Annotated in this window: 113 protein-coding genes, 3 tRNA genes, 1 pseudogene and 1 riboswitch (2 of these 118 only partly in view); of the genes and pseudogenes, 59 read left to right on the plus strand and 58 right to left on the minus strand. The window is 64.1% G+C overall.

Annotated features, from left to right (window positions below):
* The 8 genes from CH291_RS09775 to rpmH form a co-directional block, all read right to left on the minus strand.
* Positions 1–178, minus strand: the 5' portion of a protein-coding gene (locus CH291_RS09775) for a ParB/RepB/Spo0J family partition protein (RefSeq protein ID WP_094638399.1). Its footprint begins 899 nt before the window's first position; the window shows 178 of its 1,077 coding nt (coding positions 1–178); it begins with the start codon at positions 176–178; its stop codon lies off the left edge, out of view.
* A gap of 4 nt (positions 179–182) precedes the next feature.
* Positions 183–1,193 (minus strand): ParA family protein, encoded by a 1,011-nt coding sequence (locus tag CH291_RS09780; protein WP_094669609.1) that lies wholly within the window; start codon positions 1,191–1,193, stop codon positions 183–185.
* Positions 1,194–1,274: 81 nt separating this feature from the next.
* Complete coding sequence (rsmG, locus tag CH291_RS09785; protein ID WP_068047690.1) at positions 1,275–1,952, minus strand: 16S rRNA (guanine(527)-N(7))-methyltransferase RsmG; 678 nt, start codon at positions 1,950–1,952, stop codon at positions 1,275–1,277.
* A 1,729-nt stretch (positions 1,953–3,681) separates the two neighbouring features.
* A complete protein-coding gene (locus CH291_RS09790; RefSeq protein ID WP_094669606.1) occupies positions 3,682–4,356 on the minus strand; it encodes a Jag family protein in 675 nt (224 codons plus the stop codon).
* A 25-nt stretch (positions 4,357–4,381) separates the two neighbouring features.
* Complete coding sequence (gene yidC, locus CH291_RS09795; RefSeq protein WP_094638403.1) at positions 4,382–5,473, minus strand: membrane protein insertase YidC; 1,092 nt, start codon at positions 5,471–5,473, stop codon at positions 4,382–4,384.
* 4 nt (positions 5,474–5,477) lie between these two features.
* Positions 5,478–5,807, minus strand: coding sequence for a membrane protein insertion efficiency factor YidD (gene yidD / locus CH291_RS09800; RefSeq protein WP_068047696.1), 330 nt, complete (start codon positions 5,805–5,807; stop codon positions 5,478–5,480).
* Positions 5,804–6,184 (minus strand): ribonuclease P protein component, encoded by a 381-nt coding sequence (gene rnpA, locus CH291_RS09805; protein WP_068047699.1) that lies wholly within the window; start codon positions 6,182–6,184, stop codon positions 5,804–5,806. The genes yidD and rnpA overlap by 4 nt, the downstream gene beginning before the upstream one ends.
* 30 nt (positions 6,185–6,214) lie before the next feature.
* A complete protein-coding gene (gene rpmH, locus CH291_RS09810; protein ID WP_026347786.1) occupies positions 6,215–6,358 on the minus strand; it encodes a 50S ribosomal protein L34 in 144 nt (47 codons plus the stop codon).
* A 621-nt stretch (positions 6,359–6,979) separates the two neighbouring features.
* Here rpmH and dnaA point away from each other — a divergent pair.
* The 15 genes from dnaA to CH291_RS09890 all read left to right on the plus strand — a co-directional run bounded on the left by dnaA (position 6,980) and on the right by CH291_RS09890 (position 26,364).
* Positions 6,980–8,512, plus strand: a complete 1,533-nt coding sequence (gene dnaA / locus CH291_RS09820) for a chromosomal replication initiator protein DnaA (RefSeq protein ID WP_068047705.1) — start codon at positions 6,980–6,982, stop codon at positions 8,510–8,512.
* A 584-nt stretch (positions 8,513–9,096) separates the two neighbouring features.
* Positions 9,097–10,281: a DNA polymerase III subunit beta gene (dnaN, locus tag CH291_RS09825; protein ID WP_068047709.1), complete on the plus strand. Its 1,185-nt coding sequence runs from the start codon at positions 9,097–9,099 to the stop codon at positions 10,279–10,281.
* 65 nt (positions 10,282–10,346) lie between these two features.
* Positions 10,347–11,273, plus strand: a complete 927-nt coding sequence (gnd, locus tag CH291_RS09830) for a phosphogluconate dehydrogenase (NAD(+)-dependent, decarboxylating) (protein WP_068047712.1) — start codon at positions 10,347–10,349, stop codon at positions 11,271–11,273.
* Positions 11,274–12,524: a DNA replication/repair protein RecF gene (gene recF, locus CH291_RS09835; protein ID WP_094687347.1), complete on the plus strand. Its 1,251-nt coding sequence runs from the start codon at positions 11,274–11,276 to the stop codon at positions 12,522–12,524. It begins immediately after the preceding gene.
* Positions 12,521–13,084, plus strand: coding sequence for a DUF721 family protein (locus CH291_RS09840; RefSeq protein ID WP_094687348.1), 564 nt, complete (start codon positions 12,521–12,523; stop codon positions 13,082–13,084). The genes recF and CH291_RS09840 overlap by 4 nt, the downstream gene beginning before the upstream one ends.
* A gap of 169 nt (positions 13,085–13,253) precedes the next feature.
* The gene (locus CH291_RS09845) at positions 13,254–14,171 is read left to right on the plus strand and encodes a metal-dependent hydrolase (protein ID WP_068047722.1); all 918 of its coding nucleotides are present in this window, start codon (positions 13,254–13,256) and stop codon (positions 14,169–14,171) included.
* A 32-nt stretch (positions 14,172–14,203) separates the two neighbouring features.
* Positions 14,204–15,301 (plus strand): PDR/VanB family oxidoreductase, encoded by a 1,098-nt coding sequence (locus tag CH291_RS09850; RefSeq protein WP_094669209.1) that lies wholly within the window; start codon positions 14,204–14,206, stop codon positions 15,299–15,301.
* 257 nt (positions 15,302–15,558) lie between these two features.
* Entirely contained in the window at positions 15,559–17,601 is a 2,043-nt protein-coding gene (gene gyrB / locus CH291_RS09855; protein WP_094638409.1) for a DNA topoisomerase (ATP-hydrolyzing) subunit B, read from the plus strand.
* A 68-nt stretch (positions 17,602–17,669) separates the two neighbouring features.
* Entirely contained in the window at positions 17,670–20,213 is a 2,544-nt protein-coding gene (gyrA, locus tag CH291_RS09860) for a DNA gyrase subunit A (RefSeq protein WP_068047539.1), read from the plus strand.
* Positions 20,214–21,599: a DUF3566 domain-containing protein gene (locus tag CH291_RS27155; protein WP_256980791.1), complete on the plus strand. Its 1,386-nt coding sequence runs from the start codon at positions 20,214–20,216 to the stop codon at positions 21,597–21,599.
* Between the two features lie 109 nt (positions 21,600–21,708).
* Positions 21,709–21,782: transfer RNA gene (locus tag CH291_RS09870), tRNA-Ile, on the plus strand.
* Positions 21,783–21,972: 190 nt separating this feature from the next.
* Positions 21,973–22,045 (plus strand) — tRNA-Ala (locus CH291_RS09875).
* Positions 22,046–22,458: 413 nt separating this feature from the next.
* Positions 22,459–23,409, plus strand: coding sequence for an acyl-ACP desaturase (locus tag CH291_RS09880; protein ID WP_068047542.1), 951 nt, complete (start codon positions 22,459–22,461; stop codon positions 23,407–23,409).
* Between the two features lie 205 nt (positions 23,410–23,614).
* Positions 23,615–24,613 (plus strand): GGDEF domain-containing protein, encoded by a 999-nt coding sequence (locus CH291_RS09885; protein ID WP_256980792.1) that lies wholly within the window; start codon positions 23,615–23,617, stop codon positions 24,611–24,613.
* Positions 24,614–24,732: 119 nt separating this feature from the next.
* The gene (locus CH291_RS09890; RefSeq protein ID WP_094687349.1) at positions 24,733–26,364 is read left to right on the plus strand and encodes an alpha/beta hydrolase; all 1,632 of its coding nucleotides are present in this window, start codon (positions 24,733–24,735) and stop codon (positions 26,362–26,364) included.
* On the opposite strand, the gene CH291_RS09895 is transcribed toward CH291_RS09890, so the two are convergent.
* Complete coding sequence (locus CH291_RS09895) at positions 26,359–26,739, minus strand: hypothetical protein (RefSeq protein WP_143545908.1); 381 nt, start codon at positions 26,737–26,739, stop codon at positions 26,359–26,361. The genes CH291_RS09890 and CH291_RS09895 overlap by 6 nt on opposite strands.
* Positions 26,740–26,833: 94 nt before the next feature.
* Here CH291_RS09895 and CH291_RS09900 point away from each other — a divergent pair, with 94 nt between their 5' ends.
* Entirely contained in the window at positions 26,834–27,370 is a 537-nt protein-coding gene (locus CH291_RS09900; RefSeq protein WP_094638413.1) for a peptidylprolyl isomerase, read from the plus strand.
* A gap of 24 nt (positions 27,371–27,394) precedes the next feature.
* On the plus strand, positions 27,395–28,324 hold the full coding sequence (locus CH291_RS09905) for a rhomboid family intramembrane serine protease (protein ID WP_094687351.1): 930 nt from the start codon (positions 27,395–27,397) through the stop codon (positions 28,322–28,324).
* A 77-nt stretch (positions 28,325–28,401) separates the two neighbouring features.
* On the opposite strand, the gene CH291_RS09910 is transcribed toward CH291_RS09905, so the two are convergent.
* Both CH291_RS09910 and crgA read right to left on the minus strand, forming a co-directional pair.
* On the minus strand, positions 28,402–28,887 hold the full coding sequence (locus CH291_RS09910; RefSeq protein WP_094687352.1) for a PH domain-containing protein: 486 nt from the start codon (positions 28,885–28,887) through the stop codon (positions 28,402–28,404).
* Between the two features lie 36 nt (positions 28,888–28,923).
* Positions 28,924–29,187, minus strand: coding sequence for a cell division protein CrgA (crgA, locus tag CH291_RS09915; protein WP_032396997.1), 264 nt, complete (start codon positions 29,185–29,187; stop codon positions 28,924–28,926).
* Between the two features lie 203 nt (positions 29,188–29,390).
* Between crgA and CH291_RS09920 the strand changes: the two genes are divergently transcribed.
* Positions 29,391–30,137, plus strand: coding sequence for a DUF881 domain-containing protein (locus CH291_RS09920; protein WP_094687353.1), 747 nt, complete (start codon positions 29,391–29,393; stop codon positions 30,135–30,137).
* A gap of 13 nt (positions 30,138–30,150) precedes the next feature.
* Positions 30,151–30,792: an aminodeoxychorismate/anthranilate synthase component II gene (locus tag CH291_RS09925; protein WP_068045567.1), complete on the plus strand. Its 642-nt coding sequence runs from the start codon at positions 30,151–30,153 to the stop codon at positions 30,790–30,792.
* Positions 30,793–30,808: 16 nt separating this feature from the next.
* Here CH291_RS09925 and pknB read toward each other — a convergent pair whose 3' ends face one another.
* The 7 genes from pknB to CH291_RS09960 all read right to left on the minus strand — a co-directional run bounded on the left by pknB (position 30,809) and on the right by CH291_RS09960 (position 40,552).
* Positions 30,809–32,749 (minus strand): Stk1 family PASTA domain-containing Ser/Thr kinase, encoded by a 1,941-nt coding sequence (pknB, locus tag CH291_RS09930; RefSeq protein ID WP_094687354.1) that lies wholly within the window; start codon positions 32,747–32,749, stop codon positions 30,809–30,811.
* Positions 32,746–34,113 carry a serine/threonine-protein kinase gene (locus tag CH291_RS09935; protein ID WP_094638418.1) on the minus strand — a complete coding sequence of 456 codons (1,368 nt, stop codon included), beginning with the start codon at positions 34,111–34,113 and terminating at the stop codon, positions 32,746–32,748. The genes pknB and CH291_RS09935 overlap by 4 nt, the downstream gene beginning before the upstream one ends.
* Before the next feature lie 6 nt (positions 34,114–34,119).
* A complete protein-coding gene (locus tag CH291_RS09940) occupies positions 34,120–35,604 on the minus strand; it encodes a peptidoglycan D,D-transpeptidase FtsI family protein (RefSeq protein ID WP_068045550.1) in 1,485 nt (494 codons plus the stop codon).
* Entirely contained in the window at positions 35,601–37,058 is a 1,458-nt protein-coding gene (locus CH291_RS09945) for an FtsW/RodA/SpoVE family cell cycle protein (protein WP_094638419.1), read from the minus strand. Before CH291_RS09945 ends, CH291_RS09940 begins: the two co-directional genes overlap by 4 nt.
* Positions 37,055–38,494 (minus strand): PP2C family protein-serine/threonine phosphatase, encoded by a 1,440-nt coding sequence (locus CH291_RS09950; RefSeq protein ID WP_094638420.1) that lies wholly within the window; start codon positions 38,492–38,494, stop codon positions 37,055–37,057. The genes CH291_RS09945 and CH291_RS09950 overlap by 4 nt, the downstream gene beginning before the upstream one ends.
* Entirely contained in the window at positions 38,491–38,955 is a 465-nt protein-coding gene (locus CH291_RS09955) for an FHA domain-containing protein FhaB/FipA (protein ID WP_037195344.1), read from the minus strand. Before CH291_RS09955 ends, CH291_RS09950 begins: the two co-directional genes overlap by 4 nt.
* Positions 38,956–39,124: 169 nt before the next feature.
* Positions 39,125–40,552 (minus strand): DUF3662 and FHA domain-containing protein, encoded by a 1,428-nt coding sequence (locus CH291_RS09960; protein WP_094687355.1) that lies wholly within the window; start codon positions 40,550–40,552, stop codon positions 39,125–39,127.
* A 207-nt stretch (positions 40,553–40,759) separates the two neighbouring features.
* On the opposite strand from CH291_RS09960, the gene CH291_RS09965 reads away from it, so the two are divergent.
* The 4 genes from CH291_RS09965 (at position 40,760) to CH291_RS09980 (ending at position 48,412) form a co-directional block, all read left to right on the plus strand.
* Positions 40,760–40,845 (plus strand) — tRNA-Leu (locus CH291_RS09965).
* A gap of 411 nt (positions 40,846–41,256) precedes the next feature.
* Positions 41,257–45,846, plus strand: a complete 4,590-nt coding sequence (gene gltB, locus CH291_RS09970) for a glutamate synthase large subunit (protein WP_094638422.1) — start codon at positions 41,257–41,259, stop codon at positions 45,844–45,846.
* On the plus strand, positions 45,839–47,290 hold the full coding sequence (locus CH291_RS09975; protein ID WP_094616198.1) for a glutamate synthase subunit beta: 1,452 nt from the start codon (positions 45,839–45,841) through the stop codon (positions 47,288–47,290). Before gltB ends, CH291_RS09975 begins: the two co-directional genes overlap by 8 nt.
* Before the next feature lie 216 nt (positions 47,291–47,506).
* On the plus strand, positions 47,507–48,412 hold the full coding sequence (locus CH291_RS09980; protein WP_094687356.1) for a cutinase family protein: 906 nt from the start codon (positions 47,507–47,509) through the stop codon (positions 48,410–48,412).
* On the opposite strand, the gene CH291_RS09985 is transcribed toward CH291_RS09980, so the two are convergent.
* A complete protein-coding gene (locus CH291_RS09985) occupies positions 48,391–49,917 on the minus strand; it encodes an MFS transporter (protein ID WP_094687357.1) in 1,527 nt (508 codons plus the stop codon). The two genes, CH291_RS09980 and CH291_RS09985, sit on opposite strands and share 22 nt — an antisense overlap.
* A gap of 98 nt (positions 49,918–50,015) precedes the next feature.
* Here CH291_RS09985 and CH291_RS09990 point away from each other — a divergent pair, with 98 nt between their 5' ends.
* Positions 50,016–50,312 (plus strand): putative quinol monooxygenase, encoded by a 297-nt coding sequence (locus CH291_RS09990; protein WP_068045525.1) that lies wholly within the window; start codon positions 50,016–50,018, stop codon positions 50,310–50,312.
* Here CH291_RS09990 and CH291_RS09995 read toward each other — a convergent pair.
* The 3 genes from CH291_RS09995 to CH291_RS10005 form a co-directional block, all read right to left on the minus strand.
* Positions 50,247–51,755, minus strand: a complete 1,509-nt coding sequence (locus CH291_RS09995; RefSeq protein ID WP_094687358.1) for a phage infection protein — start codon at positions 51,753–51,755, stop codon at positions 50,247–50,249. The two genes, CH291_RS09990 and CH291_RS09995, sit on opposite strands and share 66 nt — an antisense overlap.
* Positions 51,756–51,842: 87 nt before the next feature.
* Positions 51,843–52,457, minus strand: coding sequence for a histidine phosphatase family protein (locus CH291_RS10000; RefSeq protein WP_094687359.1), 615 nt, complete (start codon positions 52,455–52,457; stop codon positions 51,843–51,845).
* Between the two features lie 4 nt (positions 52,458–52,461).
* Complete coding sequence (locus tag CH291_RS10005; protein ID WP_256980793.1) at positions 52,462–53,373, minus strand: LysR family transcriptional regulator; 912 nt, start codon at positions 53,371–53,373, stop codon at positions 52,462–52,464.
* Between the two features lie 82 nt (positions 53,374–53,455).
* On the opposite strand from CH291_RS10005, the gene CH291_RS10010 reads away from it, so the two are divergent.
* A complete protein-coding gene (locus CH291_RS10010; RefSeq protein ID WP_094669427.1) occupies positions 53,456–54,682 on the plus strand; it encodes an MFS transporter in 1,227 nt (408 codons plus the stop codon).
* Here the strand turns inward: CH291_RS10010 and CH291_RS26760 are convergent.
* From CH291_RS26760 to lysX, 5 genes are all read right to left on the minus strand, one after another.
* Positions 54,671–54,904 carry a DUF4190 domain-containing protein gene (locus CH291_RS26760; protein WP_179272053.1) on the minus strand — a complete coding sequence of 78 codons (234 nt, stop codon included), beginning with the start codon at positions 54,902–54,904 and terminating at the stop codon, positions 54,671–54,673. The two genes, CH291_RS10010 and CH291_RS26760, sit on opposite strands and share 12 nt — an antisense overlap.
* A 312-nt stretch (positions 54,905–55,216) precedes the next feature.
* A complete protein-coding gene (locus tag CH291_RS10020; RefSeq protein WP_094638429.1) occupies positions 55,217–55,618 on the minus strand; it encodes a PPOX class F420-dependent oxidoreductase in 402 nt (133 codons plus the stop codon).
* A 170-nt stretch (positions 55,619–55,788) separates the two neighbouring features.
* On the minus strand, positions 55,789–56,793 hold the full coding sequence (locus CH291_RS10025) for a beta-ketoacyl-ACP synthase III (RefSeq protein ID WP_068045498.1): 1,005 nt from the start codon (positions 56,791–56,793) through the stop codon (positions 55,789–55,791).
* 100 nt (positions 56,794–56,893) lie between these two features.
* Positions 56,894–57,790 (minus strand): alpha/beta fold hydrolase, encoded by an 897-nt coding sequence (locus CH291_RS10030; protein ID WP_179276499.1) that lies wholly within the window; start codon positions 57,788–57,790, stop codon positions 56,894–56,896.
* Between the two features lie 109 nt (positions 57,791–57,899).
* Positions 57,900–61,172: a bifunctional lysylphosphatidylglycerol synthetase/lysine--tRNA ligase LysX gene (lysX, locus tag CH291_RS10035; RefSeq protein WP_256980804.1), complete on the minus strand. Its 3,273-nt coding sequence runs from the start codon at positions 61,170–61,172 to the stop codon at positions 57,900–57,902.
* A 341-nt stretch (positions 61,173–61,513) separates the two neighbouring features.
* On the opposite strand from lysX, the gene CH291_RS10040 reads away from it, so the two are divergent.
* Entirely contained in the window at positions 61,514–62,497 is a 984-nt protein-coding gene (locus tag CH291_RS10040; RefSeq protein WP_094687451.1) for a hypothetical protein, read from the plus strand.
* Here the strand turns inward: CH291_RS10040 and CH291_RS10045 are convergent.
* The 4 genes from CH291_RS10045 to CH291_RS10060 form a co-directional block, all read right to left on the minus strand.
* On the minus strand, positions 62,479–63,033 hold the full coding sequence (locus CH291_RS10045) for a GNAT family N-acetyltransferase (protein ID WP_094687361.1): 555 nt from the start codon (positions 63,031–63,033) through the stop codon (positions 62,479–62,481). The two genes, CH291_RS10040 and CH291_RS10045, sit on opposite strands and share 19 nt — an antisense overlap.
* A 150-nt stretch (positions 63,034–63,183) precedes the next feature.
* Positions 63,184–63,603 (minus strand): TIGR03668 family PPOX class F420-dependent oxidoreductase, encoded by a 420-nt coding sequence (locus CH291_RS10050; RefSeq protein WP_068045490.1) that lies wholly within the window; start codon positions 63,601–63,603, stop codon positions 63,184–63,186.
* 15 nt (positions 63,604–63,618) lie between these two features.
* Complete coding sequence (locus CH291_RS10055; protein WP_094638431.1) at positions 63,619–64,998, minus strand: putative bifunctional diguanylate cyclase/phosphodiesterase; 1,380 nt, start codon at positions 64,996–64,998, stop codon at positions 63,619–63,621.
* A 93-nt stretch (positions 64,999–65,091) separates the two neighbouring features.
* Positions 65,092–66,156 (minus strand): LacI family DNA-binding transcriptional regulator, encoded by a 1,065-nt coding sequence (locus CH291_RS10060; RefSeq protein WP_256980794.1) that lies wholly within the window; start codon positions 66,154–66,156, stop codon positions 65,092–65,094.
* 47 nt (positions 66,157–66,203) lie between these two features.
* Here CH291_RS10060 and CH291_RS10065 point away from each other — a divergent pair, with 47 nt between their 5' ends.
* From CH291_RS10065 to CH291_RS10080, 4 genes are all read left to right on the plus strand, one after another.
* Positions 66,204–67,403 (plus strand): MFS transporter, encoded by a 1,200-nt coding sequence (locus CH291_RS10065; RefSeq protein WP_094687362.1) that lies wholly within the window; start codon positions 66,204–66,206, stop codon positions 67,401–67,403.
* A gap of 43 nt (positions 67,404–67,446) precedes the next feature.
* Positions 67,447–67,561, plus strand: a riboswitch (cobalamin riboswitch).
* A 19-nt stretch (positions 67,562–67,580) separates the two neighbouring features.
* The gene (locus CH291_RS10070; RefSeq protein ID WP_094687363.1) at positions 67,581–68,609 is read left to right on the plus strand and encodes an ABC transporter substrate-binding protein; all 1,029 of its coding nucleotides are present in this window, start codon (positions 67,581–67,583) and stop codon (positions 68,607–68,609) included.
* The gene (locus CH291_RS10075; RefSeq protein ID WP_094687364.1) at positions 68,606–69,631 is read left to right on the plus strand and encodes a FecCD family ABC transporter permease; all 1,026 of its coding nucleotides are present in this window, start codon (positions 68,606–68,608) and stop codon (positions 69,629–69,631) included. The genes CH291_RS10070 and CH291_RS10075 overlap by 4 nt, the downstream gene beginning before the upstream one ends.
* Entirely contained in the window at positions 69,628–70,416 is a 789-nt protein-coding gene (locus tag CH291_RS10080) for an ABC transporter ATP-binding protein (RefSeq protein ID WP_094687365.1), read from the plus strand. The genes CH291_RS10075 and CH291_RS10080 overlap by 4 nt, the downstream gene beginning before the upstream one ends.
* Positions 70,417–70,495: 79 nt before the next feature.
* Here CH291_RS10080 and CH291_RS10085 read toward each other — a convergent pair whose 3' ends face one another.
* Positions 70,496–70,966: a nuclear transport factor 2 family protein gene (locus CH291_RS10085; protein WP_143536544.1), complete on the minus strand. Its 471-nt coding sequence runs from the start codon at positions 70,964–70,966 to the stop codon at positions 70,496–70,498.
* Positions 70,967–71,026: 60 nt separating this feature from the next.
* Here CH291_RS10085 and CH291_RS10090 point away from each other — a divergent pair, with 60 nt between their 5' ends.
* Positions 71,027–71,395, plus strand: coding sequence for a glyoxalase (locus CH291_RS10090; protein ID WP_094687366.1), 369 nt, complete (start codon positions 71,027–71,029; stop codon positions 71,393–71,395).
* A gap of 1 nt (position 71,396) precedes the next feature.
* On the opposite strand, the pseudogene CH291_RS10095 reads toward CH291_RS10090, so the two are convergent.
* The 4 genes and pseudogenes from CH291_RS10095 to CH291_RS10105 all read right to left on the minus strand — a co-directional run.
* A pseudogene (locus CH291_RS10095) lies at positions 71,397–72,407 on the minus strand (citrate:proton symporter); the annotation flags it as partial.
* Positions 72,408–72,419: 12 nt separating this feature from the next.
* Positions 72,420–72,713 carry an SLC13 family permease gene (locus CH291_RS27395; RefSeq protein WP_218829021.1) on the minus strand — a complete coding sequence of 98 codons (294 nt, stop codon included), beginning with the start codon at positions 72,711–72,713 and terminating at the stop codon, positions 72,420–72,422.
* 3 nt (positions 72,714–72,716) lie between these two features.
* Complete coding sequence (locus CH291_RS10100) at positions 72,717–73,826, minus strand: isocitrate/isopropylmalate dehydrogenase family protein (RefSeq protein WP_068045460.1); 1,110 nt, start codon at positions 73,824–73,826, stop codon at positions 72,717–72,719.
* Between the two features lie 114 nt (positions 73,827–73,940).
* A complete protein-coding gene (locus CH291_RS10105) occupies positions 73,941–74,843 on the minus strand; it encodes a LysR family transcriptional regulator (RefSeq protein WP_094669436.1) in 903 nt (300 codons plus the stop codon).
* Positions 74,844–74,948: 105 nt separating this feature from the next.
* Between CH291_RS10105 and CH291_RS10110 the strand changes: the two genes are divergently transcribed.
* Positions 74,949–75,428 (plus strand): tetratricopeptide repeat protein, encoded by a 480-nt coding sequence (locus tag CH291_RS10110; protein ID WP_218829022.1) that lies wholly within the window; start codon positions 74,949–74,951, stop codon positions 75,426–75,428.
* Entirely contained in the window at positions 75,425–75,856 is a 432-nt protein-coding gene (locus CH291_RS10115; RefSeq protein WP_094687367.1) for a PPOX class F420-dependent oxidoreductase, read from the plus strand. Before CH291_RS10110 ends, CH291_RS10115 begins: the two co-directional genes overlap by 4 nt.
* A gap of 107 nt (positions 75,857–75,963) precedes the next feature.
* Here CH291_RS10115 and CH291_RS10120 read toward each other — a convergent pair whose 3' ends face one another.
* The gene (locus tag CH291_RS10120; RefSeq protein WP_094687368.1) at positions 75,964–76,833 is read right to left on the minus strand and encodes an AraC family transcriptional regulator; all 870 of its coding nucleotides are present in this window, start codon (positions 76,831–76,833) and stop codon (positions 75,964–75,966) included.
* Between the two features lie 109 nt (positions 76,834–76,942).
* Between CH291_RS10120 and CH291_RS10125 the strand changes: the two genes are divergently transcribed.
* Both CH291_RS10125 and CH291_RS10130 read left to right on the plus strand, forming a co-directional pair.
* The gene (locus CH291_RS10125; protein ID WP_179276501.1) at positions 76,943–77,182 is read left to right on the plus strand and encodes a hypothetical protein; all 240 of its coding nucleotides are present in this window, start codon (positions 76,943–76,945) and stop codon (positions 77,180–77,182) included.
* Complete coding sequence (locus tag CH291_RS10130; RefSeq protein ID WP_143545910.1) at positions 77,179–77,505, plus strand: aldo/keto reductase; 327 nt, start codon at positions 77,179–77,181, stop codon at positions 77,503–77,505. The genes CH291_RS10125 and CH291_RS10130 overlap by 4 nt, the downstream gene beginning before the upstream one ends.
* On the opposite strand, the gene CH291_RS27400 is transcribed toward CH291_RS10130, so the two are convergent.
* The gene (locus CH291_RS27400) at positions 77,450–77,857 is read right to left on the minus strand and encodes a GNAT family N-acetyltransferase (protein WP_373455123.1); all 408 of its coding nucleotides are present in this window, start codon (positions 77,855–77,857) and stop codon (positions 77,450–77,452) included. The two genes, CH291_RS10130 and CH291_RS27400, sit on opposite strands and share 56 nt — an antisense overlap.
* A 53-nt stretch (positions 77,858–77,910) precedes the next feature.
* Entirely contained in the window at positions 77,911–78,285 is a 375-nt protein-coding gene (locus tag CH291_RS10140; RefSeq protein ID WP_094669441.1) for a cupin domain-containing protein, read from the minus strand.
* A 253-nt stretch (positions 78,286–78,538) separates the two neighbouring features.
* Here CH291_RS10140 and CH291_RS10145 point away from each other — a divergent pair, with 253 nt between their 5' ends.
* Both CH291_RS10145 and CH291_RS10150 read left to right on the plus strand, forming a co-directional pair.
* Positions 78,539–79,264, plus strand: coding sequence for an HAD-IA family hydrolase (locus CH291_RS10145; protein ID WP_068045431.1), 726 nt, complete (start codon positions 78,539–78,541; stop codon positions 79,262–79,264).
* Positions 79,257–79,499 carry a hypothetical protein gene (locus CH291_RS10150; RefSeq protein WP_068045429.1) on the plus strand — a complete coding sequence of 81 codons (243 nt, stop codon included), beginning with the start codon at positions 79,257–79,259 and terminating at the stop codon, positions 79,497–79,499. Before CH291_RS10145 ends, CH291_RS10150 begins: the two co-directional genes overlap by 8 nt.
* Positions 79,500–79,547: 48 nt before the next feature.
* Here the strand turns inward: CH291_RS10150 and CH291_RS10155 are convergent, their stop codons facing one another.
* Positions 79,548–79,997: a MarR family winged helix-turn-helix transcriptional regulator gene (locus CH291_RS10155; protein ID WP_094669444.1), complete on the minus strand. Its 450-nt coding sequence runs from the start codon at positions 79,995–79,997 to the stop codon at positions 79,548–79,550.
* An 80-nt stretch (positions 79,998–80,077) separates the two neighbouring features.
* Here CH291_RS10155 and CH291_RS10160 point away from each other — a divergent pair, with 80 nt between their 5' ends.
* Positions 80,078–80,722: a hypothetical protein gene (locus CH291_RS10160; protein WP_143545911.1), complete on the plus strand. Its 645-nt coding sequence runs from the start codon at positions 80,078–80,080 to the stop codon at positions 80,720–80,722.
* 6 nt (positions 80,723–80,728) lie between these two features.
* Here CH291_RS10160 and CH291_RS10165 read toward each other — a convergent pair whose 3' ends face one another.
* The 3 genes from CH291_RS10165 to CH291_RS10175 all read right to left on the minus strand — a co-directional run bounded on the left by CH291_RS10165 (position 80,729) and on the right by CH291_RS10175 (position 82,967).
* Positions 80,729–80,941 (minus strand): oxidoreductase, encoded by a 213-nt coding sequence (locus CH291_RS10165; RefSeq protein ID WP_068045421.1) that lies wholly within the window; start codon positions 80,939–80,941, stop codon positions 80,729–80,731.
* Positions 80,942–80,955: 14 nt separating this feature from the next.
* Positions 80,956–82,026 (minus strand): phospho-N-acetylmuramoyl-pentapeptide-transferase, encoded by a 1,071-nt coding sequence (gene mraY, locus CH291_RS10170; protein ID WP_068045417.1) that lies wholly within the window; start codon positions 82,024–82,026, stop codon positions 80,956–80,958.
* A gap of 116 nt (positions 82,027–82,142) precedes the next feature.
* The gene (locus CH291_RS10175; protein WP_256980795.1) at positions 82,143–82,967 is read right to left on the minus strand and encodes a helix-turn-helix transcriptional regulator; all 825 of its coding nucleotides are present in this window, start codon (positions 82,965–82,967) and stop codon (positions 82,143–82,145) included.
* A 46-nt stretch (positions 82,968–83,013) separates the two neighbouring features.
* Between CH291_RS10175 and CH291_RS10180 the strand changes: the two genes are divergently transcribed.
* Complete coding sequence (locus CH291_RS10180) at positions 83,014–83,391, plus strand: VOC family protein (protein ID WP_094687372.1); 378 nt, start codon at positions 83,014–83,016, stop codon at positions 83,389–83,391.
* Between the two features lie 18 nt (positions 83,392–83,409).
* On the plus strand, positions 83,410–83,796 hold the full coding sequence (locus CH291_RS10185) for a VOC family protein (protein ID WP_068045411.1): 387 nt from the start codon (positions 83,410–83,412) through the stop codon (positions 83,794–83,796).
* Between the two features lie 4 nt (positions 83,797–83,800).
* Here CH291_RS10185 and CH291_RS10190 read toward each other — a convergent pair whose 3' ends face one another.
* The 4 genes from CH291_RS10190 to CH291_RS10205 all read right to left on the minus strand — a co-directional run bounded on the left by CH291_RS10190 (position 83,801) and on the right by CH291_RS10205 (position 85,937).
* On the minus strand, positions 83,801–84,193 hold the full coding sequence (locus tag CH291_RS10190) for a VOC family protein (protein ID WP_094638452.1): 393 nt from the start codon (positions 84,191–84,193) through the stop codon (positions 83,801–83,803).
* The gene (locus CH291_RS10195) at positions 84,190–84,711 is read right to left on the minus strand and encodes a mycothiol transferase (protein ID WP_094687373.1); all 522 of its coding nucleotides are present in this window, start codon (positions 84,709–84,711) and stop codon (positions 84,190–84,192) included. The genes CH291_RS10190 and CH291_RS10195 overlap by 4 nt, the downstream gene beginning before the upstream one ends.
* Positions 84,712–84,813: 102 nt before the next feature.
* Positions 84,814–85,167 (minus strand): PLD nuclease N-terminal domain-containing protein, encoded by a 354-nt coding sequence (locus CH291_RS10200; RefSeq protein WP_094687374.1) that lies wholly within the window; start codon positions 85,165–85,167, stop codon positions 84,814–84,816.
* Positions 85,168–85,319: 152 nt separating this feature from the next.
* Positions 85,320–85,937, minus strand: a complete 618-nt coding sequence (locus tag CH291_RS10205; protein WP_094687375.1) for a LysE/ArgO family amino acid transporter — start codon at positions 85,935–85,937, stop codon at positions 85,320–85,322.
* 75 nt (positions 85,938–86,012) lie between these two features.
* Here CH291_RS10205 and CH291_RS10210 point away from each other — a divergent pair, with 75 nt between their 5' ends.
* Complete coding sequence (locus CH291_RS10210; RefSeq protein WP_179276503.1) at positions 86,013–86,867, plus strand: LysR family transcriptional regulator ArgP; 855 nt, start codon at positions 86,013–86,015, stop codon at positions 86,865–86,867.
* 1 nt (position 86,868) lies between these two features.
* Here the strand turns inward: CH291_RS10210 and CH291_RS10215 are convergent, their stop codons facing one another.
* Complete coding sequence (locus CH291_RS10215; protein WP_094687377.1) at positions 86,869–87,273, minus strand: hypothetical protein; 405 nt, start codon at positions 87,271–87,273, stop codon at positions 86,869–86,871.
* Between the two features lie 131 nt (positions 87,274–87,404).
* Between CH291_RS10215 and CH291_RS10220 the strand changes: the two genes are divergently transcribed.
* On the plus strand, positions 87,405–87,731 hold the full coding sequence (locus CH291_RS10220) for a hypothetical protein (RefSeq protein ID WP_094687378.1): 327 nt from the start codon (positions 87,405–87,407) through the stop codon (positions 87,729–87,731).
* On the opposite strand, the gene lat is transcribed toward CH291_RS10220, so the two are convergent.
* Positions 87,728–89,056 carry an L-lysine 6-transaminase gene (lat, locus tag CH291_RS10225; protein ID WP_094687379.1) on the minus strand — a complete coding sequence of 443 codons (1,329 nt, stop codon included), beginning with the start codon at positions 89,054–89,056 and terminating at the stop codon, positions 87,728–87,730. The two genes, CH291_RS10220 and lat, sit on opposite strands and share 4 nt — an antisense overlap.
* A gap of 124 nt (positions 89,057–89,180) precedes the next feature.
* Between lat and amaB the strand changes: the two genes are divergently transcribed.
* The 3 genes from amaB to CH291_RS10240 all read left to right on the plus strand — a co-directional run bounded on the left by amaB (position 89,181) and on the right by CH291_RS10240 (position 92,460).
* Positions 89,181–90,716 (plus strand): L-piperidine-6-carboxylate dehydrogenase, encoded by a 1,536-nt coding sequence (gene amaB / locus CH291_RS10230; protein WP_094687380.1) that lies wholly within the window; start codon positions 89,181–89,183, stop codon positions 90,714–90,716.
* A 16-nt stretch (positions 90,717–90,732) separates the two neighbouring features.
* Positions 90,733–91,947 (plus strand): hypothetical protein, encoded by a 1,215-nt coding sequence (locus tag CH291_RS10235; RefSeq protein ID WP_143545912.1) that lies wholly within the window; start codon positions 90,733–90,735, stop codon positions 91,945–91,947.
* A gap of 81 nt (positions 91,948–92,028) precedes the next feature.
* A complete protein-coding gene (locus CH291_RS10240; RefSeq protein ID WP_094687382.1) occupies positions 92,029–92,460 on the plus strand; it encodes a hypothetical protein in 432 nt (143 codons plus the stop codon).
* Positions 92,461–92,548: 88 nt separating this feature from the next.
* Here CH291_RS10240 and CH291_RS10245 read toward each other — a convergent pair whose 3' ends face one another.
* On the minus strand, positions 92,549–94,261 hold the full coding sequence (locus tag CH291_RS10245) for a cutinase family protein (RefSeq protein WP_179276508.1): 1,713 nt from the start codon (positions 94,259–94,261) through the stop codon (positions 92,549–92,551).
* A 104-nt stretch (positions 94,262–94,365) separates the two neighbouring features.
* Here CH291_RS10245 and CH291_RS10250 point away from each other — a divergent pair, with 104 nt between their 5' ends.
* From CH291_RS10250 to CH291_RS10280, 7 genes are read left to right on the plus strand one after another with little or no spacing between them, the layout of a single operon-like run.
* Entirely contained in the window at positions 94,366–94,878 is a 513-nt protein-coding gene (locus CH291_RS10250; protein ID WP_256980796.1) for a GNAT family N-acetyltransferase, read from the plus strand.
* Positions 94,879–94,904: 26 nt separating this feature from the next.
* Complete coding sequence (locus CH291_RS10255; RefSeq protein WP_094687384.1) at positions 94,905–95,822, plus strand: hypothetical protein; 918 nt, start codon at positions 94,905–94,907, stop codon at positions 95,820–95,822.
* Complete coding sequence (locus CH291_RS10260; RefSeq protein ID WP_094687385.1) at positions 95,819–98,005, plus strand: heavy metal translocating P-type ATPase; 2,187 nt, start codon at positions 95,819–95,821, stop codon at positions 98,003–98,005. Before CH291_RS10255 ends, CH291_RS10260 begins: the two co-directional genes overlap by 4 nt.
* A gap of 43 nt (positions 98,006–98,048) precedes the next feature.
* Entirely contained in the window at positions 98,049–98,282 is a 234-nt protein-coding gene (locus CH291_RS10265; protein WP_094687386.1) for an RNA-binding S4 domain-containing protein, read from the plus strand.
* The gene (locus tag CH291_RS10270; protein WP_094638467.1) at positions 98,279–99,016 is read left to right on the plus strand and encodes a class I SAM-dependent methyltransferase; all 738 of its coding nucleotides are present in this window, start codon (positions 98,279–98,281) and stop codon (positions 99,014–99,016) included. The genes CH291_RS10265 and CH291_RS10270 overlap by 4 nt, the downstream gene beginning before the upstream one ends.
* Positions 99,013–100,530, plus strand: coding sequence for an NAD(P)/FAD-dependent oxidoreductase (locus CH291_RS10275; protein WP_094687387.1), 1,518 nt, complete (start codon positions 99,013–99,015; stop codon positions 100,528–100,530). The genes CH291_RS10270 and CH291_RS10275 overlap by 4 nt, the downstream gene beginning before the upstream one ends.
* 8 nt (positions 100,531–100,538) lie before the next feature.
* Positions 100,539–100,994 (plus strand): GNAT family N-acetyltransferase, encoded by a 456-nt coding sequence (locus CH291_RS10280; protein WP_094687456.1) that lies wholly within the window; start codon positions 100,539–100,541, stop codon positions 100,992–100,994.
* A gap of 293 nt (positions 100,995–101,287) precedes the next feature.
* Here CH291_RS10280 and CH291_RS10285 read toward each other — a convergent pair whose 3' ends face one another.
* Positions 101,288–101,737, minus strand: a complete 450-nt coding sequence (locus tag CH291_RS10285) for an Hsp20/alpha crystallin family protein (RefSeq protein ID WP_094687457.1) — start codon at positions 101,735–101,737, stop codon at positions 101,288–101,290.
* Between the two features lie 229 nt (positions 101,738–101,966).
* On the opposite strand from CH291_RS10285, the gene CH291_RS10290 reads away from it, so the two are divergent.
* Entirely contained in the window at positions 101,967–102,311 is a 345-nt protein-coding gene (locus tag CH291_RS10290) for an ArsR/SmtB family transcription factor (RefSeq protein WP_094687388.1), read from the plus strand.
* Complete coding sequence (locus CH291_RS10295) at positions 102,308–102,802, plus strand: SRPBCC family protein (RefSeq protein ID WP_068045342.1); 495 nt, start codon at positions 102,308–102,310, stop codon at positions 102,800–102,802. Before CH291_RS10290 ends, CH291_RS10295 begins: the two co-directional genes overlap by 4 nt.
* Here CH291_RS10295 and CH291_RS10300 read toward each other — a convergent pair.
* The 3 genes from CH291_RS10300 to CH291_RS10310 all read right to left on the minus strand — a co-directional run bounded on the left by CH291_RS10300 (position 102,772) and on the right by CH291_RS10310 (position 105,433).
* Positions 102,772–103,791 carry a DUF5914 domain-containing protein gene (locus CH291_RS10300; RefSeq protein WP_176460232.1) on the minus strand — a complete coding sequence of 340 codons (1,020 nt, stop codon included), beginning with the start codon at positions 103,789–103,791 and terminating at the stop codon, positions 102,772–102,774. The genes CH291_RS10295 and CH291_RS10300 overlap by 31 nt on opposite strands.
* A gap of 164 nt (positions 103,792–103,955) precedes the next feature.
* Entirely contained in the window at positions 103,956–105,101 is a 1,146-nt protein-coding gene (locus CH291_RS10305) for an NAD(P)/FAD-dependent oxidoreductase (protein WP_179276504.1), read from the minus strand.
* Positions 105,098–105,433 (minus strand): bifunctional 3-phenylpropionate/cinnamic acid dioxygenase ferredoxin subunit, encoded by a 336-nt coding sequence (locus tag CH291_RS10310; protein WP_197477884.1) that lies wholly within the window; start codon positions 105,431–105,433, stop codon positions 105,098–105,100. Before CH291_RS10310 ends, CH291_RS10305 begins: the two co-directional genes overlap by 4 nt.
* 177 nt (positions 105,434–105,610) lie before the next feature.
* On the opposite strand from CH291_RS10310, the gene CH291_RS10315 reads away from it, so the two are divergent.
* The 3 genes from CH291_RS10315 to CH291_RS10325 are packed head-to-tail and all read left to right on the plus strand — an operon-like array spanning position 105,611 to position 110,363.
* A complete protein-coding gene (locus CH291_RS10315) occupies positions 105,611–108,043 on the plus strand; it encodes a GcvT family protein (protein ID WP_094687389.1) in 2,433 nt (810 codons plus the stop codon).
* Between the two features lie 38 nt (positions 108,044–108,081).
* Positions 108,082–109,221, plus strand: coding sequence for an N-methyl-L-tryptophan oxidase (solA, locus tag CH291_RS10320; protein ID WP_094687390.1), 1,140 nt, complete (start codon positions 108,082–108,084; stop codon positions 109,219–109,221).
* Entirely contained in the window at positions 109,218–110,363 is a 1,146-nt protein-coding gene (locus CH291_RS10325; RefSeq protein ID WP_094687459.1) for an aromatic ring-hydroxylating oxygenase subunit alpha, read from the plus strand. The genes solA and CH291_RS10325 overlap by 4 nt, the downstream gene beginning before the upstream one ends.
* Here CH291_RS10325 and CH291_RS10330 read toward each other — a convergent pair.
* Genes CH291_RS10330 through CH291_RS10340 form a run of 3 tightly spaced genes read right to left on the minus strand, consistent with a single transcriptional unit; the run spans position 110,337 to position 112,123 of the window.
* On the minus strand, positions 110,337–111,098 hold the full coding sequence (locus CH291_RS10330) for an IclR family transcriptional regulator (RefSeq protein WP_094687460.1): 762 nt from the start codon (positions 111,096–111,098) through the stop codon (positions 110,337–110,339). The two genes, CH291_RS10325 and CH291_RS10330, sit on opposite strands and share 27 nt — an antisense overlap.
* Positions 111,099–111,116: 18 nt before the next feature.
* Positions 111,117–111,428 (minus strand): AzlD domain-containing protein, encoded by a 312-nt coding sequence (locus tag CH291_RS10335; protein WP_068282078.1) that lies wholly within the window; start codon positions 111,426–111,428, stop codon positions 111,117–111,119.
* Positions 111,425–112,123 (minus strand): AzlC family ABC transporter permease, encoded by a 699-nt coding sequence (locus CH291_RS10340; protein WP_094687391.1) that lies wholly within the window; start codon positions 112,121–112,123, stop codon positions 111,425–111,427. The genes CH291_RS10335 and CH291_RS10340 overlap by 4 nt, the downstream gene beginning before the upstream one ends.
* 66 nt (positions 112,124–112,189) lie before the next feature.
* Here CH291_RS10340 and CH291_RS10345 point away from each other — a divergent pair, with 66 nt between their 5' ends.
* On the plus strand, positions 112,190–112,747 hold the full coding sequence (locus CH291_RS10345) for a helix-turn-helix domain-containing protein (protein ID WP_068045319.1): 558 nt from the start codon (positions 112,190–112,192) through the stop codon (positions 112,745–112,747).
* A gap of 168 nt (positions 112,748–112,915) precedes the next feature.
* On the plus strand, positions 112,916–113,743 hold the full coding sequence (locus CH291_RS10350; protein ID WP_094638475.1) for an SDR family oxidoreductase: 828 nt from the start codon (positions 112,916–112,918) through the stop codon (positions 113,741–113,743).
* 45 nt (positions 113,744–113,788) lie between these two features.
* Here the strand turns inward: CH291_RS10350 and CH291_RS10355 are convergent, their stop codons facing one another.
* Positions 113,789–114,058 carry the 3' portion of a hypothetical protein gene (locus tag CH291_RS10355; protein ID WP_094687461.1) on the minus strand. It continues 117 nt past the right edge of the window, so 270 of the gene's 387 nt are visible here — the last part of the coding sequence; its start codon lies off the right edge, out of view — the gene reads right to left on this strand; it ends in the stop codon at positions 113,789–113,791.

The raw sequence follows: 114,058 nt of genomic DNA on the forward strand, positions 1-114,058 counted from the left end.
CGTCCGCCGGTGCGGAGCGTTTCGGCTTGGTGGACGTATCCGGGCGGTCCTTGGCGTTGCGATCCGCGCCGATGATCACGTCTGCCGCCGCGTTACCGAGACGTGGTCCGGCATCGGGTCCGGTGGGAATGAGTGAGGCCAGGCCGCGGCCCAGACCACCCTTACGTGTGGAACTCATCTGTTCACTTCTTCCGTGCTTCGTCGATGCCGGCCGATCGGGCAGCGAGCTCTCGTCCGGCGTCCAGGTAACTCATTGCTCCGCGTGAACCGGGGTCGTAATCCAGCACCGTCATGCCGTACCCGGGAGCCTCGGACACCTTCACGCTGCGAGGGATCACGGCCCGTAGGACGGCGTCGCCGAAGTGCTTGCGTACCTCTTCCGCGACCTGGTCTGCCAACTTCGTGCGCCCGTCGTACATCGTCAGGATCACGGTGGAGACGTGCAGTTCTGGATTCAGATGCGACTGCACCAGCTCGATATTGCGGAGGAGCTGACCCACACCTTCGAGCGCGTAGTACTCGCACTGAATGGGGATCAGTACCTCGGTCGCTGCGACGAGTGCGTTGACCGTCAACAGACCGAGCGACGGGGGGCAGTCGATGAGGATGAAGTCGGCGTCGATGCCGGAGAGTTCCTCCACCGACAGCGCCGTCTTGAGGCGACCTTCGCGGGCCACCATCGACACCAACTCGATCTCGGCGCCGGCGAGGTCGATGGTCGCCGGAATGCAGAACAACCTGTCGCTGTGCGGACTCTTCTGCACTGCGTCCTTGGCGCTCACTTCACCGATGAGGACCTCGTAGCTCGACGGCACACCCGAGTGATGCTCGACGCCCAACGCCGTGCTGGCGTTGCCCTGAGGGTCCAGATCGACCACCAGAACCGTCAGTCCTTGGAGGGCCAGCGCGGCGGCCAGGTTCACGGCAGTCGTCGTCTTCCCGACGCCACCCTTCTGATTGGCGATCGTCAGCATGCGTCGCTTCGCCGGCTTCGGCAGCGACACCGATCCGGGATGCAGAACCTGGCTGGCTCGATGCGCCGCAGCGCCGATGGGGGTGTCGTTCGGAGAGATCGCGTTGGTGTACTCGAACCCGGAGCTGGCCGCCACCCCCGACTGTTTCCCCGAGTTGCTCGACGCGTTCTTCTTGGACGCTGTTTCACGTGAAACAGCGGGATCGGACCCACCCGACATATGTGCTCCTTAGTGCGGAACTGACTGTGTTCAATACGATCGATCGGGTCGAGCGCGGGACGTGTGAGCCCACGATCGAAATCAGTGACGACTCAGTCTCCGCGGCTCACGCACCGCTCTGACGACGATGGTGGGAGTGGGCAACAGACCCACTCCGCACTCCACTACCTCCAGCTTGCCAGCACCCATCCGGGTGAGGGAAGTCCGGTCGCGTTCGATCTCTTCGCCGGCGCTCGATCCCTTCAGAGCCAGCATCCGCCCGTGCTCGTGGACCAGAGGGAGCGACCACTTTGCGAGTTTCTCCAATGGCGCAACCGCCCTCGACGTGACCACATCGGCACCGCCGGCTTCCTTCTTGACGCCGGGCTGTTCCGCGCGACCGCGCACGACCAAGATGTTCAGATCGTGTTCCTCGATGAACTCTGCGAGATAGACGGTTCGGCGGAGGAGGGGCTCGACGAGGGTCACCCGCAAATCGGGCCGCGCGATTGCCAACGGGATACCGGGCAAGCCAGCACCGCTGCCGATATCGACGACGGTCTCGCCCTCGTCGATGAGCTCACCGATCGCCGCGCAGTTGAGGATGTGCCGCTCCCAGAGCCGTGGAACTTCACGCGGTCCGATGAGTCCTCGTTCGACGCCGGCCGTAGCCAACGAGTCGTGGTACCTCCGTGCCAACTCGAGCCGATCACCGAAGATCTGCTCCGCCACGGCCGTCAACTGATTGCTATCCGAGCCTTCTTGTTCCACGTGAAACATCTTCCCGTGCCCGGGCATGGAACGCCAAACGACATCGCTGTAACTCGATCGAATCGACGTCGAACCGCCGAGATCCGGTACCAACGCGACCGACAGTGGGCGGTGGCGTAGCGATCCACGACGAGTGGAGCCGTCCCTATTCTCGGCGTGGGCGGACCATCCGGATCGATCTCCCGTTTGTTCGGGCCCGAAGATCTCCCGACCCCGCACGGTTCGACAGACCACCACTCCCGCGGCTCCGCCAGTTGGTCCGTTCGCGACTGGGGGTGTCTCATGCCCCGCTGTTTCACGTGAAGCTGCTTTGCCATTGCCTCACTATCTTCAGTGCCGCGTGACGAATCGGTGACGTATTCAGCGTCGACTCTCAGAGATCTCGACATTTGGCATCGGTGTCGGGAGATTGGTTCGTACATGCTCGGACGACAGGTAACCGAACCTCACAAATCAGGTACTCGGTCCAACGCGCGTGGTACCGACCGACCCTGTACCCCAACCGGCTGACGCCATTCGCAATCGAACACAGTCATGCCTCCGTCTGGCTGGCGCGGCACGACTGATCGGCTCGTGGATGTTTCACGTGAAACTAAGTACGTGTAGAAGTCCTACGTTTCTGAAAGGTGTGGATCGACAATCGTCAGCCGGTGGAGATTGAACGAATCTCTAGCAACCACGAGGACAGTTCCGGGCACCTAGATGCCATGACCCACCTAGTCGGGGGAGAGTCCGAGACGCGCCTCCATTCTCGGTCGCGTCCCGATCGAACGGGAAGTCGTTGCGGTGCGCCCGAACTTCATACGCCGCCCGGGTTCACAGGGGTCTCGATTCCCGACAGGGCTCGCCGGCCCCACACATGCGGGCGCTGACAGTGTCGCCTTCCAGACATACATCGTCATGCCGGTCCCAATCTCCGAATCGGGACAAACGAGTTTCTCGATCAGCAACCGTCGTCGGGACGTCAGGTCGCACACCACGGGTGCCAGGACGAGAACGAACACATCCCGCCACGTACACCGACGCGCCCCAAGGCTCGATCACCGCGGATACACCCACCATCGAGATGACACCGATCGGGCGTCGTCGATTCTTCGTAGACCGGTAATACCGACCCACGCAACTTCCATCGATTGTGGGATGAAGAGTCACGGACTCGTCGACTGCGTGAACCGTCGAGCGCCGCTCGGTAGCGTCGCCCAATCCGACAAGACCCACTGGACCCAGATTCGATCCTTCCCTGAAGTCGGATCACGTTCGACTCGATCGCACGTGCTCGTGATGGTTTGAGGCATCCATGATCGCCCGCAATGTTTCACGTGAAACTGCACCGACTCCAGACCGTGTCGATCCGGCACTCAGATCTCGGAACCTAGTGAGGGCTCTGGAGATCGTTCTACCCCGACCCTACGGATAGAACGACAGTCCTCGAATCCAGAACTCGGACGGGCGTATCGGCAACAGTTCGTTCACCTCGCATCCCGCCTGTTTCACGTGAAACAAACGCGACCGACGCGAGCAACAGGCAAGAAAGACACCATCGACTTTGCCGTCACAGTGACGAAAGCGCAGTGCATGACTGATCTCGAGAATCCGGCGAGAAAATCGATCGCAACCCGCGCCGACACCAGTCGTCGTCGAGCAAATTACATCGATGACATTCGACCGATGGATCTACTACGTCCGGATACGACGATGGCCCCCACCGAAGTGAGGGCCATCGACTGGGGACGCTCTGTTACGCCTTGACGACAACTACTCGTCGAGCCGGCTCGACGCCGGTACTTTCGCTCGCGACGCCGTCGATCTTGGCGACCGCGTCGTGCACGATCTTTCGCTCGAACGGAGTCATCGGGGTCAGCTCTTCGCGCTCACCGGATTCGAGTACACGACGCGCAGCTTCGGCACCGAGGTTGCCGAGTTCGGTGCGCCGGTTGGCACGCCAGCCGGCGACGTCGAGCATCAGCTTGCTGCGCTCGCCCGTCGACTGCTGGACCGCGAGCCGAGTCAGCTCCTGCAGTGCATCGAGAACCTCACCCTTGCGCCCGACGAGCTTGGCGAGATCGTCGCCGCCGTCGATGCTGACGATGGCGCGGTCACCCTCCACGTCCAGATCGATGTCGCCGTCGAAGTCCAGGACGTCGAGGAGTTGCTCGAGGTAATCGCCGGCGATCTCGCCTTCCTCGACGAGGTAGTCCTCGTCGTCCTCGTCGTCGTCATCCGACTCGTCGTCGGTCTTGTCCTCGACGACGCCCGAGTCCTCGGACTTCTCGACCACGGGAGTCTCGTCTGCCTCCACGTCGACTGCACTCACCTGATCGGCCTCGACCACCACGTCACTTGCTCCATCCCCGGATACCGCACCGGCTGTCTGCACTTCGTCGTTCTGAGCTTCTTCTACGTCCGCTGCCATGTTCGTCCTTCTCTCGACGCGTCGGTCAGCGCCGCTTGCGCTTGGTCGACTTGTTCCGGTTCGCCTGCGGTCTCGGTTTGGCCGGCGATGCGGCACCGGTCGTCGAACCGGCGATACTCTCACCGGTCTCGGCCGTCGTCGAATCACTCGTCGGCGTCATCTTCGAGAGCTTCGGGCGAGCGCCGGGCTTCGGCTTGGTGGTCGACACAGGCTTCACACCGGGCTTCGGCGCATTCTCGGAACGCTTCTCCACTGCGGCAGCGGCCTTGGCAGCTTCTTCCTTGTCGATCTTTCCGAACACCAGGTGCTGCTGCGCGTAGGTCCAGGTGTTGTTGCTGACCCAGTACAGCAGGATGGCGATGGGAAGCAGGGCACCGAACACCAGCACGCCGAGCGGGAACACGTACAGGGCGAGCTTGTTCATGATGGCGGACTGCGGGTTCGCTGCCGCAGCGGCGCTCTGACGGGCCACGGACGCACGCGAGTTCATGTGCGTCATGATCGCCGCGATGATCATCAGAGGAACGGACACCGCGACAATGACCCATGTGGACGGAATGGTCGCGCCCGGTCCCACGGCGAATGCGTTGAGCTGGTCCTGCGGCATCGTGATCCACGCCGAAATCGGCGCACCGAACAGACGAGCGTCCAAGAAGGACTGCACGTCCGACACATTGAACGCGTAGTTGGACAGCTCGCGGTTCTCCTCGGGAGTCAATCCGAGCTGACCGAAGCCGGTACCGGTGCGGTTGAACGAGCGCAGCACGTGGAACAGGCCGATGAACACCGGTGCCTGCGCCAGCACCGGCAGGCAGCCCATCAGCGGATTGAAGCCGTGCTCCTTCTGGAGCTTCTGCATTTCGACGGCCATCTTCTGCTTGTCTTTGCCGTACTTCTTCTGCAGAGCCTTGATCTGCGGCTGTAGCTCCTGCATCTGTCGAGTGGTGCGGACCTGCTTGACGAAGGGCTTGTACAGAATCAGGCGGAGGGTGAAGACCAGGAAGACGACGGACAGTGCCCAGGCGAACCCATTGCTGGGATCCTGGAACACAAAGCCGAACACCTTGTGCCACACCCAGAGAATCCAGGCAACCGGGTAGTAAATGAAGTCGAGCACGGCTCTATGTACTCCTCTGTTCTTCCACTCGCGCGAGATCGTGGTGTTCTTCGGTTTCGGTCAGCTCGGTGACGGTCGCGCGCCACCTACCGGGTTCGGGCACCGGGTCCCAGCCTCCAGAGTGCCAGGGAGCACATTTGAGGAGGCGGACGACTGCCAACAACGAGCCCTTCGTCATCCCGTGCACCTGGAGCGCCTCGATGGCGTACTCACTACAGGTGGGGGAGAAGCGACAGGTGGGAGGCCTCATCGGGGACACGTACGTCCGGTACAACCCGATGAAGTAGACGAGTGTTCGAGCAGGAATGGAACGAAGGTTGCCCATGAATGTCATGACGGCGGACCCTTCGGAGCTTCGAGAAGACCGAGCTTCTTCAATCCTGAACGCAGTTGAATCAATAGATCTGTCGAGGACGCTCTCGCGGCTCCGGGCAGTGCGCGGATCACCACGTCGGTGGTCTCGGGGAGTTCACCGATGACGTCGGTACAGATATGCCGAAGCCGGCGCGCAACTCGATGACGAGTTACGGCCGGCCCGACTGCCTTGCTGACGATCAATCCGAATCGTGGACCACGAACAGTAGATGCGATGTCCTGTTCGTCACGCACGACGGCGTGAACCACAAGATCCGATCTACCCATTCGGCGTCCTCGACGCACCGCTACGGAGAAATCACGTGCTCGGTGTAGTCGATTCGGCTCAGGAAGCATCCCGAGCTCCAAGCTTCGGACGAACAGATATCAGGCTGTGAGTTCTTTACGGCCCTTGCCGCGACGTGCGGAAACGATTGCACGACCCGCACGGGTACGCATACGAAGACGGAAGCCATGAACGCGCGCGCGGCGGCGATTGTTCGGCTGGAACGTCCGCTTGCCCTTGGCCACGGTCAACACTCCTCGAGATTGAAAAGACGCCGTTCGTCGGCGCCTGCTGGAAAGGTACTCAGCGAGTCCGGATGGACTTGCTTGCCTCCCGAGCGAGAAATCCGAGTGAAGACAGACTGTAAGCAGCCAGCAAGCATCGGCCACCTCGCTATTGGGTGACTGTTCGAGAGTACTGATCGAGTCACCGCCGGTCAAACTCGCTCTCGAGCGAACAGTGCCGTCGTTCATACACAGGCAGCGTCCGTTTCCGGCCGCGGACGGTGTGATGTACGTCGAAATCGCCACCGGACGGCCGCTCGCTCCGACGCACGTCCTCCGATTGCACTACAGACAGTTGGCATCGGTGCAGGTCAGACTGGCGTAATTGCCATAGCACGAGCCGGAACGCGTTCTGGGGTCACATCGGTGTCGTTTATCCACACCTGTGGATAATTGTGTGGAAACACAGTTCAGGTGGCATATTCGTACCTTGCGGGGTCCATCCACGGACCCTGGTCTCGGCCGCAGCGACGCACGAACGACGACGCTATCCGACGACGTTGCCGCGCGGGTACGAAACGGCGCGCGGATTCCTGCGTCGAACACCGCCCGAGACCAATGCTCGACGACGGAGGGCCCAACGTGAACGACGATCCGGATGCGCTCGCGCGCATCTGGCCCGAGGTGGTCGCGGAGCTCACATCCGACCGACACAGTGGGTCTCCGCTGACCAAAGGCCAGAAGGCCTGGCTCGCTCTGGTCAAACCGCTGACCTTGACGCAGGGGTTCGCGCTGCTCGCAGTGCCGTCGACTTTCGCGCAGGAAGCGATCGAACGAGATCTTCGCGAACCCATCCTCGGCGCCCTCGGCCGTCATCTGGGACAGGGTGTCGAGGGACTCGGCGTGCGTATCTCCGCTCCCGAGGACGAGAAGATCGACTCCGAGCGATCGACGTATCCCGATGCCGCCAGCTCTCCGACGTACCGGCGCCGCGTCCTGACCAGCAGAGACGACGAGCCGTCGGATTCCGAGACGGCCGACTACGAAGAGGTCGACGACGAACGCGAGGCTCTCGCCAGCGTCCAGAACTCGTGGCCGACGTACTTCACGAAACCTCCCGACTCGACGCCTCCGTCCTCGGGTGCCAACAGCCTCAACTCGAAGTACACCTTCGACACCTTCGTCATCGGCGCCTCCAATCGGTTCGCCCACGCAGCTGCGGTGGCGATCGCCGAAGCACCTGCTCGCGCGTACAACCCGCTGTTCGTGTGGGGGGCGTCGGGTCTGGGCAAGACTCACCTCCTGCACGCGGCCGGGCACTACGCGCAGCGCCTGTTCCCGGGCATGCGCGTCAAGTACGTCTCCACCGAGGAATTCACCAACGACTTCATCAACAGTCTCCGTGACGACCGCAAAGTGGCGTTCAAGCGCCGCTACCGGGAGACCGACGTGCTGCTGGTCGACGACATCCAGTTCATCGAGGGCAAGGAAGGCATCCAGGAGGAGTTCTTTCACACCTTCAACACCTTGCACAACGCGAACAAACAGATCGTCGTGTCCTCCGACCGCCCACCCAAGCAGTTGGCCACCCTCGAGGAACGGCTTCGTACTCGCTTCGAGTGGGGCCTGATCACCGATGTGCAGCCACCCGAGCTCGAGACGCGGATCGCCATTCTGAGCAAGAAGGCTCGGATGGACCGGCTCGATGTGCCACACGACGTGCTCGAGCTCATCGCCAGCCGAATCGAACGCAACATTCGTGAGCTCGAAGGTGCCCTCATTCGAGTGACGGCGTTCGCATCGCTCAACGGACAAGCACTCGACCTCACTCTCGCCGAGGTGGTTCTCCGCGATCTGATCCCCGACTCGTCGAGTCTCGAGATCAATGCGGCGACGATCATGGCTGTGACAGCCGAGTACTTCAACACCTCCATCGAGGACCTGTGCGGGCCGGGCAAGGCCCGAGCACTGGCCATGGCCAGGCAGATCGCGATGTATCTCTGTCGCGAGCTCACCGATCTGTCGTTGCCCAAGATCGGGCAGACGTTCGGTCGGGATCACACGACGGTGATGTACGCGGACAAGAAGATTCGCAAGGAGATGACCGAGCGTCGCAAGGTGTACGACCAGGTTCAGGAGCTCACTGCGCGGATCAAGCAGCGCTCCAAGCGGTAGCCACCGAAGACGGACGGACTCCGAGAAGACGGCACCGAATCCCATCGAGGGTTCGGTGCCGTTGCTGTTTCCGGTCGTTCGTCGGACCGATTCTCGACGCGTATTCGGTGAGTTTTCGAGCCGTCGACCATTGATTCACACCTGTGGATAACCATGTGGACAACATCGAAGTTCTGGGGATGGAATGTGGGCGCCTGTGCACCGATGTGATTCGTGCACAGGCAGCCGCGCGTCAATCACGTATTGGTCCCGAGTTCATCCCCACGACACCACGCTCGGCCACCAGCGGATCGAACGGTCCGTGCACAGATTCCACAGGACCTATTAATACTTCTGTTTTCTCCTTGAAAGAACTTCTTTGAAAACAGGTGTTGGGGAACGATCCGTTCACAGGCCCTCCGAGAACCCCCGAATCCCACCTTCGACGCGAGCCTCGCGCTTTCGTCTTCGCTTCGGAGGGCATACGGTGTGCTTGCGCTGGATGTGCCACACTCGTCGTTGCAGCGGTTCGAGCCGCAACCTTCGTGGTTGCACCGCTCCGGCCGTAACGCCGAACACCACCGAACGAGAGGAAATGCCGAGCGATGGAGCTTGGAAGTTTGAAGTTTCGCGTTGCTCGTGAAGATTTTTCCGATTCCGTCGCGTGGGTAGCCCGCAGCCTGCCGTCTCGGCCGCCCGTTCCCGTTCTCGGTGGAGTTCTTCTCGCTGCCGACGAGCAGGGTCTGACGGTTTCCGGATTCGACTACGAGGTCTCCGCTCAGGTCAAGGTGTCGGCGGAGGTTGCCACTGCAGGCCGAGTTCTGGTGTCGGGCAAGCTACTTGCCGATATCACGAAGTCGTTGCCGAACAAGCCGGTCGACGTCACGGTCGACGGGACCCGCGTTCTGGTCAACTGCGGAAGTGCCAAGTTCTCGCTGCCCACGATGCCGGTGGAGGACTACCCGCAGCTCCCCGAGTTGCCCAGCAACACCGGCTCGCTGGCCGGTGATGTCTTCTCCGAGGCAATCGCCCAGGTCGCCATCGCTGCGGGCAAGGACGACACGCTTCCGATGCTCACCGGTATCCGCGTGGAGATCGACGGCACCAACGTCGTTCTCGCGGCCACCGACCGTTTCCGGTTGGCGGTTCGTGAGGTGGAGTGGGCTCCCGCCGGTGCCGACACCACCACCGCGGTGCTCATCCCGGCCAAGACTTTGTCCGAATCGGCAAAGACTCTGGGCGGCAACTCCGGCTCACCGGTGGAACTGGCCCTCGGTTCCGGCTCGTCCATCGGTAGCGACGGTTTGCTGGGCATCGTCAGTGACGGGCGCCGCACCACGACCAGGTTGCTCGACGCAGAGTTCCCGAAGTTCCGTCAGTTGCTGCCCGCCGAACACACTGCGGTGGCGACCCTCGACATCGCCTCGCTGGTCGAGGCCATCAAGCGTGTCGCTCTCGTTGCCGAGCGTGGTGCGCAGGTGCGCCTGGAATTCAACTCCGACGGCGTGTTGCTGTCCGCAGGTGGCGACGACGCCGGCCGCGCCGAGGAAGCTCTGCCTGCCGACTTCCAGGGCGAGGCACTGACCATCGCCTTCAATCCGGGATACCTCATCGACGGGTTGTCCTCGCTGCACAGCGAGAAGGTCACCTTCGGATTCACGACGCCGAGCCGGCCTGCAGTGCTGCGGCCGACCTCCGACGAGGAACTCGTGCCCGACGACGCAGGCAAGTTCGCGGCACCGAAGTCCGAATACACGTATCTGCTGATGCCCGTCAGGCTGCCGGGCTGATCCTGCCTGGTTACTGTTGAATCCGCGGGAATCTCCGCACCTGACACAGACAAGGACGCGTCATCATGCAGCTCGGCTTGGTCGGTCTCGGAAAAATGGGTTTCAACATGCGCGAGAGATTGCGCGAGCACGGTCACGAGGTGATCGGCTACGACCCCCGACCCGAGGTGACCGATACCCCGTCACTGGCCGGGCTGGCGCAATCGTTGACGGCGCCCCGGGTGGTGTGGGTGATGGTCCCGTCCGGTCAGATCACCCGCGACACCGTCAACGGCCTTGCGGATGTGCTCGAACCAGGCGATCTGGTGATCGACGGCGGCAATTCACGCTTCACCGATGACAAGCCCAACGCAGAGTTGTTGGACGCCAAGGGAATCGGTTACATCGACGCCGGAGTATCCGGCGGCGTCTGGGGCCTGAAGAACGGCTACGGCTTGATGGTCGGCGGCCAGGACGAGCATGTCGCCAGAGCGATGCCGATCTTCGACGCGTTGCGTCCCGAGGGCGAGCGCGCGGACGGTTTCGTGCATGCCGGCCCGGTCGGTGCCGGTCACTACTCGAAAATGGTGCACAACGGTATCGAATACGGGTTGATGCAGGCCTATGCCGAGGGGTACGAGATCCTCGAAGCCGAAGAGCTCGTGCAGGATGTGCAAGGCGTGCTGCGGGCCTGGAGCAAGGGCACGGTCGTGCGGTCGTGGCTGCTCGACCTGCTGGTCGAAGCTCTCGGTCAGGATCCGGAGTTCAGTGAGATCTCCGGGTACACGGAGGACTCCGGTGAGGGTCGCTGGACCGTCGAGGAAGCCATCCGTCATGCCGTCCCAGCGCCAGTGATCTCCGCGGCATTGTTCGCCAGATTTGCTTCGCGGCAAGAGGATTCGCCCGCCATGAAGGCTGTCTCTGCCTTGCGGAACCAGTTCGGCGGGCATGCGGTCAAGAAGGCCGACGCCGACGAGACCCTGCGCGCCCCGGCGCCGAAGAACACCGAGTAAGTGTTCGTCCGGTCTCTGCAGCTACACGACTTCCGATCCTGGGACGACCTCACCGTCGACCTCGGACCGGGCTCGACCGTGTTCGTGGGGCCCAACGGACACGGCAAAACCAATCTGCTCGAGTCGCTCAACTATCTGTCGACGTTGTCCTCTCATCGTGTGTCCTCGGACGCACCCCTGATCCGGGCAGGCGCCGCCAAAGCGTTCGTGGGCAGCGCTGTGGTCAATCACGGTCGCGAATTGATCATCGACGTCGAGCTGCTCGAAGGCCGGGCCAACAAGGCTCGGATGAACAGGTCGCCGCTGCGTCGCCCACGCGAGATCCTGGGCGTGTTGCAGAGTGTGCTGTTCGCTCCCGAGGATCTCTCGCTCGTCCGCGGTGATCCCGGTGAGCGCCGACGCTATCTCGACGAGCTGCTCACCACTCGAATTCCTCGAATGGCCACTGTCCGTGCCGATTACGACAAGGTACTGCGGCAACGGTCGGCTCTGCTCAAGACCGCGAGTGGATCGTTGCGCCGCGGTTCGTCGTCGGGTGATGGCGCCAGTGCACTTGCCACCCTCGACGTCTGGGACGGGCACCTCGCGGCGCACGGTGCTCGATTGCTCGCTGCCAGAATATCTTTGGTGCACGAGCTGATGCCTTTCGTACAACAGGCCTACAGTTCGATCGCGCCGGAATCGCGGTTGGCCGCAGTCGCCTATCGCTGCAGTCTGGCCGATGCGCTCCCACCGGAATTCTCCGATGCCGATCGTGCACCGGAACCCGATGACATCGAGGTGCTGGAAGCTGCGTTCCTGCATCAGCTTTCGGTGATGAGACAGCGCGAGATCGAACGCGGGGTGTGTCTGGTGGGACCGCACCGCGACGACGTGGAATTGATGCTCGGTGATCAACCGACGAAAGGCTTTGCGAGTCATGGTGAGTCGTGGTCGTACGCACTGTCGTTGCGGCTCGGGTCGTTCGCGTTGCTGCGGGAAGACGGTACCGACCCGGTTCTGATGCTCGACGACGTGTTCGCCGAGCTCGACCGCAAGAGGCGCGCGGCGTTGGCGACCGTGGCCGCCGGCGCAGAGCAGGTGCTCATCACCGCGGCGGTACCGGAGGACGTACCTCCCGAACTCGATGCTCGGCGGTACGGGGTCGAAGCGACGCAGAGTTCGGATTCCGGTGCAGCAGGACGTATCTCGCGCATCTCGGATCTGTCGGCCGATACCGGTACCGCAGTTTCGGAAGGTGAGGTTCGATGACCGACGACGAGGAAACGCCCCCGGGCAACGGTGAGGTACCGGAACTGAAAGGTGTCGATCTGGCGCGTCGAGCACTGGAGGACGCCCGGGCCGCAGCCAAGGCCAGTGGCAAATCGGTGGGGCAGGGACGGTCGTCGCCCACCGGCGGGATCCGAGCGCTGCGGGGGCGTCGTCGACGCGGTTGGTCGGGAGCCGGGCCGGACGACCGTGATCCGCAGGCGTTCGGGGCTTTGGCGAACTCGATCGCGTCCAAGCGTGGGTGGTCGGCCAAGGTGTCCGAGGGTGCTGTGTTGGGCCGGTGGCCCAGCGTGGTCGGCGAGGACATCTCGGCTCATGCGGAGCCCACCGGTCTCAAGGAGGGCGTGTTGAGTATTTCGGCGGAGTCCACGGCGTGGGCGACGCAGTTGAGGCTGATGCAGTCTCAGATTCTGGCCAAGATCGCCGCCGCCGTCGGTCACGGTGTGGTGACGTCTCTGCGCATCACCGGTCCGACGACGCAGAGCTGGAGAAAAGGTGAGCGTCACGTGCGCGGGCGGGGCCCGCGCGACACGTACGGATAGTGAGACGTCCCAACGTATGCTTTTCGAAGTGCCTGGTCCAGGTGATCCTCAACAGATGTTGGGGCCAGTGTTGCTGTGACATGGTCGATGTGCGTAGCGTGATTCGCGACACTCAGCGGTCGGGGGATCGATGAAGATGTTCTACGCGGCCATCGGACGAGGAGAAGTTGTGTCTGCACCAACGAAGAAGGCATCGACAGCGGCCGTCGATGTCGACGGGACCCCCGAAGACCGAGTCGTTCTCCATGCCCGGAATGTCGAGTTCGACTGGAAGTCCCTGCCGTTGCACTACATGGACGGCAATCCGCTCGCGACGCACCTGATCAACGTGATGCACCTGCTCCTGCCCGAGGGCGAGGAATGGTTCGTGCGCACCTTCAAGGAAGCGTTGCCGCTGATCCACGACGATCAGCTGCGCGACGACGTCATCGGGTTCATCGGCCAGGAAGCCATGCACGCCCAGGCACACACCGATGTCCACGATCAGCTTCGGGCACACGGCATCGATGTCGACCCGTACGTCGATCAGATGAAGTTCCTGTTCGGCCGCGCGCTCGGCAACAGGTCCGGTCACGGTCAGAACAGTCTGGTCGAACGTCTCGCCCTCATCGCTGCCGCAGAACACCTGACCGCTTTCCTGGGCGATTGGGTGCTCAATGCCTCGGAGTTGGACGAGGCCGACGTCGACCCGATCATGCTGGATCTGCTGCGGTGGCACGGAGCCGAGGAGGTCGAGCATCGATCGGTGGCCTACGAGGTGATGCGGTACTTCGACGTCCGCCCGGCCCGCCGTATTCGTACCTACGTCGTCATCGCGCCCACGTTGGTGTGGTTCTGGACCCGCGGTGTTCGTTTTCTGATGAGCCAGGATCCGACGCTGGCGCACCTGCCACCCAAGCAGCGCACACCGTCGTTCCGAGAATTTCGTCGAGTTGCCCATGCCGGCCTGTTCCCGACCCCGATGTCGATGGTGAAGGCGTCGTTGCGTTACTTCAAGCGCACCTACCACCCTTCCCAGGAAGGTTCGACGGCGCAGGCAGTGCAGTATCTGGCCACCTCACCGGCAGCCCGGTCCGCCGATCGATGACCAAACGCACGTTGCGGAGCAAGCTCGGCGCAATGGCACAGATGGTGGACTCGTTCCGGGCGGGACGCACCATTCCGAAGAATCTGTACGGCCGCGACGAGCCCGATCAGACCGTGTCACTGGTGACCGATGCGCTCGACAAATGGTTCGCTCTGCTCGACGGTGACGACTACGACGCGTCGTTCGCTGCGCCGCCCGTGGCTCGCACCCGGTTGCTGACGTTGGTCGCGCGCGAGGTGCTGTGCGTCGACGAGCAAGTGGTCCAACTGACCTTCTCGGCCGCCGACGGTGAGGTGCTGCCCGCGTGGGCACCGGGAATGCATCTGGACTTCTATCTCCCGTCCGGACGCCGTCGGCAGTACTCGTTGTGTGGGCAGCCGAATGCCGACTCGTACTCCATCGCGGTGCGCTTGGTTCCCGACGGCGGGGGTGGGTCGCGTGAGATGCACGATCTGCAGGTCGGTACCGAGGTCGCAATTCGCGGGCCGCGCAACGGTTTTCCTTTCGTGCAGTCCGAGCACGCCGTGTTCGTGGCCGGCGGAATCGGTATCACAGCCATCATCTCGATGGTGCGTCGTGCTCGTGAGACGGGGATGGATTGGCATCTCGTCTACTGCGGCCGCTCACGTGAATCGATGCCGTTCCTCGACGAGATCGCCGGCTGGGACGCCGACCGCGTGACGGTGCGGACCGACGATGTGGACGGCATGCCGTCGAGCATGGATCTGCTCGGTGCCGCGGCGCCCGGGGGTTCGGTCTACGTGTGCGGACCTCCGCCGATGATCGATCTGGTTCGGGCGTCGTTCGACTCGTTGCCGGCAACGCATCTGCACTTCGAGCGTTTCTCACCGCCGCCGGTGAAGAACGGTGCGGAGTTCGAGGTGCAGCTCGTCGATTCCGGACAGATCATCGCAGTGGCTCCGGACGAGACTGCGTTGCATGCCATTCGGCGTCTGAGGCCCGATGTGGCGTACTCCTGCCAGCAGGGGTTCTGCGGGACGTGTCGCGTTCGAGTACTCAGCGGAACACCGCAGCATCGGGAGAACCGGCTCACCGCCGAGGAGCAGGAACACGAGATGTTGATCTGCGTGTCCCGTTCCGAGGGCGAACGGATCGTGCTCGATCTCTAGCCGAGCCGCCGCATTTACCCTTCATCTTTGTCGCCCGGCACCCTGAAAATGCGCCTGTGGAGCAATCAGAGGCCTTTTAGGGGTGTCATCGTGCCCATGCTGTCGCAGGCAACCAGTACTATGGACCGGTACGACATCAAGCCCGGAACAACGCATGGACCCGGGCGCGGCCGGAATCGACTGCGCTCGCCCCTGCGGTAGCACCCTGTCGGGGTGTGAGCGGGGTAGTGGACGCGTAGAAGGAGAACCAGCTAACCGTGGCTGCCCAGAAGTCAGGTAACAACGAGAACAGCAAGGATTACGGCGCTTCGTCCATCACGGTCCTCGAGGGCCTGGAGGCGGTTCGTAAAAGGCCCGGTATGTACATCGGTTCCACCGGTGAACGAGGCCTGCATCACCTGATCTGGGAGGTCGTCGACAACTCCGTCGACGAGGCCATGGCCGGCTACGCCTCCACCGTCGGCGTCACCATTCACGTGGACGGCAGTGTCGAGGTCACCGACGACGGTCGAGGAATTCCCGTCGCCATGCACTCGTCCGGCGTCCCCACCGTCGAGGTCGTCATGACCCAGCTGCATGCCGGCGGCAAGTTCGACTCCGATTCGTACGCGGTGTCCGGCGGACTGCACGGTGTCGGTATCTCGGTGGTCAATGCCCTCTCGACCAAGGTCGAACTGCAGATCGCGCGCGACGGTCACCGCTACACCCAGACCTACGACTACGCCAAGCCCGGACCGCTCGAAACCGTCGGGAACACCGACGAGACCGGCACCACCGTCCGCTTCTGGGCCGACGGCAAGATCTTCGAGACTCTCGACTACAGCTTCGAGACCGTGCACCGCCGCCTGCAGGAGATGGCGTTCCTGAACAAGGGGCTGACCATCAACTTCACCGACGAGCGAGTGGCCGCGACCGACGCCACCGAGGAGGAATTGGGCGAGACCGCCGAGGCTCCCAAGACCGCCGAGGAAGAGCAGGCCGATGCGGCCAACGCGAAGCCGGCCAAGGTCCGCAAGCGGACGTACCACTACCCCGACGGCTTGGTCGACTTCGTCAAGCACATCAACCGCACCAAGACCGCGATCCACAACTCGGTCGTGGGCTTCACCGGCAAGGGTGAAGGCCACGAGGTCGAGATCGCGATGCAGTGGAACGCCGGTTACTCCGAGTCGGTGCACACCTTCGCCAACACCATCAACACGCACGAGGGCGGTACCCACGAAGAGGGCTTCCGCACCGCGTTGACCTCGACGGTGAACAAGTACGCCCTCGAGAAGAAGCTGGTCAAGGAAAAAGACATCAAGCTGACCGGCGACGACATTCGTGAGGGCCTCGCCGCGGTCATTTCGGTCCGAGTCGGTGAGCCGCAGTTCGAGGGTCAGACCAAGACCAAGCTCGGCAACACCGAGATCCGATCGTTCGTCCTCAAGGCCTGCAACGAGCACCTCTCGCACTGGTTCGAGTCGAACCCGGCCGACGCCAAGACGATCATCAACAAGGCAGTCTCCTCCGCGCAGGCCCGCATGGCTGCGCGTAAGGCGCGAGAGATGGTGCGCCGCAAGAGCGCAACCGATATCGGTGGTCTCCCCGGCAAGCTCGCCGACTGCCGATCCAACGACCCGAGCAAGTCCGAGATCTACATCGTGGAGGGCGACTCCGCAGGCGGCTCGGCCAAATCCGGACGCGACTCGATGTTCCAGGCGATCCTGCCGCTGCGCGGAAAGATCATCAACGTCGAGAAGGCACGCATCGACCGCGTCCTCAAGAACAACGAGGTTCAGGCGATCATCACCGCCTTCGGAACCGGCATCCACGACGAATTCGACATCACCAAGCTGCGTTATCACAAGATCGTGCTGATGGCCGACGCCGACGTCGACGGTCAGCACATCTCGACGCTTCTGATGACTCTGCTGTTCCGGTTCATGCGTCCCTTGATCGAGAACGGTCACGTCTACCTCGCCATGCCGCCGCTGTACAAGCTCAAGTGGAGCCGCGGTGAACCGGACTTCGCCTACTCCGATCGTGAACGCGACGGACTGCTCGAGGCCGGCATCGCCAACAAGCGCAAGATCAACGTCGAGGACGGTGTCCAGCGCTACAAGGGCCTCGGCGAGATGAACGCCAAGGAGCTGTGGGAAACCACGATGGACCCGGCTGTGCGAGTGCTGCGCCTGGTCACCCTCGACGACGCGGCCGCGGCCGACGAACTGTTCAGCGTCCTGATGGGCGAGGACGTCTCCGCACGCCGAAGCTTCATTGCCCGCAACGCGAAAGATGTTCGCTTTCTTGACGTTTAGTCACTTCCCTTCACGCACCGATGAGGTTTCTCGGTGCGTGGAGGTGACCGTTTCTCGAGGAGATTTGCATGTCTGACATCACCGAACCGCCGGTAGGACCCCCGCCGGGTTCGACCACCAACGCCGAGGGTGGAGACCGGATCGATCCGGTCGACATCCAGCAGGAAATGCAGCGTAGTTACATCGATTACGCCATGAGCGTCATCGTCGGTCGTGCCCTGCCCGAGGTGCGTGACGGACTCAAGCCGGTGCACCGTCGCGTCCTGTACGCGATGTACGACTCGGGCTTCCGCCCCGACCGCAGCTACGTCAAATCCGCACGCCCCGTTGCCGAAACGATGGGTAACTACCATCCCCACGGCGACACCTCGATCTACGACGCACTGGTGCGTCTGGCTCAGCCGTGGTCGATGCGGTACCCACTCGTCGACGGCCAGGGCAACTTCGGTTCGCGTGGCAACGACGGTGCCGCAGCCATGCGATACACCGAAGCCCGGTTGACCCCGCTGGCGATGGAGATGCTGCGCGACATCGACGAGGAAACCGTCGACTTCATCCCCAACTACGACGGCAAAACCCAAGAGCCGACGGTACTTCCGTCGCGCGTGCCGAACCTGTTGATGAACGGCTCCAACGGCATTGCCGTCGGTATGGCCACCAACATCCCGCCGCACAATCTTCGCGAACTGGGCGATGCGGTGTTCTGGGCCCTGGACAACTTCGAGGCCGACGAGGAAGCAACCCTCGCCGCGTGCATGGAACGCGTCAAGGGCCCAGACTTCCCCACCCACGGACTCATCGTCGGCGGCCAGGGTATCCAGGACGCGTACTCGACCGGTCGCGGCTCCATCCGGATGCGCGGCGTCGTCGAGATCGAAGAGGACTCCAACGGTCGCACCACGATCGTCATCACCGAGCTGCCGTACCAGGTCAACCCGGACAACCTGATCACCTCGATCGCCGAGCAGGTACGCGACGGCAAGATGTCCGGTATCTCCAAGATCGACGACGAGTCGTCCGACCGAGTCGGTATGCGCATCGTCGTCACGATCAAGCGCGACGCGGTCGCGAAGGTCGTGCTCAACAACCTCTACAAGCACTCGCAGCTGCAGACGAGCTTCGGCGCGAACATGCTCTCCATCGTCGACGGCGTACCGCGCACCCTTCGCCTCGATCAGATGATTCGCTTCTACGTCACCCACCAACTCGACGTGATCGTTCGGCGTACTCGGTACCGGCTGCGCAGAGCGGAGGAGCGGGCTCACATTCTGCGTGGCCTGGTCAAGGCTCTCGACGCACTCGACGAGGTCATCGCGCTCATCCGTGCGTCGCAGACGGTGGATCTCGCCAAGCAGGGCTTGATCGACCTGCTCGACATCGACGAGATTCAGGCCCAGGCGATCCTCGACATGCAGCTGCGGCGCCTCGCAGCTCTCGAGCGTCAGAAGATCATCGACGAGTTGGCAGAACTCGAACGCACCATCGCAGACCTGCAGGACATTCTGGCCAAGCCGGAGCGACAGCGACAGATCGTGCGGGACGAGCTCGCCGAGATCGTCGAGAAGTTCGGCGATGACCGTCGCACGCGCATCATCGCCGCCGACGGGGACGTCAACGACGAGGATCTGATCGCGCGGGAGAACGTGGTCGTCACGATCACCGAGACCGGATACGCCAAGCGCACCAGAACCGACCTCTACCGCTCGCAGAAGCGCGGCGGCAAGGGAGTGATGGGAGCGGGCCTCAAGCAGGACGACATCGTCAGCAAGTTCTTCGTCTGCTCGACGCACGACTGGATCCTGTTCTTCACCACCAAAGGTCGCGTCTACCGGGCCAAGGCCTACGAGCTGCCCGAGGCGAACCGAACCGCTCGCGGTCAGCACGTTGCGAACTTGCTCGCCTTCCAGCCGGACGAACGCATCGCCCAGGTCATCCAGATCAAGACCTACGAGGATGCCCCCTATCTGGTGCTCGCCACCAAGGGTGGTCTCGTCAAGAAGTCGCGTCTGACGGATTTCGATTCCAACCGCAGCGGCGGCATCGTCGCGGTCAACCTGCGCGGCGACGACGAGTTGGTCGGCGCGGTTCTCGCATCCTCGGACGACGATCTGCTGCTGGTCTCGGCGCAGGGTCAGTCCATCCGGTTCTCGGCCACCGACGAGGTACTGCGCCCGATGGGTCGCGCCACCTCGGGTGTGCAGGGCATGAGATTCAACGGCGAGGACGCGTTGCTCTCGCTCAACGTAGTCAGCGAGAACAAGTTCTTGCTGGTCGCAACGTCGGGTGGCTATTCCAAGCGCACCGCGATGGAGGATTACCCGCAGCAGGGCCGCGGCGGAAAGGGAGTGCTGACAATCCAGTACGACCCGAAGCGTGGCACGCTGGTGGGAGCTCTCATCGTCGACGACGAGGACGAGCTGTACGCCATCACCTCCAGTGGTGGTGTGATCCGGACCGCTGCCAAGCAGGTTCGAAAGGCCGGCCGACAGACCAAGGGCGTGCGGTTGATGAATCTCGGTGAAGGCGACACCCTGCTCGCGATCGCGCGCAACGCCGACGAGATCGAACCGGATTCTCTGGGCACCGAAGACGATGCAGCGAAGGAGTCGTAAGTGAGCACTCCCAACCGGCCTGGTAGCAGGCCCGGCCCCAGCGGTGGACCGGACAGCCGGGAAGCCGAGCAGCCCGCGCGTCCCGCGCCGCCCGAGGGAGCTCGTCCGGGCAGCCGCCCGCAGCCGGCCAATCGTCCCGCGCCCGCCGCGGGCCGTGGCCCGGCACCGCAAGGTGGTGCTCGCCCTCCGATCCGACCGGCACCGGGAAATCCGAACGGTCCGGCACGCCCGGCTCAGGGACCCCCGCCCCCGCAGCGACCGCCTGCACCTCAGGGACCGCCGGGGGCTTCCCCGCAGCGTCCGCCTGCACCCCAGCAGGGACAGGCTCCTGCCGGTCAGTCCCAGCCGCCGCAGGCTCCCGGCCGTCAGCCAGGTCCGGGTCAGCAGGCTCCCGGACGGACCGTCGGTCCGCCGCCGAACGGCCAACCGCCGCAGCGGCAGGCACCGGCCGGTCAAGCTCCTCGGCAGGCAGCCCCGCAGCCCTCGGGACAGCAGCCCTCGCCCAACGAGACCGTCCGCACACCGCAGGTATCCGCCGACTCGGCTGCCACCGGTGACGGATCTCGTGCATCCGAGCCCGCTCGGGGTCAGGATCAGGCAGGTCCCGCAGCAACTCAGGCGATGCCGGCTCAACAGAACGACGATCCGCAGGCCGGCGCCGGAACGCCGCCCTGGCAGCGCGGAGCCGCCCAGCGGCCCGCATCGCAGGGGACGGACCGGCAGCAGCCGCAGAATCAGCCGCAGACCAACCTGTCCGGACGCGGAGCGGCACTGCCACCGAACGGTGAGTTCGATCGGACCGCTCGTACGGCCGCCGAGCCCACTCAGCGTGAGTCGACGGAGGACAAGACCGAACGGCGAGAAGCTGCCCGGTCGAAGGCTGCGGTCATCGACGGACCGACACGGCACATCGAACGCAAGGATCTGGCGAAGGACATGCCGGACCTGTCTGCCGTCCGGCACCCGGAGCCGTCCCAGTCCGAGCGCGCAGCACCGGCAGCCATCACGGCCGTGGCCAGTGCGGACGGCGACCCCCTGCGGGCGACCATTCAGATCCGCAAGATCGATCCCTGGTCGACGCTCAAGATCGCCCTCGTGATCGCTGTGTCACTGTTCTTCGTATGGATGGTGTCCGTCGGTTTGCTGTACGCCGTGCTCGACGGCATGGGCGTCTGGGAACGTCTCAACAGTGCGTTCACCGAGATCGTCAACGAATCCGGCGGCGGAGGACTCGTCAGCGCCGGGCAGGTGTTCGGCTACGCAGCGGTGATCGGTGTGATCAATGTCGTACTCTTCACCGCTCTCACCACCATCGGCGCCTTCATCTACAACCTGTCGTCGGACCTGGTCGGTGGCGTCGAAGTGACACTGGCAGACCGCGACTGACCTGCACCATCGAGAGCCGTATCGGGCCGTTTTGGAAGACAGCGGCCCGATACGGTAATCTCATCCCTCGGTTCGAGGAGAGCTTTTCTTCGGCCCGAAGTAGTGATGAGGGCCTATAGCTCAGGCGGTTAGAGCGCTTCCCTGATAAGGAAGAGGTCGGAGGTTCAAGTCCTCCTAGGCCCACACCGAACGAACGAAAAGAGGCAGGACATGAAAATCCTTCTTCTTGTCGCATCGGCGGTGATCGCAGTGCTGACAGTATCGAAGGTGCGCTCGCAGCGCAGCTCGGACGGCGTCTGGCACAGCATCCCCACCGCGTGACAATCGCTCGGAGTGGACGTGTAGAGTTCGTCCACGATTACCGGTAACACCCGGGGCCTTAGCTCAGTTGGTAGAGCGCTGCCTTTGCAAGGCAGATGTCAGGAGTTCGAATCTCCTAGGCTCCACAAAGAAAAGGACGTCCACTTCGGTGGGCGTCCTTTTTCGTCTCTCCAGCCGACCCCCCATGTCCACTCGATGTGACATTGACCCCCGAAAAGGCCACTGAATGTGACATTGAGTGCCATCGGATGCGCCGCGAGATCCCCCGGCCACTCAGCTTGACCGGTTGTGATTGGACCCAAGGCGATCTGTGTTTCGGCGCCCACATGTCCAGACAGTCGTCGGTTCGGTGTCGTATCGATGGTTCGGTCCTTAGCGTGGTCGCTGTGCAAGGACGTCGGTTCTCGGATCGACGTGAATGGTCGCGACGGCGCACCGCAGGGGGGTGTGCCGTCGTTCGATCTCGGCGGGCGGTGTTCGCCACTGTCTCGAATCGATCGGCGATTCGGGCATCTCGAATCTCGAAGGAGTCCCGCAGATGACGCGCGTTCTCGATCATGAAGAGCTGTTGAGGGAACTCGACGGCACGTTGGAAGCCAATTTGAATCGTCATCTGTCGATGGCGAAGGAATGGCATCCGCATGATTACGTTCCGTGGGATCTGGGTCGCAATTTCGCGGCGATGGGTGGGCAGGACTGGTCCCTCGAGCAGTCGTCGTTGTCGGAACTGGCGCGCACGGCGATGATCACCAATTTGCTCACCGAGGACAATCTGCCGTCGTATCACCGGGGGCTGGCAGACAATTTTTCGTTGGACGGTGCCTGGGGGACATGGGTGGGGCGCTGGACTGCGGAGGAGAACCGTCACGGCATCGTCATGCGCGATTATCTGGTGGTGACGCGTGCGGTGGATCCCGTCGAGTTGGAGCGCGCTCGAATGCACCACATGACGGTTGGTGTCGATGCGCCGATGGACGGTGCCAATTTCCTGCATTCGGTGGCGTATGTGACGTTCCAGGAGTTGGCGACACGGGTGTCGCATCGAAACACGGGACTGGCGTGCGGGGATCCGGTGGCGGATCGAATGTTGGCTCGTGTCGCTGCCGACGAGAACCTGCACATGATCTTCTATCGGAACCTCGGTGAGGCGTCGCTGGATCTGGTGCCCGATCAGATGGTTCGCGCCATCACCGATGTCGCGACCGACTTTCAGATGCCCGGCCTGAACATGCCCAATTTCCGCAAGAACGCGATGACCTTGGCCAAGCACGGGATCTACGATCTACGGCAGCATCTGGACGAGGTGTTGATGCCGGTCCTGCGCAAGTGGAAGATATTCGAGCGCAACGATTTCACGGGTGAGGGCGAGCGGGATCGCGATCGACTGGCAGCGTTCGTCGAGGACTTGGCCGAGAAGGCAACCAAGTTCGAGGAGTCCCGTGATCGACTACTTGCCAGGGAGGCAGCGCGCGCCGAGAAGGCGTCCTGACCTGCTGCGCTTTCGCTGGCCAGAGTCGTGATCGGGTCTCGGAGGTGTTAGAGTCCGGGCATCGTTGGGTCATGTGAGGCGATGGCCGTAGTGCGTGGGGAGGGCCGATGATGCCTGGGGGGTATCGGGTGAGTGGTGGTGTTCTCTTCGGTGAACGCTGCCTCCGATCGGCCGAATCATGGTCCTGCACGGTGGGAATCGACCGGTGAGCAGGCCTAGGTTCGACGAGTCCGGCCGCATGCTTGCCGTATTCGCTGCGGTTACGACGGTTCTCTACGCTGCCAGCGCGATTGCGTCGTGGTCGAATCTGACCGGTGCCCAGCAGGTTCTGGCCGCGTTGGCTCTGTTGCTGGGCCCGACGGCGATCGTGGTGTTGGCAAGGGCGGGTGTGCCGAGCCCCAAACAGGCGGTGGGGTTCGCGACCGCGTTGTCGGTGATGGCACTCGCCTGTGCGTTGGGCAGCAGCGACACCATGCCCGCGTTCTTGATCTGTGTCCAGGCGGCCATGTTCCTCGGTATGCACATAGGCGCGTTCTGGTCCGAACGCAGCGCAGGCATTTGGGTTGCCGTGCTTGCTGTTTCGGCGGTCATCGGAGCGGCGATCGCGCCGTACGGAACTCCGTTCATCAGTTACATCCTGGTGGCCCTCGGCATCGTCGGTGCGACGGAGGTCTTCGGTGTCTTCGCGCGTCGGATGCGCTATTCCGCGACGCACGATGCTTTGACCGGTCTGCTCAACAGGTTCGGGTTCGAATCCAAGATCGAGAAGATGTTGCCGGCGTGCGCGACTCGCGGATTGTCGGTCAGCCTCGCAGTGCTCGATCTCGACAATTTCAAGGAGATCAACGACGAGTACGGCCATATTGCCGGTGACGTCCTGCTCACTCGCGTCTCGAAGGCCTGGAAGGGGCAGCTGACCAAACGGGATGTTCTGGGTCGGCTCGGTGGAGACGAGTTCGTGTTGTTCATGCCGGGGGTTCTCGAGAAGGAGGCCTGGCAGATCATCGAGCGTCTGCGTCGGGCTCACCGCGCGGAGTGGAGCGTCGGATTGGCCTGCATGCCCGCGGGTCGCCGCTGGGGTGAGATCTATCGGGCAGCCGACGCCGATCTGTACCGGGCAAAGCGAAGCAGGCCGCCGAGGACCAGTCGGCCGTCCGATCCCGACGCCGGTTACAGCGGCCCCATTCGCAGAATTGCGCAGTGATCGTCACTCGACGCATCGTTGATCCCCAGATTTGATCCACAGGCTGGGGATAGATTTCCCGACGCGGTGCTTTTCTCGCGTTGACTCGTCGGAAACGACGACGCTGCGGGGGATACGCGATGGTCACTCTGAACGAATTCAGATCCTGGGACAGCCGCGTGCTGGTAGCGGCGTCCGACAGCCTGATGCACCGGTGGCGGGAGGTGGCCACCGTGCACGACTCGGTCACCGACGACATCGTGGGAGACGGGTGGGCCGGTCCCGCGGCCGAGGCTGCGCGGGAGGCGATGAGACGTATCCGGTCGGATCTGGCAGACGCCGCAGCCGAGTTGCTTCGGATCGCGACATGCACCGCGGATGCCTCGATCGACATGGCCGGCTTGGTCGCTGCGCTTCGCTCGGTGGAGCGGACGGCGGCGGAGGAGCGATTCGCGGTCGCATCCGACGGCTCGGTGTTCGACCTTGCAGCGTCGTATTCGGTTGCGCTGGTGGACTTGTGGTCGACGATGCGCGAGCGACGGCGGTGCCGTGAGGAGCTCGCCGAACGAATCGCACAGCTGATTCGTACGGCCACGGATTTCGACGACATCCTTGCCCGACGCCTCGTCGGGGGAACCTCCGCAGCCTCCGTTGCGACGGCAGTTGCGGCTTGGGTGCCGCGCGACGGCACACCGGCGGCCAACGCTGCTTTCTGGAGCGCACTCTCGACTGCAGCCCGTACCAGGTTGCTGGTCGAACAGCCGGCGCTGATCGGCAATCTCGACGGCCTGCCGGGTCGGGTGCGTGACAGCGCCAACCGCCGGGTGTTGGCCGCAGAGCGTGTCCGCCTTCGCGCCGTCGAAGTCGAACTACAGAAAGAGTTGTCCGACAACGTGTTCGGCGGAATTTTCAGCGACGCCGACGCCGGGCTCGAACAAACGCGCACTCGGTTGACAGCACTCGATGCGATCGACGCGACGCTGGCGCTGGGGGCTCGGCAGCTCCTGGTCCTCGACAATTCCTCGTACGAGGAGACGATGGCGGCCGTCGCGGTGGGAGATGTCGACACGGCGACCCATGTCGCCGTGTTCGTGCCCGGTCTCGGCTCGACCGTGCACGGAAACCTTCCCCGCTACGACGGCGAGATGGAGAACATCAAAAACACTGTGCAGCAGCTTGTTTCGAGAGATCCGGCGCAGTCTGCGGCTGCGGTGACATGGCTGGACTACCAGGCACCTCAGCTCGGTTGGAGCTTGCTCGATCCGGACCGGACCGTGGCCTCGGGTGCGGCTGCGCAGGCAGGAGCGGATCGGTTGATCCCGTTCCTGAACGGTCTCGACGCTGCACGGGCGAGCGATCCGCATCTGTCGGTGTTGGCCCACTCGTACGGATCGCTCACCGCGGCAACTGCTCTTCGAGACGACACCGGGGTCGACGATTTCGTGGCTCTCGGTTCACCGGGACTCGGCACACACAGCCTCGCAGATCTCCAGATTCCCGTCGGACACGTCTTCGCGGCGGAGGCCACGGGCGACATCGTCGCCGACCTGGGTGCATTCGGCCGCGATCCAGGGGCGCTGGACGGAATCACTCTGCTGTCCACGGAGCAATCCGACAGTGCCGGCCGCTCGATCGGGCACAGCGACTATCTCACCGAGGGCTCCGCCAGCGGCGACAACACGGCACTGGTCGTCGCCGACCGCAGCGCGGAGGCCGTGATCAGAACCAGGCCGGGTCTGTTCGACCTACTGCAGAAGGTGCTGTACCTATGACGACGTGTCGTCGTAGTCGGTCAGGCTCGGCGGGACATCGGCGGGCGGCGGCACCTCGTTGCGACGACGGCCGAGGAAGAACACGACACCTCCCACAACGGCAGCAACGGCACCGAACACCAGAACTCGCCGGGCCCGACGTGATCCCGAGTCGACCGTGACGAGTTCTCGGGTGCGATTCGCTTCGGCGATACGCTCCGCGGTCACTGCCCGCCGCTGCGCAGCCTGCTTTCGGGCCAGTCCGTAACCCTGTTTGGCCAGCAGCAGGCCGACTCCGGCCGGGCCCTTGCTCGCGGCGGATGCGGCACCGAGCAGGGCGGACGCTGCGGTACCTGTGGTCGACCGACCCTGGTCGGGCTTCGTTGTGCTCGTCATACCCTCACTGTTCCACAACACGGCCCCGCTGAACCCTCCCGATACACCCGACTCGACGCCCGTTGTGAACTGCCCGATCACCCGAGATGGCACGATGGAGGGCGTGACTTCACCAAACAAGACCCAAACGGCCACGCTGCACACCAACCGCGGCGATATCGTCATCGAACTGTTCGGCAATCACGCCCCCAAGACCGTCGCGAACTTCGTCGGTCTCGCGGACGGATCCAAGGAGTACACGACTCAGAACGCGTCGGGTGCCAAGACCGGACCGTTCTACGACGGCGCAGTCTTCCACCGCGTCATCGACGGCTTCATGATCCAGGGCGGCGACCCCACCGGCACCGGTGCAGGCGGACCGGGCTACAAGTTCGAGGACGAGTTCCACCCGGAGCTCTCCTTCGATCGCCCGTACCTGCTGGCCATGGCAAATGCCGGCCCCGGCACCAACGGCTCGCAGTTCTTCATCACCACCGGCAAGACCCCGCACCTCAACCGCAAGCACTCCATCTTCGGTGAGGTCACCGACGAGGCGTCGAAGAAGGTCGTCGACGCGATCTCGAGCACGCCGGTCGGCCGCGGAGATCGTCCGGTGGACGAGGTCGTCATCAACAACGTCACCATCGCTTGATCTGACCGAAGGACTTTCGACAAGATGACGAACCCCGGCTGGGGTGGCGCGTACGGCGACCAGCCCAACCCACCCCAGTCGGTGTGCGTCCGACATCCCGATCGCCCCACCGGCCTGGCCTGCTCGCGCTGCGGCAGGCCCGCGTGCCCGCAATGTCTGCAGGCCGCCGCGGTCGGACAGCACTGTGTCGACTGCGTGCGAGAAGGCAACAAGAACGTCCGCACTGCGCAGACCGTCGCCGGTGCGCCGATGGCACGATCCGCCAAGACTCCGCTGACCTACGCCCTGATCGCCGTCAACGTGATCGTCTATGCCATCACGGTGGCGCAGTCCGGCGATCCGATGAACAACACTTCCGGATCCGAGCTCGCCCGCGGTTGGGCTCTCAACAGCCTGCTCGTCGCCGACGGCGACGTGTTCCGGCTGATCGGCAGCGGCTTCGTCCACTACGGGCCGATCCACCTGCTCGTGAACATGTTCGCGCTGTACATCATCGGCCGTGACGTCGAACTCGTGCTCGGTCGAACCCGCTACCTGGTCGTCTACTTCCTCTCCTTGCTCGGAGGAAGCGCGTCGGTGATGCTGCTGGAGAACCCACTGACGCTCACCGTCGGCGCGTCCGGTGCAGTCTTCGGTCTACTGGGCGCACAGGCCGTGATCCTGCTGCGGCTCAAGCGAAGCCCGGCACCCATCCTCATCATCATCGCGGTGAACATCTTCATCAGCATCTCGATCCCCAGCATCTCGCTGTGGGGACATATGGGCGGACTCGTCGCCGGAGCCGCCGCCACCGCCGGTCTGGTGTTCTTGTCCAACCGAACCCGAGACACGGGACTACAACGAACCAGGGCCGGCCTGTCCATGGCATGGCTCTCGGTCACCGCCGTTGCTCTGGTGTCCCTGGGCATCATCGCCATCCGTGTACTCGACCTGCGCGCCCAGATGGGCCTCTAGCTAGTCCACTCGATGTGACATTGACCCCCGAAAAGTCCACTGAATGTCACATTGAGTGACCACGGGGGGCCGCACGGTCAGGTGTTTCGAGGCACCAAGCCGTGGGTTTCGAGTGCGTCGTATACGTCGCGGGGATCGGTTCCGAGGTCCCATCTGCCGAAGATGATCAGTCGATCGTCGTCTTCGCCGGGTGGGTGGATGTCGAGTTCGAGCATCGGTACGCGTCGGCCGAGGCGTGGGTATTTCACGATTTTGACGCGCACGATGTCGTTGCGGGTGTATGTGCGTAGGCCGCCGAGGCGTTTCATCACCAGAGTTCCGTTGTGGGTGATGGCCAGTCGTGGGCGTTGTGCGGCGGCGAGTGCGGCGATGATCCACATTCCGACGGCCGCGAGTCCGACGAGGAATGTTCCGGCTGCGTCGGTGGAGGAGAGTGCGGCACCGATTCCGAGGGTGATTCCGCCTGCGACCAGGGCTGCGACGGCGATGAGGGGCGTCGCCCATCGCTGTTCGTATACACCCTGTGGATCGTTTTCAGAGTTATCCACAGGGTTTATCCACATTGGGGATGAATGACATCGATGTAACTCGGCAGGTTCTCAGCGCCACCGCATGGTCATGACGAGTCCGACGACCATGAAGCCGAAGCCGATCAGGAAGTTGTAGGCGCCGAGATTTCCGATGAAGGCGATGTCCTCGGAAGCGAGGTAGTAGACGATCAGCCACAGCAGCCCGACCAGCATGAATCCCAGCATCAGCACCACGTACCAGACCGGTGACGGTCCGGCGTTGACCTTGACCGGCGTACGGTTCGCCGGGTTGATCGTGTAGTCGTTCTTCTTCCGTACCTTCGACTTCGGCATTGCTTCCTCTTCGCGTTCGTGACGGCCCGCGGCACTGCGGCCGTACCTGTGGACAACTGACGATCGGAACCTGTGGATCGACGGGTGCCGCGCGTCCCCAGGCTATTGTCGCCTGAAGGACCGTGACGGTCACCGACCCGGTTGCTGTACACGCTAACGCAGGTGAGCCCAGCACCGACCCACCGGACAAATTGCGAGCACCCGTGACACGACGATCGACTGCCCCCGCCGACACTCGTTGGTGGGTGCTCGCCGTCGCGGTGTGCGCTGTCGTCGGTCTGCTGCTCGGTACCACCAGACACGTGTCCGACGGTGCCGAACTCCGTGGAGGGGACACCACCAGACTGGCCGACCTCGTCGATGCAGCTCAGAGCAGCAGTGTGGAGGCCGAGCGCAGCAGGGACACGCTCGAGCAGCAAGTGGACACCATTCAGCAGCGAACCGCGTCCGTCGACACCGACGTCGCCGACGCACTGGCCCGGACCGATTCCCTGGCCGACGCGGCGGGCCGCGAGGCCGCGTCCGGCGGGGGTGTGACCGTCACGATGGCGGACGCTCCCCGTGGACCGGACGGCTCGTACGCGTCCGATGCATCCGTCGACGATCTGGTGGTTCATCAGGTCGATGTTCAGAGCGTGCTCAACGCGTTGTGGGCCGGTGGAGCGTCGGCGATCGCGATGCAAGATCAACGGTTGGTGGCCTCGTCGGCTCCGCGCTGCATCGGGAACACCCTTCTGCTCGGCGGGCGTACGTACAGTCCGCCGTACGTGATGACGGCGATCGGGGATTCGGATCGGCTGCGCGCGGCGTTGAAGAACGAGCCGGGTGTGCGGTTGTACGAGCAGTACGCGCTGAGATACGGCCTCCGCTACGACGTCGCGGTGTCCGAGGACCTCTCGGTGCCCGCGTACTCCGAATCGGTGCGCATGCGGTATGCACAGCCTCGCTGAGTACGCTGTCCACATGCGTATTCTCGTCGTCGACAACTACGACAGCTTCGTCTTCAACCTCGTCCAGTACCTGGGTCAGTTGAATGCCGATGTCGAGGTCTGGCGCAACGACGACGAGCGCCTCACCGATCGCGATGCCGTCGCGGCCCGGTTCGACGGCATTCTGCTCAGTCCGGGACCGGGCACGCCGCAGCGCGCAGGTGCCACGATGGATCTGGTCTCGGCCAGCGCCCGCACGAAGACGCCCCTGCTCGGGGTCTGTCTGGGCCATCAGGCGATCGGCGCAGCCTTCGGTGCCACCGTCGAGAAGGCCCCGGAACTGCTGCACGGCAAGACGAGTCTGGTGCACCATTCGGGCGTCGGAGTTCTCGAGGGCATGAACGAGCCCTTCACCGCCACTCGCTACCACTCGCTGACCGTCCGGGAGGACACCATCCCGGCCGAACTCGAGATCATCGGGCGTACCGAATCCGGTCTGGTCATGGCGATGAGGCACACCGAGCTACCGATTCACGGCGTCCAGTTCCACCCGGAGTCCATCCTCACCGAGGGCGGACACCGCATGCTGGCGAACTGGCTGACCGTCTGCGGAATGCCCACCGACCCCGGTCTCGTCGCCAAGCTCGAAGCTCAGGTCGCCGAGGCGTTCGCCTGAGCTCGACCCGAGGTGTCTAGCCGGTCGGAATACCCAGCGCCCCGATGCTCACGGTGATGGTGTCGGACTTGCTGATCTCCGAGCCTGCCGGCTGAGTCTGGTTCACGATGCGGCCGACCATCAGTGGGTCGAGCGTCGATTGCCTCGACGTCGACAGGTCCGACGCGGTTCCGGTCCATCCTGCCGATTCCAGTGCTGTCAGAGCCTGAGCTTCGGTGAGTCCGGCCAGGTCCGGCATCGGGATCTTGTCCCCGTTCGACACGCGCAACGTCACGACCGTGTTCTCGGCGACGTTGGCACCACCGGCGGGGTCCGTCGAGACGACCTGTCCCACCGGCTGACTGGAGTCGATGTTCTCTATCTGGACGCGGAGACCGGCACCCGCCACGTTCGGCTGCGCAACGTCGACGAGCTGGCCGACGACGTTGGGCATCCGTACCTGCGCCGGGCCGGAACCGAGCGTGATGCGAACCTGCGAGTCGGCGTTCATGCTCACGCCCGAGGACGGGTTCTGTTCGACGACCCTGTCGAGGTTCTCCGGCGTGGACGGTGCCCGGGCGACGGTGGGATCGAGTTGAAGGCCCACCTCGTTCAAGGCGTCCGACGCCTCCTGCTGCGTTCGTCCGGTCAGTCGCGGCACCTGCACCTGCTGGGGGCCCGAGGAGACGTCGAGCTGGATGTCCCCGGGTGATTCGGTCTGCGACCCCGCGGCGGGGTTGGTGCCGATCGCGGAACCCTCGGGAACCGACGCATCCGGCCTCTCCTGCACGGTGACGCGCAGGCCGACATTCTCGAGTTCCCGCTGGGCCTCGTCAGCGACGAGGCCTGCGACGGACGGCACGGTGACGGACGTGGGCTCCGCTCCGGGACCGAGGGACCACAGGAATGCTCCGACGATCGCGACGACGATGATCGACGCCGCGGAGATCAGCGCGATCTTCAGGCCCCGACGGCTCCTGGGTTCGTTGTCGGGTTCGGTGTGCCTCGACGGGCGGGGAGCGCCGGCGGCTGCTGCGGCCGGCTTGTCCGCGCCGGAGAAGTCCGCCTGCCGTGAATCGACCGATCCGAGAATCGTGGTGCGGTCCTCGTCGTTCATGACCATCGGGGCGCTCGGACGTTGACCGCCGAGCACCCGGACCAGGTCGGTGCGCATCTCGGCGGCACTCTGGTAGCGGTTGGCGGGATTCTTGGCCATCGCCTTGAGGATGATCGAGTCGAGTTCACGCGGCACCGTGTCGTTGACCAGCGACGGCAGCTGAGGATCCTCGCGCACGTGCTGATAGGCGACCGCGACCGGGGAATCACCCTTGAACGGGGGCTCACCGGTGAGGATCTCGAACAGCACACAGCCGAGCGAGTAGACGTCCGATCGAGCGTCGACCTGCTCGCCGCGAGCCTGCTCGGGCGAGAGGTACTGCGCGGTTCCGATGACGGCGGCCGTCTGAGTCATCGGCGACGAGGAATCGGCGATGGCGCGCGCGATGCCGAAGTCCATCACCTTCACTGCGCCCGCGTTGTTGATCATGATGTTCGCGGGTTTGACGTCGCGGTGCACGATGCCGTTGCGGTGGCTGAAATCGAGTGCAGCACAGACGTCGGCGATGACCTCCATGGCTCGACGCGGTGCCATGGGCCCTTCGGCGCGCACGATGTCGCGGAGGGTGTCGCCGTCGACGTACTCCATGACGATGAACGGGAGCGGACCGGCTTCGGTCTCGGCTTCACCGGTGTCGTACACGGCGACGATGGCCGGGTGGTTCAGTGCGGCCGCGTTCTGGGCTTCGCGGCGGAACCGCAGGTAGAACGTGGGGTCGCGAGCAAGATCGGCGCGCAGAACCTTGATGGCGACGTCGCGGTCCAGCCGAGTGTCACGTGCCAGATGAACCTCGGACATGCCGCCGAATCCGAGTATCTCGCCCAGCTCGTAGCGAGAGGAGAGCGTACGGGGAGTCGTCATCGTTGTCCTTGTGGATCTTGCTGGAATGGAATCTCGATCAGCGGACGTCTGGTCGTCGTCTCGGTGGGCTCCGCCGAGGTGGTCGTGGTTTCCTCGGTGGTCGTCGGCTCCTCCGTGGTGGTCGTCGTCGTGGTCGTCGTGGGTTCTTCGGTGGTGGTGGTTTCTTCGGTGGTCGTCGTGGGTTCGGTCGTCGTGGTCGTGGTGGTGGTCGGCTGCGTGGTGGTCGTGGTCGGCGGCACGAACGGCGTCGGCGTGTCGTCCCTGCCCCCGGTCAACAGCACATAACCGCCGATGAGGATGGCCAGCAGCAGCAGTCCGGCGCCGCCCCAGGCGAGGGCCTTCTGCGCCGACGACATTCCGGTGGTCTCGGGTACGGCGGCCGCAGCCGTTCCGGTGGCCGGTCCGCGGTACTCGCGCTGCGACGTCGGCATCATCTGGGTGCTCGACGGCGGCTGCGGGCTGGGCACGACGCCCGGCATCATGACCCTGCCGGTGCCCGAACCGCGGGAGTTTCCGGGCGCAGGCGGGCGACGGCCGGCTCGGACCGCGGCGACGGCGTCGGCGAATTCGCCACCGTTGGCGTAGCGCGCGGCCGGGTCCTTCACCATCGTGATCTCGATGAGTTCGCGTACGGCGGGAGGCAGGTCGAGTGGCATGGGGGCCGGCGTTTCGCGAACGTGCTTCATGGCCACGGTCAGCGCACCGTCGCCCACGAAGGGCCGCGTGCCCGCGAGTACTTCGTATCCGACGACTCCGAGCGAGTAAACGTCGGAAGCCGAGGTCGCCTCCTCGCCGAGCGCCTGCTCGGGGGCGATGTACTGCGCTGTGCCCATGACCATTCCGGTCTTGGTCACCGGGGACGCGTCGACGGCTTTGGCGATGCCGAAGTCGGTGATCTTGACCTGGCCGGTGGGGGTGATCAGGATGTTGCCCGGCTTGACGTCGCGGTGGACGACGCCTGCGGTGTGCGCGATCTGCAGCGAACGGCCGGTCTGCTCGAGCATGTCGAGGGCATGGCCGAGCGGCAAGCGGGACATGCGACCCAGCACGGCGTTGAGCGGCTCACCGTTGACCAGTTCCATCACCAGGTAGGCCAGTGATTCGCCCGCGCCGTCGCGGGTCTCGCCGTAGTCGTAGACGCCCGCGATTCCTGGATAGTTCAGCTGCGCGGTGGTGCGTGCCTCGAACCTGAAGCGCTGCAGGAATTCCGGGTCCTCGGAGAACTCGGCCTTGAGTACCTTGACCGCGACACGGCGATCGAGGCGGTTGTCCATTGCTTCCCACACCTGGCCCATGCCGCCGGTGGCGATGAGACGCAGAAGTCGATAGCGCTGCGCGATGACAGCTCCGTTGCTCAGTGGCACTTCACGTCACCTCCCCTGCAATGCGGCTGCGATGACGGCGCGCCCGATGGGTGCGGCCACGGATCCACCGGTCGCGGCGAGGGCTCGATCGCCACCGTCCTCGACGATGACGGCAATGGCGACCTTGGGATCCTCGGCGGGTGCGAATCCGATGTACCAGGCATGCGGCGGGGTGTTGCGCGGGTCGGAACCATGTTCTGCGGTACCGGTTTTCGATGCGATCTGGACCCCGGGGATCTTGCCCTCGCCGCTGGTGTTGTTCTCGGAGCCGATCATCAGGTCGGTCAGTGTCGCCGCGGTGGCCGAGCTGATCGCCTCGCCCATGGCCTTCGGCTGGTAGCTCGACAGGTCGGACAGGTCGGGAGATTGCAGCTGCTGCACCAGGTTCGGGGCCATCCGCACGCCGCCGTTGGCGACGGTGGCGGCGATGACGGCGTCCTGCAGCGGGGTCAACGCCACGTCGCGCTGGCCGATGCTGGACTGGCCGAGGGCGGCGTCGTCGTCGATGGGTCCGATGGTGCTGTCGGCGACGGTGAGCGGAATGGTCGTGTCCTCACCGATGCCGAAGGCCGCGGAGGTCTCGCGCATCCTGTCCACCCCGGTGTCGACGCCGAGCTCGACGAAGGCGGTGTTGCACGAGCGTGCGAACGCTTCACGCAGCGTCGCCGTCTGGCCACCGCCGCACGTCGAACCGTTGTAGTTCTCCAGCGTCGTCGAGGTTCCCGGCAACGTGATGTTCGACGCGGCCGTGAGTTGATCGTCCGGTGTGGCGCCCGCTTCGAGTGCGGCTGCGGTGGTGATCACCTTGAACGTCGATCCGGGTGGGTAGGTCTGCGAGATCGCCCGGTTGACCATCGGCTTCTCGGGATCGTTGCTCAGGTTCTCCCATGCCGCGGTGGTGGTGCTGCCGTCGTGGCTGGCCAGCAGGTTCGGGTCGTAGCTGGGGGTGCTGGCCATGGCGAGGATGTTGCCGGTGGCCGGGTCGAGGGCCACTACCGAGCCGGTGTATCCCTTGGCGGTCAGCTGGTCGTACGCGACCTGCTGAACGACGGGGTCGATGGTGGTGACGACGTTGCCGCCGCGGGGGTCTCGGCCGGAGATGAGGTCGAACAGTCGTCCACCGAAGAGCCGGTCGTCGGATCCGTTGAGTACGGGGTCCTCGGCGCGTTCGAGGCCGCTGCTCGAGTACAGCATCGAGTAGTAGCCGGTGATCGGCGCGTTGGCCTGCGGGCTGGCCGGGGAGATCGAATTCTGGGGGTAGGTGCGCAGGTACTTGTAGCGGTCGTCGGTGGGGACCGAGGATGCGAGCACCTGGCCGCCTGCCGAGATCTGACCGCGCTGGCGGGAGTACTCGTCGAGCAGTACCCGTGAGTTCCTCGGGTCGGTGCGCAGATCGTCGGCCTTGATGACCTGGAGGTAAGTGGCATTGGCGAGCAGTGCCACGACCATGACCATCACGGCGATGGACACGCGGCGCAGGGGAGTGTTCATGCGCGCTTCACCATCTCGGTGGGTGCCTCCGCGATGGGCGCTGCGGGGGCGGGCTTCTTCTTGGGCTTTGCCGGCTCACGGGCTGCGTCGGAGATCTTGATCAGCAGCGCGAGGAGCAGGTAGTTGGCGAGAAGCGACGATCCTCCGTAGGACAGATAGGGCGTGGTGAGGCCGGTGAGTGGGATGAGTTTGGTGACGCCGCCGACGACGACGAACAGCTGGATGGCAATGGTGAACGACAATCCCGCAGCGAGCAGTTTGCCGAAGCTGTCGCGAACGGCCAGCGCGGTACGCATACCGCGAATGATGAACAGCAAGTACAGGATCAGGACCGCGGTCAGGCCGATGAGGCCGAGCTCTTCGCCGACCGTCGCAATGATGAAGTCCGTCTTGGCGAAGGGCACCTGGGACGGTCGACCACTGCCGAGCCCGGTGCCCGCCAACCCGCCCGTGGCGAAGCTGAACATCGACTGGACGATCTGGTAGCCGGTGTCGTTGTAGTCGTCGAACGGTCGCAGCCAGGTGTCGGTGCGGATCTTGACGTGGCCGAACACCTGATATGCGAAGAGGAATCCGACGAGCAGCAGTCCGAAACCGATGATCAACCAGCCGACGCGTTCGGTGGCGATGTAGATCATCACCAGGACGGTTCCGAAGATCAGCAGCGACGTACCGAGGTCCTTCTCGAACACCAGCACGCCGACGGAGACGATCCACACCACCAGGATCGGCCCCAGATCGCGTGCCCGCGGAAAGTCCATTCCGAGGAAGTGCTTGCCGGCGACGGTGAACAGTTCCCGCTTGGCGACCAGCAACGATGCGAAGAAGATGAGCAGCAGAATCTTCGCGAACTCCCCGGGCTGAATACTGAAGCCGGGCAGCCGAATCCAGATCTTCGATCCGTTGACCTCGGAGAAGGCCGACGGCAGCATCGCCGGGATGGCCAGGAGCACCAGTCCGGCGAGACCGACGGTGTAGCCGTAGCGAGCCAGGGTGCGGTAATCACGCAGCAGCACGAGCAGAGCGACGAAACCGGCGATGGCCAGCGTCGTCCAGAGCACCTGCTGGTTGGCGTCGGGCGACGGAATGGGGTTTCCGAGATACTGAGCCTGCTGCTCGTCGGCCAGGTCGAGACGGTGAATGAGCACCAGACCGAGCCCGTTGAGCAGCGCCACGATCGGCAGCAGCAGCGGATCCGCGTAGGGCGCAAAGCGTCGCACGGCCAGGTGCGCCACCGTCATCAACGCGAGATAGGCCACCGCGTACTTCGCCAGATCCCAGGTGATGGTCTGTTCCTGACTGGCTTCGACCAGTACCAACGAGATCGTGGTGATCAGGACCGCGGCACCGAGAAGAAGCAGCTCGACGCCGCGCCGGTTCGATTGAATCGGTGCAGGCGCGAATCCTTCGGGTGGACTCGGAAAGGACCCTCCGGCGGACGGATTCGAACTCATCGAGTACCGGTCCTGCAGTTCTGACCGGGAATCTGCGGGACCGTCGGTGTCGGTACCGCAGTGGTGGTCGGTGCCGCCTCGGGAACGGGCTCCGCAGCCGGGGGCAACGGAACTCCGGGCGGCGGGATGATCGTCGTCGGAGTCGGTTCGACAGTCGTGGTGACGACCGGCTCGGTCTCGCACACCTGGAGCAGGTCACCGGAGGCCAACCGCTCGACCTGACCGCGCGCGTCGTCGAGAGATCCGGACGGCAAGCCGGCCGTGACCTGCTCGCGCGCGGCAGGCAGAAGGTCGTCGATCTCGAACGGAACGCAATCGGCCGGAGCGGCATCCGGAGCGGTCAGCGTGACGGCTCCGTCGTCGTCGAGGCAGCCGATCAGTTCCACGCTCTGCAGCGAGTAGCCCAGTACCGAGCCGGGAAGGCCCCTCAGCACGGTCACCTTGCTGTTGTCGGCACCGACGTAGTAGTTGCCTCTGATGATCGAATTGGCAACGAGCGCACCGATTGCCGCGAGTACCACCAGGGTCAGGGCGATCAACGTCCAGCGCAGTTTGTGCGACTTCTTCTCGGGCGTGACGACCGGGCTGGTGACGCGCTTGGGCGTCGTACGCGGTGGCCGCATCGCGGCGGCGCGTCCGGCTGCAGTGTTGGGCGGAGGGGCGTCTTCCTCGTCCTCGGTGCTGGCGGCACCGCCGAGGATGGGGTGGCTCTGTCCGTAGTCGAGGTCGATCACGTCGGCGACGACGACCGTCACGTTGTCGGGTCCGCCGCTGCGCAGCGCGAGTTCGATCAGGCGATCGGCGCACGGGCCCGTCTCGCCCTCGTTCATGGTGTTCTCGATGGTTTCGTCGCTGACGACGTCCGAGAGGCCGTCGGAGCACAGCAGGTAGCGGTCGCCTGCACGTACTTCCCGAACGGTGAGCGTCGGCTCGATCTCGTTGCCGGTGAGGGCACGCATGATCAAGGAACGTTGCGGGTGCGTGTGCGCCTGTTCGGCGGTGATGCGGCCCTCGTCGACGAGTGACTGAACGAAGGTGTCGTCGCGAGTGATCTGGGTGAGTGAGCCGTCGCGCAGCATGTACGCACGTGAGTCGCCGATGTGTACCAGTCCGATTCGCTTGCCCGCGAACAGGATTGCGGTCAGCGTGGTTCCCATGCCGTCGAGCTCGGGTTCGTCCTCGACCTGATCTGCGATGGACGCGTTGCCTTCGCGGGTTGCTGCCTCCAGCTTGCCCAGCAGATCCTCGCCGGGCTCGTCGTCGTCGAGATGAGCCAATGCGGCGATCATCAACTGCGAGGCCACTTCACCGGCCGCGTGACCGCCCATACCGTCGGCCAGCGCCAGTAGGCGAGCCCCGGCGTACACGGAGTCCTCGTTGTTGGATCGAACCAGACCGCGATCACTGCGGGCGGCGTAGCGAAGGACGAGGGTCACGGGCGCAACTCGATCACGGTCTTGCCGACGCGGACAGGAGTTCCCAGGGGCACGCGAACGGCGGTGGTCACCTTCGCGCGGTCGAGGTAGGTGCCGTTGGTCGAACCGAGGTCCTCGACGTACCAGTCACCGCCGCGGGGCGAGATGCGCGCATGCCGCGTCGACGAGTAGTCGTCTGTCAGAACGAGAGTGGAGTCGTCCGCGCGTCCGATGAGGACGGGCTGCGTTCCGAGCGAGATACGCGTTCCGGCGAGACCGCCCTGGGTCACCACGAGGTACTTGGCCACCTTCTGCTTGTTGAACGACGGAAGAACTTTCGAGCCGCCGGAGTAGCGAGCAGGCACTCGCATGCCTGCGGCCGCGTAGATGTCGCTGCGCAAGGTGCGAAGGACGGCCCAGACGAAGAACCACAACAACAGCAGGAAGCCCGCCCTTGTCAGTTGCAGAATCAATCCCTGCACGACGATTCACCTCCTCCTTCGCAATCGACCTGCATCCCGCCCACGCGAAAAGCCGCGGCGCGGCAGACATGGTTGCCTCGCAGCATCATAGGGTCAAGCAGCTCGTGTGGACGACATACGGGTCGGCGAGAGTGCGAGTCGAACCGCCGCCCGAGCCCACGAAAGATCGTCAGACGATCCGGACCAGAATTTCGGAGTGGCCGGCCCGAATGACGTCGCCGTCGGCCAGTTGCCAGTCCTGCACCGGAGCGCCGTTGACGGTGGTGCCGTTGGTGGAACCCAGATCGGAGAGCATGGCCACGCGGCCGTCCCACCGGATCTCGATGTGTCGACGCGAAACGCCGGTGTCGGGGAGTCGGAACTGTGCGTCCTGACCACGGCCGATGATGTTCTGACCGTCACGAAGCTGGAAGTAGCGGCCGCTGCCGTCTTCGAGCTGCAGCGTCGCGGCCAGCGCCTGACTGCGAGCTGCGTACGAGGCGGGCTGGTCGTAGCCGTACCCGTCACCGCGATCGCCCGCGCCCTGCTGCGGGTAGCCGCGACCGTAGGCGGCCGGGGCAGGCGGGTAGTCGTAGCCGGGCTGCTGGTAGCCGGGCTGCTGATATCCGGCGGCCTGGGGCTCGGCGTAGCGACCGGACGGGTCGTTGTACGCCTGATCCTGATAGGGGGCCTCGGAGTACGCAGCACTGTCGGCACCGCTGTACTGGTAGCCCTGAGCGTCGTAACCCTGCGCGTTGTAGCCGTGGGCGTCGTAACCCTGCGCGTTGTAACCCTGGGCGTCGTACCCCTGATCCTGGCCGCTGGGGTTGCCGTAGGCGTGCGGGTCGTAGCCCTGTTCCTGGCCGGCTGCGCTGTAGGCCTGACCCTGCTCGGGGTACGGCTGCTCGTCGTAGCCCTGGCCGTTGTACGGCTGCTGGTCGTAGCGCGGATCGTGCTCGGCAGGCGCGTAGGCCTGGGCGTCGTAGCCGTTCTGCTCACGTGCTGGGTAGCGCGGATCCTGGCCACCGGCGTAACCGTTGCGCGCGCGCGGATCGGGACGATGACCGTCCGCGGGGTCGCGCTGCGGGTCGTAGCCTGGGTTCTGCGTCATGTGGCCGGCTCCTGGTGTCGACATCGGTGGGGCAGACGGTCGCTGCGTAGCTGAAGGGACGGGACTCGGTGCTGCTTGTGCCGACGCGCCCTGCTGCGGGGACTCGTTCCGTGCAGCAGTCGCCGATCGTCCCACATCGGGATCGACCGAGCCACTGGCACGGAACTGTCCGGTGTGAAGGGTGGGCGACGGCTCGAAGCGAACCACCACGTCGCCGTAGGTCTGCCAGCCTTGATCGCGGATGTAATCGTCGAGGTGACGCGAGAACGCCTTGACCGTCAGTTCGCGGTCACCGGCGAGTTCGGCGTGGTCCGAGCTGTTGATGGTGATCACGTAGCTGTTGGGTGCCAGGAGGTGCCCGCCGTCCAGGGGCCGAACCAGGTCCGACGCTTCCTGCTGGAGCGCTGCCTCCACCTCCGCCGGTACGACGCCTCCGCCGAACACGCGGGCGAAGACGTCGCCGACAGCGCCCTGGAGCTTGCGTTCGAAACGCTGAACGATGCCCATCGTGACCCCTCCTCTCACTGTGTTCTTCCACCGTGTGGTGCCTGCTGGTGTGCAGGTCGCGACAGCCGCGTGTCATCACGAGGTCGCGCTCCAAGCATGATATACGGTGCCGCCGACGGGGACTGCCCGCCGCCGTCGGCTCACGGCACCTCGACGCGGCGATTTTCGAGCGCGGCATGGTGCGTGTTAGTGTTCTCGCCGTCACCCGGGCGGGTGGCGGAATGGCAGACGCGCTGGCTTCAGGTGCCAGTGTCCTTCGGGACGTGGGGGTTCAAGTCCCCCTCCGCCCACCACACTGGCCGCAGCTGATTCGATCGCTGCGGCCAGTAGTTTTCTCGGCCCTTTTTCCTCGAATCGTCTTACAGGCGTGTGATTCTCGGCCGATGTCGGCGCGGGTGTCCGAGACCCGGTCCCGAGGACGTCTCGTATCCGGAAATTCGCAGGTGGAAGCCCGTAATAGGTTTACCTTATTTGCGGTGGCACCCAGGTACTGACTTATCGTTCGTAGTTGGATCGGCCTCACCACGGCCGGATCCGCCACGACCCATTTTCTACCACGCGCCCACCTGCTCGTGCAGAGGAAAGCGTCGACGATCGACAGGTGCAGCTTCAACGGCGAGGACGCACCGCAGGCCGTTCGTGCAGCCGGTTACACCACACCGTCGCCGACGAGTATCAAGGCTGGACTTATCCGAAGGCTAGGTATGAAGCACACTCCGGGCCCGCAAGGCCTCTACGATCCCGCCAACGAACACGACTCCTGTGGTGTCGCGTTCGTGGTGGACATGCACGGTCGACGCAGTCGCGACATCGTCGAGAAGGCGATCACCGCACTGGTCAACCTCGAGCACCGCGGTGCTGCCGGCTCCGAACCGAACACCGGTGACGGTGCAGGCATTCTGATCCAGGTTCCGGACGCGTTCTTCCGCGCCGTCGTAGATTTCGAGCTTCCCGCGCCCGGCGCGTACGCAACCGGTGTCGCATTTCTTCCGCAGGGTCGCAGCGACGCAGCACGCGCCTGCGAGGGTGTCGAGCGCATCGTCGTCAGCGAGGGCCTGACGATTCTCGGTTGGCGTGAGGTTCCCACCGACGATTCCTCTCTCGGCGCTCTGGCGCGCGACGCGATGCCGACCTTCCGGCAGTTGTTCCTCGCGGCTCCGGACGCGTCGATCACCGACCTCGAACTCGAGCGTCGTGCGTTCGTCATCCGCAAGCGGGTCGAGCACGAGCTGGGCGAAGAGGGCGCGGGCAAGGACGGCCCCGGCCGCGAGACCGTGTACTTCCCGTCACTGTCCTCGCAGACCTTCGTCTACAAGGGCATGTTGACCACGCCTCAGCTCAAGGGCTTCTACCTCGACCTGCAGGACGAGCGCGTCGAAAGCGCACTGGGACTTGTGCATTCGCGCTTCTCGACCAACACGTTCCCGTCGTGGCCGCTGGCGCATCCGTTCCGACGCGTCGCCCACAACGGCGAGATCAACACCGCCACCGGCAACGAGAACTGGATGCGTGCTCGCGAGGCGCTCATCACCTCCGACGTGTTCGGCGGTTCCGAGGCGCTCGAGAAGATCTTCCCCGTGGTCACCCACGGAGCAAGTGACACAGCACGTTTCGACGAGGTGCTCGAGCTGCTGCACCTCGGTGGACGCAGCTTGCCGCACGCCGTGCTCATGATGATTCCCGAGGCGTGGGAGCGGCACGAGTCGATGGACCCCGCACGTCGGGCGTTCTACAAGTACCATTCCTCGCTGATGGAGCCCTGGGACGGACCGGCGTCGGTGTGCTTCACCGACGGCACCGTCATCGGCGCGGTCCTGGACCGCAACGGCCTGCGTCCGAGCCGGCTGTGGGTCACCGACGACGGTCTGGTCGTCATGGCCTCCGAGGTCGGCGTTCTCGACATCGATCCGTCGAAGGTCGTCCGCAAGGTTCGCCTGCAGCCCGGCCGCATGTTCCTGGTGGACACCGCGCAGGGCCGCATCGTCTCCGACGACGAGATCAAGGACGAGCTCGCGGCCGAGCATCCGTACCAGCAGTGGCTCGACGAGGGCTTGACCTCGATCGACGATCTGCCCGAGCGTCCGCACGTGCACATGCCGCACGACCGCGTGCTCATCCGTCAGCAGATCTTCGGATACACCACCGAGGAACTGAACGTGCTGGTCTCGCCCATGGCGAAGTCCGGTGCCGAGGCCATCGGTTCCATGGGTACCGATACCCCGATCGCCGTGCTGTCGGCTCGCCCGCGGATGCTGTTCGACTACTTCTCGCAGCTGTTCGCGCAGGTCACCAACCCGCCGCTCGATGCCATCCGCGAGGAGATCGTCACCAGCCTCGGCGGCACCATCGGACCCGAGGGCGATCTGCTCAACCCGGGTGCCGACGGCTGCAAGCAGATCGTGCTTCCGCAGCCGATCCTGCACAACGACGACCTCGCCAAGCTCGTCCACATCAACGACGAAGGCACGCAGGAAGAGCTGCGCTCGGTGGTCGTGCGCGGCCTGTACCCGGTGTCCGAGGGTGGTGAGGGTCTCCGAAAGTCGTTGGAGGCCATTCGCGCTCAGGTGTCCGCTGCCATCTCCGGTGGCGCGCGGATCATCGTGCTCTCGGACCGTGAGTCCAGCGAGAAGCTCGCTCCGATTCCGTCGCTGCTGCTCACCTCCGCGGTGCACCATCACCTCGTCCGGGAGAAGACCCGCACCAAGGTCGGTCTGATCATCGAGGCCGGTGATGCCCGCGAGGTGCACCACATGGCTCTGCTCATCGGTTTCGGTGCGGCAGCGGTCAACCCGTACATGGCGTTCGAGTCGATCGAGGACATGATCGAGCGCGGCTCCCTCACCGACATCTCCTTCGACAAGGCCGTGTCCAACTACATCAAGGCCGCGGGCAAGGGTGTGCTGAAGGTGATGTCCAAGATGGGCATCTCGACCCTCGCGTCGTACACCGGAGCTCAGCTGTTCCAGGTCATCGGCCTCTCGCAGGAACTGGTCGACGAGTATTTCACCGGCCTCAACAGCCACCTGGGCGGAATCGATCTCGACCAGGTCGCCGACGACGTCGCAGCGCGGCACGCGGTCGCGTACCTCGACAACCGTCAGGAGCGCGCGCACCGCGAGCTCGAAACCGGTGGCGAATACCAGTGGCGTCGGGAAGGGGAGTACCACCTCTTCAACCCGGACACGGTGTTCAAGCTGCAGCACTCCACCCGCACCGGTCAGTACGACATCTTCAAGGAATACACGAAGATGGTCGACGACCAGTCCGAGCGCCTCGCGTCGCTGCGCGGTCTGTTCCGCTTCAAGACCGAAGAGCGGCAAGCCATTTCGATCGACGAGGTCGAGCCGGCCAGTGAGATCGTCAAGCGTTTCTCCACCGGTGCGATGAGCTACGGCTCCATCTCGGCCGAGGCGCACGAGACCCTCGCCATCGCCATGAACCGTCTCGGCGGGCGCTCGAACTCCGGTGAGGGCGGCGAGGACGTCTCGCGGTTCGAGCCGGACGAGAACGGCGACTGGCGACGCAGTGCCATCAAGCAGGTCGCGTCGGGACGCTTCGGTGTCACCTCGCACTACCTGACCAACTGCACCGACATCCAGATCAAGATGGCGCAGGGAGCCAAGCCCGGTGAGGGCGGCCAGCTTCCGGCGCACAAGGTGTACCCGTGGGTCGCCGAGGTTCGGCATTCGACGCCCGGCGTCGGTCTGATCTCGCCGCCGCCGCACCACGACATCTACTCGATCGAGGATCTCGCGCAGCTGATCCACGACCTGAAGAACGCCAACCCGCAGGCCCGCATCCACGTGAAGCTGGTCTCCGAGGTCGGCGTCGGAACGGTCGCCGCGGGTGTGTCCAAGGCGCACGCCGACGTGGTGCTCATCTCGGGCCACGACGGCGGCACCGGCGCGACGCCGCTGACGTCGGTCAAGCACGCGGGTGGACCGTGGGAGCTCGGGTTGGCCGAAACGCAGCAGACGTTGCTGCTCAACGGTCTTCGTGATCGCATCGTCGTGCAGGTGGACGGCCAGCTCAAGACCGGACGTGACGTGATGGTCGCGGCTCTGCTCGGCGGCGAGGAGTTCGGTTTCGCCACCGCTCCGCTCGTCGTCTCGGGCTGCATCATGATGCGCGTCTGCCACCTCGACACCTGCCCCGTCGGTGTCGCTACGCAGAACCCGTTGCTGCGCAAGCGTTTCGCGGGCAAGCCGGAGTTCGTCGAGAACTTCTTCATGTTCATCGCCGAAGAGGTTCGCGAGCTCATGGCCGAGCTCGGCTTCCGCACACTGGACGAGGCCGTCGGCCAGGTGGGTCTGCTGGACACCACTGCGGCCAAGGAGCACTGGAAGGCGTCGAAGCTGGATCTGTCGCCGATCCTCGAAGAGGTCGAGTCGGCGTTCATGAACCAGAACCTCTACAACACCGGCGTTCAGGATCACGGTCTCGACAAGGCCCTCGACCAGCAGCTCATCGCGGCCAGCCGCAATGCGTTGGACAAGGGCGAGAAGGTCGCGTTCGAGTCCAAGATCACCAACGTCAACCGCACCGTCGGCACGATGCTCGGGCACGAGGTCACCAAGGCGTACGGCGGCGTCGGACTGCCGGACGACACCATCGAGATCACGTTCACCGGCTCGGCCGGAAACAGTTTCGGTGCGTTCGTGCCTTCCGGCATGACGTTGCGTCTCAACGGAGACGCCAACGACTTCGTCGGCAAGGGCCTGTCCGGTGGACACCTCGTGCTGCGGCCGTCGTTGAACGCGCCGAAGGGATTCGTCGCCGAGGACAACATCATCGGCGGCAACGTGTTCCTGTTCGGCGCCACCAGCGGTGAGGCTCTCATCCGCGGTGTCGTCGGCGAGCGCTTCGCCGTTCGTAACTCCGGTGCCGTTGCCGTCGTCGAAGGCGTCGGCGATCACGGCTGCGAGTACATGACCGGCGGCAAGGTCGTCATTCTGGGCACGACGGGCCGGAACTTCGGTGCCGGTATGTCCGGCGGTGTCGCGTTCGTCTTCGATCCGAACAAGACGTTCGAGGCCAACCTCAACACCGAGCTGGTCGACATCGAGGAGCTCGAGGGTGACGAGTTCACCTGGCTCCGCGACATCGTCACTCGCCATCAGGAGCAGACCGGCTCCGAGGTGGCCGAGCGGATCCTCGCGGATTGGTCACAGCAGGTGAACCATTTCGTGAAGGTCATGCCTCGCGACTACAAGAAGGTACTGCTGGCCATCTCCGAAGCCGAGAAGAACGGCGCGGACGTGGACGAAGCGATCATGGAGGCAGCTCGTGGGTGACCCACAGGGATTTCTGAAGAACACGGTTCGCGAAGTACCGAAGCGGCGGCCCGTCGACCTGCGTCTGATGGACTGGAAAGAGGTCTACGAAGACTTCTCGAAGGACACTCTGCGCACCCAGGCGAGTCGATGCATGGACTGCGGTATTCCGTTCTGCCACAACGGCTGCCCACTGGGGAACCTGATTCCCGAGTGGAACGACCTGGTGTTCAAGGACCGCTGGCGCGACAGCATCGATCGGTTGCACGCCACCAACAACTTCCCGGAATTCACCGGACGGTTGTGCCCCGCCCCGTGCGAAGCGTCGTGCGTGCTGGGTATCAACCAGGATCCGGTCACCATCAAGCAGGTCGAGGTCGAGATCATCGACAAGGCCTTCGAGGAGGGCTGGGTCACGCCGGTCTACCCGACGCATCTGACCGGCAAGACCGTCGCCGTCGTCGGCTCCGGCCCCGCGGGACTCGCTGCAGCGCAGCAGCTCACCCGCGCGGGCCACACCGTCACGGTGTTCGAGCGTGCCGATCGCATCGGCGGACTGCTGCGGTACGGCATCCCCGAGTTCAAGATGGAGAAGCGCCACATCGATCGTCGGCTCGCGCAGATGGAGGCCGAGGGCACCGTCTTCCGCACCGGTGTCGATGTGGGCGTGGACATCTCGGCCGACGAACTGCGCGAGCAGTTCGACGCCGTGGTCCTGTCCGGCGGCGCCACCGCGTGGCGCGACCTGCCCATCGAGGGCCGCGAGCTCGACGGCATCTACCAGGCCATGGAGTTCCTGCCGCACGCCAACCGCGTCCAGCAGGGTGATTTCGCCGCGCCGCCCGTCAGTGCCGAGGGCAAGAAGGTCGTCATCATCGGCGGCGGAGACACCGGTGCCGACTGCCTCGGGACCTCGCACCGTCAGGGTGCCGAGAGCGTGCACCAGTTCGAGATCATGGCCCGGCCGCCCGAGGAGCGTGCGACGTCCACGCCGTGGCCGACGTACCCGCTGATGTACCGGGTTGCCTCGGCACACGAGGAGGGTGGCGAACGCGTCTTTTCCGTCAACACCGAGCGTTTCGTCGGCGAAGACGGCAAGGTCACCGCACTCGAAGCCTGCGAGGTCGAGTTCAAGGCCGGCAAGTTCGAGAAGGTCGAGGGCAGCGAATTCACCCTCGAAGCCGACCTGGTGCTGCTCGCGATGGGATTCGTCGGACCCGACAAGGGCGGTCTACTGACCGACCTGGGCGTCGACTTCAACCAGCGCGGCAACGTCGAGCGCACCAACGAGTGGGTCACCAACGTCCCCGGCGTGTTCGTTGCCGGTGACATGGGCCGCGGCCAGTCGCTCATCGTGTGGGCAATCGCCGAGGGCCGCTCCTGCGCGGCCGCCGTCGACACGTTCCTGCAGGGTGCGACCGCACTGCCGTCGCCGATCGTGCCCACCCAGGCACCGCAGCGGTAGGTCGCGGTAGCTTTCCCGTCGCCCCCCGTCGGGATCAATGTGGCTTTGTTGCAGTCGGACCGACTGAAACTCACATTGATCCCGGGGGGGTGGGCGGCCGAACCGTGTGACGGACGGTTACGTCCGTTAACCATGTAGGCATCTGATGGTCACAGGCCCCTGGCATTGTCGGAATCGAACAACGAAGCGTTCGATGACCAGTGAGGCCCCCTCCCCATGAGTGTCAAGAAGATCTGCGCCGGTATCGGCGTCGCTGCAGCTGTTGCGTCCGGTCTGGTTGTCGGAGCGGCATCGCCTGCCGCCGCTGACCCTGGCGATTGCCCGACGATGTACGTCGTGGCCATTCCGGGCACGTGGGAGACCAGTTCGGGTGCCGCGCCGAAGCCGGGGATACTCACCGACGTCACCGATCGTCTCGGTAGCGGCATCCGTACCGACTACGTCTCGTATCCCGCCACCGCGTTCCCGTGGGAGGGCGAGGTGTACGGGCAGTCCCGTGCCGAGGCCGTCGCCAATGCTGGCGGGATGCTGAAGGCCATGGCCGATCGTTGTGGCGCAACGAAACTCGGCATCATCGGCTACAGCCAGGGAGCCGACGCGGCAGGTGATCTCGCCGCAGCCATCGGCACCGGAGTGGGCGTGGTACCCGCGGACAAGGTGGTGGCGGTGGGCTTGATCTCCGACCCGAAGCGCTCCGACACCGATGCTCTGGTGGGGCCGGCCGTGGTCGGAACCGGTGTCGGCGGACCTCGGGTGGGCGGATTCGGCTACGTCAGCCCCGTGGTGCGCACCTTCTGTGCCGTCGGCGATCTGTACTGCTCGACGCCCAAGGACGACTACGTCGCGCGGTTGGCCGGATTCTTGGCCGTGTCGTCCAACCCTGCGCCGAACGTTGCCGATCAGTACTCGCAGGAAGCACAGTCCCTGATCGCGGACCTCGCAGCGGCCGGTGGTCTGCCGGTGTTGCAGGGCCAGCTCACCGACCAGGCGAACGCTCAGCGTCAGAGGGAGATCGAGGCGTTCTACCGCTCCGGCATCCACCAGGAGTACCAGAGCTACGACGTCGGAAACGGCCAGTCCGCGACGCGGTGGCTGGCACGCTATCTCGCCGACGCGGTCTGACGGCGTAGCAGCACGAAGACGGTGACGGCACTGACGGCCATCAGGGCGGCGCTCGCGCCCGACGCAAGGTTGAAACCGTCGATGAAGGACGAGTTCGCGACAGCAGTCAGTTGCGAGGAGAACGGCTCCGGCAGGTAATCCGCCACGGCGATGGCACCGCCGATGGTTTCCCGTGCGGGATCGGCGATCTCGGCAGGGGTCCCAGCGGGGATGGCGTCGTCCATGCGGTGTCGGTAGACGGTGCTGCCGATCGTGCCGAGGATCGCGATGCCGACGGCGCCGCCCAGTTCGGCTCCGGTTTCGGACAATGCCGATGCGGCACCGGCCTTTTCGGGAGCCGCTGCGGTGAGCACGATGTCGGAGTTGAGCGTCGAGGCCGCGCCGATTCCGAAGGTCAGCACGGCCATGCCGGTGAGCAGTAGCGGCAGTCCTGAGTCGGCGCTGACGAATGCCATTGCCGTGCAACCGATGGCGATGAACAGCAGGCCGCCCGCAATGATGGTGCCGGTCCGGATCACCTTGCTCAGCGTCGGTGCGAGCACGGCACCGGCCGCGGCGGCGACAGCCGGAACGAGGAGCCACAGACCTGCTTCGAGCGGCCCCAGCCCGACGACCAGCTGAAGGTACTGCGAGGCGAAGAGACTGAATCCGGTCATGGCGAAGATGACCAGGAATTGCACCACGACCGCTGCGCTGAAGGCACGTTCGGCGAACAGCGTGACGTCGATCAGTGGATTGGCGGCCTTGCGTTGCCGGATGACGAACATCGCACCGAGCGTGAGTCCGGCGAGGGCTGTGGTGACCGTTGCTACGTCGATCCCTTCCTGCGCGCCGTGCTTGATGGTGAAGACGATCGAGAGCATCGAGGAGATCGCGAGGACCACGCTGATCGGGTCGAATTTGCCGGGGTCGGTGTCCTTGAACTCGGGGACCAGGAGTGGGGCAGCAACGAAGAGCACCACCATGATGGGGATGTTGATCAGGAACACCGAACCCCACCAGAAGTGCTCGAGCAGAACACCCCCGATGACAGGCCCCACCGCGGCACCGCCCGCGAAACCGGCGGTCCACAGTCCGATGGCTTCCTTGCGTTGAGTGGGATCGTGAAACATGTTGCGTATCAACGACAATGTGCTCGGAGCAATGGTGGCACCGCCGATTCCCAGCAGAGCGCGCGCAGCAAGAAGCATTTCGGGGGAGGTGGAGAACGTCGCGGCCAACGAGGCGATGCCGAAGACGACGGCACCGATCATCAACAGGGTGCGTCGGCCGATCCGATCGCCCAGAGAGCCCATGGTGATGAGCAGCCCGGCGAGCAGAAAGCCGTAGATGTCGAGAATCCACAGCGTCTGGTTGCCGGTGGGTTCTAGATCGGCCGTCATGAACGGCAGGGCCAGATACAGCACCGACATGTCCATCGACACGACGAGAATCGGCACCACCAGCACCGCGAGGCCGAGCCACTCCTTACCGGTGGCGCGCTGGTCGGTTGCCGTCTGGCTCACTGTGACTTCCCTTCCCGAATGGACACCTCAGCTTAGGTGGGTCGGGAGTACGTTCGGTGACGAAGAGCTCTCTCGCCGAACGAAGGAAACATCACCTCATGACCAACGATCTGAAGGTCGTCGCCACGATCATCGCCAAGCCGGATGCCATCGACGCCGTGCGCGACGGCCTCGCGGCCCTCGTCGCCGAATCACGGAAGGAAGACGGGAACGTCTCCTACGAACTGTTCGAGTCGGCGATCGAGCCGGGTACGTTCATCACCATCGAGGTGTGGAAGTCGCAGGAGGACCTCGACGGTCACATGCAGACCCCGCATCTGCAGCAGGCGTTAAGCGAGTTCGGTGCCCATCTCGCGGCTCCGCCCGCCATCCATCCGCTCCGACCCGTCGGCTGAGTCTCCCCGCGCGCTCGCGTACACCAGCGCCGAGACGGCCAGCAAGGCCGCCGTGGCACCGATCGCGAGCCAGCCGGTCCCGCTCATCTCGCCCGACGCGATGATGCGGGCACCGGCCGCGGTGTAACTCATCGGCATGAACACCGCCAGATCGCCCCAGATGGGCGCAGTCGATGCGTATGCGAAGCCGCAGACGACGACCTGCACCACGAGGGCGACGACGTTGACGATCTGGCCGACCACGGCACCGAGCAACAGTTGAATAGATCCCGCTGCGGCGAGGTAAGCCGCGGCCGAGACGATCAGGAACGCGCCTGCACCCAGCACCGGTCCGAGGGCTGCATCGGTGGCGAAAGCGAAGGCGACGGCTGCGCTGATGCCGACGGCAGCGACGGCCGCGACCACCGAGAGCAATCGTGGGTTGCTGTTCCTGCCGAGTACTCGAACGAGACTGACGCATCCCAGTGCTCCGAGAGCCACCAGCGCGGCGATCAGATACGGGGTGGCACCGGCACCGCCGGACGTTGTCGTGGCCACGAGATTTTGCTCCGCGGCCCCGTCGTCGGTGGTGGCAGCGGTTCCCTGCGGAAGTGCCGCGGAGGCGTCGCGCACGTTGGTGGCAATGCCGTTGACGATGCCCTCGACCGGCTCGACCGACGTCACGAGCTGATCGGTACCTGCCTTGAGCTGCTGGCCACCGTCGTCGAGCTGGCCGAGTCCGTCCCGCAACTGCACCGTGGCGTCGCCGAGCTGAGCGGTGGCCCCGAGGAACTGACTGTTCGGGTCGTTGAGCTCGGAGGACAGCTGCTGAGCACCACCTTTGAGGGTCTGCAGCTGGGCGAGAGTGTCGGGGCCGAAGGCCTGCGTGTTCAGGGTGTCGATGACGCCCCGGATCTCGCCGGAGATGGCGTCGGATCCCGGGTGCGGGAAGCGATCGACCTGGTCCGCGGTGGCGGCGAGTTTGGCGGTGAAATCGGCCTGCAGCGCCCCGAATCCGGCGAGTTGGTCGACGACCTGGTCGACGCCACCGCTGATCTGAGACGCGCCGTCACCGAGCTGACCGATGCCGTCGCGATACTGCCCGAACCCGTCGGCGAGCTGAATCGTTCCGTCGTGAGCCTGGGTGATGCCGTCGGCGAGCTGCCCGACGCCGTCGTTGAGCTGCGTTCCGCCCTCGGTCAGCTGACCGATACCGCTGGAGAGAAAAGTGATGGGCAGAGATGCGCTGTTGAGGCTGGTCCGGGCCGCGGCCAGAGGATCCGCCGTCTGCTGGTCCGGTGCCGGTGCCTGCTCCGTGTCGGCGACGGCGGTGGTGGTGGTCGCCGTGGATTCGCCACCGAGGTCGTAGCCGGTGCCGAGTGCAAAAGCACCTACCGCCACCAGAGGAAACGCCAGCGCAGTGAGAGCAACGGCAGGACGTCGGAAGATACGCAATTCACCCATGATGAGTTCGAGGCTAACTGCCAGGTTCGGCCTCGCCGACCACTCGATGGCCGTCGACGCTGCGTTTCATGCCCTCTACCTGCGAGTTTAAGAGCTCTCTGTGGATTGTCGGTTCCGGGGCAACAGGTCCCACACATGCTCGGTCTCGTTCACCGAGGAGACCGACCTGGAGCCACTGCGGGAGAACAGCACACGTGTCACCGAGCAGTAGTCGATCGGGAAGCCGAGCACCTTCGGGGTCTGCAGAATGTCCTGCAGCAGGATGTTGATCACGCCGCCGTGGGCGAAGAGCGCGACAGTGTCGGTGTGTGCGCTGGCCGAGACGATGTCGGCGACGCCGGCCAGAACTCGCTGCCGAAACGCCTGCTCGTCGACCTGCTCGGGAAGGTGCCCGGCCTTGATGCGATCGAATGCCTCACGGAACTCGGTTTTGGCGGACTCGATCGGAACGTAGCCGCCGAAGTCGCGATCGTATTCGGCCACACGCTCGTCGGACTCGACGGTCAGACCGAGCCGATCGGCAAGAGGCTGCGCCGTCTGAACAGCGCGGAGTTGCGAACTCGACACGACTCGGGAGACCGGGAACCTGGCCACGGCACCCGGAACCCGCAGAGATTGTTCGACGCCGAGCTCGGCGAGAGCGGGATCGGCCGAGGTCTCCGACCGTTGCGGGAGAGCGTGCCGCACCAGAACCAGTTGCATCGACTCACCTAATCACGAGTGTTCGACCACTGCGCAGCACCATCGATCGAAATGCCGCCACCTGACGCGGCGAATCGGCCTGCGGATCCCACACCATGCCGATCCGTCTACGGGCCGCGGGTTGGGTGAGCCCGATGTCGACGGTTCCTCCTTCACCGCTGTGCGAGCGGATTCGCGGCAGTATGGCGATGCCGAGACCGGCCCCGACGAGGCCGCGCACCGTGTGGGTGTCCTGCCCCTCGAATGCGATGCGCGGGCTGAAACCGGCGTCCGCCCACAGCTCGTCGCAGATCGACCGCATGCCGAAACCGTGGCCCATCGCGATGTAGTTCTCGTCGGCGGTGTCGGCGAGATCGACCGATCTGCGTGAGGCGAGGCGGTGATCGGCCGGAACCACCAGCATCAGCCTCTCGTCGTAGAGCTGGAACGAATTGTTCTCGGTGTGCTCGGCGCTGAGGGAGACGAATGCCAGGTCCGAGACCCCGTCTTCGAGACGGTCGAGGCAGCGTGCGCGCGCACCCTGGTCCAGATCGAACGTGACGGCCGGGTGGTCGACGCGGAACTGCCGGATCAGCGCCGGTACGACGTCCTCGCCCAGGGTGTTCTGAAACGCCACTGCGATGCGGCCGCGGGCCCTGGCGTCGTGCTCGGTCATGGCGTCGATACCGGCGTCGATGTCACTCAGCGCGCGCTGAAGATAGGGAATCAACACTCGGCCGGTGCTGGTGAGCACGATGCCGCGGCCGCGTCGTTCCACGATGTCGACGCCGAGGATCGCCGAAGCACGGGCTACCTGACGGCTGACGGTGGGTTGTGGGACGCCCAGGACGTGGGCGGCGTCGGTGATGTGCTCGGTATCGGCCACCGCGACGAGTGTCGGCAGTAGCGGCAGCAGTTCGATCGTTTCGCGACGCATCGTCGAATCATATCGCTGATGAATCGGTTTGCTGCCTCTCATGCATTGGACGAATAACGTGAGCACTTCTAACGTGATCTTCATGACTACGACGCAACCCGAGGTCCTCGAATGGGAGGGACACCCCAGGGGATCGCGCGAATACCGCCGTCTCGTGCTGGCGCTGCTGTTCGCCGGAGTAGCGACGTTCGCTCAGCTGTATTCGGTGCAGGGGATCCTGCCGCTCATCGCCGCCAATCTCGACATCACGCCGTCGCTGTCCTCGCTCGCCGTCGGACTTGCGACCGTGGGCGTTGCGGTGTCGGTCATTCCCTGGTCGGTGGCGGCCGACCGCATCGGTCGAGTCCGGGCCATGACTGCGTCGATCCTCACCGCCACGACGTTGGGACTGCTGGTTCCGCTCTCGCCCTCGCTCGAAGTGCTGCTGGTCGTTCGATTCTTCGAAGGTGCTGCACTGGGCGGTCTCCCGGCCATCGCGATCGCGTATCTCAGCGAAGAGGTGCACCGAAACCACACCGCGCTGGCGGCGGCGACGTACGTTTCGGGGACGACGCTGGGTGGGCTGCTCGGCCGCATAGTCGCGGGGCCCGTTGCGGAATACACCAACTGGCGTATCGGCACGTTGACGGTCTCGGTGATCGCGGCACTGGCCGCGGCCCTGTTCGTGTGGCTGGCCCCTCGGCCACGAACGGCATTGGTGCACAGCCAGATTCGTGACCTACCCGGTCGGTTGTGGGTCAACCTGCGCGAACCGGGGATGGCGGCACTCTACGGCCAGGGATTCCTGCTGATGGGCGGCTTCGTCGCGATCTACAACTACCTCGGATTCCGTTTGGAGGCCGTGCCTTTCGGACTCCCACAGTCCCTGATCAGCTTGATCTTCGTGGCCTACCTCAGCGGTACCGTGTCCTCGCGGGTAGCGGGCAATCTCGCGACGAAGCACGGGAGATCGGTGGTGCTCGCCGGATCGACCGCAACGATGATCGCCGGAGCGGCCCTGACGATGGCGTCGAACCTCGTCGTCATTCTGACCGGCCTGGTGATCCTGACCATGGGATTCTTTGCGGCCCACGCCATTGCGTCGGGATGGACCGGACAACGCGCCGTGCACGGTCGCGCGCAGGCGACCTCGCTGTACAACCTCTTCTACTACGGCGGATCGTCCGTGGTCGGATGGATCGGCGGTGTCGTGTTCCAGTCCCTGGGCTGGAACGCGTTGGCGCTGTTCGTTATCGCGCTGGCACTCATCGCAGGCGTGTGGGCTGCATGCTTGAACGGTCGACTGGGGCGACCTGTTTCAGAAGGTTGATGCGCTTCCGGCAGCGATGGCAAAGATGATGATCGCTCCCACGATGACGACGAAGAGTGCGATCGACACGTAGCCGACGATGAGACCCGCTGTCGCGAACCCCGACCCACTCTCGCCGGTGCGCTTGATCTGACCACGCGAGATGTGGCCGCACACCACAGCGCAGATCGATGCGATCAGCGGCAGAAACGTCAGACCCAGAATCGCCAACACGAGCGACACGATCGCCAACGTGTTCGTGGGCGCGGGGACCTGATACCCGCCGGCATACGGCGCATTCCCGTACTGCGGGTTTTGGTACTGCGGGTTTTGGTACTGGGGGTTTTGGTAAGGGGGGTTCTGGTACTGCGGGTCTTGGTATGTGGGGTTCTGGGGCTGGGCGTTCGGATCTCGATACGGAGGATATTGCTCCGAACCCCCATACGACTCGTCCTTCCTGGACGCGTCGAACGAGTCGCTGCCTTCACCCTGCGGATAGCCCATGGCGGGAGTGTGGCACCTCGAGACAGCCGTCGCAACAGTTCTCTCGCGACGCTACGTACCGAGTTTGCCCCAGCCCACGTACGCGTCGACAGTGACGTAACCGGTCACGCGCGGCTGATCCCGAACCGGATACGGATTGCCGGTGTAATGCGTCGAGATGCGATCGATATCCACCAGATCGGGATCGTCCTGCAACTCGATCGAGCCGTGCACCGTCACGTGCGTGTACCAACTGGCCTCGTCCAACACCGAGATCGAGACCTTCGGATTCGCCCTGATGTGCTCGAGACGCTTCCGAGACGCATCGAAATTGAGCACGACCTTCCCGTCTTCCCACAAATACCACGTGGGTGCGGTGATCGGCGTCCCATCGGCACGAACCACCGCCATGACCGCAGGATTGGCCTTCTTCAACAATTCAACAGCGGCATCGGGCAACGGAGGCTTGGGCATACGGACAACTCTACGACTCAACCCCCGCTGCGGTCCTGCTTCCGCCCACACCGCCCCCGAAGTCCACTCGATGTGACATTGACTGCCGAAAAGGCCACTGAATGTCACATCGAGTGCACTGGGGGCTGCGGCTGCACTCGGGAATTGGTGCAGCGCGGGTGGATGTGCGACTACAGGTTGGGGAGTTTGACTACCTGTCCGGCGTAGGAGAGTCCGGCACCGAAGGCGAGTAGCAGTGCGGTATCTCCTGCTTTTGCTTTGCCGGTGCGCAGGAGTTCTTCCATGGCCAGGGGAATCGAGGCTGCCGAGGTGTTGCCGGTTTCGGCGATGTCGTTGGCGACCGGGGTGCCGTCGGCGAGGTTCAGGCTTTTGGCCAGCAGTTCGGTGATGCGGCTGTTGGCCTGGTGGGGGATGAAGGCGTGCAGTTCGTCGGTTTTGATGCCGGCGACGTCGAGTACTCGCTGCGCGGCCTTGCCCATTTCGAATGCGGCCCAGCGGAAGACGGAGATTCCGTTCATCCGGATCCAGGGGCGCTCGAGGCCCTCTTCGGTGATGTAGTCGTACCAGTCGGTTGTCTGGACGATGGCGTCGGATTGCGAGCCGTCGGAGCCCCAGACGGCGGGCCCGATCTCGGTTTCGTCGCTCTGTCCGACGACCACGGCACCGGCGCCGTCGGCGAAGATGAAGCGGGTGGTGCGGTCGTACGGGTCGGTGGTGACGCTGAGCTGTTCAGCACCGATGACGAGCACGTACTTGGAGGTTCCGGCCTTGACCAGGTCCGATGCGACGGCGAGGGAGTAGCAGAAGCCTGCGCAGCCGGCGCAGATGTCGAATGCGGCCGGCCCCTTGGTGCCGAGTCCGTGCGCTACTTTCGCCGCTGCTTGGGGTGTCAGTTCGAGATGCGTCGAGGTGGCGACGATGACGGTGTCGACCTGGTCGGCCGTGATTCCGCTGGCCTCGAGAGCCTTGCGGCCTGCCGCGATGGACATCTCGACGACGTTTTCCTTGGGTTCGGCGAAGCGCCGGTTCTTGATTCCCGAACGCGTCTGGATCCACTCGTCGCTCGAGTCGATGAATTCGCAGATCTCGTCGTTGGTCACGACTCGCTCGGGGCGGTGAACGCCGAGTCCGAGTAGTTTCGACTGTCGTCCCTGCGTCGTGCTGATCGCACCCATCTTCAATTTCCTCTCGTGCTACCGCGCCATCGCCGAGCTTCGGCTCGGGTCTTGGGCTGCGGGCTCGGTGACACACGTTACGTGCGTCGCCGCGAGGGGTTCACACCAGTTCGGTGATGAGGGCCGCGACCTCGGCGGGCTTGTCGATCATGGCGTGGTGGTGGGCGGGCATGACGACGGTGAAGTCGGCACGCAGATACGCGGCGAGCTTGCGTTGAGTTCTGATCCATCTCTTGCCCCACGGGGAGGGTCGTCCGGTGTGTGCGGCCGCAACGATGACGGGCACGACGACTCGGAACTGCTTGCGAATGCGGTTCAGCTCGACGGCGAGATCCGGGTAGACGATGTCTTCGGTCAGCGCGGCGGCGAGGTAGGTGGGTCGGCGATAGATGTCGTCGACCCAGTCGAGTGTCTCCTGCGGCGTGCCGTCGGGCGGCGTCGCCTGATTGAGGACGCGGCGCACGCGCGGTCCGAACAGCTTCTGCACGCCGGTTTTGCTGAGCACGGTTGCGATCAGGTGTGCGGTCTGGATGCGCACGGTCGGCGGGATGAAGCGGCGGGGGTCGGATTCTGCGCTGGAATCGAGCAACAGAATCCCGCGGATGCGCGACGGGTACAGCCGGGCGACGGCTTCTGCGTAGAAGCCGGCAATCGAATGACCTGCGACGACGGCCGGCTCGGTGACTCCGAGCGCGTCGAGGACGCCGATGATCCTGTCTGCCTCTCCGTGGACGGTGGGCGTGGCACCGACGGGCAGGGGGTCGCTGAGTCCGAAGCCGGGGCGGTCGAGAACGACCACGTGATGGTGGGCGCTCAAGATGTCGACGGTGTCGTTCCAGTCGAACCAATTGCTGCCGAGGCCTCCGCAGAGGACCACCGTGGGGCCGGTTCCGCGTACGAGCAGATGCAGACGTTGTCCGTCCACCTCGACGTATCGACCGGGCGGATGTTTCACGGGAAACAACGCACTGCGTTCGGCTCGATCCCCGTTGTCCATTTTTGGTTCCCCACGATGCTCAGCCGACCTGCCGTCTGTTTCACCGTCCAGTTTCCATCATTTTCCCGGTTTTTCACACTCGGCCACGCGTATGGGGTCGTAGCGGAGGTCATTGACGCGGCTTGGCCAGCGGGAATGCCAACGTTTCGCGGATGCTGCCTCCGGTGATGAGCATGACGACCCGGTCGACGCCCATGCCCAGACCACCGGTCGGCGGCATTCCGTGCTCTAGTGCCTGCAGGAAGTCCTCGTCCAAGCTCATGGCCTCCTCGTCGCCGCCGGCCGCCAGCAGCGACTGTTCGGTCAGGCGCTGCCGTTGATCGACCGGATCGGTCAGTTCGCTGTACGCGGTCCCCAACTCGACACCCCACGCCACGAGATCCCACTTCTCCGCCACTCCAGGGATACTTCGATGCGGCCTCGTCAACGGCGACATCGACGTCGGGAAGTCCTTGTAGAAGGTGGGGAATTCGGTGTAGTCCTCGACGAGATGCTCGTACATTCCCTGTGCGACGGCTCCTGCATCCCAGGTCTTCTCGTACGGAATGTCGTTCTCGTCGCACAGACGCTGCAGTTCGTCGAGGGGAGTCGACGGTTCGACGGCAACGCCCAACTTCTCGGCGACGGCACCGTGCAGCGTCTTGACGGGCCACTCACCGGAGATGTCGATCTCGATCATCTCCCCGTTCGGACCGTCCGGGCGCAGGATGATCTCGCGTCCGTGCGCCGCGACGGCAGCCCGCTGAATCAGCTCGCGGCACAGCACCATTGCGCGTTCGTAGTCGCTGTGGGCCTCGTACGCTTCGAGGATCGTGAACTCGGGATTGTGTTTGAAGTCCGCTCCTTCGTTGCGGAACACCCGCCCTATCTCGAACACCTTCTCCATGCCTCCGACGCACAGGCGCTTGAGATACAGCTCCGGGGCGATGCGCAGGTAGAGATCGAGGTTGTAGGCATTGATGTGGGTGACGAACGGCGCAGCGTTCGCGCCACCGTGCACCTGCTGCAGAATCGGGGTCTCGACTTCCATGTACCCGCGCTCTCCGAGCGAATCACGCAGGGATTTCACCACATTCGAGCGCGCGATCAGCAGAGCACGAGCATCCCGATTGATCGCCAGGTCCACATACCGTTGCCGCACCCGCGCTTCCGGGTCGGTGAGACCGCGATATTTGTCCGGCAGCGGATGCAGGCACTTGGCGTTCATTCGCCAGTCGGTCGCGAGCAGCGAGAGCTCGCCACGCCTGCTGTACCCGATGGCGCCGCTGACCTCGATGAGGTCACCCAGGTCGAAGTCGGCATCGAATTCTTCGATTCTGTCGCCGACGCGTTCGCGGTCGAACAGCACCTGGATGTCGGCCGACCAGTCTCGGATGACGGCGAAGGACACGCTGCCGTAGTCACGGATACGCAGAATGCGTCCGGCGATTCGCACCGTTGTACCCTGCGGCGACGCCACTGCCGCCTCGACCGTGTGGGTCGGGGGATAGGCGACGGGATAGCCCTCGGTGCCCTCGCGTTCGAGGCGATCGAGCTTCGACATGCGCACGCGCACCTGGTCGGGACGCTTACGCCCCGGTGTCGGCTCGTCCGCGACGCTGTCCGGGCCACTGCCGTCGGGATGAATGTCGTCGGCGTCGGCCAGAGCGGCGGGGACCGCAACGTGGGAACCGGTGTGCTTCGACGCACGTCGGAAGGTCGGCAGGGTCAGGAAGCCTTCGGCGATGGCCGACGCGACGCCGACCTTGGGCAACACTCGATTGTCGGCGAAGCACAGGTAGCGCGGCTCCCATTCCGGAAGGTACTTCACGTTCGAGCGATACAGCGCCTCGAGCTGCCACCACCGGGAGAAGAACACCAGCACGCTGCGCCAGATGCGCAGCACCGGTCCGGCACCGATCCGGCTGCCCTCCTCGAACGCCGCGCGGAACACCGCGAAGTTCAGCGAGATCTTGCCGACACCGAAATGATCTGCGCTGGTGGCGAGCTCGGTCACCATCAACTCGATCACCCCGTTGGGCGATGCCGGATCCCGCCGCATCAGATCCAGCGACGCACCGGTACGTCCCCACGGCACCAGCGAGAGAACGCCGATCACCTTCTCACCCTGAACCGCCTGCACCAGAAGACAATCGCCGTCGAGAGGGTCACCCAGCCGGCCCAACGCCATAGAAAAACCGCGCTCGGTCTCGGTATCGCGCCACGCATCCGCGCAGGCAATGATCTCCGACATCTCCTCCGACGAAATATCCCGATGACGACGCACGGTGACCACGACACCCGCTTTGCGAGCCCGGTTGACCGCCTGACGCACGGGGCGCATCTCGCGTCCATTGAGGTTGAAATCTTTGGTTTTGAGGATTGCTTCGTCGCCGAGTTCGAGGACGCTCAGGCCGGCCCGCTTGTATGCGGTGGCCCCGATCTCGCTGGCCCCCATGACAGCTGGGGTCCAGCCGTACTTCTCGGCCAGGTCCAGCCATTCCGAGATGGCATGCGGCCAGGCCTCGGGATTGCCGATCGGGTCACCACTGGCCAGACACACCCCGACCTCGACGCGATACGTCACTGCAGCCTTGCCGCTGGTGGCGAAGATGACGCCCTTGTCGCGGCGGGTGGCGAAGTAGCCGAGGGAATCGTCGGAGCCCCACTTGTCGAGCAGACCTCGCAGGGCGGACTCGTCGCGACCGGTGAGCGCATTGCTCGACCGCTGCGACCTGAACAACGTGACGATCGCCCCCAGCAACGCCAACGCTCCGAACAACCCCAACGCCGTGTTCACGATTCCGTTCGGCCTGCCGTCGAACTGCTCGTTGTCCACCGTCGCCAACGCCGTCACACGATTGAACGCCCACAGGAACGTCTGACTCTCCGGCAACGACCCGGGGAACAACGCAACCAGCGCCCAGCCGATGAGCGTCCCGACGGCCGCTCCGAGGACGAGCACCCCGAGCGCCTTCCACAACGCACCGCGACGCACCCGCGTGTAGAACTCCTTGCGCGCAGCGATCAACACCCCCGTCACGACGACATGGACAGCCAGCGCAACCCACGAGTTGACGTTCCCGTCCTGGATGCCCTCGACGACATTGATGATCGCCAACAACACCAGATAGACCGTCAGCAACCACCACGCAATGCGCTTACGACTCGCCAACGCTGCAGCCAACAACCCGACGACCAGCGCCCACGACAAACTCGTATCGGGCGCATCGAAGTAGTAGTTGTCCACGTACTCGCGAGGAACATGAACCAGATAACGAAGAGTGGGCGACAGACTCCACAGAAACAACAACACCGCGAACACGCCGAGCACCAGCCCGGCGATATGCGGCACCTCACTCAACCGACCGCGCGCGGGTGGCACGAACGACCGCGGAACCATGGACCCGGACCGCTCCGAGGAAATCGCTGTCGCCGTCATATCTCACTCCCGAAGTCAGAATGCACTTGTGCAACGTAGACGGTATCCCCGCCAACGCGAGTCAGGTGTCCATTGCCCGCACCCCCGCTCACTCAATGTGACCTTCAGTGGCCTTTTCGCCAGTCAATGGCACATCGAGTGGACCCCGGGTCGAGTGCGGGCAGCGGCTTGCCGAGTGCATTCGATCTCGGTGGGGCACTCCTGGGCGGAGGTTGTCCACAGGGCACCAGTTATCCACAGGGCAATGTGTTCCCCATCGTCGGGTCGGATTCGGGGTGCCTGGATTGTGCATCATCAAGGGCATGAAGCGGGGTGGAGCACGAATCGATGCGAAGGTGATTGCGGCTGCGTCCGATCGCGGTTTCATGAGGACAGCGCATCTCCTCGAGCTCGGGGTGGCGTCGAAGACAATTGTTCGACGCACCCAGCCGGACGGCAGCTGGTCACGGGCACTACCTGGGTTGGTGTTCTTGAAGAATCGCTCGCTGACGCCGATGGAGCGCGCCACCGCGGTGGCAATCTACTGCGGCAAAGATGCTGTCATCAGCGGTCGGGCAGGGTTGGCGTTGCATGGATTGGGCACGTCGGGCTCGTTGGAAGAGACTTTCGCCCTGATTCCCGAGCCGCAACATCGGAAGTCCGTGAGCTTCGCTGTGGTGGAGCGAACGTGGCGAATGCCGACGGCGGAGTTGAAGTCGGGACTCCGCGTTGCGCCGATCGTTCGGTGCTTGTGCGATGCGGTTCGGCGAATGAAGAATGCCGAGCAGTGCATGGCGCTGATTGCCAACGTCGTGCAGCGAGGCGCGGCCACCGTGGATGAGATCATGAAGGAGCTCGACGCCGGTAGTACACGAGGAACGGCGATGCCACGACGGGTGTTGCGGGAGTTGGCAGCCGGCGCGCATTCCGTTGCCGAAGCCCAGGCCCAGAAGCTGTACGCGCGCAGTGGACTTCCGCCGATGCAGCACAACGTGGTCGTCCACGACGAGCGGGGAAAGTTTCTGTTGATCGCCGATAATTGGCTCGACGACGTGGCATTGGATTGGGAGATCGATTCGCTGGAGCACCACCTCTCGCCTGCGGCACACAAGGCGACGGTGGCGCGTCGTGAACGAGCGCAGAATGCCGGCCTCATCGTGGTGACACATCTGCCGAGTGATATTCGGGATGATCCGGAACGCGTATTGGCCGACCTTCGGGCGCGCTACGAGCAGGCCAAGGCTCGACCGCGACCGAACGTCACGGTCCGACCGCGAGCGGATCAGGCTTATCGCCGGTCGGGCTGATACACCCAGACCATGTGCTCGCCGGTCTCGGACGCAGCGGTGATCGGTTGATCCTCGATCCTGTCCAGAACGAAGCCAAGCCGTCTGGGTATGGCCTGACTTCTGAGATTCGCTGCATCACAATGAATTTCAACTCGGATGATTCCGTCCAGCCTCAAAGCCTCCCGCATGAGCGCCGCGACGGCCTCGCTGATCACCCCACGTCCCTCGGCCCGGGAGTCGAGCCAGTAACCCAATTCGATTCCGTGCGGGCCGATTCGGCGATGCATCCCGATCTTGCCCAAAAATGCGCCGCCTTCGAGGTCGAAGATTCCGTAGTCGAACATCTTCCCGGCATCCCACTGCTCGACGGCGTCGGCGATACGAGCGAGTTGCGCCGACGTTCGTGCAGCTTCTTCCGTCGCCCACCCCATCCAGGGCGAAAGGTGAACGAGATTGCGGCCGATCACGTCGCCAACAGCACCGGCATCGTCGGACTCCTCGCGACGAATGACGAGGCGATCGGTCACAATCCGTTCGGAAGGCGCGTCGTGCATGGTCAGCAGTGTGTCAACAATGCATCCAACTGGCCATCGAATTTCATTGCACTGTCACCCGCCCGCAGTCCACTCGATGTGCCATTGACGGGCGAAAAGGCCACCGAATGTCACATTGAGTGGTCAAAGGGGGCAGGGGCAGGGGCGGGGTCAGGAAGCCGACCAGGATCGCCAGGACAGTTTGTCGATGATGATGACTGGACCCTCGGGTCTGTTGTTTTTGTATTGACTGTATTTCGCGACCAGGGCGTCGGTGGCCGATGTGCTTTCGGCGCTGGAGGTTTCGGCGATGTGGGCGCTTCCGTCGGCGCGGATCCACCAGAGTTGGGACCAGTCGTCGGTGTAGTGGTCGACGATGAGGCTGACGGCGGGGTCGGCGCGGATGTTGTCGAGGCGCTGGAGTTTTCGGGTTGTTTTGGGTTTCCAGTCGATGGCGGTGTAGATGCGGTCGCCGGTGGGGGCGACGGCGAAGACGATCGGTACCAGGTGTGGTGTGCCGTCGGGGTTGATGGTGGAGAGTTGGGCTCGGGGTGCGTCGGTGAAGCGTTGGACTTCGTTGTCGATCTTCACGTTCGGTTCCTCGGGTTATGCGGATTCGCTGTGGGTGCTGTGTCGGGTGATGAATTGTTCGAGTGCCGCAACGGGCATGGGGCGTCCGAGTAGGTGTCCTTGGCCGAAGGTTACGCCCATGTCGGTGCAGACCTGGAGTTGTTCCGGTGTCTCGATTCCCTCGATGACGGTGTCTTTGCCGAGGGTGGTGGTGACGTCGACGAGGGCTGTGCAGAGTGTGGTCATGGCGCGGCGTCGGTGCAGGTTGTCGCTGTCGAGGTGTTGGGTCAGCGATTTGTCGATCTTGAGGGTGTCGACGGGGAGGGTGGCGAGTCGTTCGAGGGAGGAGAAGCCGGAGCCGAAGTCGTCGATGGCGATGAGGACGCCGTGGCGTTGGACGTCGCGCAGTTGGTAGTGGACGGCGTCGAGGTCGTGCAGTGTCTGTGATTCGGAGAGTTCGAGGGCGAGCCGGCCGGGTTGGATGCCGTAGGTGTCGACGATGTCGATGACGTCGGTGGCGAGGCTTCCGGTGGCGAAGTGGGCTGGGCTGATGTTGACGCCCACTTGGAGGTGGATGTTGCGGGTCTGCCAGTCGGCGATGGTGTGCGCGACCTCGGCGAGAATCCACATGCTCAGTGGGACGATGAGGTCGGCGTCCTCGGCGAGGGGGATGAAGGTGTCGGGCATCAGTAGGCCGAGTTCGGGGTGGTTCCATCGGATGAGTGCTTCGGCCCCGACGACCGTTCCTGTCGTGAGCTCGACGATGGGTTGGTAGACCATCGTCAGTTCGCGCTCGACCATGGCGATGCCGCGCAGTCGTTCGATGAGTTCGAGTCGGGTGCGGTTGGTGTGGTGCAGCTCGTCGGTGAAGACGTGGTGTTCGTTGCGTCCGACGGCTTTGGCGGCATGCATTGCTGCGGCGGCGTTGTGAACCAGTTGGGTGGCGCTGATGTCGGTGTCGGTGCTGGAGGCGACTCCGACGCTGGCTGTGAGGGTGAGTTGGCGGTCGCCGAGCTCGAAGGCGGGCTCGAAGATGCTCGCGAAACCGGCGGCCAGGGCGCGCGCGGCTATGGAGTGGGAGCCTCGGGCGATGACGACGAATTCGTCGCCGGTGAGTCGGCCGATGGTGTCGCCGGGGCGGGTGGAGGCAAGGAGGCGATCGGCGATCATGCACAGCAGGTCGTCGCCCTGTGCGGGGCCGAGGGCGTCGTTGAATTCTCGGAATCCGTCGATGTCGACCAGCAGGACACTGAACTGGCGACCCGGGGTGCGTCCTTCGAGCTCGGCGGTGATGAGGGCAAGAATCTCGTCGCGGTTAGGGAGTCCGGTCAACGCGTCGCGCTGGGCCGCAGTTCCGGATGCGGTTCCGGACACAGCGGCGACATGACGGGGCGGCGCGTCGTGCTCTCGGCTCATTGTTCCCCCTCATGGCCGGATAGCCACGAGCGATACTAGCCCACGAGTCTGGTTCAGCGCCATAAACAGGGAACATCCCCTTTTATGGAGCTATTAGATCATGCTCTCCTTGGTTTGTCGGCCATTTGCGCGTCCTGTCGACAATCGTCTTTCGATGCTCCAGATCGCATCGTCCACGGTGTCGCTGAGTCCGAGAACCCACCGGGCCGCCGACCGGCCCTGATCGAACAGCGACTGCGCGACGGTGGTCAATCCGGCGTCGGCTGCGGCGGGGGAGTCGTCCCATCCGGTGACGGCCAGTTGCTCCGGAACGTCGATTCCGGATGCGGCCGCGGCGTCGAGCACTCCGAGGGCAAGTTCGTCGCTCATCACGAGCAATGTGTCGATGGCATTGTCCTGCAACAACAGTCGCGCAGCTCGGTCGCCTTCTGCGCGGGCGTTGTCGGTGGTGAACAGTGTCGGAACCGTCGACCAGTCGAGTCCGAATTGCACACAGGCGTCCCGATAGCCTTCGAGACGTGCTCGGGTCACCGGCATCGAAATGTCCGACGCGTCCGCGCCACGCACGATCGTCGATTCGCGTCGGGTATCGGGCCGGAGAGCGACGACGGCAGGGCGAGATCGGCTGTTCAACGCGACGGTGGCAATGGTTTCGGCTGCCGCTCGGTCGTCGATGGTGATCCAGTTCAGGCCGGGATGGTCGGGCCCGCCCTGGATGCACGTCGGCCTGCCGGTGTCGACGAGCACGTCGAGCAGGGGGTCGTCCGTCTCGGTGGTCCACACGACGTACCCGTCGACCTGTGCGTCTCGGATGCGTGCATTGTCGGTGTCGCGGTGCAGGTTCGGCAGCATGACCAGCGCGGTGTCGGCGTCCAGACATGCTTCGGCGATACCGGACAGAAAACGTCGAGCCTGGGGATCCTCGAATGCATAGGTGAGCTTCTCGCCGAGGACGACGCCGATGCTGTTGTGCCTTCCGCTGCGCAGCGACCGGGCCGTGCGGTTGGGACCGGCGTATCCGAGGGTGGCGGCTGCCTCGTACACCCGATCGCGTGTGGCCGCCGATACCCGGCTCGGTCGGTTGTAGGTGTACGAGACGCTCATGGTGGACACGCCCGCGGACGCTGCGACGTCAGCCATGGTCACCCGAGTGTTCACCGGCCCACTGTAGCGCGCTGTACGGATTGTGTGTAACGATACACAGCATGTCGTCGCCGCTACCGAAACTGCTGGTGCTCGCCGCAGCCGCATTCATCTACGTCACTGCGGAAACACTGCCCGTGGGGTTGCTCCCCGAAATCTCCGGCGACCTCGGTGTCGGCGAATCCGCCGTTGGTCTCCTGCTGACGTTCTACGCGTACGGCGTTGCCGTGATGACGATGCCGCTGATCCGGTTCGTACGTGAGTGGCCCCGACGGCGTCTCGTCGTCATCACCGTTGCCGCACTGGCACTCTCGCAACTCCTCTCGGCGGTATCGGTCGGATATCCGATGCTGGTGATCTCCCGAATGCTCTGCGCGGCAACGCATGGCGTCTTCTGGGCTGTCGTCGCGCCGGTCGCGGCATCGCTTGCGCTACCGGGTAAGCAGGGCAAGGCCATCGCGACGGTGTACGCCGGTACCTCGCTGGCGTTGGTTGCCGGCAACCCACTCACCGCTGCCCTCGGCCAATGGTTCGGATGGCGGACGGCCGCAACGATTCTCGGTGTCGTCGCCGCAGCAATCGCGGTGGCGCTCTATTTCGTCCTCCCGGCACTACCGGTCACCCGGGCGGCGTCGGAGACGAAAAAGACACCGCGGGTGCTCGACGGCACCCTGGCCGTTCTGTGCGCAGTGACGTTCCTGGCTGTTCTCGGTCATTTTGCCGCGTACACCTATTTCTCGGTGATCGTCGACCGTGCCATCGGGTCGGCCGGCACCACTCTGACTCTGATGTTGATGTTGTACGGGCTGTTCGGAGTGATCGGAATCTGGGTGATCGGCAGAACCTACGACCGGTGGCCTCGGTACTCGACCATCGCCGCCCTGGGCGCAGTGACCGCTGCGGTTGCAGTTCTCTGGTGCACCGTGATCGGAGCGCCGGGCAGCTTGGCCGTGTTCGCCGTCGGTGCGATCGCCTTGTGGGGACTGGCATTCACCACCCTCCCGGTGTGCATCCAATCGGCGGTGGTCAGAGCGGCGCCGGCTGATGCGGACAAGGCGTCGGCGATCTATGTCGTTGCCTTCCAGTTGGCGATCGCCACGGGAGCCCTGGTGGGCGGCGTGGTGATCGACCTCAGCGGCATCGTGGCCGTCACGGCTGCTGCGACGGTGCTCGTCGCCGCCGCGATGATCGTAGTCGTGTTGGCACGCACCACCTTTCCGCGCAGCTACGCCCAGGAGCCGGTGGGCGCAGCGACACGCTGACCGTCGAGGTCCCCCGCACGATAGGGTCAGCATGCGACGAACGAGGGAATCCGGTGCAATTCCGGAGCTGGCGCGCAACGGTGACGGGTGAGAGCTCGAAGTCCGAATGCTCGGACGTCGTGATTCACCTCCATCCGCGGCTCCGCGACACGAGCCCTCAGCAGGAAGCTCTTCACGATGCGCACCACTCTCGCCGTCCTAGGCGCTGTCTCGATCCTCGTTCTCGCCGGTTGTTCGTCTACTGCGACAACCGACGCGGCCACCCCGACCACCGGAAACTATCCGCTGACGATCGACAATTGCGGCCGCGACGTCGTCGTCGACGCCCCGCCTCAGCGTGCGGTGTCGTTGAATCAGGGTTCGACCGAAATTCTTCTTTCGCTCGGCCTCGCCGACCGGATGGTCGGCACCGCCACCTGGACCGACCCCGTCCGCGCAAACCTCGAATCCGAGAACGCGAAGGTGCCCAGGTTGGCGGACAACAAACCCTCGCTCGAGGTGGTGCTCGACGCCGAGCCCGACTTCGTGTCCGCGTCGTTCGGCGGCACTCTCGGGCCCGGAGGAGTAGCCGACAGGGACCAGTTCGAGCAGCTCGGTGTGCCGAGCTACCTCTCTCCCACCGACTGCAACGGCAAGACCGACGACAGTGTCAACTCCGACGGCGCGCGTACGACGCCGCTCGAGATCGAGACCGTCTACCAGGAGATTCGCGACCTCGCAGCCATCTTCGACGTGCGTGATCGCGGCGAACGCTTTGTCGGCGAGCTGCAGGATCGCTTCGCGAAAGCATCGGGAGCCGTCGACGCCTCGGGTGTGACGTTGGCGTACTGGTTCGCCGACACCGATACCCCGTACATGGCCGGATGCTGTGGGTCGTCGGGAATCATCACCGACTCCGTCGGTGCCCAGAACATCTACGCCGACACCACCGACGAATGGCCACAGGTCAATTGGGAAAGCGTCCTCGATCGCGATCCCACCGCGCTCGTTCTCGCCGACCTGAGCCGGCGGAGCATCGCCGGTGATGCTCTCGACAGCAAGATCGCCTTCCTGGAATCGAATTCCGTCACCAGTCGGCTCACCGCCGTCGAGGACAAGCGGTACATCGTCGTCAACGGTGCCGACCTCAACCCATCGATCCGCACGATCGACGGGGTCGAGAAAGTTGCAGCGGCTCTGCAGAACTGGGGACCGACCACCCCATGAGCCGGACCGATCGCGGATTGCTGATCCCGCTTCTGCTCGGTGGCCTCGTGGTGTTGGTGCTCTCGATCGGCGTGGCCGTGACGGTCGGTCCCGCCAGTGTGTCGGTATCCGATGTGTATCGAGTGATACTGGGGCACATCGGGATCGGCGCGGCCGAAGTGAGCCGTATCGAGGACGGTATCGTCTGGCAGTTGAGGTTGCCACGAACGTTGCTCGCGGCCATCTGCGGCGCAGGTCTCGCGCTGTGCGGTGCCATCATGCAATCGCTGTTGCGCAACCCGTTGGCCGACCCGTTCGTGCTGGGTATTTCGTCGGGCGCATCCACCGGTGCCGTCGTCGTCGCAGTACTCGGCGTAGGCGGCGGCGCGCTGTCGCTGTCCACCGGGGCGTTCGCCGGAGCGCTGTTGTCGTTCGTCCTGGTGATGCTGCTCGCCGCAGGTGCGGGCGGCGGCAACGACCGCGTCGTACTCGCGGGAGTGGCCGGGACACAACTGTTCTCGGCTCTGACGTCGTTCATCGTCATCTCCTCGGCAGATGCCGAACAAACTAGGGGAGTGCTGTTCTGGTTGCTCGGCTCCCTGAGCGGTGCCGACTGGACAGACGTGGCATTGTGCGGCGGTGTGGCACTGTTGGGAATGGTGGTGTGCCTGTTCAACACCTCTGCCCTCGATGCCTTCACTTTCGGGCACGACGCGGCCGCATCGCTCGGCGTTCCGGTGAGATATGTCCGAATTCTGTTGCTGGTCATCACCGCACTGATCACGGCCGCCCTCGTCAGTGCCGCCGGAGCCATCGGATTCGTAGGACTGGTGCTCCCGCATGCCGCCCGCTTCCTCGTCGGCGCGCGCCACCGAAGACTGCTCCCGACGACGGTGGTGATCGGCGCAATCTTCATGGTCTGGGTCGACACGATCGCCCGAACGGTGTTCGCGCCACAGGAAATTCCCGTCGGAGTGGTCACCGCACTCATCGGCGTCCCGGCTTTCGCGCTCATTCTCTTTCGGCTACGGAGGTCCCGATGACACTGCACGCCGAAGACCTTCGGTGGACCCGTGGTGGGCATCCGATTCTCGACGGGATCAGCTTCGCGCCGGAACCCGGCGAGACCATCGGTCTGATCGGCCCCAACGGCTCGGGCAAATCCTCACTGCTGCGCATTCTCGCCGGCATCGTCGCCCCCGACAGCGGCGACGTGCTGCTCGACGGAGACAACCTCCGAACACTGCGTCGACGACGCATCGCCAGACGCGTGGCAATGGTCGACCAACACTCCGACACCGACGTCGACATCAGCGTCCGCGACGTCGTCCGCTTAGGCCGCATCCCACATCACGGCATCCTCGGCGGCGACGCATCCGACGACGACGCCGCCATCGCACGAGCACTCACCGACACCGCCATGGCATCGAAAGCCACCCGACGATGGCACACCCTCTCCGGCGGCGAACGCCAACGAGTCCAGATCGCCCGCGCACTCGCCCAACAACCCACCGAACTACTGCTCGACGAGCCGACCAATCACCTCGACATCCAACACCAACTCGACATCCTCACCCTCGTCGCAGGCCTACCCCTGAGCAGCTACATCGCCCTCCACGACCTCAACCTCGCCGCCATGTTCTGCAACCGCATCATCGTCCTGAACAACGGTGCCATCGTGGCATCGGGAACCCCGAACGAAGTGATCACCGAACACCTGGTGCGCACGGTATACAACGTGCACGCCAGCGTCACGAATGCCGACAATTACCCACAGGTGACCTATCGCCGCCCCGCCCCTTCTTCCCCTGGGGTCCACTCGATGTGACATTGACCCCCGAAAAGGCCACTGGATGTCACATCGAGTACCGGCGGAAGTGATGCACCGAGCCGAATGCCGGGCAAATTTAGAGTTGCCGCAGTTTCTTCTCGAATGCGTCGAGGCGTGTGGTGTCCTCGAAGAAGTCTTCTTGCGAGATGATTTTTCCCCAGCTCGTGCGGACCAGCAGCACTGTGCGGTTGTTGTAGATCTGGGTGCCGTCGGCTGCGTGGGCCTGGTCGTCGAAGCGGGCGAGCAGGGTCATACGCCAGGGTGCGCCGCCGCTGTAGATTTCGGTGATCTGGCCTTTGATTCCGGCAGCGACGAAGTCCTGGAAGAATTTTTCGATGGCCGGGCGGCCGCGGTGTGTGCCCGACCAGCGGCTGTCACCATCGGCGAACTTGAGCACTGCGTCTCGATGAAAGGACGACAGGAGCGGGCGGTAGTTGCCGTTGTTCAGTGCTTCGATGTCTCGCTGCAGCTTGAGTGTCAGCGCTCGCATCAGCAGGAGCTTGAATGCGAAGGCCGTCGAGATGCCGGCCAGAAATCTCAGTTGCATGCCCATACGTTTGCCTACCGTTCACCGGCGTGTCAATCGAGATGGCGGTACGTTCGTTCGATGATTCACCACGTGCAAGTCGCTTGTCCGGCGGGCGGCGAAGACCGCGAGCGGGAGTTCTACTCTGGTGCTCTCGGCTGGCAAGAGATCGCGAAGCCGCCGCTGTTGGCGGTCCGCGGCGGCTGTTGGTTTTGCGTGCCGGGAGTGGGCGGCCCAGATGGCGAGGTACATGTCGGCATCGAGAACGACTTTCGCCCGGCGCTGAAGGCGCACCCGGCATTCGTCGTCGATGTCGATGCGACTGCTGCGGCGTTGACATCTGCCGGCTACCCAGTGAATTGGGCCGACCCTGAGGAGATCCCGGGCCGACGACGGTTCCATACCAGCGACGGCGTGGGCAATCGGATCGAATTCGTAGCAGCACTGTAATTCACAGACCTACCGTGATGGCACCGGTCAGTATTGCGAAGCCGATATACATCAGCGACGCGGCCAGCACCCACAGGAATGCGAAGCGTTGGAAGTCGCCCAACGAGGCACGCACCAGGCCGAGCAGCACCCACAACGGTGCCGATGCGGGTCCGATCGAGTGGGCCATCTGGCCGATCACCGCAGCGCGAGCCATTTCCTCGGGTGGGATGGAATATTGCGCAGCCGATTCCGCGAGTACCGGCACGATCCCGAAGAAGTAGGCGTCGTTTGCCATGAAGAAGCTCAGCGGGATTCCGATCAGCGCGGCTGCGGCAGGGATCATGCCTTCGGAACCGTCCGGAATCAGTGAGATCAGCGCGTCGGCCATGGCGGTGGTCATACCGGTCTCGGTGAGGATGCCGGTGAATACGCCGGCACCGAGGACCAGTATGACGACGGGGACGGCGTTGGCAGCATGCGATCGGATCACGTCGCCCTGATCGGAGGGCTTGGGGTGGTTGACGATCAGCACGATGATGAAACCGAGCATGAAGAGCACCAGTAGGTCTGCCACTCCCAACACCAGCAGCACCAGCAGGGTGACCGTGAGTGCTGCATTCACCCAGGTTCGCCAGGTTGCCTTCGTCAGGAGTGTTCCATCCGAGCCCTCCTTGTGCGCGCCGGAGGACACGTGCGCGGTGACTTCGGCGATGCGTTCCGGGGAAATCTTCTTGCGTGCGCTGCGGCCCAACAGATATGCAAGCCCGACGATAGCCGCTGACATCAGCAGCATTGCCGGCAACATGTGCACGAAGTAGTCGGTGGCGTCGATCTGCAATACGCTGATCGCCCGGGTCGCAGCCCCACCCCACGGGGTGGTGCCGGATATGGTCCCGAGAGCCATCGTCGCGATCGTGGCGATCACCAGCGGATTGATTCCGAGTTTTCGATAGATCGGGAGAAACGCAGAGCAAATGATCATGTACGACGTCGTGCCGTCACCGTCGAGTGCGACGAGAAGTGCGAGAACTGCTGTGCCGACTCAGATTTTGACGGGATCTCCACCGGACAATCGGATGATTCCGCGTGAAATGGGGTCGAACAGTTTGGCATCCATCATGATTCCGAAGTACAGAACCGCAAACAGTAGAAGAATTGCGGTGGGAGCGACGGTTTCGATGCCCTCCGCCACCATGTCCGGAAGTGCTGCCCCCTGTCCACTGATCAACAGGACCACGATGGGGATGGTGACGACGGCAACCAGGGCGATCGCCCATTTCTTGATGACCACCAGCATGAAGGATGCAAGAGAGACGAATCCGAGAAGTGCCAACATGATTCAGCGCTCCGATTCGATGTGCTCGATCACCGCTTGCGTGAAACGCTGGGTGGTTGCGGACCCGTGCAAGTCCGCCGTGCGGGTCTCGGGACTGCCAACGGCGCTGTCGACGGCTCGATGAATGGATTGGCCTGCTGCGGTCAATCGTGCGTCGCCGCGGCGTTGTCCTATCCAGTTCAGAAGCATTGCGGCGGAGCCGATCAACGACGCCGGATTGGCAATGCCCTGGCCCGCAATGTCCGGAGCCGAGCCGTGTTGGGCTTGCGCGACGGCATGCGTGTCACCGACATTGAGTGATGCCGCCAGCCCCAAGCTGCCCGAGAGTTCGGTTGCCTCGTCGGACAGGATGTCCCCGAACATATTGGTGGTGGCGATGACGTCGAAGGACTCCGGTCGACGAATGAGCAGCGCGGCGACTGCATCGACCAGGAGCTCTTCGTAGTCGACGTCGGGGAAGTGCTGTCGGACGGCCCTGGCCGCCTCTAGGAACAGTCCGTCGCTCAGCCTGAGGACGTTGGCCTTGTGCACCACAGTGACTTTCGATCGACGAGTCCGTGCCAGCTCGAACGCTCGACGCACGATGCGTTCGGAACCGTGACGAGTCACCTTTCGTATGGCAAGCGCCAGGTCCGCGGTGGGCATGAACTCACCGCCACCAGCAAACATGGTGCGGTCGGCGTAGAAACCTTCGGTATTCTCCCGGGCGATCACCAGGTCGAAGCTCTTGCCGAGCGGATTCGGCAGGGCCGGGACGGTCCTGGCGGGACGAATGTTGGCGTAGAGATCCAACTTTCGCCTCAAAATTCCCGATGGGTTGACGCCACCCTCCGAAGTCGGTGGGTAGTCCAGGTGCGAGACAGGGCCGAGGATGACGCCGTCGGCTGCACGTGAGAGGTCGACGATGGCGTCGGGCATCGTTGTCCCCGATGCGTGAAGCGCGTCGAAACCGATGGTTCCGTCGGTGAAGCAGGCGGTGATCCCGTGTTGTCCGAGAGCTCTTTCGACAACCGAGGCCGTCGCCGCGCTGATTTCGGGACCGATGCCGTCGCCGGCGAGAACCACCAGTTCGACGGTGTTGTCAGGGTCGTGGGCTGGGTGTCCGGTAGTCACGATGTCTCCAGGTGTTCACGTCCGCACCGTTGCGGACTAGGCCACCGTTGTGACCTGTGGCATACCTTGCCGCTTGATCAGCGTGAAGACCAGAGATCATTTCTTACATAAGAATTAAGTAGAATTCACAGCTAAGAAGAGCGTGACGAGCACGGCTCGCATGGCATCCGATGCAGGGGACGGCGTCCGATGTCCGAGGCGGCACAGCAGGATTCGTCGCCGGGACAACTCGTTCAAGGCAATGGACTCGACGCCTTCGCGGAGGTATCGAGTGGTCATGGACGGTGCCACGGTGAGTCCCAGCCCTGCAGCAACCATTGCCTGAGATTCCATGTAGTCGTTGGACTCGACCAGTACCTTCGGCTCGAAACCAGCTTTGAGGCAGGCTGATCGGAACATCGTGGTGATGGAATGCTGCGATGCGCGGACGATCCACTGTTCGTCTTCGAGTGATTCGAGGAGGAGCGGACCTCTGCGCGACCAACCCGCTGGAACCAGAAGGACGGTGGCGTCGTCGGCGATGACTTCGGTCTCGACATCGTCGACCACCATCGGCAATTCCGGGTAGTCCCATGCCAGGGACAGGTCGACTTCACGGCCCAGCAGCATGGCGTGCAGGTCGCGCAGCCTCGACGACCGTATTCGCAGGTCGATACCCGGGTGCGCCGAGCGGAATGCGGCCATGACGTCCGGTAGGAGGGACGCAGCGAAGGAAGGGAAGACGCCGAGGGTGATGTTGCCACTGCGCGCATCGAGCAGATCGTCGAGATCGGCGCGCAGGGCCGACAATTGCGTGTCGATGGCCGCAGCTCGCCCGGCCACGAGACGACCGGCTTCGGTGAGTCGCACTCCACGCGCATGTCGCTCGAGGACGGGCGTGCCGACGACGGCCTCGAGTCGTTTGACCTGCTGGGACACCGCCGATGGGGTGTACGTGAGCCGTTCGGCCGCGGCCGTCATGGACCCGCAACGGTCGATCTCCACCAGTAGCTTGAGCAGTGACAGCTCCACATCCATCCGTCGAGACTAGGCCGGGTCTGCGACGATGGAGAGCGTGACGACAGCACCTGTTCGAGTAGGTACGGTGCACTCGACGAACGAGCTGCAGCAGCGGGACGCATCGTGGACCCGCTAGCGGCGTTCTGGCGTAACGCGGACGACTCCGATCCACTGCGGATGCGAATTCAGTTGGACCATCTGCTTGCGATCGCGTCGTACTCGGATGCTCGCGTGCTGTTCGAGCGTGCGTCGCTGGAGGACTTTCTGGGCGACGAAGAGGCGGCGGTGCCGTTGTACGAAGCGTCCCTGTCGGCCGGGCTGGATACAGACAGGGAGCACCAGGCTCGTATCCAACTTGCGAGCTCGTTGCGCAACGTCGGGCGTCCTCACGAAGCAGTGCAGGTGCTGCAGGATGCCGAGTTCTCGAACGAATACGTCGCTGCGCGTGACGCATTCATTGCCCTGGCATTCTGGGACCTGGGAGAACACGAACTCGCACTACGTAACGCGTTGCAGGCAGCGGAACCGGTGCTCGGCAAATATCGGCGAGCAGTCGGGGCTTACGCCGCCGACCTGTCCACTCGACCCGAGGAGAAGCCATGACCGCGAGCGCCTTCGACCCACACGACCTTCTCGAGCAGAGCAGAATCGGCGTGCTGGCCACCATCAAGTCCAGCGGATTACCGCAGCTGTCACCGGTGACGCCGTTCTACGACCGGGCAGCCGGCACCATCACGATCTCGGTCACCGAAGGGCGAGCGAAGACGGCGAATCTACGTCGAGACCCTCGCGCCGCGCTCGAAGTGACCAGTGCCGACGGCACAGCATGGGCGACAGCGGAAGGAACCGTCACCCTCACCGGCCCGGGATCGTCACCCGACAGCCCCGAAGTCGATGCCCTGGTGGACTACTTCCGCGCCGCCGCCGGCGAGCACCCCGATTGGAACGAATACCGAGCCGTCATGGTCGCCGACCGACGAGTACTGGTGACCATCTCGGTGACACACGTCTACGGCCAATCGATCGCCTGACACCTGATCCAGTCCACTCGATGTGACATTGACCCCCGAAAAGGCCACTGAATGTCACATTGAGTGAACATGGTGGGCCGCGACGAGAGGGGAGGAGCGAGGGACGGCTAGTGGCTTCGTTGGACTGGAATCCAGAGTTCTCCCGCTCCCGAGGTCCAGTCGGGGGAGGCTTCTTTGACGGTCAGGATTTCCGGTCCCGGGGTTGTTTCGTAGGGGTTGGAGGGGAACCATTCGCTGAAGGCGTCGGCCCAGAGTTGTTGGAGTGCGGGGGCGAGTGCGGTGTCGCTGCTCGTCTCGAATACCGCCCAGGTCGATGCGGACACTGAGAGGGTGTCCCAGTCGGATGTTTCAGCCGAAGTGCTTGCAACGGCAAAGTAGTAGTCGAAGAGGCTGCCGTCTTCGCGTTCGGGTTCGAAGCCGTCGCTGACGAAGAGGATGTCAGGAAGTTCGGGCAGGTCTGCCAGTTCGAGTAGTTTTTCCCCGGTGCCAGGGGCGAGGCTACGGTGGAATTCGGTCATTGCGGTGTTCTCGCCGCGGAACCGCAGTGGGATTCGGGTGGATTTGCCGACGATGTGAAATGCCGGCAGTTCGGTGATGCGGTATCGCATGGTGCTTCGTCCTTCGATGGTCAGGTGAAATGTCACGGCTTGTCTGGAACGAAGGACTGCTCCGGGTCGGCGGGCCTGAGATGGCGTGATGCCGTGTAGGTCTCGGAAGGCGCGGGTGAATGCGTCTGCCGTGTAGCCGTATTTGGTCGCGACGTCGAGCACCGCTGTACCGTCGAGAATGTCTGCTGCTGCCAATGTCATGCGGCGTTGCCGGATGTAGTGCGACAGAGGCAATCCAGCCAGTGCCGAGAACACGCGTCTGAAGTGGTATTCGGATGTCAGCGTGATGCGAGCGAGCTCCCCCGCATCGATCTCGCGGTCGAGATTGTTCTCGATGTGGTCGAGTGCCGCGTTCCATCGTTCGAGCATGTGCCGGTGACCTTCCTTCGTTCTGTCCCAAACGATAGGAGCAGTGCATCACCGGAGTCTCGACTTCCCGTGCCGCGAAAGGTCGGATTCAGATGGTGCGAAGGTGCCGGTGCCGTTGACGAGAGCGCAGGCGGTCGAGTTCATCGATCGCAGACGCGTCATTCCCTGGGCACCGCTGGGCGGTGGAGTGCTGACCGGCAAGTACACCGCGGCGGACCTCGCGGTGCCGGGTTCCGATGCGCCGGCGGGTACTCGACGCGATCATGCGAGGTCGAGCGGAAACGCTGACTGCGCGGGGGCTCGCGATCGCGGACACGGTTGTCGGGGTTCGCTCGCCAACTCGACGTGACTCCTGCTCAGATGGCGTTGGCGTGGACGCTTCGGCATCCGTCCGTCGTCAGCTCGTTGATCGGCGCACGTACTCCGGAACAACTGCAGCAGAACATCTCTGCCCTCGACGTCACCTTCGAGGAATACCAACTCGACATACTGTACGCAGCCAGCGCTGTCGACCTCGGGTTCCCGCACGAGTTCCTGATGCGACCCATGGTGCGGGGCGTCACGACCGGCCGCACTACGGTTCGGCCACGTCCCATCAGGACCTGGCGAGCCGAAATCACTGCCTCGGAGGAGACCGGAAGGTCATGGGATCACCGTCGTCGACCAGTGTGAACCCGGCGCGCTCGAGCACCCGACGCGAGGCGCTGTTCGCCCGGTGAACCCGCGCTGCCATCGGGAGACCATCCGTGTGATCCTGCGCAAGAGCGATCAGTTCGCCCGCGTAGCCACGACCCCACTGGGCCGGATGCACCCAGTACCCGACCTCGAAGTGGTCGGACCGTCGAATCAGGCTGAGCAGACCGACGGGGTGTCGATCCTCGTTCGTGCCGATGAACCATCTCTGTACGTCCGGCGTTCGGGCGTCCCTCGCGCTCAGGGCGCGCGAGAACCGGCTATCGAAATACTCTCTACTCCAGGGCTTTCCGTCCCCGACCCATCGAACGACGTCGGGATTCGATGCCATAGAGAACAGGAAGTCGGCGTCGGATCCCACGGCGGGCCGCAACAGAATCCGTGTCACAACTCTCGGATCTGCGAGGTCAGGTCTCCGCCCGCATCGCCGGTGTTGACGGTGCCTGATCGCTCGAACAGAAGTGCAGAGACTTCTTCGACGGCTTCGGGGCAGTGTTCGACGCCCGCTGGGACCACAAAGACGTCACCGGGACCGAGAACGACATCGCGGTCGCGAAGCTGGATGGTGAGTTCTCCGCTGTGGACGAAGAACATCTCGTCGGTGTCGGGGTGTGTGTGCCAGACGAATTCGCCGAGCAGCTTCACCACCTTGACGTCGTAATCGTTGATGCTGGCCAGTCGGTGAGGCTGCCAGGGCTTCTCGATCGTGTTCAGCGCTTCGACGACGTTGCGCACCTCGTCGTCCCTGCCCATATTCATGGGTTCTGCCTTTCATCGTCAGCCGATCGACTGTCGCGATGAACTCTACCGTCGATCAGCTCGGATACAGGACCGACGTGAACAGCCCGATAGACTCTGTCGCGCAGTAGATTTGCTTGCCGGTCGGTCAGCGTCCGCATCGACAGCCGGACAAGCGAGGGCAGATGACGGGCAGTACGATGCTCATGACCTGCAGACGGTATCGGCACGAAGAATCGGCCGCCATCGAATTTTCGCAAGGAGGCCCGGCCACATGAATCTCGCCGACTACGACGTCCTGAGCTTCGATTGCTACGGAACACTGATCGATTGGGAAACCGGCATCCTCGAGGTGCTCAGGCCATGGGCAAAGGAAGCCGGTTCGCCGTTGTCCGACGACGAACTGCTTGCGGTCTACGGCATCAACGAATCTCAGGCACAGCGTGATTCACCCGCTGCTCTGTACCCTCGGATTCTTGCCGACGCCTTCGTGCGGACCGGTGACACGCTGGGAATACCTGTCTCGGCCGAGTGGGCGGACACGCTCGGGGCTTCCGTTCCGGACTGGCCTGCATTCGAGGACTCGGCCGACGCGTTGTCGTCCCTCGGCGAGAGCTACAAGCTCGTCATCCTGTCCAATGTGCATCGCGACGGCTTCGCAGGGAGCAACCGTCGGCTCGGCGTGCAGTTCGACGCCATCGTCACCGCCGAGGACGTCAAGGCCTACAAGCCGGCGGACAATCACTTCGACGCGCTCGACGGACTTCTCGAGACGTTGGGTGTCCCACGATCACGACTACTCCACGTCGCGCAGAGTCTGTTCCACGATCACGTGCCTGCCAAGCGCCATGGCATCCCGTCGGTGTGGATCGATCGGCGGCACGATCGCCCCGGCTGGGGAGCAACGCCGGAGCCATCCGAGGAACACAGTGTCGACATGAAGTTCCCGAGTATGGCCGCTTTCGCCGCAGCGGCCCGCGAGGCGCGCTCGGATGCGTAAGGTCTCTACCTTCATCGGCTTCTCACTCGGGCTGATCGCGTCGATCGGTATCGTCCTGTGGGACGCCGCGCCGCGTCGAGTCAATTACGCATTCGTGGGCGGCGATTCGCAGTATTCGGAGTTCCTGGGTATGCCTGGGCAGTTGGCCACCCTCGTCGTCGGTTTGCCTGCTCTGGGCGCGGTACTCGGATTGGTTGTCGGCATTGTGATTTCAAGAGTGTCACGGATGCGCTGACCGGAGGCTGTTGTAGGCGAACGACATTCGCCCCTGGCTTTGGTGCCGTCACCAATGCCAGGCGTCGCCTCCGACGTTCTGGATCGTTCGCTGCAACACTCGAATAGTGGTGACGTACTCGTCCTGTCCGATTCCCTGCATGCGTTCGTCCTGCAGCATCTGTTGAACGTCTGCGGCTCGCCGAAATTGTGCTTCACCTTTCGGGGTGAACGTCAGGCGCAAATTCGATTCGATGATCCAACCCTTGTCCCGTGCAGACGCGATGGCCTCGACGATTGCTTCCGGCGTGTCGTTGTGCCCGATCTTCTCGACGGTCTCGGCGCGATCGGCCCCCGCGGGATGCAGCGAGATCTGGTGCAGAAGCCACCATTCAGGTTGGCTGACACCGACCTCGGCCAGTGCTGCGCGGATCCGATTTCGAATGGCGTCGCCAGCGCGTGCGGTCCAGAATCCGATGGGCTGAAGTTCGGGTGGCTGCATGGGTCTCAGTGTGTTCATGAAAGCGACGATAGAACCTCGACAAAGCTTCAGGTCAAGTACTCGAATGGACCGGACAGGCCATGAGTAGAGTCCCGATCGTGGACAGGCCATCCGGTAAAGCGCTCGTGGCAGTGCTGGCCGCCGTCGGAGCGTCGATAGGTGCTGCCGCAGCGGTGGTGTGGCATGTCGCCGTAGCCGATCCGCAGGAACTGGGCGTGACCCACGCCCGCCCGAGTTGGTTTCCCGTGACGCTCTATCTCGTCGCAGCAGGGGTAGCAATCGGTCTCGTGGCTGCCTCGTTCCTCGTCGATTCGGGTCTGCGCATCGTTCAGGATCGGCAGCACAGCCGCGTACACCTGTTCGTGTTGTTGATCGTCGTGGGCGCGGCACTGGGAGCGGGCAGTGCACTCGCCTGGACGCACTGGCCACCGCAACCAACCGAAGCCGCGTGGGATTGGTCGTGGGAGCATCCGTGGAGTATCGAGATCAACTCGCCTCCTGCAGCCGACTTCGGCTGGACAGCGACGGACGCCTACATGGCCGAAACGTATGCGACCGACGCAGTGTTTGTGCCGTATCTCGGCGACGACCTTGTCACATCGACCTTCACCCCCACCATCGGCGATCCGTGGCTGGTGTTTCCGATCGGTGGAGTAGCGATTGCAGCGTTGGCCGCACTCACGCTGTCACTCAGAGATTTTCGCCTGACCGTGGTGTCGCGTTCGGATCAGGACGCTGTGTAGCGAGTCCTATTCGTCGGTGCGGAGTTCGTCGACCAAGGTGAACAGTCGTCCCAGGTAGTCGCTGTGAAAAACCTCGGTCGCACGGATTTTGGCGTCTCCGTCGAGGCCGAATTGGAGGTTGACGAGTTCGACTCCGATGGCGACGCGTCGAGCATCGAGTTGTTCGAGTTCGGCGGCCAGAGCGTCGACCTTGGCAACCGGAGACAGTTCTTCAGTCATCCCAGAATCGTAGGTCAGCCGACGGCTGCGAGGAATTCGCTGTAGAACAATCCGAGTCCCAGTGCCGACGCGATGGCCGCGAACAGCCACAGTCGGATGATGACCGTCGTCTCGGCCCACCCGGCCAGTTCGAAGTGGTGGTGGATCGGGGCCATTCGGAACGGCCGCTTGCCGGTGCTCTTGAACGACGCGACCTGGATGACGACGGAGGCACTCTCGGCGACGAACAGGGCTCCGAAGACGAGGGCGATCAGTTCGGTCTTGCTCACGATCGACAGGCCGGCGAGGAGTCCGCCGAGGGCGAGTGAGCCGGTGTCGCCCATGAAGATCTTGGCCGGAGCCGCGTTCCACCAGAGGAATCCGATGCAGGCACCCGCGGCCGCAGCGCAGACGACGGCGAGGTCGAGCGGATCGCGTACCTGATAGCAGCCGGCGACCGAATTGGTCGCGCAGGACTGCCGGTACTGCCAGAACGTCATCACCGTGTACGCGCCGAGGACGAGCGTCATCGACCCCGCCGCCAAACCGTCGAGCCCGTCGGTGAGATTGACCGCGTTGGACCACGCGACGACGAGGAAGACACAGAACAGAACGAAGACGATCGGGGCCATGGTGAAGAACGTGGATTGGCGTACCAGCGACAGTTCGACGTTGCCCGGAGTCAGCCCGTTCCCATTACGGAACTGCAGCGCCAGTACCGCGAAGATCACCGCTGCACTGATCTGCCCGACGTACTTGCCGGTCGCCTTGAGTCCGAGGCTTCGTTTCATGCGGAGCTTGATGTAGTCGTCGAGGAATCCGACGACGCCGAGTGCCGTCGCGAGACCGAGAATCAACAGTGCCGACGCCGAGGGCCCGTCACCACCCATTGCGACGAGGTGCGAGCCCAGGTAACCGGCCCACAAACCGACGATGATCGCGACGCCGCCCATCGTCGGCGTTCCGCGCTTGGCGTGGTGACTTGCCGGGCCTTCGACGCGGATCTCCTGGCCGAAGCCCTGCCGGGTGAACAGTGCGATGAGGAATGGAGTCAACAGAATCGAGACCGCCAACGCGATTCCACCGGCGACGAGAATGTTGATCATGCGTTGAAGCCCACTCTTCCTCTGTGCTGCTGTTCCCCACCACGATGCTTATCGGGCACCGCGAATACTGTGCCAAACGAATCGGCAAAAGTCGCATTGCGTGACGAAGGCGTTACTCACCGTTGGTATGCGCTCGGCGGCATTCCGACCAATTCGGTGAACTCCCGAGTGAAGTGAGCCTGGTCGAACCACCCGTACCGTGCGGCCAAGTCTGCCAGCGGACCCGAGTAGCCGTTGTCGAGCTCGCTGAGGGCGTCGTGAATCCGATACCGCCCGAGTACCCACTTGGGCGTCGCGCCGACATAACGCTCGAACAGCCGCTGCAGTCGACGAGTGCCGATGCCACAACGCTGTTCCACCTGGGCGACGCGAATCAGCGTGCGATCTCCGAGCATGGTCGCAATGACGTCCAGGACCACCTCGTACTCCGGCTCGACGTCACGGGCGTAGGGCGTGAGAACCGCGTCGACGACGGTTCGGCAGTGGTCGTCATCGAAATGCCCATCCAGCTCGGCCAGTGCAGCGACTGTCTCGGACCGGAACGGGGTCGGTGGCGCTACCGGGACGTCGCGCAGTGTTCTCGCCACGGTTCCGGTGAAACTCGCGTAGCCGCCGGGCCGGAACTTGACGCCGAACACCCACCCGGACTCGGCGAGGACGACGTCGAAGCGACGCGTGAGGACCCCGGTCACGACCACCGGCTCGACAACGCCCTCGCGGGTCCAACCATGTTCGACGCTCAAGGTGCAGGCCGGGTGCGGGAGCGTCGAGCTGTGATGAGTTGTGCCGGGCGGCAGGTCCCACTGCAGCTGCCAGTAGTTCTCGACCCACGGTTCCAACGATTCCGAACACGGTAGCCGCACGAGGTCGACATGCTGCGCCAGCTGATCGGGCCGCAGGACGCCGGACTGGGTGGCTGTCGCGTTTTTCCTATCCGGCACGCGCGTCAGTGTAGGAGTCTGGCCCGACACGAGAAGGAGGAACACCATGACCGAAACACCCGTGGCCACGCTGAAGATGGTCACCCTGGACTGCACCGACCCTCAGGCCAGCGCGGCATTCTGGTCGTCGCTGCTGGGCTGGAGCGTCGTGCATGCGGAGCAGGAGTACGCGATGCTGCAGGGGCCGAGCAGTGCGCTCGGATTCGGTCGCGTCGACGATTATCGACCGCCGCCGTGGCCGAATGCGAACGGCAGCAAGCAGTTTCATTTCGATCTCGCCGTCGATGATCTCGATGCCGCGGCGACGGCTGCCGTGGAATTGGGCGCGACGCTGCCCGAGAACCAGCCCGGTGAGACCTGGCGCGTACTCCTGGACCCGGCCGGGCATCCGTTCTGTCTGACGAATGCCGCGAACTGGGGCTGACGGTCTACTCTTTTCGTTGTGAAACCGCGCCTGGCAGGAATCGAAATCATCGTTGCCGACATGGCGTCGGCGCTGGCGTTCTACCGCGTTCTCGGGCTGGATATTCCGGCCGAGGCCGACGGTGAGCAGCACGTGGAAGTCGACCTGGGCGGAGTCCGCCTGCTGTTCGATCTACCGTCGACCATCACCTCGTTCGATCCGTCGTGGACCCCGCCCAGCGGGGGCCATCGCGTTGCGCTCGCGTTCGACTGTGGGACGCCCGACGGGGTGGACGCGGCGTGGGCTGCGGTGACGAAAGCCGGGTACACCGGTCACCTGCAGCCTTGGGATGCGTTCTGGGGACAGCGTTATGCCGTCGTGCACGATCCCGACGGCACCACCGTCGATCTGTACGCGAACGTCTGAGGCGTCAGTTCGACGGAGCGACGATCTGAATCAGGTTTCCGCAGGTGTCGTCGAACACCGCGGTGATCACCGGACCCATCTCGGTGGGCTGCTGAGTGAACCGAACGCCGAGGCCGATGAGCCGATCGTATTCTGCTGCAACACTGTCCACCGCAAACTGTGTGAACGGGATACCGTCCGCGAAAAGAGCGTCCTTGAACGGTGCGGTTGCAGGATGACCGCTGGGCTCGAGCAGCAACTCGGTGCCCTCTGGATCCTGCGGTGAGACGACCGTGAGCCAACGATCGGGGCCACCCATGGCTACATCGTGTTTGACGACGAAGCCCAGTACCTCGGTGTAGAACGTCAGCGCCTTGCTCTGATCGTCGACGAAGACGCTGGTGATGTTGATTCTCATGCCGGTCCCTCACCTCTCGGCCCGCCGGCCAGTTCGACTGCGACGTCGAGGTGGCCGAGGTGACGGGCGTATTCCTGGAGTACATGCAAGCAGATCCAGATCAGCGTCGGCCTCTCATCGCTGAATCGTCCACCGAGAGCTGCCAATTCGTCCATTCGGTGTGAGTTCAGTATCTCGTCGGTGAGGCGGGCGCCGTCGTCGAGCCTGGCCAGCAGGGTCTCGGCGTCCACGTCGGCCGGCACATGCCATGACCCGTCCTGCTCGTCACCCCACGGCGCGTCCACTGCGCGGCCGAGAAATCCCCAGACGAACCAACGCTGCTCCATGTGCACCAGATGGGTCAGCATCTGCAGCGGAGTCCATCCCGAGGGAACGGCCGTGCTGGTCAGTGCTTCGTCGCTCAGCGAAGTGATGCGTCGAACGAGCTCCCTGCGATAGAAGCGCAGGTACTCGCGAAACAACTCGGCGGGATCAGAAAGGGCGGAGTTCGGCTCGGGAAATGTCGTCAGCTTGGCCATCGCATCCCTAGTCGTCGGGTAGTGAGCTGAGTGTCCACAATTTGGCTCGGCAGGCGGAAAACCGTCCGCAGACGAAAATTGTGGACACTGAGCGCTGTTGGCTCATTCGCTCTTACGCTGCTCGCGGGCGATGCGACGCTGTTCCTCGGCCCGGGCGCGGCAACGGCGGAGGAATTCCTCGTCGCTCTCCTGCGATTGGGCAACGGCGCGTCCGGGTTTGGCGTCGTACTCGGGGTAGGCCGACGAGGTGCGTGGTGCGCCGCTGCCACCCCAGATGCCGCCGTTCTCGGGCCGGCCGACGACGAGCCACGCGATCGATCCGGCGAGCGGCAGAACGATGACGAGCAGCAGCCACACCATTTTCGGAAGGTGGCGGATGCCGGAATCGTCGGCGGTGATGACATCGATCAAGCAGAAGATGGACAGCAGCATGATCAGCAGGCCGAGGTACGGCACGGGAAATCCTCCAGGTTTGTCAGACCGCGCGGTCGGTCTTTCGCGACTATCAGATCACTCGTTGTACCGCGGATCAAGTGCGGGAGTGGAGCCTGCAGGAACGACCCAGAGTGGCGGGAGTGGAGCCTGCAGGAACGACCCAGTAGTTCGGTTCAGCCGAGCACCAGCAGTGCTGCCAGGGTCAGCATCATGATGCCGATGCCGAGGTCGAGTACTCGCCACGCCGCCGGCCTCGCGAACAGTGGACTGAGCACCCGCGATCCGTAGCCGAGCGCGGTGAACCACAGCACGCTGCCCAGCATCGCGCCGGCGGCGAACCACCATCGCACTTCACCGGGCTGACGGTTCCCGATGGAACCCAGGAACACCACGGTGTCGAGGTAGACGTGAGGATTGAGCCAGGTCAGAGCCAGGCATGTGGCCACGGCGGCGATCAGCGAACCGCCTCCGTGTGCCTCCGCGGTCATGGTGGACGGCGTCCGAGCACGGTTCAGTGCCATCAGGCCGTAGACGAGCAGAAACAGTGCACCGAGAACGGTCACGACACGTAGCGCGACAGGAAACCGGTCGACGAGAACGCCGATTCCTGCCACCCCGGCCAGGATCAGAATCGCATCGGACAGTGCGCACACTGCCACCACCGGCAGTACATGGGCGCGTTGCAAGCCCTTACGCAGCACGAACGCGTTCTGCGCTCCGATGGCGACGATGAGGGAGAGTCCGACGCCCAATCCGGTGAGGGTCGATTGTGCGGCGGCGAGCGAGGTCATGACGGCAACGCTAGGAGCCGGTCATGATTAGGTCCAGCGAATGTATTTCAGTAATGATCAGCGTAGCTTCATATTATGGAGATCGAGCAGCTCAGAGCCTTGCGGGCCGTGGTCGACGGTGGAACGTTCGAGGCCGCCGCTCGCGCGCTGTACGTGACCCCGTCGGCGGTGAGTCAGCGCATCAAGTCGCTGGAGCAATCGCTCGGTCGGACTCTGGTTCAACGCAGCAAGCCGGTGGTGGCAACCCAGTCTGGCGTAGCGGTGCTTCGTTTGGCGCGCCAGATCGACACTCTCACCGAGCAGACTCGGGCAGAACTGAGTGACGACGGCGTCGCTGCGCCCGTTTCGCTTGCCGTCAATGCGGATTCGTTGGCGACCTGGGTGCTGCCCGCGCTCGCGCCTCTGGCGCGCAACACCACCTTCGATCTGCATCGACAGGACCAGGATCAGACCGCGCAGTTGCTGCACGACGGGATCGTCTCCGCTGCAATAACCTCCGTGGCCGATCCGGTTCGTGGCTGCACCGTTCGACGCCTCGGTGCGATGCGCTACCGGCCCTCGGCCACGCCGGAGTTCATCGATCGGTGGTTCGCTGCTGGAGTGACGGCGCAGGCTTTGCGCTGTGCTCCGGTGGTCGTCTTCGATGCCGACGACCGGTTGCAGGACAACTACTTACAGCGCTTCGGTGTCGACCCACACGAGCCGCCGCGTCACCTGGTGCCGGCTTCTGCCGACTACGCGCGAGCTGTCGACCTCGGCTTCGGCTGGGGCATGATCCCCGATCTACAGGACCGTGACTCGCTGAAGTGCTTCGACGACAACGGGATCGACGACGTGCTGCTGTACTGGCAGCAGTGGTCGCTGTCGTCTGTCGCACTGCAGCGAGCGGCCGACGCCGTGGCGGCGGGTGCCGAGCGAATGCTGCTGTAATTCAGGCCGGACTGTCGTTCGGCACGATCTCGGGCAGTCCATCTCCGACGGGATCGAGAATCGCCGCCGATCGGGTGCCCCATCGCTCGTGAGCCGACTGCCGCGACATTCCAACGGCCGTGCCGATCGTCGCCCACGTTGTGCCCTGAACCCGAAGCACCACAACGGTTTCGATACCATCGAGGCCGGCTGCGAGTTGCACACGCAGGCTCAACAGATGCCACGCGACGCTTCGCCGTGCGGGCAGGTCGGTCGATTGCTCGGCCTCCCAGTCCGGTGTGCCCGGCAGGGGCCCGGTGCCGATGATCTCGTCGGCGATGCGACCGGCCTCGGTGGCTGCTGCCGTCACGACGGCCCGCGTCGCGGCAGTGATATCTGCCTCGGTTGCGAGGGTGATGGGATCCATGACCGACCTCCTGTGTCAGGAAAAGCCTGACAGCAGGAGGTCGGATTGTCAAGAATTACCTGACACGGGGAACGGAGAGGGCAGGCCGAAAATCGCTGTACCCGTCAAGTTGCCGTTGCTATTTTCGGCGGATGACCATTCGCTATCACGTGACCTCGGTACTCAACCGTGAGTCGATTCGGCGGCACGGACTCGACTGGCGTCGTATGGGTGCCGCTCGCGGTATTGCCGGTAGCAACCAACCAGAGCAGGCGGGTTGTTTTCTGGCAGCCGATGCGTGGGAACGTGATTGGTTCGTGGGCATGAACAACACCGGTGGACCGGTCGATGTCTGGGAAGTCAGTGGAGTCGAAGACGGTGATCTCGTGCAGTCGCCGGAGAACTTCTACTTTTGTCCCGGTGTCATTCCGACGTCACAGATTCGGTTGGTGCAGAGGGACATTCAACCCGACCGCTAGAGCATGCTCAGAACCCGGTCGATGGACTCGACTGCCTGTGTCAGTTCGACTTCGGTGATGGTCAGTGCGGGACGGAATCGCACTGCAGCGTCACCGCAGCCGAGCGCCAGTACATGTTCCTCGGTACGCAACAGCTCGATCACTCGGTCGCGGGTGGAAGCGTCGGGCAGGGAGAAGGCGCACATCAGACCTCGTCCACGTACTTCGGATACCACTGTGTGTCGAGTTGCCAAGTCCTGCAACATTGTCAGCAGTACGGCTCCGAGCTCACCGGCACGAGGGATGAGCTTCTCGGATTCGACCACTTCCAGGATTCGACGCGACCGCACCATGTCGGTGAGGTTCCCACCCCACGTCGAGTTGATGCGGGAGCTGACAGCGAAGACGTTGTCGTCGATGTCGTCGACGCGACCGCCGGCCATGACGCCGCAGACCTGAACCTTCTTGCCGAAGGCGACGACATCCGGGACGACGTCGAGCTGCTGGAATGCCCATGCGGTACCGGTCATTCCGGCTCCGGTCTGTACTTCGTCCATGACGAACAAGGCGTCGAACTCGTGGCAGAGCTCGCGCAGCTTCTGCAGGAAGCGCGGCCGGAAGTGGTGATCTCCACCTTCGCCCTGGATGGGTTCGATGATGGCGCAGGCGATGTCGTGCGGGTTGGCCTCGAAGGCCAACCGAGCCGCCGCCAACGATGCGTCCTCGAGTTCGTCCATGTTCGCGCCGGATCGGATGAACGGCGACGGGATTCGCGGCCAGTCGAACTTCGGGAAGCGCGCGACCTTGTTGGGGTCGGTGTTGGTCAGCGACATCGTGTAGCCCGAGCGTCCGTGGAACGCATGCTCGAAGTGCATCACCTGAGAGCCCAAGGACGCGTCCAGACCATGACTTTCGTTCCATCGCGATTTCCAGTCGAATGCGACCTTCAACGCGTTCTCCACGGCCAGGGCGCCGCCCTCGACGAAGAACAGGTGCGGCAGTCGATCGTCACCCAGGACGCGAGCGAACGTGTCGACGAATCGAGCCATGGGGACGGTGTAGATGTCGGAGTTGCTGGGCTTGTTCATCGCCGCCTGCATCAGATCGGCCCGGAAGTCCGGGTCGTCGATCAACGCCGGATCGTTCATACCCAGCGCGTTGGACGCGAAGAACGTGAACAGGTCCAGGTAGCGGGTGCCGTCCCTGGCGTCGACCAGCGTGGATCCGGTCGATGCATCGAGGTCGAGCACCAACTCGAAACCGTCGGCCAGCAGGTGTTCACCGATCACGTCGCGGACGTTGGCGGCATCGATGGTCACTCGGGTGCGCTGTAATACTTGCGTCATAAGGACGAAGATACGCGTTAATATTCCGTAAGCAAGTCCATAAGACAGGAAAATATATGGTTCGAGCCGCGATCGGTAGGCTCATCTCCGACGGTTCGGTTCTCTCCACGGAAGGTGTACGCGCATGTCTGCATCCATCACCCACGACGAGTTGAGTGTGCGCACTCGCGCGATCCTCGACCGGCTGGGTGCCACGATCGCGCTCGACGCCCCCGCGGGACCGGACTCGATCATCGCGCGCTCGCCCATCACCGGCGGAAACCTGGCCTCGCTGGCGTGTGCTTCGGCGGCCGATGTCGAGACCGTCGTCGCCGATGCGCGCACCGCGTTCGCGTCGTGGTCGCAGGTACCGGCCCCCGTGCGTGGCCAGGTGATCCGGGAACTGGGCGAATTGCTGCGCGTTCACAAGGAGGATCTGGGCGCGCTGGTGTCCATCGAGGCCGGGAAGATCGTCTCGGAGGGGCTCGGTGAGGTGCAGGAGATGATCGACATCTGCGACTTCGCCGTCGGACTCTCCCGTCAGCTGTACGGCAACACGATCGCCACCGAGCGGCCCGGGCATCGCATGATGGAGCAGTGGCATCCGCTCGGCGTCGTCGGCGTCATCACTGCGTTCAATTTCCCTGTCGCGGTATGGAGTTGGAATACCGCTCTCGCTCTCGTCGCGGGAGACACGGTCATCTGGAAGCCCTCGGAGAAGACTCCGCTGACGGCCGTCGGTGTGCAGGCGCTGTTCGAGCGTGCCGCCGCCGCAGCCGGAGTTGACCCCAAGATCGCGCAACTGCTGATCGGTGACCGCGCGTCCGGCGAAGCGCTGGTGGACGATTCGCGGGTTGCGTTGGTCTCGGCAACGGGTTCGACACGGATGGGCCGTGCTGTCGCGCCCCGGGTCGCCGAGCGATTCGGCCGGGTGTTGCTCGAGCTCGGCGGAAACAATGCAGCGATCGTGACGCCGTCGGCCGATCTCGATCTGACGACGCGTGGGCTGGTGTTCTCGGCCGCCGGGACAGCAGGTCAGCGATGCACCTCGCTCCGACGCGTCATCGTGCATTCCTCGGTCGAGGACGAGTTGGTCCGCAAGTTGGTAGCGGCATACGAGACGCTGTCGATCGGATCTCCCTTGGCCACAGACACTCTGGTGGGTCCACTGATCGATGCCACCGCATTCGCCGGTTATCAGAAGGCTCTCGAGGCGGCGGTGTCCGACGGCGGAACGGTCGTGGTCGGCGGCGAGCGAGTGAACGTGGTCGACGAGTACTCGTTCTATGTTCAGCCCGCGATCGTGACGATGCCCGCACAGACCGACATCGTCAAGCACGAGACGTTCGCGCCCATCATGTACGTGCTGACGTACGACACCCTCGACGAGGCCATCGCATTGCACAACGATGTGCCTCAGGGCCTTTCGTCGTCGATCTTCACCACCGATCTGCGCGAGGCGGAGCGCTTCCTGTCCGCCGCGGGCTCGGACTGCGGCATCGCCAACGTCAACATCGGACCCTCCGGCGCGGAGATCGGCGGCGCCTTCGGTGGTGAGAAGGAAACCGGTGGCGGTCGTGAATCCGGTTCGGACGCATGGAAGGCCTACATGCGGCGGGCTACGAACACGGTCAACTACTCCAACGAACTGCCCCTGGCGCAGGGAGTGAAGTTCGGCTGACGGCATGATCGGCAGTATGAAAGTACTGTCGATGCTCCTGGCCGGTCTTTCCGTTGGCTATTCGATCAGTGTGATGGCACTCCGAGAGCCGCTTCTGTACAACGATTTCGGCATCGGTGCGTCGGCAATTCTCGACGGTGTGGTCGTGCTCGCCATCGCAGCAGCAGTTACCGCAGTGGTGTTGGCACGCTCGGGCGGACGAGCCGCGCCCTGGATCGCGGTTGCCGCGCTGCTGGTGATCGTCTTCGAATCTCTCGGCATGGCTCCGGGTTTGCTGGGCGATTGGGCGGCGGCGCTCAGCGCTGGTGTGCTGCTCGGTACGTCGGCGATCCTTGCCGCATCCCATCGGGGTGCACAGGCCGCTCTCGCGGTCGGACTCCTCGCCGCCGCGCGGGTGGGTGCCGAGCTCGGAACGCTCCTGACCAGCTCGTCCGGCCGTCAGTTCGCCTGGGAGGTCGCCGGCCCCGAGGACGCGGTGGTGCCCCAGAGGGCAGCCATCGCGGTGGTATTGGCTGTGCTCGCCGCGGTATTTCTCGTGGCCGGATATCGAAACTCGTCGGTTGCAACGTCGCAGGCGAGCACCCGAACGCTCGCGGTCGGTACCGCATTGCCTCTGGTGGCGGGCGGGTTCGGTTGGTGGGCCACCGAATATCGCGACAGCACCCTCGTGTGGTTTCTCGCGCTCGCCGGGCTGACCGTAGCGGCGCTCGTTGCTGCTTGGCTCTTACCGAAGCGCGACGGCTCGCTGATCCTCGTGTTGTTCGCCTCGTGGGCGGCCGGAGTCTCATCATTCGATTTTGCCGACAGGTCCTACTCCTCGGTCGGTCTGACGGTGTTCCTGCTGGCCGCAGGCGGACTGATTGCCTGCCGCTTCCCGCAGATCTACCTCGGGCTTTTCGCGCTGCTGATGGTCGCGGCCGTGGATCTCGCGCAGAACATGGGCGTCGGTCTTCCCTTGTCCATGCAGCAGTGGGTGGTGCCCTTCATCGCGGCCTATGTGCTGGTGTCTGCATTGCCGACGGCACCGACCTCGTTGGCGGTCGGTATGACCGTTCCCTTCACTATGGCGTTGACGGTCACGATCTACGGGGGTAGTTACGGCCCGCTGGATTCGGCAGACGACTTCGAGTTCTTCGGTTCGTCGCAGCCGTCCGCAACCGCACTGTCGATCGGCGGCCTCGTCGTGCTCTCGGTCTGCGCGGCTGGGGTGTGGCTGCTGCGTCGCAGATAGCGGCACGCCCGAAACGCCCAACAGTCGCCGGTCTCCTCATCGGCTTGACAGGTCTGAGCACCTCGGCCGATCGTGCATCTCATGTCCGATCACAGCCGGAACACAGATCTGCCCGACGACGTCTCCGATGTGACTTTGGGTTTCTGCGTCGCCGTCGCGATGATTCTGCCGTCGTATTTCGGCGCGACGCTCATCACCGACGCGTTGCTGGGCCGGGCAGGTCTCCCGCTGTCCCCGCTGCTGTGGCTGGTCGTGGCGGTACCTCTGGCGATTGCCCTGGTGCATGTGGAAGACCGGGTCCAGAGTCGTTCTGACTGGAACCGAATCGAGTGGTTCTGGTACACCGGCGGCGTCGGTGCACTGACTCTGCCGCCGCTGTTGCTGGCGCTGCTCGCACCGCTTCCTACGCTCACCGGTCTCGATCGCGGGGGTCCGTCGATGGTGGTGTTCGTGGCGGTGGCGCTTCTGATCGTGGGCATCGTGGTCCGAGGGAAGCTGCGCGGCACGGCCTGAGTCACGGGCACTTCGATGTGAGAACAGACGAGCCCGCCCACCGAATGAAACAGGTGGACGGGCTCGTGAGCGTTCTGCACGCACTGAACTATGGCGCAGGTACAGCCTCGGTGGTCGTGGGAACCACGGTCTCGGTTGCTGTCTCGACAGCGGTTTCGGTCGCGGTGACGCAGACCGGCGGTGCGCCCTCGGCGGGTGTCTCGCCCTCGACTGCGACGGTGCACTCGGGGGTCGTTGCCGTCTCGGTGGCGGGGGCCGGAGCCGGAGCCGGTGCCGGACTTTCAGCGGCCGGAGCCGGCGCAGCCGGAGCTGCCGGGGTCACGACCGGGCTGGTGGTGACAGGTGCGGTAGTCGTGGCCTTGGGGGTTGCCATTGCCGAGGTGGTCACCGGTGCCACGATGGTTTCGACCGCTGCTCGTCCGGCCTTCTCCTGTACCTCTTTGGTCTTCACCGGCTCGCCGCGGTTGGCTTCCTCGGCCAGTTCGGTCAGCCATGCCGCGGCGTACTGCACCGAGGTCAGCGGCTTGCCGTTGGCGGCATCGGCGTCGCGCCAGTAATCGAAGTGGTGTCCCGTGCCGGGTCCCAGGGTCAGGCCGTACGGATCGTTCATGATCACCGGAACGGTGTTCTGGTTGGACGAGATGAATCCTGTGATCTCGCGGAAGATCTTCTGCGGCAGGTACACGAGGTCGATCATCTGACCGGTTTCGATCGGTTCCTGCTCGCCGTCGACTTTGGCCGAGACGGGGGTGGTGACCGTGCCGGGCTTGTAGCCGGGCTCGGACACCTTGATCAGCACGTCGAGGAATGTCTCGTCGCTCTGCATCCAGTTGGGCTGTGAGGCGATGTCGTTGAAGGCGTTGACTGCGATGCGTCCCAGGGCCAGCGCAAGATCTGCGCCGGTGGCGGGGGTGAGCTGCTCGTTCTGCAGTGCGTCGGCGTTGACCTGACGACCGACGTTGGCGGCCAGATGAATCAGTGACGTGTTCTCCGGCAGTGCGCAGGTGAGGTCACCGTCGGAGCAGAAGGACGCCACTCGGCCGTCGAGCGCTCCGAATCCGCCGGACGTGCCGGGCAGTGCGCCCTGTCCGGGAACTGCGGTGTTGCCGTTCTGGTACTTGGTGTCGAAGCCGTCCGGGTTGCCGAACGGGTTCTCGGCACCGGGGAACGGTCCGTCTCCCGACACGCGGCCGGCGTCGGCGAAGATGACGACCCCGACGACCTGGTTGGGATCGACGATTCCGTACGTGCCGTCGGCCGAAACGACCTGATTGCCGACCTCCATCGCGGTGCGGCGGGCAACGTCTGCGCCCTCGCTGTAGCCGACGATGGCGAATCGGGTATCGGGGCAGGACGCCGAGATCGTCCGCATGATGGTCTGTGAGTTGGTGACGCCGGTCTGCACGGCGTTCTCGTAGCTCGCCAGGTCTGCCGGGTACTCGACGTACACCGCGGCGTAGGAGTCGGGAACCACGTTGCCGTTGTTGGGGGCTCGCACGGCCTGGTCGATCCAGTCGCTGGAGTAGTCGCCGGACATCGCTGCGGGGAGCCGCTCGCCCTCGGGGGTGGTGAGCCACTTGACGCCCTCGCGCGGGGTGTCACCGCGACCGCCGATCGCGATACTCACCATGTCGTAGCACGTGGCCGTCGACACCAGTTCGATGGATGCTTCGCTGGTCGTGGAGGGAGTCGACCACGGTGCGGCCACAACTACTCCGGCACCGAGGGCTCCGATCGCGAACGCGCTCAACGCAACGCGCGCACGCTTCGACTTGCCAACATTCATGTTTTCGATCTCCATCATGTCCGCCCGAACTGATCCCGACTGCAGTTGCCAGTGGGTTACCCGGCATTTCGTCCTCGGGATGGTTCGCGTTACAAAGTGGATGATTTACCGTCGTGCGCATGACAATTCACCCTCGAATTACATCGATGGAATTCGACCTGCCCGACGGGTCGACGTGCGTTGTGCGTGAAGCGGTTGCGTCGGATCTCGAATCGATCGTGGCATTGCTGGTCGACGATCCGCTGGGTGTCACGCGGGAGTCCGCAGACGAGATGTATCGATATCGCGAAGCGTTCGAGGACATCTCCTCGGACCCGCGAAACCTGCAGGTCGTCGTGGTGCACGGTGACGCGGTGGTGGCAACGCTGCAACTGACCTTCATTCCCGGGCTCGCGCGCGGAGGCGCACTGCGGGCACAGATCGAAGCAGTTCGGGTAGGCGCGCAGTGGCGCAGCCGGGGGCTCGGCGGTGCGCTGATCAGGTGGGCGATCGACGAGGCGGAGCGCTGGGGATGCGCTCTGGTGCAGCTGACCTCCGACGCCAGTCGAACGGACGCTCATCGCTTCTACACCCGACTCGGCTTCGTCGACTCCCACGTCGGTTACAAGATGGCCCTCGGAACTACCGCTTAGATACCCTGGGGGGGTAGGGTAGTGCTGTGAACTCAGCACGGCAGGAACTCGACGCACCCACCAAGCTCGTCGGCTTTGTCGTCGGGATCGCTTTCCTGTTCCTGGCGGCGCTGTTCGTCGGGGACAAGATCGGACCCGACGCCCAGGCGACCGCAGCCGCGTCACACACCGGTCACGACGCGCACGACGCGCACGACGAGCCGGCCGCAGTGCCTGCCGGGCTCCAGGCCACCCAGGACGGCTACACCCTCGAGCTCGATCGATCCGTCGTCGAGTCCGGACCGGAGGTACCGGTCACCTTCACGATCAGCGAACCGGATGGGTCTGCGCTGACCGACTACGACGTCATGCACACCGAGGAACTGCACCTCATCGTCGTTCGACGCGATCTGACGGATTTTCAACACGTACATCCGACGCGTGACGCGTCGGGAACATGGTCGACGGCTCTCGATCTCACCCGGCCCGGGCCCTACCGTCTGTTCGCCGACTTCACCCCGGCCGGCGGCGAGAACATCACCTTGGGAGCGGAGCTGACCGTTCCCGGCGACTATCGACCGGAGCCCCTGAGTACGCGGCCCCCGAGTACGCGGCCCCCGAGTACACCGAATGTGACATCGAGGGTCGACGGTTACACCGTGATGCTCGCCGGTGCAGTGACTGCGGGCGAGAACTCGACCGTCTCTCTGACTATCGATCAGAACGGACGCGAGGTCACCGATCTGGAGCCGTACCTCGGTGCCGACGGACATCTGGTGGCCCTCCGCGCCGCTGACCTCGCCTACCTGCACGTCCACCCCGAGGACGGGCCTCCGGGGCCGACGGTCGACTTCACCGTCGACGCGCCGACCGCGGGAACATATGCGCTCTATCTGGACTTCCAGCACCAGGGCGTCGTCCACACAGCCGAATTCACCATCGAGGCACAGGAGGGTGGGGCATGAGCCAGGAAACGGAACTTCTCCTCGGCGGTATGACGTGCGCGTCGTGCGCCAACCGCATCGAACGCAAGCTCAACAAGCTCGACGGGGTGTCGGCGACGGTCAACTACGCCACCGAGAAGGCCCGCGTCACCAGTGACGGCGTGGCCACCGAGGAGCTGATCGCAGCCGTCGAAGCCGCCGGCTACACCGCATCCTTGCCGGCTGCCGAACCGGCGGACGAACCCCCGACGGATCCGCTGAAGCAGCGATTGATCGTCTCGGCGGTGCTCAGCGTGCCGGTGATCGCAATGGCGATGATTCCGGCGTTGCAGTTCACCAACTGGCAGTGGCTCTCGCTCACGCTGGCCGCTCCCGTCGTCGTATGGGGAGCCTGGCCCTTCCACCGCGCCGCCTGGACCAATCTGCGGCACGGCACCTCCACCATGGACACCCTCGTCAGCATGGGAACCCTTGCGGCCCTGGGATGGTCGCTGTACGCGCTGTTCTTCGGCACCGCAGGAACGCCCGGCATGACGCATCCGTTCGAGTTCACGATCGCGCGAACGGACGGGGCGAGCAACATCTACCTCGAGGCCGCCGCAGGCGTGACCACCTTCATCCTGGCCGGACGATGGTTCGAGAGCCGATCCAAGCGTCAGGCCGGGGCGGCGTTGCGCGCCCTGATGGACCTCGGTGCCAAGACCGTTGCTGTACTGAAAGACGGTAAGGAACAGCAGATTCCGGTCGAGCAGTTGGCCGTCGGCGATCTGTTCGTCGTTCGCCCGGGTGAGAAGATCGCCACCGACGGAACCGTCGAGAACGGTTCCTCGGCCGTCGATCGGTCGATGCTGACCGGTGAATCCGTGCCGGAGGAAGTCGGCGTCGGCGATGCGGTGGTCGGTGCAACGGTGAACGTCGGTGGCCGAATCACGGTGCGAGCGAGCAGAGTCGGTGCCGATACTCAGTTGGCACAGATGGCGAAGGCTGTCGAGGAAGCGCAGACCGGTAAGGCGCAGGCGCAGCGTTTGGCCGATCGTATCTCGGGCATCTTCGTGCCGATCGTCATCGCGATCTCGGTCGCGACACTCGGATTCTGGCTCGGTGCAGGCAATTCCGCGGCAGGCGCGTTCACCGCTGCAGTCGCGGTGCTCATCATCGCGTGCCCGTGCGCGCTCGGCCTGGCCACACCCACCGCACTGATGGTCGGCACCGGACGGGCCGCGCAACTCGGCATCCTGATCAAGGGACCCGAGATCCTCGAATCCACCCGTCGCGTCGATACCGTCGTGCTGGACAAGACCGGAACCGTCACCACCGGTGAGATGACGCTGCAGTCGGTACACGTGGCCGACGGCGAGGACGAGGACGTGGTCCGTGCCGTGGCGGCTGCATTGGAAGCGGGTTCGGAGCACCCCATCGCCCGAGCCATCGCGGATGCGACCCCATCGATGACCGTCGAGGAATTCACGAGCCTCGAGGGCCTCGGGGTGCAGGGTGTCGTGGACGGCCGTGCCGCAGTGATCGGCCGTCGCTCGCTGCTGGCCGACTGGTCGATGCCACTGCCGGCGGAACTGGCCGACGCCTTCGAGACCGCCGAGAATCAGGGGCGCACCGCCGTCGTGCTCGGCTGGGACGGCAGGGCTCGCGGAGTGCTTGTGATCTCCGACTCGGTCAAGCCGACCTCGAAGCAGGCCGTCGCGGAACTGCGCGCACTCGGCCTGACTCCGGTCATGCTGACCGGCGACAACGAGGCCGCCGCCCGCACGATCGCCGCCGAGGTGGGAATCGATCAGGTCATCGCCGGCGTCCTGCCGACGGGCAAGGTCGATGCCGTCCGAGAACTGCAGGCGTCGGGCAAGGTCGTGGCGATGGTCGGCGACGGTATCAACGACGCGGCCGCGTTGGCCACAGCCGATCTGGGGCTTGCGATGGGTACCGGCACCGACGTGGCGATCGAGGCCAGCGACCTGACGCTCGTGCGCGGTGACCTGCGGGCCGTCGGTGATGCCATTCGGCTCTCCCGACGCACGCTGAGCACCATCAAGGGCAACCTGTTCTGGGCGTTCGCCTACAACGTCGCTGCAATTCCGCTCGCCGCTGCGGGCCTGCTCAACCCCATGCTCGCCGGTGCCGCGATGGCGTTGTCCTCGGTGTTCGTGGTGAGCAACAGTCTCCGATTGCGCAGGTTCCGCTCCGCGATGTGACTCGTTGGTAGCAGCGAACGGCGCGCTAGTACAGGATGGAGACATGTCCGACGCACACGATGTCCCCATTCGCGACGAATCGATCAGGCTGGGTCAGTTCCTCAAGCTCGCCAACCTCATCGAATCCGGTGCCGAGGCCAAGGGCGTCATCTCCGACGGTTTGGTGAGCGTCAACGGGGACGTGGATGTGCGGCGCGGACGGCAGTTGCAGCACGGTGATGTCGTATCGGTCCAGGATGGGCCCTCGGCCCGCGTGAGCAAGGAAGAGGCACTGTGAAGGTCGGAAAGAGCGGACTGCCGCGAAACGAAGTTCCCGGGGCATTCGACGTCGGCGCGAAGGCGTACGACCGACTTGTCGGAGCGAACCCCGGTTACCACGAGCACCTGCTCAAGTCGGCCAAGCGGCTGCGGATCCCCGATCTCGGTGCCGGCCTGCGCTTGCTCGACATCGGTTGCGGTACCGGTGCATCCACTGCCGCGTTGCTCGAAGCCGCCCCGCACGCAGAGATCGTCGCCGCCGACGCATCCGCCGAAATGCTCGAGGTCGCTCGGAGCAAGGACTGGCCTTCGAACGTGACGTTCGTGCACTCACGAGTCGAGGATCTGGCCGTGAACGGGGTCGACGGTCCGTTCGACGCGATCCTGGCTGCATACCTCATCCGGAATGTCGACGAACCCGACACCGAGCTGAAATCGCTTCTGGCGCTGCTGCGTCCGGGCTCGACCATCGCGTTCCACGAGTACTCGGTACACGATTCGCTCCGCGCCAGGATCTCCTGGAACGTGGTGAGCTGGGGCATCATCATTCCGCTCGGCTGGCTCGCGACACGCGACGCCACCCTGTACCGACACCTGTGGCGCAGCGTCGTGACCTTCGACGGCGCGTCGGCCTTCATGCGACGGATGCAGCGTGCGGGCTACACCGGCGTCGCGAGAGAAACGATGACCGGGTGGCAGAACGGTGTGGTGCACACGTTCCTCGGCTCTCGTCCCAGGGAGGAAGAGCGTTGACCGACTCCAAGAAGGTCACCCATGCTGCCGCGCAGGGATATTCGGATGCCGGTCAGCTGGCTGATGTCCCGCACGTGGTGGTGGTCGGCGGCGGTATCGCAGGCCTGAGCGCCGCGACAGCACTGGCCGAGCGTGGTGTGAAGGTGCACCTGGTCGAGCGCGAGAGCTACCTCGGTGGCCGCGTCGGCGGGTGGGACACGACGCTGGAGGACGGCTCGCCCGCGACCATGAGCCGCGGCTTCCATGCGTTCTTCCGGCAGTACTACAACCTGCGAAACCTGTTGCGTCGCACAGATCCAGGGTTGTCTCGGTTGCGTCCGGTCGACGACTACCCGCTGATCGACGGCGACGGCCGGATCGACGGCTTCAAAGGGTTACCCGACACTCCACCACTCAACGCGTTCGCGTTCGTCAAGCGCAGTCCGACGTTCCGGTGGAAGGACCTCACCGACCTCAACGGCATCGCCGCCCTGCCGCTGATGACGGTGAGTGTGCCGAAGACCTTCGACGACCTGGACACCACTCCGGCCGCAGAGTTCCTGCGCAACATCAACTTTCCCGAGGCAGCACGGCACCTGGCCTTCGGTGTGTTCTCCCGCAGCTTCTTCGCCGATCCCGAGAAGATGTCTGCTGCCGAGCTGGCGATGATGTTCCACATCTACTTCCTCGGCTCGTCCGAGGGCCTGATCTTCGACGTTCCCCGTGACCCGTATCCACAGGCGCTGTGGGACCCGCTGGGGGAGTACCTCACCGGACTCGGAGTCGACATCAGAACCTCCACACCGTGCGGTGAGATCACCCGCGGCGGCCTGCGAAAGTTCCGCGTCGACGCGGGCGGCATCATCGACGCCGACGCGGTGGTTCTCGCCACCGACATCGCCGGATTGCAGCGTGTGCTCGAGCAGTCATCCGAGCTCGGTACGCCCGATTGGCGCAAACAGGTTGCAGCCCTGCAGAACACACCGCCGTTCCTGGTGCACCGCGTGTGGTTGAGCAAGGCCGTCAACGCCGACCGTCCCGCCTTCATCGGCACCGGAGGCATGCCCCCGATCGACAACATCAGTGTCCTCGAACGCTTCGAGGACGAAGCGGCGCAGTGGGCTGCCCGCACCGGCGGCTCCGTCGTCGAACTGCACGCGTATGCCGCCGAGGAATCCGAAGAGGTCACACGGGCGCAGCTGATGGATCGGATGCACCAGATCTATCCGGAAACCGCTGATGCAGAGGTGATCGCCGAGCGATCCGAGTGGCGCGACGATTGCCCCATGTTCGGCCTCGGCGCGTTCGCCGAGCGGCCGACCGTCCGCACTCCGGAGCCTGCTCTGGTACTTGCGGGTGACGGCATTCGTATCGATCTGCCGGTGGCGCTGATGGAACGCGCGGCCACCACAGGGCTGCAGGCCGCGAACACACTGTTGGCGAGCTGGGGCATCACCGGACACGACATCGAAACAGTGCCGACCAGTGGACGATTCAAGATGTTCGACGCCATCGAGAGACTCATGAACAGGTGACTTCGGACATGCGGATCGAGTTCGACGATCTGTCGCGTCCGGACGTGCACGCGCTACTCACCGAGCATCTCGAGGACATGCACGCCACCTCGCCTGCCGAGAGTGTGCACGCCCTCGATCTGTCGGGTCTGCGTGGGCCTGGCGTTACCGTCTGGACCGCCTGGGAGGCAGATGCACTGCTGGGAATCGTTGCTTTGAAGAAGCTTTCACCCGATCATGGTGAGCTGAAGTCGATGCGCACCTCGGCGGTAGCGCGGGGACAGGGTGTGGCATCGCGGCTGCTCGGCTTCGTATTGGACCAGGCTCGAGAACGGGGCTACGTCAGGGTGAGCCTGGAGACGGGAACTCAGGACTACTTCACCGCCGCCCGCAGATTGTATGTGCGACACGGATTCGTCGAGTGTCCGCCGTTCGCGGACTACGTGGTGGATCCATCGAGTGCGTTCTTTTCGTTGTCCCTGTAGACGTTCCGATGAGAAGGGCCGGCACCGAGTCGTAAGTGCCGGCCCTTCTCGTCAGGCTGCGTGCTGTGTGTGCGGGTAGAGATCGTCGTCGAGAGGTACGGCTCGACACTGATCGAGCGCATCCGCCGTCGAGCATTCCCTCATGCTCGTCTCCACGCCCACAACCGTGCGCCACCAGCGCTCACGGTCGGTCGATTCTGTCCACACCACCGCCTCGGACTGCATAGTGCATCACCCCAATGGTTTTCGTGATCTCTTCGCCGGAGGGTCTGGGATGCCGGTGTGTTCTCGGATCAGGTCGATTCGTGAGCGATGGACTTCTGCTCGCCGGCAATCTCGCCATGTGCGATGTTGACCTTGCGCGGCTTCGCACGTTCTGCGAGGGGAATCGTGATCGACAGAACGCCGTTGTCGTACGACGCAGAGATGCGCTCGGTATCGACGCCGTCGCCCAGCGAGACCTGGCGACGGAACGTGCCGGCGAATCGCTCCGAGGTGATCCACTGCACGCCAGTGCTTTCCGGGGCGGATCGGTGAGCGGTGAGCGTCAACGTACCGCGATCGACGTCGACATCGATCGATCCGGGGTCGACGCCGGGCAGATCGGCACTGAGCACGTAGTGGTCGTCGACTTTGTAGAGGTCCATCGGCATGAATCGCGGGGCGCGGTCCGAACCGGAAGAGGCACCCAGCATGGCCGAGGTGAGGGAATCGACATCACGGAACGGATCGAAACGAAGCACAGCAACCACCTCCTGTACCCAGATGCACTCACCCCTGTGGTGAGTCGCTCCTCAACTGTGCAGAACAGAAATTAGCACTCTCACCCCTGGAGTGCCAAGAGGGATTTCGAAGGTTCTCAGAAATTTTTCAGATCCAATAGTGCTGTGCCGCAGTGGGCGTCGCGATCGCACGAGCTCGTTCAAACACTTAGCCCTTGCGCTAAGTATTGCGAGAGCGATAGTGTGCCTTATGGCTCAGTATTCGACCGTTCTCGACGATGTATTTCAGGCACTGGCCGACCCGACCCGGCGGGCAGTGTTGAGCAGGTTGGGATCCGGACCGGCCACGGTGGGCGAGCTCGCCGAACCGTTCGACATGACTCTCCCGTCGTTCATGAAACACATTCACCTGCTCGAGCGCAGTGGCTGGATTCGCACGCGCAAGGTGGGCCGCGTACGTGCGTGCACGATCGAGCGAACCAATCTGGATGCAGCCGGTCACTGGCTGCAGGAACAACGCGCCGTCTGGGAATCCCGGACGGATCGCCTCGAAGACTTCGTCACCACGACCTCGAATGAAAGTGAACCGCAATGACATCGATCGATCCTGCTACGGACTTGACCATCTCCCGCGTCATCAGGGCTCCACGAGCAGCAGTGTGGAGTGCGTGGACGGACCCGTCGAAGTTCGAGAAGTGGTGGATTCCCGCACCAGCACTGTGTCGTGTCGATGCCTGGGATCCGAAGCCCGGGGGAGCATTCCGCACACTGATCAGTGAATCCGGCGGTGCCTACGAGCCACACATGGACGGCTGCTTTCTCGCCGTCGACGACGGTGAGCGCATCGTATTCACCAACTCGCTCGTCGAGGGTTGGCGGCCGGCACCGCAGTTGTTCATGACCGCGGTGATCACCCTCTCCGACCACCCCGATGGAACCGAGTACCACGCCCACGTGATGCACCGCAACGAAGAAGATCGAAAGATGCACGAGGAGTATGGCTTCCACGACGGCTGGGGCACCGTCATCGCACAACTCGCCGAGTTCGTCGAGGGTCAGGCGCGGCCCTGCGACCGCAACTCGTAGCGTCGCTCGGCGTAGTCGAGGTCGTCCTTCCACAGCCGTGCAGCAGTGAAGTTCATCGCCGGCCGCAACAGACCGGATGCCTTGCGTGCCATCTGGAATCCCGGACGATCCGAGCTGGCGATCGTGGCCTCGATGACGGCGGTGCGCGGTGTGCCGTCGGCTGCGGGAGCGAGCGGCGTCGCATGCGTTTCGACGACGCTGCCCGCTCCTTCGCCGTCGAGAATGCGCATGACGATGGTGCGGGGACCGGGACAGACGAACTCGGCCCGCACCGGAACTCCGACGCCCCGGCTGACACGGAAGGTCACGTCGACGAGGAAGCGGTCGTCCTCGTCGGGCACATCGATGTCGGTGGGCGCGCTGACGACCTTCAGTCTCGCGAACGAGTACGGGTGGAACCACGCACCGTGCCAGGGGTCGAGTCGATTGGCGATGATGTCGTCGGGCTCGCACTTGCCGACGAGGGTGACCACTCCGGCGATGGCAGTCGAGGCCGGCGGGCGGATCGGGACCACGGGGACAGGCGTCGGCTCCTCTCCGCCGAGCTCGTCGAGACGAACCCACACCAGAACCCCGTCGTCGAATGCGGGAACCGGACGCCAACCGGGCTTGCCCTTCGGCCCGAGCGCAAGACCGTGCCAGCGGCAGACCAACGTGTCGCATTCGATCTTCGCGGTGTCCAACGCGGCACCGAGATGCGGACATGCGCCCGGCCCGATGTGCACCTTGCCTGCCGAGTCACGCCACGCGACCAGTTCGGTGGTGCCCACGTAGCGGCCGAACGGCTTGTCGGCCTTGACGTCGCGACTGGCAGCGAACACGAACCAATTGCCCGAGGTCCGCGTCTTCGCCCGCTTCAAAGCAGACTCGATGACCTGCGGATTCGCGCCCTTCCAGGTGGGCTCCTGCTTGGCCCACGACTCCGACGGCAGCGGCTGCAACGGCATCGTCTTCGGCCAACGTCGTCGTACTGCATCCAGCGCGGTCATTGTTGCTCCCAAAGTCGACAATCGATTCCCGTGTTCTTTCACCATTGTTCCCGTTCGTGGGTACTCAATGTGACATCTGGTGGCCTTTTCGGGGGTCAATGTCACATCGAGTGGACTCGGGGAGCGGTTGCGGGAGGGTGTCGGCGGAGGGGAAGTGTGGATGCTCAGGTCACCAGGTTCGCGGTATCGACCACTTGGCGACGCCATTTGCCGAATGATCGGGGCGAGGACACTGCGAGTACGGCGACCGGGTGATTGTCTTGTCGGTAGAGAGCGACGAAGGGTCCGGTGGCGGGGTCGCCCTCGACGATTTCGGCGACGCAGTGGGGTTCGTGGTGTCCGGCGAATTGGATTCGTGCGGCGTATTGGTCCGACCACACGTAGGGCAGTCCGGTGAATCTCTTGGACCCACCGGTGAGGAGCGCTTCGACGGCGACGGCCGGTCGGGTGGCGGCGGAGGTCCAGTGTTCGTCGCGTCGAATCACCCCCGCGGCATCTCGCACCGCAGCGCAGTCGCCGACGGCAAGCACAGCCGGGTTCGAGGTGATGCCGCGCTGATCGGTCACCACCCCGCCGCAGATCTCCAGTTCGGACCCATCGAGCCAGCCGACGTTGGGCACTGAGCCCACTCCGAGCACGACCACGTCGGACTCTATCGTCGTGCCGTCCGCCAATTCCACCGCACGCACCCGGCCCGCCTCGACGACGAATCCGGCCACCGATACTCCGGTCAGTAGTGCCGCACCGGCGTTTCGATGCCACCCGGCGATCAGTGAGCCCAGCTCACTACCGAACACGCGGGCAAGCGGAGCCTTCGAGGCCTCGACGACTGTCACCGACGCACCCAGTCCCACTGCAGTGGAGGCTACTTCGCTGCCGATGAACCCGGCTCCGACCACCGTGACCCGAACTCCGGGCACCAACGAACTCCGCAGAGCCAGCGCATCGTCCAAGCTGCGGAGCACGTGAATCCCGTCGACGCCGATGGTTCCCGGCAGGCGGATGGCGGATGCACCCGTCGCGATCACCACGGCATCCGACGTCACATCGCCGGAGACGGTGGAGACCGTCGTTCCCGATAGGCCCGTCGCCGCACATCCGAGTTGCCAGTGGACATCGAGATCGTCGACGTCCAGCGGTACGGCAGATTCGTCGCCGAGCAGAAAAGCCTTGGACAACGGGGGACGGTCGTACGGCCGGTACACCTCGTCGCCGATCATCGTGATGCGACCGTCGAAACCCTGATCACGCAGGGCCCTGGCCGCGGCGACTCCGGCGAGTGAGGCACCGACCACCGTCACCGATTTCACGGGGTGACCGCGATGCGGATGACCCCGTCCTCGACGTGTACGGCGTGCGTTCGCACGGGAACCTTGGCGGGTGCGCCGAGTGCCGCACCGGTGCGGAGATCGAAACATGCTGTGTGCAAGGGGCATTCGACGGCGCAGCCTTCGACCCAGCCTTCGGACAGCGAGGCGTCCTGGTGGGTGCAGGTGTCGTCGATGGCGAAGAACTCACCCTCGACGTTGAAGATCGCGATCGGCGGTGCTCCGGCCGGGGTGACGCGTAAGGCCTCGCCGTCGGGGAGATCCTCGGCGCGACCGACGTCGAGCAGGACGCGGGTGGAGAACGTTGCGGTCATGGTCGGGCCTCCGGGGACCTGAGGGTGTGCAGTGCTCGTGTTGTACCCAGCGTGAGATCGCCCCGTTGCGGCGATGGAACGCTCGAGTTTCGATCGTGTGAATCTGTTGCGCTATACGAAGTGCAGTTCGTATTGTGCAACTAAATCAACTCGACGTACACCCCCTAGGAGCGTGTCATGTCCTCGAGCATCCCGAGGGTTGTGATCGTCGGTGCCGGAATCGTCGGCTGCAGCCTCGCCGACGAACTCACCGCGCGCGGCTGGACCGACGTGACAGTCCTGGACAAGGGCCCGCTCCCGTTCACCGGCGGTTCCACCTCGCATGCGCCGGGCCTGGTGTTCGCCACCAACTCCTCCCGATCGATGTCGCGATTCGCGGCCTACACGGCGTCGAAGTTCAAGGAGCTCGGCTGCTTCCTCGACGTCGGCGGACTGGAAGTGGCCACGACGCCGGAGCGCGTCGATGAGCTGCATCGACGCCACGGCTTCGCGTCGTCCTGGGGACTGACGTCGGAAGTGGTGGACGCCGAGCGATGCCTCGAGCTCTACCCCCTGCTCGATCGCAGCCGCATACTCGCCGGCCTGCACACCCCCGACGACGGGCTGGCCAAGGCCGTCAAGGCCGGCGCGACGCAGGCCGAGCGAGCCACCGCCCTCGGCGCGCGCTTCATCGGCGGCATGGAGGTCACGTCGATAGACCAGAGCAACGGCCGAGTCACGGCCGTGCGTGCGGGCGAGCACACGTTCGAGGCCGACATCGTGGTCTGCTGTGCCGGGTTCTGGGGGCCGGAGCTCGGTGACCTCCTCGGCATGCAGGTACCCCTGCAGCCGCTGGCGCATCAGTACGCACACACCACGGCACTGGACCTGCCCTCGCGTCGAGCCGGAACCGAGGCCACGCTGCCCATCCTCCGGCATCAGGACGAGCGGTTGTACTACCGCGAGCACGGCGACCATCTCGGCATCGGCTCGTACCACCATCGGCCGATGCCCGTCGATTCGCGCGACCTCGGATCGAGCGAGAACGTGACCGCCGAGATTATGCCGTCGTCGATGCCCTTCACCGAGGCCGATTTCGCCGACGCCTGGCAGCGCAGTACCGAGCTGATTCCCACGCTCGGAGGAGCGAAGGTAGAACACGCGTTCAACGGCATCTTCTCCTTCACCCCGGATGGAGCGCCGATCGTCGGCGAATCTCGAGATGTCCAGGGACTGTGGGTATCCGAGGCGATCTGGGTGACGCATTCTGCCGGCGTGGCGAAATCGCTTGCCGAGCAGATGATCACCGGCCATAGCGAGATCGACATGCACGAGTGCGATCTGTACCGATTCGAGAAGACCGACCTGGTGCCGTCCAACGTCGCGCGGACGAGCGCGCAGAACTTCGTCGAGGTCTACGACATCATTCACCCGCTTCAGCCGAAGGTGGAACCACGACCACTGCGAGTGAGTCCGTTCTACGGCCGCCAGCAGGAACTCGGCGCGATGTTTCTCGACGGTGCCGGCTGGGAGCGGCCGCACTGGTACGAATCGAACAGTGTTCTGCTCGAACAACTTCCGGAGCAGTGGCAGGCACCCAAGCGCGAGCCGTGGTCGGCGCAGTTCTGGTCGCCGGTCAGCGCTGTCGAGGCCTGGCGCACTCGTGAAGCCGTCGCGATGTACGACATGACGCCGCTACGACGCCTCGAGGTCGGCGGACCCGGTGCACTCGCGCTGCTGCAGAAGTTGACGACCAACCAGCTGGACAAGAAGGTCGGCAGCGTCACCTATGCCCTGATGCTCGACGCGACCGGCGGAGTCCGGAGCGACGTGACGGTGGCGCGGGTGGCCGTGGATCGTTTCCAGGTGGGAGTGAACGGCCCGCTCGACGAGGACTGGATGCTCCGCCATGCCGGGAGCGATGTCTACGTTCGCGATATCACCGGTGCGACAGCCTGTATCGGACTGTGGGGGCCGCTGGCCCGAGAGGTGCTGGCACCCCTCACCTCGGCCGACATCTCGCATTCGGGTCTGAAGTATTTCAACGGCAGAGCGATCGCTGTGGGCGGAGTCGACGTCCTGGCGCTGCGACTGTCCTATGTGGGCGAGCTCGGCTGGGAGCTCTACACCGACGCCGATACCGCACTGCGCCTGTGGGACACGCTGTGGGAGGCCGGGCAGGCGCACGGCGTCGTGGCCGCGGGACGGAGTGCGTTCAACAGCCTCCGGCTCGAGAAGGGCTACCGGTCGTGGGGTACCGACATGACGACCGAACACGATCCGTATCAGGCGGGGCTCGGGTTTGCGGTGCGAAAAGCAAAGGGCGACTTCATCGGAGCCTCGGCACTGCAGGAAGAACGCGGCGGTCCGGTGTTGACCTGCCTGACGTTGGACGACCCGTCGCACGTGGTGATGGGCAAGGAACCGGTCTTGATCGACGGTACCGTGGCTGGCTACGTCACCAGTGCCGCCTACGGCTACACGATCGGCAAGACGGTGGCCTACGCCTGGCTACCGGCAGGGCTGCAACCCGGCGATCACGTTGCAGTGCAGTACTTCCGTGACCTACTACCCGCGACGGTCATGGCCGAACCGCTGGTGGATCCCGACATGAACAAGATCAGATGTTGAGACAGGAGTGGAGCCCGCAGGAACGACCTAGGAGAGATATGACGTACGACGTGATTGTCCTCGGTATCGGTGGAATGGGCAGTGCCGCCGCCTGTCACCTCGCCCGACGCGGACAGCGGGTGCTGGGAATCGACCAGTTCGGTCCCGCGCATGCGCTGGGATCGAGTCACGGTGGCTCCCGCATCTACCGGCAGTCGTACTTCGAGGACCCGGCCTACGTACCGCTGCTCCTGCGCGCGTACGAACTGTGGCACGACCTCGCCTCGGACAGTGGACGGGACGTGTTCACCGAAACCGGAGGCCTCTATGTGGGAAGGCCGGACGGGCTCACGTTCGGCGGTAGCCTGCGTGCCTCGGAGAAGTGGGGTCTGAAGCACGATGTTCTCGACCCCACCGAGGCGCAGCGGCGCTTCCCGACGGTACGGCTGCAGCCCGACGAGTTCGCCCTCTTCGAGGAGAAGGCGGGAATCGCGCGACCGGAGACGACGGTCGCCGCGCATCTCGATCTGGCCGAGGCTGCGGGTGCCGAACTGCGATACGACGAGAAGGTGCTCGGTTGGGAATCCACCGACTCCTCGGTGACCGTCACGACGGTCGCCGGCACGTACACCGCTGGTGCACTGGTCATCTCACCGGGAGCGTGGGCACCGAAGCTGCTGGCCGAGATCGGCGTACCGATGGTGGTCGAACGGCAGGTGATGCACTGGATCACCCCGGAGTCCGGTGAAGCACCGTTCGACAGTTCGCACCACCCGGTCTACATCTGTGGCGACGGGCCGGATCAGATCTACGGCTTTCCGGCCATCGACGGGGAGGGCGGCGGCGTGAAGATCTCGTTCTTCCGCGCCGGAACGCCGTGCGATCCCGACACCATCGATCGCACAGTGCATCCCGAGGAGATCGCACGACTGCAGCAGCGCATCGTCACCACGTTTCCGGCGCTGTCCGGGCCACACCTGGACGCCAGGACGTGCATGTACACCACGACACCCGACGAGCACTTCGTTGTCGCCAAGCACCCGGACCACGCGAATGTGACGGTGGCGTGCGGGTTCTCGGGGCACGGCTTCAAGTTCGTTCCGGTGATCGGAGAAGTCCTCGCGGACCTCGCGATCGACGGCGAGACGAAGCACCCGATCGCGCTGTTCGACCCGGCGAGATGCGCGGTGTCGGCATGACCATGGTCGATCCCGAACTACAGCCGACTCTGGTTCCGACGCTGGGAGGTGACACCTACGTCGATCCTGCATATTTCGTCCGCGAGCAGGATCGGATATTCGAGCAGATGTGGTTCTGTGCCATCAGGTCGGACGACATCGTCGAGCCGGGCAACTTCCGGACGGTTCAAATCGGGCGAGAGTCGGTTCTGATCAGTCGCAATCGAAAGGGCGGTGTGACCGCGTTCTTCAACATCTGCCGTCATCGCGGCGCGACACTGTGCACCGAGGAGTCGGGAACGGTGCGTCGAAACTTCCAATGCCCCTATCACGCATGGACGTACGACCTCGACGGGAAACTGATCGCAGCTCCGAACCTGATCGACATGCCGATGATCGATCGGGTGGAGTACGGGCTCCGTAAGGTGCACGTCCGCGAATGGCTCGGGTACGTCTGGGTGTGCGTGGCCGAGGAGGCTCCGTCCTTCGAGGAGACGGTGCAGGGCGACGTTCGCGAACGGCTCGGGGGTGTGGGTGCCATCGATTCGTACGACATGGAATCACTCGCCCTCGGGCGTCGGATCGTCTACGACGTCAAGGCCAACTGGAAGCTCATCGTCGAGAACTTCATGGAGTGCTATCACTGCGCGACGATTCACCCCGAGCTCACCGAGGTGCTGCCGGAGTTCGCCGACGGCATGGCCGCGCAGACGTACGTGGGCCACGGGGCCGAGTTCGGCAGCGACATAGCCGGATTCACCGTCGACGGCTCCCACGGGTTCGCTGCCCTGGACGGGGTGGGCGAGGACCGTGATCGCCGCTACTACGCGATCACGATCAGGCCGACGGTATTCGTCAACCTGGTTCCCGATCACGTCATCATCCATCGGATGTTCCCGATGTCTGCGGATCGGACGGTCGTCGAATGCGATTGGCTGTATGCGCCCGGTGTGGTCGCCGATCCGACCAATGCGGCAACAATGGACAAGTCGGTGGAGCTGTTCCATCGCGTCAACGAGCAGGATTTCGAGGCCTGCGAGCGGTGTCAGCCGGCGATGTCGTCACGGATGTATCGCAACGGCGGGGTGCTGGTGCCGGCCGAGCATCACATCAGGGTGTTCCACGACTGGGTCGGATCACGCGTGGCCGGACCAACCCAGTAGCGTCGAGACGCGCTGCGCAGCAGCGAGAACGGATACCCCTGCCGCCGAGAGGCGGTCCTCGTCCAGTCGATAGGCGGGACCCGAGACGGTGATCGCGCCCACTGCGGAACCGTCGTAGCTGATGATGGTGGCTGCTGTCGCGTTGAGTCCGATCTCCAACTCTTCACGGGCGTAGGCGATCCCGGTGGCACGGACCGTCTCGATCTCGTCGAGCAGATCGGCCTTGGTGGTGATGGTGTTCGCGGTGAACAGTTCGAGATGACCGTCGACGCCGGCTTTGAGGAGCGAGTCGTCGTACGCCATCAGGGCTTTCCCGCTCGACGTCGCGTGCAGAGCCGACCTTTCGCCGAGCCAGTTGTGACTGATGATCGACGAGCCGCCCCGCACCTGATCGATGTTGACCGTGACGTTTCCGTCGGGCACAGCAATATTGACGGTCTCGCCGATCGAATCGGCGAGTTCCTGCAGGATCGGCCTGGCAATGCGGGTGATGTCGAGTTGAGCGGATACGGATGTGGCGAGGCGGATCAGGCCGATACCCAGGCGATACTTGCCGCGCTCGCCGGGTTGCTCGACGAGTCGGCGAAATTCCAGTGCGCTGAGCAGGCGAAAGGCCGTGGACTTGTGGACCTCGAGGTGCGCCGCAACGTCTTGAACCCCGGATTCGCCGTGGTCGGCCAGGTATTCGAGCACCTCGATCGCACGGTCGACGGACTGGACAGGGGACTCGGACACCACCCCAGTCTTGCAGACTCAGCTGACGCCGACCCATCGAAGTCCCGCAGTGGTGGCAGCCGCGGCGAGAACGATGACGACGAACGGCGCTCGTCGCCAGGCAAGTACGGCGGCAACGGCGACTCCTGCGGGCAACGCGAATCCGGCGAAGTCCTTGCCCACGAGGAGGGTCGATGTGGCGACCAGTGCCACGAAGATGACGGCGACGGCAGTGGTCATCGCCTTGTCGATCCGGGGTGAGATGGCGACTCGGGTTCTCAGTGCCGGACCGGCGATGCGGAGCGCGTAGGTGCCGATGACCAGTGCGAGCAGGGGAATCGTGAGGTTCATGCGGATTCCTTCTGTGCAACAGGAGTATTGGAGAGCATGACCGGTACGACGGCGACCAGTGCCAAGAGCACGGGTAGTCCGCTGGGCAGGAACATCGAGGCGACGAGCGCAATGCATGCTCCGACGAGGGCTGCGTTGCGGGTGGCCCGGTCTCGGAGCGCGGGCATGATCAGTCCCAGCAGGATCGCAGGGAATGCGGCATCGAGACCGAGTGCGGCGGTATCGGTGATCGCACCGCCGCCGAGCGTGCCGATCACGACGCCGATGTTCCAGGTGACGAACAGTCCGATCCCGCACAGCCAGAACGCTGTTCGACGGCTGCCCTCGTCCTTTTCGGCAACGCTGAAGGCCACTGCCTCGTCGGTGATGAGGTGAGTTCCGATTAGTCGCTTCAACGGAGAGACGTTGCGAAACACCTCACCGATGGAGAAGCCGAGCGGAACCAGTCGGATGTTGGCGAGCAACGCGCTGGCGACAGCGGCAACGGGATTGCCGCCTGCCGCCAGAATGCCGACGAAAATGAATTGGGACGACCCGGCGAAGACCACCAGTGACATCACGACCGGCAGCCACAGGGGCAGACCCGCTGCCACCGAGATGGCACCGAACGATGCCCCGACCAGAGCGTCGGCCAGGCAGACCAACGCGATGTCGCGGATGTTGACCCCGGGAAGGGTTCGCCATGTCGAACGCATGGTCGTTATAGTGGATGATGTTAGGCTGTTCGTCAAATCAAACGAACGTACCGATGGAGTGAACGAATGGCGGATACCGGTCCACCGATCGCGGCAATAGCTGCCGCTCTCCAGCAGGAACGGCGGCGCGTGGGACTTTCGCTCGCAGAAGTTGCGCGTCGTGCAGGGATCGCGAAATCGACTCTGTCGCAGCTCGAATCGGGTACCGGGAACCCGAGCCTCGAAACTCTCTGGGCGCTCAGCGTTACCCTCGACGTGCCGTTCTCCAGGTTGGTCGAGCCCGCGAAGCAGTCGGTCCGCCTGATTCGTGCGGGGGAGGGTCCAAGATTCGCGTCGGACAGGGCGGACTACACGGCGACGCTGTTGGCGTCGTCTCCACCGAACGCTCGGCGGGACATCTATCTGATCAGCGCCGACGTCGGTGAACCGAGGCGCTCGGACCCACACTCGCCGAATGTCGTCGAGCATGTGGTGCTCAGCGCGGGACGGGCGATGGTGGGCCCGATGGGGGAGGCCGTCGAACTGGTGCCGGGCGACTACGTTGCCTACCCCGGCGACGTGCCGCACATCTTCGAGGCCCTCGAGCCGAACACCATGGCAGTGATGATCACCGAACACAGCTGACGTAGGGGGAATAGTCGGCGGGCATGCCTCGTTGGACTCTTTCGACGGCGTTCGCTTGGCAAGCCCCGGGCCTCACCCCATTTGTCGCTTCGAGCGACCACTCGCCGAGAGGCGTTTGCAGCGGACGTCGTCCCTACTTTTGTCCGCACATGGAGAGGGACAGGATTCATGGCACCGAAGACGTGGTTCATCACCGGCACATCCAAGGGATTCGGACGCGAGTGGGCCATCGCGGCCCTCGAACGCGGAGACCGGGTGGCAGCAACGGCTCGCAACACCGACACGCTGAAGGATCTCGTCGAGCAGTACGGGGACGCGATTCTGCCGATCGAACTCGACGTGAACGACCGGGCGGCCGACTTCGCGGCCGTGCAGCAGGCTCACGAGACGTTCGGCTCACTCGACATCGTGATCAACAACGCCGGCTACGGCCAGTTCGGCATGATCGAGGAACTGTCCGAAGAGGACGCCCGCGCGCAGATCGAGACCAACGTCTTCGGTGCGCTGTGGGTGACCCAGGCCGCACTGCCGTTCATGCGTGCGCAGGGCAGCGGCCACATTCTGCAGGTGTCGTCCATCGGCGGCATTTCCGCGTTCCCGAACGTCGGTGCGTACCACGCCTCCAAATGGGCCCTGGAAGGATTCAGCCAGGCACTGGCGCAGGAGGTCGAAGACTTCGGCATTCACGTCACGCTGATCGAGCCGGGCGGATTCTCCACCGACTGGTCCGGCCCGTCTGCGAAGAAGTCCACCGACATCGCCGCATACGACCCGGTTCGGGACAAAGCCACGAAGCTGCGCAGCGCCCGGCAGGCGACTCCCGGTGATCCGAGTGCAACGCGGTCGGCTCTGCTGAAGGTCGTCGACGCCGAGAAGCCGCCGTTGCGAGTGTTTTTCGGCGAGGCTCCGCTGGAGATCGCGACGAAGGACTACGAATCGCGACTCGCGAGCTGGCGCGAATGGCAGCCCGTGGCCGTCGAGGCACACGGAGGCTGACCAGGTCCGGTTGGAGCCACCCCTTTCGCGTTGCGGTGCGGTCGATCAGTTCTCCGGAGTCAGCGCAGTGATGTCTGCCGACGTTCGCTCATCGGTGTCGGACGTCTCTTGAAAGTAGCGACGGAAAAGCATCCGCATCGATTCGATGACGTCGATGTGCTGCTGAAGAATGATGTCGAGAGAGCGATCTGTGCCGGTGGCCAGGCTGAGAAACTTTGCCTGCAGATCCTGAGCGGACTTGAGGTCGCCCCAGGATGTCGTCATGCTCAGCTTCGTCGCGTCAATTTTCATTTTGTCGAGGTGCGCAAGGTAGGC

It is taken from the genome of Rhodococcus sp. 14-1411-2a (assembly GCF_002259485.1).
In the GTDB taxonomy this organism is placed as follows: domain Bacteria; phylum Actinomycetota; class Actinomycetes; order Mycobacteriales; family Mycobacteriaceae; genus Rhodococcoides.

Bases quoted from the DNA above. Each gene is read 5' to 3' on its own strand.
- CH291_RS09780 (WP_094669609.1), bottom strand. From the start codon at position 1,193: ATGTCGGGTGGGTCCGATCCCGCTGTTTCACGTGAAACAGCGTCCAAG.
- rsmG (WP_068047690.1), bottom strand. From the start codon at position 1,952: ATGTTTCACGTGGAACAAGAAGGCTCGGATAGCAATCAGTTGACGGCC.
- CH291_RS09790 (WP_094669606.1), bottom strand. From the start codon at position 4,356: ATGGCAGCGGACGTAGAAGAAGCTCAGAACGACGAAGTGCAGACAGCC.
- yidD (WP_068047696.1), bottom strand. From the start codon at position 5,807: ATGACATTCATGGGCAACCTTCGTTCCATTCCTGCTCGAACACTCGTC.
- rnpA (WP_068047699.1), bottom strand. From the start codon at position 6,184: ATGCTTCCTGAGCCGAATCGACTACACCGAGCACGTGATTTCTCCGTA.
- dnaN (WP_068047709.1), top strand. From the start codon at position 9,097: ATGGAGCTTGGAAGTTTGAAGTTTCGCGTTGCTCGTGAAGATTTTTCC.
- gnd (WP_068047712.1), top strand. From the start codon at position 10,347: ATGCAGCTCGGCTTGGTCGGTCTCGGAAAAATGGGTTTCAACATGCGC.
- CH291_RS09840 (WP_094687348.1), top strand. From the start codon at position 12,521: ATGACCGACGACGAGGAAACGCCCCCGGGCAACGGTGAGGTACCGGAA.
- CH291_RS09850 (WP_094669209.1), top strand. From the start codon at position 14,204: ATGGCACAGATGGTGGACTCGTTCCGGGCGGGACGCACCATTCCGAAG.
- gyrA (WP_068047539.1), top strand. From the start codon at position 17,670: ATGTCTGACATCACCGAACCGCCGGTAGGACCCCCGCCGGGTTCGACC.
- CH291_RS09880 (WP_068047542.1), top strand. From the start codon at position 22,459: ATGACGCGCGTTCTCGATCATGAAGAGCTGTTGAGGGAACTCGACGGC.
- CH291_RS09890 (WP_094687349.1), top strand. From the start codon at position 24,733: ATGGTCACTCTGAACGAATTCAGATCCTGGGACAGCCGCGTGCTGGTA.
- CH291_RS09895 (WP_143545908.1), bottom strand. From the start codon at position 26,739: ATGACGAGCACAACGAAGCCCGACCAGGGTCGGTCGACCACAGGTACC.
- CH291_RS09900 (WP_094638413.1), top strand. From the start codon at position 26,834: ATGGAGGGCGTGACTTCACCAAACAAGACCCAAACGGCCACGCTGCAC.
- CH291_RS09905 (WP_094687351.1), top strand. From the start codon at position 27,395: ATGACGAACCCCGGCTGGGGTGGCGCGTACGGCGACCAGCCCAACCCA.
- CH291_RS09910 (WP_094687352.1), bottom strand. From the start codon at position 28,887: ATGTGGATAAACCCTGTGGATAACTCTGAAAACGATCCACAGGGTGTA.
- crgA (WP_032396997.1), bottom strand. From the start codon at position 29,187: ATGCCGAAGTCGAAGGTACGGAAGAAGAACGACTACACGATCAACCCG.
- CH291_RS09925 (WP_068045567.1), top strand. From the start codon at position 30,151: ATGCGTATTCTCGTCGTCGACAACTACGACAGCTTCGTCTTCAACCTC.
- pknB (WP_094687354.1), bottom strand. From the start codon at position 32,749: ATGACGACTCCCCGTACGCTCTCCTCTCGCTACGAGCTGGGCGAGATA.
- CH291_RS09940 (WP_068045550.1), bottom strand. From the start codon at position 35,604: ATGAACACTCCCCTGCGCCGCGTGTCCATCGCCGTGATGGTCATGGTC.
- CH291_RS09945 (WP_094638419.1), bottom strand. From the start codon at position 37,058: ATGAGTTCGAATCCGTCCGCCGGAGGGTCCTTTCCGAGTCCACCCGAA.
- CH291_RS09960 (WP_094687355.1), bottom strand. From the start codon at position 40,552: ATGGGCATCGTTCAGCGTTTCGAACGCAAGCTCCAGGGCGCTGTCGGC.
- gltB (WP_094638422.1), top strand. From the start codon at position 41,257: ATGAAGCACACTCCGGGCCCGCAAGGCCTCTACGATCCCGCCAACGAA.
- CH291_RS09980 (WP_094687356.1), top strand. From the start codon at position 47,507: ATGAGTGTCAAGAAGATCTGCGCCGGTATCGGCGTCGCTGCAGCTGTT.
- CH291_RS09990 (WP_068045525.1), top strand. From the start codon at position 50,016: ATGACCAACGATCTGAAGGTCGTCGCCACGATCATCGCCAAGCCGGAT.
- CH291_RS09995 (WP_094687358.1), bottom strand. From the start codon at position 51,755: ATGGGTGAATTGCGTATCTTCCGACGTCCTGCCGTTGCTCTCACTGCG.
- CH291_RS10000 (WP_094687359.1), bottom strand. From the start codon at position 52,457: ATGCAACTGGTTCTGGTGCGGCACGCTCTCCCGCAACGGTCGGAGACC.
- CH291_RS10005 (WP_256980793.1), bottom strand. From the start codon at position 53,373: ATGCGTCGCGAAACGATCGAACTGCTGCCGCTACTGCCGACACTCGTC.
- CH291_RS10010 (WP_094669427.1), top strand. From the start codon at position 53,456: ATGACTACGACGCAACCCGAGGTCCTCGAATGGGAGGGACACCCCAGG.
- CH291_RS10020 (WP_094638429.1), bottom strand. From the start codon at position 55,618: ATGCCCAAGCCTCCGTTGCCCGATGCCGCTGTTGAATTGTTGAAGAAG.
- CH291_RS10025 (WP_068045498.1), bottom strand. From the start codon at position 56,793: ATGGGTGCGATCAGCACGACGCAGGGACGACAGTCGAAACTACTCGGA.
- CH291_RS10030 (WP_179276499.1), bottom strand. From the start codon at position 57,790: ATGGACAACGGGGATCGAGCCGAACGCAGTGCGTTGTTTCCCGTGAAA.
- lysX (WP_256980804.1), bottom strand. From the start codon at position 61,172: ATGGTTCCGCGGTCGTTCGTGCCACCCGCGCGCGGTCGGTTGAGTGAG.
- CH291_RS10040 (WP_094687451.1), top strand. From the start codon at position 61,514: ATGAAGCGGGGTGGAGCACGAATCGATGCGAAGGTGATTGCGGCTGCG.
- CH291_RS10045 (WP_094687361.1), bottom strand. From the start codon at position 63,033: ATGCACGACGCGCCTTCCGAACGGATTGTGACCGATCGCCTCGTCATT.
- CH291_RS10055 (WP_094638431.1), bottom strand. From the start codon at position 64,998: ATGAGCCGAGAGCACGACGCGCCGCCCCGTCATGTCGCCGCTGTGTCC.
- CH291_RS10065 (WP_094687362.1), top strand. From the start codon at position 66,204: ATGTCGTCGCCGCTACCGAAACTGCTGGTGCTCGCCGCAGCCGCATTC.
- CH291_RS10070 (WP_094687363.1), top strand. From the start codon at position 67,581: ATGCGCACCACTCTCGCCGTCCTAGGCGCTGTCTCGATCCTCGTTCTC.
- CH291_RS10075 (WP_094687364.1), top strand. From the start codon at position 68,606: ATGAGCCGGACCGATCGCGGATTGCTGATCCCGCTTCTGCTCGGTGGC.
- CH291_RS10080 (WP_094687365.1), top strand. From the start codon at position 69,628: ATGACACTGCACGCCGAAGACCTTCGGTGGACCCGTGGTGGGCATCCG.
- CH291_RS10085 (WP_143536544.1), bottom strand. From the start codon at position 70,966: ATGCAACTGAGATTTCTGGCCGGCATCTCGACGGCCTTCGCATTCAAG.
- CH291_RS10090 (WP_094687366.1), top strand. From the start codon at position 71,027: ATGATTCACCACGTGCAAGTCGCTTGTCCGGCGGGCGGCGAAGACCGC.
- CH291_RS27395 (WP_218829021.1), bottom strand. From the start codon at position 72,713: ATGTTGGCACTTCTCGGATTCGTCTCTCTTGCATCCTTCATGCTGGTG.
- CH291_RS10105 (WP_094669436.1), bottom strand. From the start codon at position 74,843: ATGGATGTGGAGCTGTCACTGCTCAAGCTACTGGTGGAGATCGACCGT.
- CH291_RS10115 (WP_094687367.1), top strand. From the start codon at position 75,425: ATGACCGCGAGCGCCTTCGACCCACACGACCTTCTCGAGCAGAGCAGA.
- CH291_RS10120 (WP_094687368.1), bottom strand. From the start codon at position 76,833: ATGCTCGAACGATGGAACGCGGCACTCGACCACATCGAGAACAATCTC.
- CH291_RS27400 (WP_373455123.1), bottom strand. From the start codon at position 77,857: ATGGCATCGAATCCCGACGTCGTTCGATGGGTCGGGGACGGAAAGCCC.
- CH291_RS10140 (WP_094669441.1), bottom strand. From the start codon at position 78,285: ATGAATATGGGCAGGGACGACGAGGTGCGCAACGTCGTCGAAGCGCTG.
- CH291_RS10145 (WP_068045431.1), top strand. From the start codon at position 78,539: ATGAATCTCGCCGACTACGACGTCCTGAGCTTCGATTGCTACGGAACA.
- CH291_RS10150 (WP_068045429.1), top strand. From the start codon at position 79,257: ATGCGTAAGGTCTCTACCTTCATCGGCTTCTCACTCGGGCTGATCGCG.
- CH291_RS10155 (WP_094669444.1), bottom strand. From the start codon at position 79,997: ATGAACACACTGAGACCCATGCAGCCACCCGAACTTCAGCCCATCGGA.
- CH291_RS10165 (WP_068045421.1), bottom strand. From the start codon at position 80,941: ATGACTGAAGAACTGTCTCCGGTTGCCAAGGTCGACGCTCTGGCCGCC.
- mraY (WP_068045417.1), bottom strand. From the start codon at position 82,026: ATGATCAACATTCTCGTCGCCGGTGGAATCGCGTTGGCGGTCTCGATT.
- CH291_RS10180 (WP_094687372.1), top strand. From the start codon at position 83,014: ATGACCGAAACACCCGTGGCCACGCTGAAGATGGTCACCCTGGACTGC.
- CH291_RS10190 (WP_094638452.1), bottom strand. From the start codon at position 84,193: ATGAGAATCAACATCACCAGCGTCTTCGTCGACGATCAGAGCAAGGCG.
- CH291_RS10195 (WP_094687373.1), bottom strand. From the start codon at position 84,711: ATGGCCAAGCTGACGACATTTCCCGAGCCGAACTCCGCCCTTTCTGAT.
- CH291_RS10205 (WP_094687375.1), bottom strand. From the start codon at position 85,937: ATGACCTCGCTCGCCGCCGCACAATCGACCCTCACCGGATTGGGCGTC.
- CH291_RS10210 (WP_179276503.1), top strand. From the start codon at position 86,013: ATGGAGATCGAGCAGCTCAGAGCCTTGCGGGCCGTGGTCGACGGTGGA.
- CH291_RS10215 (WP_094687377.1), bottom strand. From the start codon at position 87,273: ATGGATCCCATCACCCTCGCAACCGAGGCAGATATCACTGCCGCGACG.
- CH291_RS10220 (WP_094687378.1), top strand. From the start codon at position 87,405: ATGACCATTCGCTATCACGTGACCTCGGTACTCAACCGTGAGTCGATT.
- lat (WP_094687379.1), bottom strand. From the start codon at position 89,056: ATGACGCAAGTATTACAGCGCACCCGAGTGACCATCGATGCCGCCAAC.
- amaB (WP_094687380.1), top strand. From the start codon at position 89,181: ATGTCTGCATCCATCACCCACGACGAGTTGAGTGTGCGCACTCGCGCG.
- CH291_RS10235 (WP_143545912.1), top strand. From the start codon at position 90,733: ATGAAAGTACTGTCGATGCTCCTGGCCGGTCTTTCCGTTGGCTATTCG.
- CH291_RS10240 (WP_094687382.1), top strand. From the start codon at position 92,029: ATGTCCGATCACAGCCGGAACACAGATCTGCCCGACGACGTCTCCGAT.
- CH291_RS10245 (WP_179276508.1), bottom strand. From the start codon at position 94,261: ATGGAGATCGAAAACATGAATGTTGGCAAGTCGAAGCGTGCGCGCGTT.
- CH291_RS10250 (WP_256980796.1), top strand. From the start codon at position 94,366: ATGACAATTCACCCTCGAATTACATCGATGGAATTCGACCTGCCCGAC.
- CH291_RS10260 (WP_094687385.1), top strand. From the start codon at position 95,819: ATGAGCCAGGAAACGGAACTTCTCCTCGGCGGTATGACGTGCGCGTCG.
- CH291_RS10265 (WP_094687386.1), top strand. From the start codon at position 98,049: ATGTCCGACGCACACGATGTCCCCATTCGCGACGAATCGATCAGGCTG.
- CH291_RS10280 (WP_094687456.1), top strand. From the start codon at position 100,539: ATGCGGATCGAGTTCGACGATCTGTCGCGTCCGGACGTGCACGCGCTA.
- CH291_RS10290 (WP_094687388.1), top strand. From the start codon at position 101,967: ATGGCTCAGTATTCGACCGTTCTCGACGATGTATTTCAGGCACTGGCC.
- CH291_RS10295 (WP_068045342.1), top strand. From the start codon at position 102,308: ATGACATCGATCGATCCTGCTACGGACTTGACCATCTCCCGCGTCATC.
- CH291_RS10300 (WP_176460232.1), bottom strand. From the start codon at position 103,791: ATGACCGCGCTGGATGCAGTACGACGACGTTGGCCGAAGACGATGCCG.
- CH291_RS10310 (WP_197477884.1), bottom strand. From the start codon at position 105,433: ATGACCGCAACGTTCTCCACCCGCGTCCTGCTCGACGTCGGTCGCGCC.
- CH291_RS10315 (WP_094687389.1), top strand. From the start codon at position 105,611: ATGTCCTCGAGCATCCCGAGGGTTGTGATCGTCGGTGCCGGAATCGTC.
- solA (WP_094687390.1), top strand. From the start codon at position 108,082: ATGACGTACGACGTGATTGTCCTCGGTATCGGTGGAATGGGCAGTGCC.
- CH291_RS10325 (WP_094687459.1), top strand. From the start codon at position 109,218: ATGACCATGGTCGATCCCGAACTACAGCCGACTCTGGTTCCGACGCTG.
- CH291_RS10335 (WP_068282078.1), bottom strand. From the start codon at position 111,428: ATGAACCTCACGATTCCCCTGCTCGCACTGGTCATCGGCACCTACGCG.
- CH291_RS10340 (WP_094687391.1), bottom strand. From the start codon at position 112,123: ATGCGTTCGACATGGCGAACCCTTCCCGGGGTCAACATCCGCGACATC.
- CH291_RS10345 (WP_068045319.1), top strand. From the start codon at position 112,190: ATGGCGGATACCGGTCCACCGATCGCGGCAATAGCTGCCGCTCTCCAG.
- CH291_RS10350 (WP_094638475.1), top strand. From the start codon at position 112,916: ATGGCACCGAAGACGTGGTTCATCACCGGCACATCCAAGGGATTCGGA.